This is a genomic window from Mesorhizobium sp. 131-2-1 (assembly GCF_016756535.1).
In the GTDB taxonomy this organism is placed as follows: Bacteria; Pseudomonadota; Alphaproteobacteria; order Rhizobiales; family Rhizobiaceae; genus Mesorhizobium.
On sequence record NZ_AP023247.1, the window covers coordinates 4046778 to 4162120 of the forward strand.

At 64.1% G+C, this 115343-nt stretch carries 101 protein-coding genes and 1 tRNA gene (2 of these 102 cut by a window edge); 42 read left to right on the forward strand and 60 right to left on the reverse strand.

Annotated features, from left to right (window positions below):
- From ribD to JG743_RS19715, 11 genes are all read right to left on the reverse strand, one after another.
- Positions 1-1058, reverse strand: partial view of a bifunctional diaminohydroxyphosphoribosylaminopyrimidine deaminase/5-amino-6-(5-phosphoribosylamino)uracil reductase RibD gene (gene ribD, locus JG743_RS19665; RefSeq protein WP_202292431.1) — the 5' portion only. Its footprint begins 70 nt before the window's first position; the window shows 1058 of its 1128 coding nt (coding positions 1-1058); the start codon lies at positions 1056-1058; the stop codon falls past the left edge of the window.
- Between the two features lie 2 nt (positions 1059-1060).
- On the reverse strand, positions 1061-1540 hold the full coding sequence (nrdR, locus tag JG743_RS19670; protein ID WP_010915593.1) for a transcriptional regulator NrdR: 480 nt from the start codon (positions 1538-1540) through the stop codon (positions 1061-1063).
- A gap of 85 nt (positions 1541-1625) precedes the next feature.
- Positions 1626-1955, reverse strand: a complete 330-nt coding sequence (locus JG743_RS19675) for a GlpM family protein (RefSeq protein WP_202292432.1) — start codon at positions 1953-1955, stop codon at positions 1626-1628.
- A 23-nt stretch (positions 1956-1978) separates the two neighbouring features.
- The gene (locus JG743_RS19680) at positions 1979-2614 is read right to left on the reverse strand and encodes a hypothetical protein (RefSeq protein ID WP_202302747.1); all 636 of its coding nucleotides are present in this window, start codon (positions 2612-2614) and stop codon (positions 1979-1981) included.
- 82 nt (positions 2615-2696) lie between these two features.
- Positions 2697-4010, reverse strand: a complete 1314-nt coding sequence (gene glyA, locus JG743_RS19685) for a serine hydroxymethyltransferase (protein ID WP_202292433.1) — start codon at positions 4008-4010, stop codon at positions 2697-2699.
- Between the two features lie 174 nt (positions 4011-4184).
- Positions 4185-5825: a Na+/H+ antiporter gene (locus JG743_RS19690; protein WP_202292434.1), complete on the reverse strand. Its 1641-nt coding sequence runs from the start codon at positions 5823-5825 to the stop codon at positions 4185-4187.
- 135 nt (positions 5826-5960) lie between these two features.
- The gene (locus JG743_RS19695; RefSeq protein ID WP_202292435.1) at positions 5961-7214 is read right to left on the reverse strand and encodes a L,D-transpeptidase family protein; all 1254 of its coding nucleotides are present in this window, start codon (positions 7212-7214) and stop codon (positions 5961-5963) included.
- Positions 7215-7605: 391 nt separating this feature from the next.
- Positions 7606-8004: a hypothetical protein gene (locus JG743_RS19700; RefSeq protein ID WP_202292436.1), complete on the reverse strand. Its 399-nt coding sequence runs from the start codon at positions 8002-8004 to the stop codon at positions 7606-7608.
- Between the two features lie 207 nt (positions 8005-8211).
- Entirely contained in the window at positions 8212-8727 is a 516-nt protein-coding gene (ldtR, locus tag JG743_RS19705; protein WP_202292437.1) for a transcriptional regulator LdtR, read from the reverse strand.
- Between the two features lie 238 nt (positions 8728-8965).
- Positions 8966-9388 carry a DUF6163 family protein gene (locus JG743_RS19710; protein WP_202292438.1) on the reverse strand — a complete coding sequence of 141 codons (423 nt, stop codon included), beginning with the start codon at positions 9386-9388 and terminating at the stop codon, positions 8966-8968.
- On the reverse strand, positions 9385-10428 hold the full coding sequence (locus tag JG743_RS19715; RefSeq protein ID WP_202292439.1) for an enoyl-CoA hydratase/isomerase family protein: 1044 nt from the start codon (positions 10426-10428) through the stop codon (positions 9385-9387). The genes JG743_RS19710 and JG743_RS19715 overlap by 4 nt, the downstream gene beginning before the upstream one ends.
- Positions 10429-10576: 148 nt before the next feature.
- Between JG743_RS19715 and JG743_RS19720 the strand changes: the two genes are divergently transcribed.
- Both JG743_RS19720 and hemB read left to right on the forward strand, forming a co-directional pair.
- Entirely contained in the window at positions 10577-11392 is an 816-nt protein-coding gene (locus JG743_RS19720; protein WP_202292440.1) for a DUF2066 domain-containing protein, read from the forward strand.
- Positions 11393-11466: 74 nt separating this feature from the next.
- Positions 11467-12498: a porphobilinogen synthase gene (gene hemB / locus JG743_RS19725; RefSeq protein ID WP_202292441.1), complete on the forward strand. Its 1032-nt coding sequence runs from the start codon at positions 11467-11469 to the stop codon at positions 12496-12498.
- A 28-nt stretch (positions 12499-12526) separates the two neighbouring features.
- On the opposite strand, the gene JG743_RS19730 is transcribed toward hemB, so the two are convergent.
- Positions 12527-13183, reverse strand: coding sequence for a glutathione S-transferase (locus JG743_RS19730; protein WP_202292442.1), 657 nt, complete (start codon positions 13181-13183; stop codon positions 12527-12529).
- A gap of 112 nt (positions 13184-13295) precedes the next feature.
- Here JG743_RS19730 and JG743_RS19735 point away from each other — a divergent pair, with 112 nt between their 5' ends.
- A complete protein-coding gene (locus tag JG743_RS19735; protein ID WP_202292443.1) occupies positions 13296-14507 on the forward strand; it encodes a polyhydroxyalkanoate depolymerase in 1212 nt (403 codons plus the stop codon).
- 187 nt (positions 14508-14694) lie between these two features.
- Positions 14695-15342, forward strand: a complete 648-nt coding sequence (locus JG743_RS19740) for a dihydrofolate reductase family protein (protein WP_202292444.1) — start codon at positions 14695-14697, stop codon at positions 15340-15342.
- A 128-nt stretch (positions 15343-15470) separates the two neighbouring features.
- Here JG743_RS19740 and ppk2 read toward each other — a convergent pair whose 3' ends face one another.
- Positions 15471-16391 (reverse strand): polyphosphate kinase 2, encoded by a 921-nt coding sequence (gene ppk2, locus JG743_RS19745; protein WP_202292445.1) that lies wholly within the window; start codon positions 16389-16391, stop codon positions 15471-15473.
- 200 nt (positions 16392-16591) lie between these two features.
- Between ppk2 and JG743_RS19750 the strand changes: the two genes are divergently transcribed.
- Complete coding sequence (locus tag JG743_RS19750) at positions 16592-17635, forward strand: aldo/keto reductase (protein WP_202292446.1); 1044 nt, start codon at positions 16592-16594, stop codon at positions 17633-17635.
- Between the two features lie 14 nt (positions 17636-17649).
- Here JG743_RS19750 and JG743_RS19755 read toward each other — a convergent pair whose 3' ends face one another.
- Complete coding sequence (locus tag JG743_RS19755) at positions 17650-18621, reverse strand: glycosyl transferase family 90 (protein WP_202292447.1); 972 nt, start codon at positions 18619-18621, stop codon at positions 17650-17652.
- A gap of 186 nt (positions 18622-18807) precedes the next feature.
- Here JG743_RS19755 and JG743_RS19760 point away from each other — a divergent pair, with 186 nt between their 5' ends.
- On the forward strand, positions 18808-18960 hold the full coding sequence (locus tag JG743_RS19760; RefSeq protein ID WP_202292448.1) for a hypothetical protein: 153 nt from the start codon (positions 18808-18810) through the stop codon (positions 18958-18960).
- Between the two features lie 36 nt (positions 18961-18996).
- Here the strand turns inward: JG743_RS19760 and JG743_RS19765 are convergent, their stop codons facing one another.
- Both JG743_RS19765 and JG743_RS19770 read right to left on the reverse strand, forming a co-directional pair.
- Entirely contained in the window at positions 18997-19257 is a 261-nt protein-coding gene (locus tag JG743_RS19765; RefSeq protein ID WP_202292449.1) for a DUF982 domain-containing protein, read from the reverse strand.
- Positions 19258-19315: 58 nt separating this feature from the next.
- A complete protein-coding gene (locus JG743_RS19770; RefSeq protein ID WP_202292450.1) occupies positions 19316-19981 on the reverse strand; it encodes a GntR family transcriptional regulator in 666 nt (221 codons plus the stop codon).
- 116 nt (positions 19982-20097) lie between these two features.
- Here JG743_RS19770 and JG743_RS19775 point away from each other — a divergent pair, with 116 nt between their 5' ends.
- The 3 genes from JG743_RS19775 to JG743_RS19785 are packed head-to-tail and all read left to right on the forward strand — an operon-like array spanning position 20098 to position 22195.
- On the forward strand, positions 20098-21351 hold the full coding sequence (locus JG743_RS19775; protein ID WP_202292451.1) for an MFS transporter: 1254 nt from the start codon (positions 20098-20100) through the stop codon (positions 21349-21351).
- Positions 21352-21382: 31 nt separating this feature from the next.
- Entirely contained in the window at positions 21383-21763 is a 381-nt protein-coding gene (locus JG743_RS19780; protein ID WP_202292452.1) for a YkvA family protein, read from the forward strand.
- A gap of 57 nt (positions 21764-21820) precedes the next feature.
- Positions 21821-22195 (forward strand): DUF423 domain-containing protein, encoded by a 375-nt coding sequence (locus JG743_RS19785; protein WP_202292453.1) that lies wholly within the window; start codon positions 21821-21823, stop codon positions 22193-22195.
- Between the two features lie 9 nt (positions 22196-22204).
- On the opposite strand, the gene JG743_RS19790 is transcribed toward JG743_RS19785, so the two are convergent.
- Positions 22205-22354 carry a hypothetical protein gene (locus JG743_RS19790; RefSeq protein ID WP_202292454.1) on the reverse strand — a complete coding sequence of 50 codons (150 nt, stop codon included), beginning with the start codon at positions 22352-22354 and terminating at the stop codon, positions 22205-22207.
- Between the two features lie 59 nt (positions 22355-22413).
- Positions 22414-22557, reverse strand: a complete 144-nt coding sequence (locus JG743_RS19795; RefSeq protein ID WP_202292455.1) for a hypothetical protein — start codon at positions 22555-22557, stop codon at positions 22414-22416.
- A gap of 179 nt (positions 22558-22736) precedes the next feature.
- Here JG743_RS19795 and JG743_RS19800 point away from each other — a divergent pair, with 179 nt between their 5' ends.
- Positions 22737-23813 carry a LacI family DNA-binding transcriptional regulator gene (locus JG743_RS19800; protein WP_202292456.1) on the forward strand — a complete coding sequence of 359 codons (1077 nt, stop codon included), beginning with the start codon at positions 22737-22739 and terminating at the stop codon, positions 23811-23813.
- Positions 23814-23819: 6 nt separating this feature from the next.
- Here the strand turns inward: JG743_RS19800 and JG743_RS19805 are convergent, their stop codons facing one another.
- Positions 23820-25013 carry an OpgC family protein gene (locus JG743_RS19805; protein WP_202292457.1) on the reverse strand — a complete coding sequence of 398 codons (1194 nt, stop codon included), beginning with the start codon at positions 25011-25013 and terminating at the stop codon, positions 23820-23822.
- A gap of 202 nt (positions 25014-25215) precedes the next feature.
- On the opposite strand from JG743_RS19805, the gene JG743_RS19810 reads away from it, so the two are divergent.
- A complete protein-coding gene (locus tag JG743_RS19810; protein WP_202292458.1) occupies positions 25216-25869 on the forward strand; it encodes an alpha/beta hydrolase in 654 nt (217 codons plus the stop codon).
- A gap of 21 nt (positions 25870-25890) precedes the next feature.
- Here JG743_RS19810 and sthA read toward each other — a convergent pair whose 3' ends face one another.
- Positions 25891-27279, reverse strand: a complete 1389-nt coding sequence (gene sthA / locus JG743_RS19815; RefSeq protein WP_202292459.1) for a Si-specific NAD(P)(+) transhydrogenase — start codon at positions 27277-27279, stop codon at positions 25891-25893.
- A gap of 188 nt (positions 27280-27467) precedes the next feature.
- On the opposite strand from sthA, the gene JG743_RS19820 reads away from it, so the two are divergent.
- The 3 genes from JG743_RS19820 to JG743_RS19830 all read left to right on the forward strand — a co-directional run bounded on the left by JG743_RS19820 (position 27468) and on the right by JG743_RS19830 (position 29926).
- A complete protein-coding gene (locus JG743_RS19820) occupies positions 27468-27938 on the forward strand; it encodes an RDD family protein (RefSeq protein ID WP_202292460.1) in 471 nt (156 codons plus the stop codon).
- 139 nt (positions 27939-28077) lie between these two features.
- On the forward strand, positions 28078-28842 hold the full coding sequence (locus JG743_RS19825) for an arginyltransferase (RefSeq protein ID WP_126054972.1): 765 nt from the start codon (positions 28078-28080) through the stop codon (positions 28840-28842).
- Positions 28843-29029: 187 nt separating this feature from the next.
- Positions 29030-29926, forward strand: a complete 897-nt coding sequence (locus JG743_RS19830) for a DMT family transporter (protein WP_202292461.1) — start codon at positions 29030-29032, stop codon at positions 29924-29926.
- Here the strand turns inward: JG743_RS19830 and JG743_RS19835 are convergent.
- Positions 29914-31119 carry an AI-2E family transporter gene (locus JG743_RS19835; RefSeq protein WP_202292462.1) on the reverse strand — a complete coding sequence of 402 codons (1206 nt, stop codon included), beginning with the start codon at positions 31117-31119 and terminating at the stop codon, positions 29914-29916. The genes JG743_RS19830 and JG743_RS19835 overlap by 13 nt on opposite strands.
- A 165-nt stretch (positions 31120-31284) precedes the next feature.
- On the opposite strand from JG743_RS19835, the gene JG743_RS19840 reads away from it, so the two are divergent.
- The gene (locus JG743_RS19840; protein WP_202292463.1) at positions 31285-32241 is read left to right on the forward strand and encodes an IS5 family transposase; all 957 of its coding nucleotides are present in this window, start codon (positions 31285-31287) and stop codon (positions 32239-32241) included.
- 314 nt (positions 32242-32555) lie between these two features.
- Here the strand turns inward: JG743_RS19840 and parC are convergent, their stop codons facing one another.
- Positions 32556-34808 (reverse strand): DNA topoisomerase IV subunit A, encoded by a 2253-nt coding sequence (parC, locus tag JG743_RS19845; RefSeq protein ID WP_202292464.1) that lies wholly within the window; start codon positions 34806-34808, stop codon positions 32556-32558.
- A 388-nt stretch (positions 34809-35196) separates the two neighbouring features.
- Here parC and JG743_RS19850 point away from each other — a divergent pair, with 388 nt between their 5' ends.
- A complete protein-coding gene (locus tag JG743_RS19850; RefSeq protein WP_202292465.1) occupies positions 35197-36387 on the forward strand; it encodes a hypothetical protein in 1191 nt (396 codons plus the stop codon).
- 99 nt (positions 36388-36486) lie between these two features.
- Here JG743_RS19850 and aspS read toward each other — a convergent pair whose 3' ends face one another.
- Both aspS and JG743_RS19860 read right to left on the reverse strand, forming a co-directional pair.
- The gene (aspS, locus tag JG743_RS19855; protein WP_202302749.1) at positions 36487-38277 is read right to left on the reverse strand and encodes an aspartate--tRNA ligase; all 1791 of its coding nucleotides are present in this window, start codon (positions 38275-38277) and stop codon (positions 36487-36489) included.
- Between the two features lie 126 nt (positions 38278-38403).
- Positions 38404-39162, reverse strand: a complete 759-nt coding sequence (locus JG743_RS19860) for a DeoR/GlpR family DNA-binding transcription regulator (RefSeq protein WP_202292466.1) — start codon at positions 39160-39162, stop codon at positions 38404-38406.
- Positions 39163-39282: 120 nt separating this feature from the next.
- On the opposite strand from JG743_RS19860, the gene JG743_RS19865 reads away from it, so the two are divergent.
- Entirely contained in the window at positions 39283-40506 is a 1224-nt protein-coding gene (locus JG743_RS19865) for an MFS transporter (protein ID WP_202292467.1), read from the forward strand.
- 62 nt (positions 40507-40568) lie between these two features.
- Here JG743_RS19865 and JG743_RS19870 read toward each other — a convergent pair whose 3' ends face one another.
- Complete coding sequence (locus tag JG743_RS19870; RefSeq protein ID WP_244672830.1) at positions 40569-41564, reverse strand: ornithine cyclodeaminase family protein; 996 nt, start codon at positions 41562-41564, stop codon at positions 40569-40571.
- Between the two features lie 130 nt (positions 41565-41694).
- Between JG743_RS19870 and JG743_RS19875 the strand changes: the two genes are divergently transcribed.
- The 3 genes from JG743_RS19875 to rnd all read left to right on the forward strand — a co-directional run bounded on the left by JG743_RS19875 (position 41695) and on the right by rnd (position 44772).
- Positions 41695-42156 (forward strand): Lrp/AsnC ligand binding domain-containing protein, encoded by a 462-nt coding sequence (locus JG743_RS19875; protein WP_202302753.1) that lies wholly within the window; start codon positions 41695-41697, stop codon positions 42154-42156.
- A 146-nt stretch (positions 42157-42302) separates the two neighbouring features.
- Positions 42303-43547: an MFS transporter gene (locus JG743_RS19880; protein WP_202292468.1), complete on the forward strand. Its 1245-nt coding sequence runs from the start codon at positions 42303-42305 to the stop codon at positions 43545-43547.
- 73 nt (positions 43548-43620) lie between these two features.
- Entirely contained in the window at positions 43621-44772 is a 1152-nt protein-coding gene (rnd, locus tag JG743_RS19885; protein ID WP_202292469.1) for a ribonuclease D, read from the forward strand.
- A gap of 16 nt (positions 44773-44788) precedes the next feature.
- On the opposite strand, the gene JG743_RS19890 is transcribed toward rnd, so the two are convergent.
- Genes JG743_RS19890 through guaB form a run of 3 tightly spaced genes read right to left on the reverse strand, consistent with a single transcriptional unit; the run spans position 44789 to position 47326 of the window.
- On the reverse strand, positions 44789-45208 hold the full coding sequence (locus tag JG743_RS19890; protein WP_202292470.1) for an MAPEG family protein: 420 nt from the start codon (positions 45206-45208) through the stop codon (positions 44789-44791).
- Positions 45205-45774 (reverse strand): hypothetical protein, encoded by a 570-nt coding sequence (locus JG743_RS19895; protein WP_244672831.1) that lies wholly within the window; start codon positions 45772-45774, stop codon positions 45205-45207. Before JG743_RS19895 ends, JG743_RS19890 begins: the two co-directional genes overlap by 4 nt.
- 49 nt (positions 45775-45823) lie before the next feature.
- Complete coding sequence (gene guaB, locus JG743_RS19900; RefSeq protein ID WP_202292471.1) at positions 45824-47326, reverse strand: IMP dehydrogenase; 1503 nt, start codon at positions 47324-47326, stop codon at positions 45824-45826.
- Positions 47327-47644: 318 nt separating this feature from the next.
- On the opposite strand from guaB, the gene JG743_RS19905 reads away from it, so the two are divergent.
- Positions 47645-49066 carry an MFS transporter gene (locus JG743_RS19905; RefSeq protein ID WP_202292472.1) on the forward strand — a complete coding sequence of 474 codons (1422 nt, stop codon included), beginning with the start codon at positions 47645-47647 and terminating at the stop codon, positions 49064-49066.
- A 204-nt stretch (positions 49067-49270) separates the two neighbouring features.
- Here JG743_RS19905 and JG743_RS19910 read toward each other — a convergent pair whose 3' ends face one another.
- Complete coding sequence (locus JG743_RS19910; RefSeq protein WP_202292473.1) at positions 49271-49963, reverse strand: RlmE family RNA methyltransferase; 693 nt, start codon at positions 49961-49963, stop codon at positions 49271-49273.
- Positions 49964-50018: 55 nt separating this feature from the next.
- Complete coding sequence (locus tag JG743_RS19915) at positions 50019-51365, reverse strand: Ppx/GppA phosphatase family protein (RefSeq protein WP_202292474.1); 1347 nt, start codon at positions 51363-51365, stop codon at positions 50019-50021.
- 248 nt (positions 51366-51613) lie between these two features.
- Here JG743_RS19915 and JG743_RS19920 point away from each other — a divergent pair, with 248 nt between their 5' ends.
- Positions 51614-52546, forward strand: a complete 933-nt coding sequence (locus JG743_RS19920) for a lysylphosphatidylglycerol synthase domain-containing protein (RefSeq protein ID WP_202292475.1) — start codon at positions 51614-51616, stop codon at positions 52544-52546.
- A 146-nt stretch (positions 52547-52692) separates the two neighbouring features.
- A tRNA-Gln gene (locus tag JG743_RS19925) sits at positions 52693-52766 on the forward strand.
- Between the two features lie 149 nt (positions 52767-52915).
- On the opposite strand, the gene JG743_RS19930 is transcribed toward JG743_RS19925, so the two are convergent.
- The 5 genes from JG743_RS19930 to JG743_RS19950 form a co-directional block, all read right to left on the reverse strand.
- Positions 52916-53752: an alkaline phosphatase family protein gene (locus JG743_RS19930; protein WP_202292476.1), complete on the reverse strand. Its 837-nt coding sequence runs from the start codon at positions 53750-53752 to the stop codon at positions 52916-52918.
- Between the two features lie 428 nt (positions 53753-54180).
- Positions 54181-55977, reverse strand: a complete 1797-nt coding sequence (locus JG743_RS19935) for a S1 family peptidase (RefSeq protein ID WP_202292477.1) — start codon at positions 55975-55977, stop codon at positions 54181-54183.
- A 395-nt stretch (positions 55978-56372) separates the two neighbouring features.
- Entirely contained in the window at positions 56373-57365 is a 993-nt protein-coding gene (locus tag JG743_RS19940; RefSeq protein WP_202292478.1) for a hypothetical protein, read from the reverse strand.
- Positions 57366-57428: 63 nt separating this feature from the next.
- Complete coding sequence (locus tag JG743_RS19945) at positions 57429-58115, reverse strand: acyl-homoserine-lactone synthase (RefSeq protein WP_202292479.1); 687 nt, start codon at positions 58113-58115, stop codon at positions 57429-57431.
- Between the two features lie 82 nt (positions 58116-58197).
- A complete protein-coding gene (locus tag JG743_RS19950; protein WP_202292480.1) occupies positions 58198-58920 on the reverse strand; it encodes a helix-turn-helix transcriptional regulator in 723 nt (240 codons plus the stop codon).
- A gap of 468 nt (positions 58921-59388) precedes the next feature.
- On the opposite strand from JG743_RS19950, the gene JG743_RS19955 reads away from it, so the two are divergent.
- Positions 59389-59691: a hypothetical protein gene (locus JG743_RS19955; RefSeq protein WP_202292481.1), complete on the forward strand. Its 303-nt coding sequence runs from the start codon at positions 59389-59391 to the stop codon at positions 59689-59691.
- Between the two features lie 82 nt (positions 59692-59773).
- Here JG743_RS19955 and JG743_RS19960 read toward each other — a convergent pair whose 3' ends face one another.
- The 18 genes from JG743_RS19960 to JG743_RS20045 form a co-directional block, all read right to left on the reverse strand.
- Complete coding sequence (locus JG743_RS19960; protein ID WP_244673205.1) at positions 59774-61639, reverse strand: putative bifunctional diguanylate cyclase/phosphodiesterase; 1866 nt, start codon at positions 61637-61639, stop codon at positions 59774-59776.
- Positions 61640-61749: 110 nt separating this feature from the next.
- Positions 61750-62277, reverse strand: a complete 528-nt coding sequence (locus tag JG743_RS19965) for a molybdopterin-dependent oxidoreductase (RefSeq protein WP_202292483.1) — start codon at positions 62275-62277, stop codon at positions 61750-61752.
- Between the two features lie 207 nt (positions 62278-62484).
- Positions 62485-65370, reverse strand: a complete 2886-nt coding sequence (locus JG743_RS19970) for a nitrate reductase (RefSeq protein ID WP_202292484.1) — start codon at positions 65368-65370, stop codon at positions 62485-62487.
- Positions 65371-65374: 4 nt separating this feature from the next.
- Positions 65375-65704 carry a nitrite reductase small subunit NirD gene (gene nirD, locus JG743_RS19975; protein WP_202292485.1) on the reverse strand — a complete coding sequence of 110 codons (330 nt, stop codon included), beginning with the start codon at positions 65702-65704 and terminating at the stop codon, positions 65375-65377.
- 211 nt (positions 65705-65915) lie between these two features.
- Complete coding sequence (nirB, locus tag JG743_RS19980) at positions 65916-68366, reverse strand: nitrite reductase large subunit NirB (protein ID WP_202292486.1); 2451 nt, start codon at positions 68364-68366, stop codon at positions 65916-65918.
- 21 nt (positions 68367-68387) lie between these two features.
- Positions 68388-69689, reverse strand: coding sequence for an MFS transporter (locus tag JG743_RS19985; protein WP_202292487.1), 1302 nt, complete (start codon positions 69687-69689; stop codon positions 68388-68390).
- Positions 69690-69741: 52 nt separating this feature from the next.
- Positions 69742-69939 carry a hypothetical protein gene (locus JG743_RS19990; protein ID WP_202292488.1) on the reverse strand — a complete coding sequence of 66 codons (198 nt, stop codon included), beginning with the start codon at positions 69937-69939 and terminating at the stop codon, positions 69742-69744.
- A 381-nt stretch (positions 69940-70320) separates the two neighbouring features.
- The gene (locus tag JG743_RS19995) at positions 70321-71118 is read right to left on the reverse strand and encodes an ABC transporter ATP-binding protein (protein ID WP_202292489.1); all 798 of its coding nucleotides are present in this window, start codon (positions 71116-71118) and stop codon (positions 70321-70323) included.
- Between the two features lie 10 nt (positions 71119-71128).
- A complete protein-coding gene (gene ntrB / locus JG743_RS20000) occupies positions 71129-72019 on the reverse strand; it encodes a nitrate ABC transporter permease (RefSeq protein WP_202292490.1) in 891 nt (296 codons plus the stop codon).
- An 89-nt stretch (positions 72020-72108) separates the two neighbouring features.
- Positions 72109-73425: a CmpA/NrtA family ABC transporter substrate-binding protein gene (locus JG743_RS20005; RefSeq protein ID WP_202292491.1), complete on the reverse strand. Its 1317-nt coding sequence runs from the start codon at positions 73423-73425 to the stop codon at positions 72109-72111.
- Between the two features lie 556 nt (positions 73426-73981).
- Positions 73982-75322 carry a TubC N-terminal docking domain-related protein gene (locus JG743_RS20010; RefSeq protein WP_202292492.1) on the reverse strand — a complete coding sequence of 447 codons (1341 nt, stop codon included), beginning with the start codon at positions 75320-75322 and terminating at the stop codon, positions 73982-73984.
- Between the two features lie 277 nt (positions 75323-75599).
- On the reverse strand, positions 75600-76490 hold the full coding sequence (locus tag JG743_RS20015) for an adenylate/guanylate cyclase domain-containing protein (RefSeq protein ID WP_202292493.1): 891 nt from the start codon (positions 76488-76490) through the stop codon (positions 75600-75602).
- Between the two features lie 103 nt (positions 76491-76593).
- Positions 76594-77835: a CmpA/NrtA family ABC transporter substrate-binding protein gene (locus tag JG743_RS20020; RefSeq protein WP_202302757.1), complete on the reverse strand. Its 1242-nt coding sequence runs from the start codon at positions 77833-77835 to the stop codon at positions 76594-76596.
- Positions 77836-77837: 2 nt separating this feature from the next.
- The gene (locus JG743_RS20025) at positions 77838-78440 is read right to left on the reverse strand and encodes an ANTAR domain-containing response regulator (protein WP_202292494.1); all 603 of its coding nucleotides are present in this window, start codon (positions 78438-78440) and stop codon (positions 77838-77840) included.
- 143 nt (positions 78441-78583) lie between these two features.
- Entirely contained in the window at positions 78584-78919 is a 336-nt protein-coding gene (locus JG743_RS20030) for a hypothetical protein (protein ID WP_202292495.1), read from the reverse strand.
- A 181-nt stretch (positions 78920-79100) separates the two neighbouring features.
- Positions 79101-79943, reverse strand: a complete 843-nt coding sequence (locus JG743_RS20035; RefSeq protein WP_210388510.1) for a tetratricopeptide repeat protein — start codon at positions 79941-79943, stop codon at positions 79101-79103.
- Between the two features lie 209 nt (positions 79944-80152).
- Positions 80153-81655, reverse strand: a complete 1503-nt coding sequence (locus JG743_RS20040) for a hypothetical protein (RefSeq protein WP_202292497.1) — start codon at positions 81653-81655, stop codon at positions 80153-80155.
- 344 nt (positions 81656-81999) lie between these two features.
- Positions 82000-83433: an aldehyde dehydrogenase family protein gene (locus JG743_RS20045; protein WP_202292498.1), complete on the reverse strand. Its 1434-nt coding sequence runs from the start codon at positions 83431-83433 to the stop codon at positions 82000-82002.
- 320 nt (positions 83434-83753) lie between these two features.
- Here JG743_RS20045 and JG743_RS20050 point away from each other — a divergent pair, with 320 nt between their 5' ends.
- On the forward strand, positions 83754-84815 hold the full coding sequence (locus tag JG743_RS20050) for a YeiH family protein (RefSeq protein ID WP_202292499.1): 1062 nt from the start codon (positions 83754-83756) through the stop codon (positions 84813-84815).
- 216 nt (positions 84816-85031) lie between these two features.
- Here the strand turns inward: JG743_RS20050 and JG743_RS20055 are convergent, their stop codons facing one another.
- Together JG743_RS20055 and JG743_RS20060 are read right to left on the reverse strand one after the other, a co-directional pair.
- The gene (locus JG743_RS20055; RefSeq protein WP_202292500.1) at positions 85032-85529 is read right to left on the reverse strand and encodes a GAF domain-containing protein; all 498 of its coding nucleotides are present in this window, start codon (positions 85527-85529) and stop codon (positions 85032-85034) included.
- 140 nt (positions 85530-85669) lie between these two features.
- Positions 85670-86275 (reverse strand): hypothetical protein, encoded by a 606-nt coding sequence (locus JG743_RS20060; RefSeq protein ID WP_202292501.1) that lies wholly within the window; start codon positions 86273-86275, stop codon positions 85670-85672.
- 278 nt (positions 86276-86553) lie between these two features.
- Here JG743_RS20060 and JG743_RS20065 point away from each other — a divergent pair, with 278 nt between their 5' ends.
- The 10 genes from JG743_RS20065 (at position 86554) to JG743_RS20110 (ending at position 98113) form a co-directional block, all read left to right on the forward strand.
- On the forward strand, positions 86554-87450 hold the full coding sequence (locus JG743_RS20065; RefSeq protein ID WP_244673206.1) for a GlxA family transcriptional regulator: 897 nt from the start codon (positions 86554-86556) through the stop codon (positions 87448-87450).
- Between the two features lie 310 nt (positions 87451-87760).
- The gene (locus tag JG743_RS20070) at positions 87761-89059 is read left to right on the forward strand and encodes a M24 family metallopeptidase (RefSeq protein WP_202292502.1); all 1299 of its coding nucleotides are present in this window, start codon (positions 87761-87763) and stop codon (positions 89057-89059) included.
- Positions 89060-89074: 15 nt separating this feature from the next.
- A complete protein-coding gene (locus tag JG743_RS20075) occupies positions 89075-89752 on the forward strand; it encodes an isochorismatase family protein (protein WP_202292503.1) in 678 nt (225 codons plus the stop codon).
- Positions 89753-89763: 11 nt separating this feature from the next.
- Complete coding sequence (locus JG743_RS20080; protein ID WP_202292504.1) at positions 89764-90768, forward strand: alpha/beta hydrolase; 1005 nt, start codon at positions 89764-89766, stop codon at positions 90766-90768.
- Between the two features lie 163 nt (positions 90769-90931).
- A complete protein-coding gene (locus JG743_RS20085; protein ID WP_202292505.1) occupies positions 90932-92572 on the forward strand; it encodes an ABC transporter substrate-binding protein in 1641 nt (546 codons plus the stop codon).
- Positions 92573-92714: 142 nt separating this feature from the next.
- Complete coding sequence (locus tag JG743_RS20090) at positions 92715-94400, forward strand: tetratricopeptide repeat protein (RefSeq protein ID WP_202292506.1); 1686 nt, start codon at positions 92715-92717, stop codon at positions 94398-94400.
- Between the two features lie 77 nt (positions 94401-94477).
- Positions 94478-95311, forward strand: a complete 834-nt coding sequence (locus JG743_RS20095) for a hypothetical protein (protein WP_202292507.1) — start codon at positions 94478-94480, stop codon at positions 95309-95311.
- A gap of 65 nt (positions 95312-95376) precedes the next feature.
- Entirely contained in the window at positions 95377-96024 is a 648-nt protein-coding gene (locus tag JG743_RS20100) for a cysteine hydrolase family protein (protein WP_202292508.1), read from the forward strand.
- Positions 96021-97343: a glutamine synthetase gene (locus tag JG743_RS20105; RefSeq protein WP_202292509.1), complete on the forward strand. Its 1323-nt coding sequence runs from the start codon at positions 96021-96023 to the stop codon at positions 97341-97343. The genes JG743_RS20100 and JG743_RS20105 overlap by 4 nt, the downstream gene beginning before the upstream one ends.
- The gene (locus JG743_RS20110) at positions 97343-98113 is read left to right on the forward strand and encodes an N-formylglutamate amidohydrolase (RefSeq protein WP_202292510.1); all 771 of its coding nucleotides are present in this window, start codon (positions 97343-97345) and stop codon (positions 98111-98113) included. The genes JG743_RS20105 and JG743_RS20110 overlap by 1 nt, the downstream gene beginning before the upstream one ends.
- Positions 98114-98175: 62 nt before the next feature.
- Here the strand turns inward: JG743_RS20110 and JG743_RS20115 are convergent, their stop codons facing one another.
- The gene (locus JG743_RS20115) at positions 98176-98958 is read right to left on the reverse strand and encodes a hypothetical protein (RefSeq protein WP_202292511.1); all 783 of its coding nucleotides are present in this window, start codon (positions 98956-98958) and stop codon (positions 98176-98178) included.
- 145 nt (positions 98959-99103) lie between these two features.
- Between JG743_RS20115 and JG743_RS20120 the strand changes: the two genes are divergently transcribed.
- From JG743_RS20120 to JG743_RS20145, 6 genes are read left to right on the forward strand one after another with little or no spacing between them, the layout of a single operon-like run.
- Positions 99104-99736 carry a DUF4129 domain-containing protein gene (locus tag JG743_RS20120; protein WP_202292512.1) on the forward strand — a complete coding sequence of 211 codons (633 nt, stop codon included), beginning with the start codon at positions 99104-99106 and terminating at the stop codon, positions 99734-99736.
- Positions 99733-100944 (forward strand): DUF4350 domain-containing protein, encoded by a 1212-nt coding sequence (locus JG743_RS20125; protein ID WP_202292513.1) that lies wholly within the window; start codon positions 99733-99735, stop codon positions 100942-100944. Before JG743_RS20120 ends, JG743_RS20125 begins: the two co-directional genes overlap by 4 nt.
- On the forward strand, positions 100931-101887 hold the full coding sequence (locus JG743_RS20130; RefSeq protein WP_202292514.1) for an AAA family ATPase: 957 nt from the start codon (positions 100931-100933) through the stop codon (positions 101885-101887). The genes JG743_RS20125 and JG743_RS20130 overlap by 14 nt, the downstream gene beginning before the upstream one ends.
- Positions 101884-103188 (forward strand): DUF58 domain-containing protein, encoded by a 1305-nt coding sequence (locus tag JG743_RS20135; RefSeq protein ID WP_202292515.1) that lies wholly within the window; start codon positions 101884-101886, stop codon positions 103186-103188. The genes JG743_RS20130 and JG743_RS20135 overlap by 4 nt, the downstream gene beginning before the upstream one ends.
- Positions 103185-104204, forward strand: a complete 1020-nt coding sequence (locus JG743_RS20140; RefSeq protein ID WP_202292516.1) for a stage II sporulation protein M — start codon at positions 103185-103187, stop codon at positions 104202-104204. Before JG743_RS20135 ends, JG743_RS20140 begins: the two co-directional genes overlap by 4 nt.
- Entirely contained in the window at positions 104191-105057 is an 867-nt protein-coding gene (locus JG743_RS20145; RefSeq protein WP_244672832.1) for an RDD family protein, read from the forward strand. The genes JG743_RS20140 and JG743_RS20145 overlap by 14 nt, the downstream gene beginning before the upstream one ends.
- Before the next feature lie 433 nt (positions 105058-105490).
- On the opposite strand, the gene JG743_RS20150 is transcribed toward JG743_RS20145, so the two are convergent.
- Positions 105491-106177, reverse strand: a complete 687-nt coding sequence (locus JG743_RS20150; protein WP_202292517.1) for a D-lyxose/D-mannose family sugar isomerase — start codon at positions 106175-106177, stop codon at positions 105491-105493.
- 154 nt (positions 106178-106331) lie between these two features.
- Between JG743_RS20150 and JG743_RS20155 the strand changes: the two genes are divergently transcribed.
- On the forward strand, positions 106332-107390 hold the full coding sequence (locus JG743_RS20155; protein WP_202292518.1) for a D-TA family PLP-dependent enzyme: 1059 nt from the start codon (positions 106332-106334) through the stop codon (positions 107388-107390).
- Here the strand turns inward: JG743_RS20155 and JG743_RS20160 are convergent, their stop codons facing one another.
- The 3 genes from JG743_RS20160 to JG743_RS20170 form a co-directional block, all read right to left on the reverse strand.
- Positions 107391-108143: a heme ABC transporter permease gene (locus tag JG743_RS20160; RefSeq protein WP_202292519.1), complete on the reverse strand. Its 753-nt coding sequence runs from the start codon at positions 108141-108143 to the stop codon at positions 107391-107393.
- 237 nt (positions 108144-108380) lie between these two features.
- Positions 108381-110150, reverse strand: coding sequence for a glucan ABC transporter ATP-binding protein/ permease (locus JG743_RS20165; protein WP_202292520.1), 1770 nt, complete (start codon positions 110148-110150; stop codon positions 108381-108383).
- A 354-nt stretch (positions 110151-110504) separates the two neighbouring features.
- Positions 110505-115343 carry the 3' portion of a GH36-type glycosyl hydrolase domain-containing protein gene (locus tag JG743_RS20170; RefSeq protein ID WP_202292521.1) on the reverse strand. 3756 nt of this gene lie beyond the right edge of the window, so the window shows 4839 of its 8595 coding nt (coding positions 3757-8595); its start codon lies beyond the right edge, outside the window; the stop codon is at positions 110505-110507.

Consider the following 115343-nt stretch of genomic DNA (forward strand, 5'->3'; position numbering starts at 1 on the left):
GGGATATGGTCGGCGTCGATGGGCGATGCAATGCCTTCCTCGCCGATCGCGTCCGGCCCACCGAACAGCACGATGCGGTCGACCAGATCTTCGTCCAGGAAGGACCTGGCCACCTTGGCGCCGCCCTCGACCAGGACGCTTGCCATGCCAAGCGCCGCCAGATCCTCGAGCAGTTCGGGCAAGGCGACCTCACCGCCATACGTCTCGGTGCCGATGAAGTGCACGCCCGCGCGTTCGAGCGCGGCGCGCCGGTGCGGGTCGGCCTCAAGGCAGGCGGCAACATAGAGCGGCACGCGGTCGACGCCGGAGACCAGCTTGGAGGCCTCCGAAAGGCGGATCTGACGGTCGAGCACGATGCGCGCCGGCGAGCGGTTCTCCAGCCCCGGCAGCCGCACCGTCAGCGCCGGGTCGTCTTCCAGCGCGGTGCCGATGCCGATCAGGATGGCGTCGGCTTCGGCGCGCATCAGATAGACCTCGCGCCGGGCTATGTCGCCGGTGATCGCGACCTGCCCCTCACCTTTGACGCCGATCTTGCCGTCGCTGGAAAGCGCAAGCTTCAGGATCACTTCCGGGCGTTTCTTGAGAGATCGAATCAGGTAACCGGCCATCTGCTCCGAAGCCTCGGCGGCCAGCACCTTCTCCACGACCTCGATGCCGGTGGCGCGCAGGATGGCATAGCCCTTGCCGGAAACGCGCGGGTCGGGATCGCTCGCCGCACCGACGACGCGGGCAATGCCGGCATTGACCAGCGCATTGGCGCAAGGCGGCGTGCGGCCATGATGGGCACAAGGCTCCAGCGTGACATAGGCGGTGGCGCCGCGCGCGAGCTCGCCGGCCTCGGCCAACGCCTCGGTCTCGGCATGCGGCCGGCCGCCGACCGCGGTGACGCCAGTGCCGACGATCATCGGCCCGGCGCCGTCGTCGCGCACGATGATCGTGCCGACGGACGGGTTGGTCGAGGTGCGCCCAGCGTTCCTTCGCGACAGCCGCAGCGCCGCCGCCATGAAGCGCCTGTCGAGAGCCTCATGTTCGGCCCGGCTCGATTGTGGCCCTGCCATGTTCAGCCTGCGTCCTCTTCGCTCTTGTCCTCGTCGCCCTTCAGTTCGCCGAGCAGCTCGTGGAAATCCTTGGCCTCGCGGAAATTGCGGTAGACCGAGGCGAAGCGGACATAGGCGACGTCGTCGAGCGACTTCAGCGCCTCCATGACCAGCCGGCCGACCTCGCCCGAGGCGACTTCCGTCTCGCCGGAACTCTCGAGCTGGCGCACGATGCCGGTCACCGCGCGGTCGATGCGCTCGGGATCGACATTGCGCTTGCGCACCGCGATCTCGACCGAGCGCAAGAGCTTGTCACGGTCGAACGGCACCTTGCGCCCGGACTTCTTGACCACGACGAGGTCGCGGAGTTGGACGCGTTCGAAGGTGGTGAACCGACCGCCGCAATCGGGGCAGACGCGCCGCCGGCGGATCGCCGCGCCATCCTCGGCGGGACGCGAGTCCTTCACCTGCGTATCTTCGGACTGGCAGTAGGGACAGCGCATGGAGAGCCTTCAGTTCGCGATTCTTGGTGAACGGAAGGCTTAGAGCTTTTTGCCGGAATGGCAAACGCGAGCGGGCCTTCGCGCCTCAGAGATAGCGAGGCGCGAGGAAGATTGCCAGCGCCGCCGCCAGCCAGACCGCGATGCCGCCGAGAACGGCGAGCCGATAGTCGACCCGTTCGATGAACAGCCAGCAGGCGCCGAGAAAGGCGAGATAGGCGGGGATCGTCCGGAAGCCGGCGAGGCAGGCCTCGCGAAAGCCTGCCGGATTGCCCTTGGCGCCGACGGCGAGCAGCGCGATGACCGCGAAGGTCGGCGCCAGCGGCAGGATGCCGGGCAGGACGTTGCCACCCTTCGAGGCCCAGACGATCAGCGCCGTGACGAGGCCGCCGCCGACGCCTTGCCAGAGAATGTCCATGGCGCGGCTCCCTGGCTGTGCCGTCAGGGCGCGACGTCGGTCGTCGGGAAGCCGCAGGATGCACCAAGGCTGCGATAGGCCTTGGTGAAGCCGTCCATCGATATGCTGGCCACCGCCTTGTTGGCAAAGACGACATCGAGCGCGCCGGCGCGGCGCATGGCGCGCAGCACCGCGAGCGAGGTCTCGGTCTTGTTGTTCATTATCCATTGGCCGTCGGCGCCGGCGCTGACAGTTGCCTTGACCTTGCCCTTGTCGTCGCCGAACACGGCCGGAATGTTCTCGCCGGTCGGCAGGTCCTTGTTCCGCAAGGCGATGACGAGGCCAGGATAGCCGTTTGGAGGCAAGACATCGCCATTCGAGATGGCGAGCGTCAGCGTGCCGCTGGTGCCGTTCGGGTCGAGAAACGCGGTCGAGGCGGCGCAGGTCTTGCGTACGTCCTCGCCGGTGTTGATCTCATCGACGATGGTCGACCACCTGCCGAAGGTTTCAGTCTTGGGTGGTGCAACTGGTGGTGATGCAACTGGGGGTGATGCAGGCGGAGCCGTCTCGGCCAGGGGCGCTGTTGTCGCGGTCTGCGCCCGGGCGACGCCAGCGAACGGCGAGGCCGTCAGAAGCGCAGCCAGAGCGCCAAAAGCTGCCAGGCAAAGAGTTCGCGTCATCATCAAGGCTCCTGTCCGGACGCCGCTCCAGCCGGAGCGGCGTTTATCGTGGTGGCCAATAAGAATGACGCGCGGCTTCAGGTCAACCGAGATAGGGATAGAGCGGGAAGCGATCGGTGAGCGCCACGACCTTGGCCTTCACCGCCGCCTCGACGGCCGCGTTGCCCTCGTCGGAATTCGCGACCTTGAGCCCGTCCAGCACCTCGGCGATCAGCTTGCCGATCTCACGGAATTCGGCCTGACCGAAGCCGCGCGTGGTGCCGGCAGGCGTGCCCAGGCGCACGCCGGAGGTGACGAAGGGCTTCTCCGGATCGAACGGGATACCGTTCTTGTTGCAGGTGATGTTGGCGCGGCCAAGTGCCGCCTCGGCACGCTTGCCGGTGGCGTTCTTGGGGCGAAGATCGACCAGCATCAGATGGTTGTCGGTGCCGCCGGAGACGATGTCGAGACCGGTTTCCTTGAGGCTCGAGGCCAGCGCCTTGGCGTTGGTGGCGACGCTTTCGGCGTAGAGCTTGAAGCTCGGCTTCAGCGCCTCGCCCAGCGCCACCGCCTTGGCAGCGATGACATGCATCAGCGGACCGCCCTGCAGGCCGGGGAAGACCGCCGAATTCATCTTCTTGGCGATCTCCTCGTCGTTGCACAGGATCATACCGCCGCGCGGGCCGCGCAGCGACTTGTGCGTGGTCGTGGTCACGACATGGGCATGGGGTAACGGCGACGGATGGACCCCGCCAGCAACCAGGCCGGCGATATGGGCCATGTCGACCATCAGATAGGCGCCGATCGAATCGGCGATCTCGCGAAAGCGCTTCCAGTCCCAGACACGCGAATAAGCGGTGCCGCCGGCCAGGATCAACTTCGGCTTGGTCTCATGCGCGGTCTTCTCGATCGCGTCCATGTCGAGCAGGTGGTCGTCCTTGCGCACGCCATAGGAGACGACCTTGAACCACTTGCCGCTCATGTTGACCGGAGAACCGTGGGTGAGATGGCCGCCGGAATTGAGGTCGAGGCCCATGAAGGTGTCGCCGGGCTGCAGCAGCGCCAGGAACACCGCCTGGTTCATCTGGCTGCCGGAATTCGGCTGGACGTTGGCGAAGTTGCAGCCGAACAGCTTCTTCGCGCGCTCGATGGCCAGCTCCTCGGCCACGTCGACGAACTGGCAGCCGCCATAGTAGCGCTTGCCCGGATAGCCCTCGGCATACTTGTTGGTCATGATCGAGCCCTGCGCCTCGAGCACGGCGCGCGAGACGATGTTCTCGGAAGCAATCAGTTCGATCTCATGGCGCTGGCGGCCGAGCTCGTTGCGGATGGCGCCGAAAATCTCCGGATCGGCGTCGGCCAGCGTGGTCTCGAAGAAGGATTCAAATTTGTTCGACACTGCCGCTGCTGTTGACATGGCCTGAAATCCTCCGGTTCGGGGCAATTTGTTTATGCATACCGTTGCCCCAAAACCGCTGCGCACTTCTGGGCGACATGCATTGCCGCGCCATTAACACAGTTGTTTTCACCTCGCCACGTTTGCGGCGCGAAATTTGCTGGCCGGATTGCGCCAAGGACGATGGGGGTGGATCTATTTTCGCTCCCGCCGGCTTTTCAGCAAGGCTTCGGTGAGCGTGATCTCGGCAAGCAGCGCCCGCATCGTATGGTCGTTGATCTCGCGGCTGCGGAACATGGCACGCACGGCGGCGCGCTCGGCCTCGATGCCGGCGTGCCTGAGTTCCAGCTCCAGGCGCCCGGCCTCGCGGGCCTCGGCGCGCGCCTCGTCGGCCTCGTCCGACGCGGCGATGCGGCGGCGGTAACCGGCGACGATGCTGTCGGCGACCGCAAGCCTTGCCTCGGCCGCCTCGCCCTCGCCTCCCTCGTTGGCGATGCTCTCGATCCTGGCGATTGCCGCGCTTGCGGCGCCGACGCGCGCCCGGCGCTCCTCGGCGGCGCCCGGATCCTCGCCCGGCTCGACCAGCCCGCGCGCGATCTTCGGCAGAGCGAGGCTGGCGATCAGCAGCGAGCAGATGATGACGCCGGCGGCGAGGAAGATGACGACGTCGCGCGGCGGAAAGGGCGAACCGTCGGGCATGGCGATCGGCAGCGACAGGATGCCGGCCAGCGTGATGGCGCCACGCACGCCGGCCACCGAGCCCGCGAGCCGCACGCGCAGGCCGAACGGCTCGGCCTTGTGCTTGCCGAACCGCGCCGCGACGCGCTGCGCGATGTCGCCGACCCAGATCCACAGGAAACGCAGGCCGATCAGGCACAGCGTCAGGATCAGCACCGTCGCCACCGGTTCGATCAGCCAATGCCGACTGGAAAGCTCCGGCGGCACGTTGCGGACGATGTCGGGAAGCTGCAGGCCGAGCAGGATGAAGAGCGCGCCGTTGAAGATGAAGGACAGCGTCGTCCACAGCGACATGGTCTGCATGCGCGCCGAGACGCCGAGATAACGGAAAAGGCCGGAGCCGCCGGTGAGCAGACCGGCGGTGACCGCCGCCAGGATGCCGGAGGCCTCGACGTGCTCGGCGATGAGATAGGCGATGAAAGGCATCAGGATCATCACCAGCACCTGCGCCTCGGACGGCACGCCGCCGATGCGGTTGAGCAACTGCAGCGTCTTGGCGGCGACGATCAGTGCCGCAACGCCGGCCAGGATGCCAGCGGCAACCGCATAGAGGAACGTCAACGATGCGGCGGCCAGCGAGAAGCTGCCGGTCAATGCCGCCGCGACGGCGAAGCGGAACATCACCAGGCCGGACGCGTCGTTGAGCAGCGACTCGCCCTCCAGAATGTGCATCAGCCGCGCCGGAACGACATTCCTGTCGACGATCGAGGAGACGGCGACCGCATCGGTCGGCGACAGCACGGCGGCGAGCGCGAAGGCGACGACCAGCGGGATGCTCGGCACCAGCCAATGCAAGGCATAGCCGAAGCCGAGGATGGTGAAGAAGACCAGGCCGATGGCGAGGTCGAGGATCGGCCCGCGCAACGCCAGAAGCTCGCGCTTGGGCGCCGCGACAGCGTCACCGAACAGAAGCGGCGGGATGAACACCAGGAGGAACAGCTCCGGATCGATCTCGACATGCAGGCCGCGCGCCGGCCAGGCAAGGGCCGCACCGATGGCGATCTGCAGCACCGGTAGCGGCACGCGCACTAGCCGGACCAGGGCGCCGGAAAGCGCGACGAAGACGAGCACGACGAGGATGAAGACGGCGACGTCCATGGCGCGATTCCGAATATTGTCCGACCATGCGCAAAGCATGCCGCGCCGTCCAGTCACGACGAAGCCTATCTGACGGAAGGGGGGAAGCAAAAAGGCCGCCCTGGAGGCGGCCTTTTCTGAAAATATATCAATCGCTTAGAGCGACGACGTAATCTGCAGCGCGTCGTTGCCGTCTAGGCCGTAGATGTCGTCGCGGAACTGCACGACGGCCGGACCCGTCGACCAGGCCGATAGATAGAGGAAGTGGACCGGCACCGGGTTGGTCACCTGAACCGGGGTGTTCTCGCCGGTCTTGATCGTCGCCTCGAAATGCTGGCGGTCCCAGCCGGGCGTGTCGCGCAGGATCCAGGTGACGAGGTCGCGCACGTTCTGGACGCGCACGCAGCCCGAGGAATCGAAGCGCATCAGCTTGCCGAACAGGCTCTGCTGCGGCGTGTCGTGCATGTAGACGCCATCCGGGCTCGGGAAGTTGATCTTGACCGAGGCCATGGCGTTGCCGGCACCCGGATCCTGGCGGAACCGGTACTTCTCGGCGTCATCCGTCGACCAGTCGACCGTCATCGGATCGACCTCGCTGCCATCGGGCGCGAACAGGCGGATGTGGCTGTCCTTGAGGTAGTTGGGATCCTTGCGCATCAGCGGAATGATATCCTTGCGCACGATCGAGACCGGGGCGTTCCAGTAGGGATTGACGATGATCTCGTTGATCTTGGAATTGACGATCGGCGTCTGGCGGTCGATCTTGCCGACGATCGCGGTGTGGCGCAGCACGACGCGGTCGTTCTCGACCGCCTCGATCTGGGCTGCCGGAATGTCGACCAGCACGTATCGACTGCCGAGCGTGCCGGCCTTCTCGCGCAGCCGCTGCAGATTGGTCTGCAACTGGCCAAGCCGGATCTGCGCCGAAACGTTCATCGCCGAATAGGTGTATTTGCCCATGGCGCCGTCGGCCGGCAGGCCGTGGCGAAGCTGGAAGCGCTTGACCGCGGCATCGACATAGGAATCGAACGAGGTCGAGATGCCGGCGCTCTGCGACAGGTCGCCCGAGATCATCAGGCGCTTGCGCAGCGGCACGACATCGGGATCGTCGACGCCGAGCTGCAGCTTCTTGGTCGCGGGAACCTGCTCCCAGCCGCCCTGGCCGGCGATGTTCTGGTACTGCGCCACGGCCTGCTCGGTGAAGGCGACGGTCTGCAGGCTGAAGATCGGCAGCGTCGAGGCCACCTTGCCGCCCTCGCTGGCGCGGGCGTCGAACTGGTCGTCCCAATTGCCGCGGGCCGAGGATTTCAGGATGTCCCCGATCACGTCCTGCGCGCTGGCGCTGTTGGCAACCATGGCCGCGGCAAGCGCGGAGGCTCCGGAGAGGAAGAAACGGCGGCTGGTTCTCATGGACGTTCCAGACATTCCTGCTGTGTCGATCTCGCTCATTTCGCTCATACGGGCGGCTAGGCCCGCACTCTAGGGTTGGCAATCTTAACAATTAGCCAACCATGACCTTGCATCACTTCGGCGTGAAACGCGCGGTGCGACGCAACTTGCAGGTGAAGGCAAGGCCTGTGGCGCAACATCACCCGCATTCTCGCTTTCACCGGGATTATGGCGGCAACGTGGCCTTGGCCCGCGATTTGCTTCCGGCGATGCGATGAAAGGAGAGGAACGGTGCTTTTCGGCACCGATGAACAATCCAAGATGTGACCTAGAGCGGCCTTCGTCCCGACCTCGACAGTCGCGCGCTGACTACGCCCTGCGTACCGATGGGAGTTGCAGAGAGCGTTGCCCCTCATTGCGAAGGATCGACCTCCGGAGCCTGACCTGGCTTCGCCTTCAATTCCGAACATCGCTGCAACACCTGCCGTTGAGGATATCGCATGACCTTGTTGTCCTCCAGCTTGAGCAGCAACTCCCGTCTCTTGTCCGTGCTCTCACCGTCCGAGCAGGTCATGTCCAGAATGATCACGTCGAGGCCGCCGATCTTCTGAACCTTGTCCAGCGAGCAGCCGACCTCCCACATCTCCTCTGCCTTGTCGGTAAATGTCACGATCGAGTCGTTGTTGTCGCACGGGCTACTGCCTTCGGCGGCGAAAGAATCCTTCCACCATTCCTCGGCGGAAGCCGCGGGCGAGAGCAACAGTAGCACCGCGGCACCCCAGCAGATCCTCGAACGTCTTTTCTGGTTCATGTGCGCTCCCTCACCAGGAAGCGACATTAGGCAGTGCCGCGGCGAAAGAAAACAGGCGGGCGCCCTGCCGATGGGCGCCGCGCTTCCAGAAGATCCTTTTGCATCGCGAAAAGGAGAAGGAACCGGCGCCTTTCGACACCGGTCCCCATTTCTCCCCTGCCCGCGCTTCTGCGGCGCGGCTTGAAATTCCCTCGGCGTGGATGCGCCTTACATCCGGTAGGCGATCGTGTCGTTCCAGAAGCGGTCCAGCCGCTGCAGCGCGCGGTTCATCTGCTTGAACTCGTCGGTGTTGATGCCGCCGACCTGTTCGATCGAGCCGACATGGCGCTCGTAGAGGCCGCCGACCACTTCCGCCACCTCGTTGCCCTTCGGCGTCAGCGAGACGCGGACCGAACGGCGGTCGATGCGCGAGCGCTGGTGGTTGATGAAGCCGAGGTCGACCAGCTTCTTCAGATTGTAGGAGACATTCGAGCCGAGATAGTAGCCGCGCGAGCGCAATTCGCCGGCGGTCAGCTCCGAATTGCCGATATTGAAGAGCAGCAGCGCCTGGATGGCGTTGATGTCGGAACGGCCGTTGCGGTCGAACTCATCCTTGATCACGTCAAGCAGACGGCGGTGCAGACGCTCCACCAGCTGCAGCGATTCCATGTACAGCGAACGGATCGCCTCGCGGCGGTCGTCCGATACGGTGGCGGTCTTCGCCGCCGGACGCGAATTGATCATTGTCTTTGCCTCTCGTTTGTCGCCCGGTGATTTTTTTGCTTTTCACCTTGATTGCGACACTATCGAATACTCATAAAATTCGACTTAAACGCCAAGGCTAACAAGAGCTTACCGGTAAGAGGTTTCGAAAGAGGCTTAACGAACGGTCACCCCAGCAAGGATAATTAACCTAAAGATTTAGCCACCGGTTCCGGGCGGAAATCGGCATGCCTGGCCCGGGCCGCCCGCGGCGGCATCATCATCGCCTCGCCTGGCGCTTTTGCAGCCAGATCACCACCCGGAAGGCGATGTACAGCACCGCCACCGCGGCATGCGAGGCGATGATCAGCGGTCGATTGCCGAACAGGTCGGGGAAGCCGGCATACATGACGATCTCGGTCGCCGCGCAGATGAACCAGATCACCGGCCCCCAGGAGGCCAGCATCCACAGGCCCGCGGCGGCGAAGGGGAAAAAGACCGCGAGCATGACCGCCGCCACCTGCCAGTGCACCGGCATCAGGTCGAAGCGCCAGAGCGCGCCAGGGTAGAAGCCGATCAGCCGGATCCAGTAGAGGATGCCGAACAAAAGGCAGTAGCCGGCGATGAGGCGCTGGAACCAAGCGAAGATGACCTCGGTGGTCGAGGGCTGCAGCACGACGCGCCTGGAGGTCACCTCGCTCACAGCTCGAGCTCCCGCGCGTCGAGCGGCGCGAAATAGGCGTCGACATCGGCGACGCTCACCGCGTCGAGACTGGCTGGGCGCCAGCGCGGCGTCGAGCCCTTGTCGATGATAGCGGCGCGGATGCCTTCGTAGAAGTCGTGACCGGCCAGCATGCGGTTGAGGATGCGGAACTCCATCTTCATGCACTCGTCCATCGACATGGTCAGCCCGGCGCTGATCTGGCGCCAGGCGACATGCAGGCTGGTCGGCGAGCGCGTCCTGATCGTCGCCAGGGTCTTTGCGGCGAACTCGTCGGCGGGCGCCGCCCGCTCCAGGCTTGCCATGATATCGGACAGGGAGGCTTGAGCGAAATGGCGCGCGATCGCTTCCAGCACCGGCCGGTCCGTCTCACGCTTCGCCGGGACGAAAAAACCGCGCAGCACCGATTCCGGGTCGCCGGTGGCGCAGAGTCGGTCGAGGAAGGCCGCCTGATCCTCGGCCCTGATGGTGTGGGTGGCCAGCCCCGACCACAGCGCGTCGCCATGGCGAATGCGGGTTCCGGTCAGCGCCAGATACATGCCGAAACTGCCGCCGAGATCCGGCAGAAGATGGCTGGCACCGACATCGGGGAAGAAGCCGATGCCGACCTCCGGCATGGCGAACTGGGCGTTCTCGGTCAGCACGCGCTGCGAGCCGTGGAAGGAAATGCCGACGCCGCCGCCCATGACGATGCCGTCGATCAGCGCCACATAGGGCTTGCGGAAGGCGTTGATGCGGGCATTGAGCCGGTATTCGTCGGCGAAGAACTCGACCGGCGGCTTGCCTGCCCGACCGGCCTCGTAGATGTGCAGGATGTCGCCGCCGGCGGAGAACGCCCTGCCCTCGGCCTTGACGATGACGACATCGACGCCGTCATCGCGCTCCCAGGCGTCGAGCGCCTTGCCAAGCGCCCTGACCATGGCGTGAGTGACAGCGTTGAGCGCCTGCGGCCGCGTCAGCGTGACGACGCCAGCCCTGCCCGACCGCTCGAAGCGAATTTCGTCGCCTCCGCCAAAATCCATCGCAAGAGAATCCTCCCCCGCGCCTGCGGGATTTGAAGTGCTAAAGGTTGGCGCATGGGTGCGTCAATGGCAGGAGCGCGCCCGCGCCATCTAGGCGGCCGACGATTTCAGATGATAGAAAGTGCCGCCTCGAACCGGACAGCCAGCCATGCCCAGGTTTTCGCGTTTCGTACCTGTCATCATCGGCCTGATCGGCGCGATGGCCGGATCCGTTCTTGCGGCAGGCCTCGACGACCTCTACCAGTCGCAGACGATCGTCACCGGCACCGGCGAGGTCAACCGCCAGATCGGCTTCAGGGATTGCCTGGACAAGGTGTTGGTCAGGGTCTCCGGCGATCAGCGGCTGCCGGGCAAACCGGAGATGGAGGCGCTGCTCGATAAAGCAGGCGGTTTCGTTGATTCCTTCCGCTACCACGACCGGCTGGAAGGCATCCCCGTGCATGACGAGCAAGGTACGCATGACCGGCCGCACGACCTCACCTGCCTCTACAAGCCCGCGGTGATCGACAAGGTGCTGGCGCAACTGGGCAGCAAGCCCTGGCTCGGCGAGCGGCCGACGGTCGCCGTTTTCCTGGCGGCAGAGCAAGGCACGCGGCATTTCGTGCTAAGCGCCGATGACGAGCGCGGCCAGGCGATGCGCGAATCCTTCGTCAACGCCACGGGGCCGCTGCTGATGCGCATCGCCTTCCCGCCGGCGGCACAGATTTCCGGCCTGGACGAGAAGGCGCTGCGCGCCACCGACATCGCCACGCTCGACGATCTGGCGAGAAAGGCCGGAGCCAAGCAGGCGCTCGCCGGCAGCATCGTATGGAGCGACAAGGACCTGGGCTGGATCGCCGATTGGCGGCTGGCCGATGGCGGCAAGACCTATCGGTGGCAAGTGCGCGGCGTCAGCTTCGACGAGGCGTTCCGGGTCGCGATGAGAGGCGCGGCGCAGGTGTTGTCCGGCAATGGGCAACCCTGAGGCCTGGCACAATCGTGTCGCATTGGTCTGCCGGGAGACCCCGTGTTAAAACCGGCCAAACGAGAGTTTAGGCGATGAACAGATTCACCCCCGCAAAGCCCGCCGGCGCGCGCAGCGTCGACGAGATCACCGGCAGCCGGCGGCTGAGGCGCATGCGCAAGGCCGACTGGTCGCGGCGCCTGGTGCAGGAGAACCGGCTTTCGGTCGACGACCTGATCTGGCCGATCTTCGTCGTCGACGGCAAGGGCGTGCGCGAGCCGATCGCGGCGATGCCCGGCGTCTTCCGGCTGTCGCTCGACCTCGCGGTCAAGGAGGCCGAACGCGCGGCCAAGCTCGGCATTCCGGCGATCGCCACCTTCCCCAATGTCGAGCTTTCGCTGCGCGACCAGGCCGGCTCGCACATCCTCGATCCGGAAAACATCATCAACCGCGCCACCCGCGCCTTCAAGCACGCGGTGCCGGAGATCGGCATCATCACCGATGCGGCGCTCGACCCGTTCACCAGCCATGGCCACGACGGCATCCTGCGCGACGGCATCATCGTCAATGACGAGACCGTGGAACAGGTGGCGGCAGCGGCCGTCATCCAGGCTGCGGCGGGCGCCGATATCATCGCGCCGTCCGACATGATGGACGGCCGCATCGGCGCCATCCGCGACGCGCTCGACGCCAACGGCTTCCAGGACGTGGCGATCATGTCCTACGCGACGAAGTTCGCGTCAGCCTTCTACGGCCCCTACCGCGAGGCGGTGGGCACAGCCGGCCTGCTCAAGGGCGACAAGAAGACCTACTATATCGACCACGCCAATTCCAACGAGGCGGTGCGCGAGGCAGAGCAGGACCTCGCCGAAGGGGCCGACATGCTGATGGTGAAGCCCGGCCTGCCCTATCTCGATATCATCCGCCGGCTGAAGGACGAGCTTCAGATGCCGACCTTCGCCTATCAGGTGTCGGGCGAGTATTCGATGATCAAGGCGGCGGCCGCCAATGGCTGGATCGACGGCGAGAAGGCGATGCTGGAAAGCCTGCTCGCCTTCAAGCGCGCCGGCTGCGACGGCATCCTGACCTATTTCGCGCCGGAAGTGGCGGCAATCCTGAAAGGATAGCAGCGCCGGGGTCGGCCCTGCTATCCTCTCAAAACTCCACGTCGAGCTCGATGATCTCCTCGGGCTCGATCAGGGCGCCTTCCGTCCATTCCTGCATCAGTGGCCAGCCAAGGATAGTGTCGCAGAAGGCTGCCAGCGGCGCTTCGAGCTCCACCGCGTAGGTGCGAAAGCGGGTGCAGACCGGCGCGTACATGGCGTCGGCAACCGTGGGCGAGGCGCCGAACAGCCACGGCCCGCCATAGGTCGCCAGGCATTCGGACCAGATCGTCTTGATCCGGTCCACGTCCGGCCGCGCGCCGGAAAAAATCTTGAAGCTCTTGTGCCTCGCCTTGAGGTTCATCGGCAGCGCCGAGCGCAGATTGTGGAAGCCCGAATGCATTTCGCCCGAGACAGCGCGGCAATGGGCGCGCGCCACGCGCTCGGCCGGCAGCAGCCCGGTTCCGGGCACCGTCTCGGCAAGATACTCGGCGGTTGCTAGCGTATCCCACACGGTCACGCCATCATGCGTCAGCCTCGGCACCAGCACCGAAGGCGACAGGAGCAGCAATTCCTGCCGCTGCTCCGGGTCGTCGATGTCGACACGCTGTTCCTCGAACTCCAGACCGGCCATGCGGCACAGCAGCCAGCCGCGCAGCGACCATGACGAATAGTTCTTCGACGAGATCGTCAATGTCGCCTTTGTCATGCCGCCGGCCCTCCAAGCCTTTTCGCCCGCAACAATCCTCTCGCAATGCAAAATAATTTGCACTAGCTTTTTTGCACTGCGAGATGGCAGCTCGGAAGGGGACGCTTCATCGATGCTGTACCAGGCCTACCAGCTTCAGGACGACCTCATCGCCCCGGCGCGGATTTTCGCCGATCTGATGGGCTCCGTGGCGGGCAGCAGCATGGGTCTCGGCGACACCGCGAGACGGCGCATCAGCGCCGGACTGGAAATGATCGCCCGCTTCAGGTTCACCCATACGCGACCGGATTTCGGCATCGAATCCGTCAAGGTCGGCAACCGCGACGTGCCTGTCGCCATCGAAACGGTGCTCGCCTTGCCATTCGGCAAGCTGTTGCGCTTTGCCAAGGACATCGAAGCTCGCCAGCCCAAGGTCGTGGTGATCGCGCCTCTGTCAGGACATTTCTCGACGCTGCTGCGCGGCACGGTGGAGACGCTGCTTTGCGACCATGACGTCTATGTCACCGACTGGGCCAATGCCCGCGACGTGCCTCTTTCGGCCGGCAGCTTCGGCGTGGACGACTATGTCGACTACCTCATCCGTTTCCTGGAAACGATCGGCCCGGGCGCGCATATCCTCGCGGTCTGCCAGCCCTGCGTCCAGGCCCTCGCCGCCGTCGCAGTCATGTCCGAGGACAGGCACCCTGCGACACCGCGCTCGATGACACTGATGGCGGGGCCGATCGATCCGCGCGAGAGCCCGACCGAGGTCAACGAATTCGCCGTCAGCAAGTCGCTTTCGTGGTTTCAGAACTCGGTCATCTCCCGCGTGCCCTGGCGCCATGCCGGCGGCGGGCGGCGCGTCTATCCAGGCTTCCTCCAGCTTGCAGCGTTCATGGCCATGAACATGGACCGCCACACCACCGCCCACCGCAAGCTGCATGACCATCTGGCCGCCGGCGAGACCGCGGAGGCCGAAAAGATCAAGACCTTCTACGACGAGTATTTCGCGGTGCTCGACCTCACCGAGGAATTCTATCTCGAAACCATCGAGCGCGTGTTCCACAAGGCGGAACTCGCCACCGGCGCGTTCACCTTCCGCGGCGCGCCGGTCGACCCGGGCGCCATACGCAACACGGCGCTGCTCACCGTGGAAGGTGGGCGCGACGACATCTGCGCCCTCGGCCAGACCTCTGCCGCGCATGATCTGTGCTGTTCGCTGCGCCCGCATTTGAAGCGTCATCACCTGCAAGCCAATGTCGGCCATTACGGTGTTTTCAACGGCAAGCGCTGGGAGCGCGAAATCTATCCCGTCGTACGCAATCTCATCCTAGCGATGGAGTAGACCGGGCTGCTGGTAGACGAAGCCGCTCGCCGCTGCGCTTGCCGTTTCAAGACGGATTGCCCGGTCGACCGGCGCATGAAATGGCGATCGCTCGCCGTTCGATAGTGTTCGAAATACCGCTTGCAAATCGCAATCAGTTTGCTACAAAGGCACTGCTTGCAAAATACAACTGGTTATGGAGGCAATCGTGTCCAAGCTGCGTGTCAATGCTTTCACCCTGTCGCTCGACGGCTTTGGCGCCGGTCCCGACCAGGATCTCGGCAACCCGCTCGGCATCGGCGGCGAGGCTCTGCACAAATGGATGATCGGCACCCGCACTTTTCGTGAGATGGTGTTCGGCAAGGACGGCGGCACCACCGACACGGACGACGCGTTCGCGGCGCGCAGCTTCGAGAATGTCGGCGCCTGGATCCTCGGCCGCAACATGTTCGGACCGATCCGCGGCGAATGGCCGGATGAAAGCTGGAAAGGCTGGTGGGGCGACAACCCGCCCTATCACGTGCCGACCTTCGTGCTGACCCACCACAAGCGCGATCCGATCGAGATGGAAGGCGGGACGACGTTCTATTTCGTCACCGACGGCATCCATTCGGCTCTCGAGCGGGCGAAGGCCGCAGCCGGAGGCAAGGATGTGCGGGTCGGCGGCGGCGTCTCGACCGTCCGGCAATATCTCAAAGAGAGGCTGATCGACGACATGCATCTGGCGATCTCGCCGGTGCTGCTTGGATCGGGTGAGCACCTGTTCGCCGGCCTGGATATGCTGAAACTCGGCTACCGCTGCACGGAACAGATCGCGACGGCCGATGCGACGCATGTGCTGATCGGGCGTGCGTAGACCAGGCTCCTTCTCCCCCAGGGGGAGAAGGTGGCCTCGCGACCGCCTCATTTCTTCCAACACCCCTCATCCGTCTCGGCGCTGCGCGCCGATCTACCTTCTCCCGCAAGGAGAGAAGGAGGGGTGCATCAATACTTCTCCGGCACGTAGAGCTCGCGCGGCAGCACCTGGCGCTCGTATTCCGGGTTGAAGACGCGCTCGGGCAGCGTGATCTCCTCATGCGGCACTTCCTCATAGGGGAATTGCTGCAGGAGGTGGTCGATGCAGTTCAGCCGCGCGCGCTTCTTGTCATTGCCCTCGACGATGAACCAGGGGGCTTCCTTGATGTTGGTGCGGGCGAAGGTCTCTTCCTTGGCCTTGGTGTACTGCTCCCAGCGTACGCGCGACTGCAGGTCCATCGGCGACAGCTTCCACTGCTTCATCGGGTCGTGGATGCGCATCAGGAAGCGCATCTGCTGTTCCTCGTCGGTGATCGAGAACCAGTACTTCACCAGCGTGATGCCGGAGCGTACCAGCATGCGCTCGAATTCCGGCACGTCGCGGAAGAATTCCTCCACCTGGTCCGGCCCGGCGAAACCCATCACCCGCTCGACGCCGGAGCGGTTGTACCAGGAGCGGTCGAACAGCACGATCTCGCCGCCCGCCGGCAGATGCGGCACATAGCGCTGGAAGTACCATTGCGACTTCTCGCGCTCGGTCGGCGCCGGCAGCGCCACGACGCGGCAGATGCGCGGATTGAGCCGCTGGGTGATGCGCTTGATGACGCCGCCCTTGCCGGCCGAGTCGCGGCCCTCGAAGACCACCACGACCTTCTTCTTGTGGTAGGCCACCCAGGACTGCAGCTTGATCAATTCGGACTGCAGCCGCAGCAGGTCGCGGAAATATTGCATGCGCTCGATCGAGGGCGGATGCGAATCCTTGTAGATCTTGGCAATCTCCAGCGACAGCGCCGGCTCCGATATCTCGAGCTCATAGTCCTCGTCGAGCGTGTCGGCGAGTTCGGCTTCCAGCCAGTCCCTGGCTCCGGAATTCGATTTCAGTTCGTTCATCGTGGTTCTCCGCGCGCCATCCTGAGCCGACTTCAATAAAGGCCGGCAATGACGGTTTTATTGCAAGGCCGCAGTTACAGATGTGATCGACCGCTCGCCGCGATGGGGCGACAAACCGGCGAACTTGTCCTACAAATACGCCGTCTCATTCGGGCAGCCCTTTCGCGGCGCCTCTCTCAATGCAATCGCGAGGATCTCAAATGGAATACCGCACACTCGGCCGTTCCGGGCTGAAGGTTTCGACCTTGACGCTCGGCACCATGACCTTCGGCGGCGCCGGCGCTTTCGCAGCCGTCGGCAAGACCGACCTCAAGGAAGCCGCCCGGATGATCGACCTCTGCATCGATGCCGGCATCAACCTCATCGACACCGCCAATGTCTATTCGAACGGGATTTCGGAAGAGATCATCGGCGAAGCGCTGGGCGGCAAGCGCAAGGACGACGTGCTGATCGCCTCCAAGGCGCGCATGCGCATCGGCAAAGGCCCCAACGACGAGGGCCTGTCGCGCCACCACCTGATCCGCGAATGCGAGAAGAGCCTGAAGCGGCTGAAGACCGATGTCATCGACATCTACTTCCTGCATGAGTGGGACGGCGTGACGCCGCTGGAGGAGACGATCGCCGCGCTCGACACGCTGGTGAGCCAGGGCAAGATCCGCTATGTCGGCTGCTCCAACTATTCCGGCTGGCAGGTGATGAAGGCGCTTGCCATCAGCGACAGCAGCCACCAGCCGCGCTTCGTCACCCAGCAGATCCACTACACGCTCGAGGCGCGCGAGGCCGAATACGAGCTCTTGCCGATCTCGGTCGACCAAGGGCTCGGCGTGCTGGTGTGGAGCCCGCTCGCCGGCGGCCTGCTCAGCGGCAAATACCACCGCGACAGTCCGACCGCCCGGCAGCTCGGCGGCTGGTCGGAGCCGCCGATCCGCGACGAGGACCGGCTGTGGCGGATCGTCGACGTGCTCGTCGATATCGGCAAGGCCAGGGGCGTGTCTGGCGCGCAGGTGGCGCTCGCCTGGCTGCTCGGCCGGCCGGCGGTCTCGTCGCTGGTGATCGGCGCCCGAAGCGAAGCGCAGCTCAAGGACAACATCGCCGCCGCCAGCCTGACTTTGTCCTTCGACGAGCGCGCGCGGCTCGACGCTGTCAGCCGGCCGCCGGTCCTCTACCCCTATTGGCACCAGCAGCTGACGGCCAGGGGCCGCTTCGGGCCGGCCGACCTGGTGCTCGACCGCAGCGATATCTGAGAGCTGGGAAAGGGTCAGCCGGCGATGAAACGCCAGACTTCGGGATCCGGTTTGACCTGGCCGCTGAGCACGAAATATTTGTAGAGGACGAGCAGCGAGATCGCCTGCTCGTCCCGCTCGTTGCGGAATTTCCGGCAATAGGCGTTGGCGGCGGCGACGATGCGTTCGGCATCGGCTGGATGCTTTTCGAAATGGCGCACCCTGTCGGCGAGATCGGAGAAGTCGGGCGCCAGCGGCACGTAGTGGACATCGGCCCTGACCTCGCTTTCGGCGAACCAGGTCTCGTAGGTCGGCGGCGGCATCATGCAGAGCGAATTCGAGCTCATGATCCATTTGAGGTTGGTCGCGACATCGTTGCCCTCGAGCGAGACGATGTAGCGGTAACGCCGCTGCTCATCGATGGTGAGATAGGGTTTTTGGTATTCGGCCTTCGCGTCCTTGTTCGGCGTGCCGACATCGCAGATCGGCAGGTCGCGCATAGCGTCGAGGAACCGAGTCCGTATCGGATTGTTGAGATGGCCGCGCCAGACCACCAGCGGGCGCTTGTCGGCAAAGGGCTGCCGGTCGGCGGGCATCTGGAAGTGACGGAACTTGTCGAGCTTCATCAGCACCGAATTGCCGTTGCCGTCTGTGATCGGCCGGTCCTTGACGATCGACGGCATCTTGGGAACATCGATGACGTCGCCGAACTCGAGGTCGATGAGCAGCGCCGGATCGAAATAGCGGGCAAACTCCTTCAGGTCGTAATAATACATGCTCGGCCGAAACGGTATGCGGCTGACGGGCACCGCGGCCGGGCTCGGCACAAAGGGCTGCTCCAGCCTGTTGTAGAAGTTCACGCGCTCGCGGACCGAGTTGTCCGACCGCCGTGCCTGCTCCAGCCATCCCGCCAGCCGGTGGCGGAACAGCGCCTGCGGAGCGAGGTCGCGCGCAAAGTTGCGCGCGTAGTAAAACACCTTGGCGGCGGTTCGGAGAGGCGTGGCCATCGGTCCGTCGTTTCAATCAGCCTGGCGCTGGCGCGCAGATTTCTCCTACACCATTGTGCCGCCTGTCTTGCAAGCCCCGAACCAAGGGCAAGCTCATTGTCCGCCTATTCTTGCTTCAGCAGTTGTGTTTGCGACCCAATGCTCCTAGGCAGGGCTCAGGTCTAAGGGCGGTTGAAAGGAAACGATATGGCGCGAGCACCGAATTACGGTCAGGAACGCAAGGAGCGCGATCGGCAGAAGGCTGCCAAGAAGGCCGAGAAGCTGGCGGCCAAGGTCGCCGCCAAGGAGCGTTCGAAGCCCGAGGACAAGGCCAACGCCGAAGTGGAGACGGCCGAGTAGCGCCGCCTTCAGCCGGCGGTCGCTCTATCGAAAGCCCTAGGCCGGGGCCTTGTCGCTGACGAAGACATTCACTTCGCGGGCGGCGGCGATGAAGGCGCGCCTGGCATTCATCGCCGGCTTGTCGCCGGCCAGGGCGTCGTGACAGGCCTGCAGCGCTTCGCGATGCTTGGTGCTGCGCTTGCCCGGCCAGCTGTTGAGCAGATAGTCCGAAGCTTCTCGCGCGGTGCGCAAGAGCTGATTGGTTCCCGCCGTGGCCGACTTGACGGTCACGGGTATTTCAAACCGGTTGTTTTCCATCGCCGCTCTTACGCCATCGGCGAGCGCGAAGCGAGAGGCAAAGCAAACTGAATCGCGATCACGCCGCGACGACGGCGAATCCCCGGGCACGCAAGCCGCGCCGGTCGTCGCGCAGCGACGTCACCAGCCGGTCGCGGCTGCCGACGATATGGGCCGAAAGCAGCCGTGCCGCCTCGTCGGCGTCGCCGGCCCACACCGCGGCCAACACCGCGTGGTGCTCGGCCCAGGCCCGCCCAAGCGCCGCCTCGTCGCGGACCTCCAGCCAGCGCGCGCGGGAAAGCCTGGTCATCGCGTCGCGCACTGCCCTAAACAGGAAGTCGTTACCGGAGAGCCTGGCCAGCTCGATATGGAAATCCATGCCGATGCGGTGCCATTCCTCGCGCGGGGTCTCGGCATCGCAGGACTCCAGCATCGCCTCGATGACGTCGACGGCGCTCCTGTCTTGCAGGGCGCAGGTCAGCCTGACGGCGGCCACCTCCACCGCCTCGCGATAGACGGCGATCTGCTCGAGCTCGGCCAGATTGATGGGCGAGACTGTCCAGCCGCGCCCGTCGCGGCAGATCAGGCCTTCGGTCTCCAGGCGCAGCAGCGCGGCCCTGACCGGCGTGCGCGAGGCGGCGAAGCGGCTTTCGATCCAACGCTCGGTCAGGCGCTCGCCGGGTCCGATCTCGAGGCCGAGGATCATCTCGCGAAGCTGCCGTTCGACGCTCTGCATCTGCGACATGTGGGTTCCGTTCGTTGGGTCGCATTGACAGCGACAGGGTTGAGGTTCATGACGGATGCCACCTTGGTATCCCAAATTGGTATCCACAACAATCCCCACCATGGGGCAGGCATGAGATGAGCGAGAACGGCAGCGAACAGAGCGGCTACAATGTCCACTGGCGGCGCAATCTCGCCGTCTGCTTCGCGGGCTCGTTCAGCACGCTCATCGCCATGACCTTGCTGCTGCCCTTCCTGCCGCTCTATGTCGAGCAGTTGGGCGCCGAGGGCCATGCGGCGATCGTGCAATGGTCGGGCATCGCCTACGGTGCCACCTTCTTTGCGGCCGCCCTTGTGGCGCCGCTGTGGGGACGGCTCGGCGACCGCTACGGCCGCAAGCTGATGCTGGTGCGCGCCAGTTTCGGCATGGCGATCTGCATGTCGCTGACCGGCATGGTCGAAACCGTCTGGCAACTGGTGCTGCTGCGCCTGCTGATCGGCTTTGCCGGCGGCTATTCGTCGGGCTCGACCATCCTGGTCGCCATGCAGACACCGAAGGAGCGTTCCGGCTGGGCGCTCGGCGTGCTCTCGGCCGGCATCACGGCAGGCTCCCTGGTCGGGCCGCTGCTGGGCGGCGCATTGCCGCCGGTGATCGGCATCCGCGCCACCTTCCTGCTGTCGGGCGGCGTCATCTTCCTTGCCTTCCTGGCGACGACCTTCCTGATCAAGGAGACCCCTCGCCCGGCGGCCGCCAGAGCCGAAGCGACGTCAAAGCCGAAAAGCGGCTGGTCGCAGATCCGCGACAAGCGCCCGGTCGTCGCCATGCTGGCGACCGGCATGCTGCTCGCCTTCGCCACGATGTCGATCGAACCGATCATCACCGTCTATGTGCAGCAGCTGATCGAGGATCAAAGCCGGGTGACGCTGGTCGCCGGCGTCGTGATGTCGGCGACGGCGCTCGGCGCCATCCTGTCGGCCTCTTGGCTCGGCAAACTTGCCGACCGCATCGGCCACTGGAATGTCGTGATCGCCGCGCTTGCTGCCTCGGCCCTGCTGTTGATCCCGCAGGCCTTCGTCACCAAGGGCTGGCAGTTGATCGGCCTGCGCTTCCTGATGGGCCTGGCGCTGGGCGGGCTTTTGCCCTGCATCACCAGCGTCATCCGCCACAACGTGCCGGAAGGTGTCGGCGGCAATGTGCTGGGCCTGTCGATTTCGGCGCAGTATGTCGGCCAGGTGGCGGGACCTCTGCTCGGCGGCTTCGCCGGCGGCCATTTCGGCATGCGCTCGGTGTTCCTGGGCACGTCGGTGCTGATGGCGAGCGGCGCGGTGTACAACTGGATTGTCCAGTCGCGGCGCACCCGCAACATGCTGGCGCAAGCCGGCAGCCGCTGACACGTTCGCCTTTTGCGGATAAACCCGCCCGATGAACGGCAAGCTGAAGGACTGGGCGCGCACGATCAAGCGAGACGTGCACGCGATCTATCTCGCAGCCGGGGATCCCCGCACACCTTGGTATGCTAAAGTGCTGGCGCTGTTCATCGCCGGCTATGCGCTGTCACCAATAGACCTGATTCCCGACTTCATCCCGGTGCTTGGATATCTCGATGACGCGATCATTGTGCCGCTCGGCATTCTGGCCGTGTTGAAGATGATCCCACCGGAGGTCATGGCAGAACATCGCGCCGCTGCCGCGCTTGCGGGAGAGCGCCCGGTGAGTCGGGTAGCCGCAGTCGTCATCGCCTGCGTCTGGGGCGCATCTGCCGCACTGGCGGCGTGGCTCGGCTATCGCTACTTCATCGGCTGAGTTCGCGACATCATCCGCGCTTTCACAACATCGGTCGTATGGCAGGAGGCACCTGATATGGGCTCAACTGAACAACCAGCGAGCGCAGGCAGCCGTGTCTTCGTGCTTGCGGGCGGCCTTTGCGGCGCGGCGGGCGTGGCGCTGTCGGCCGCGGCCGCGCATCTGGGAGGCGCCTTCGTCGGCACGGCGGCGTCCTTCCTGCTTATGCACGCGCCAGTCTTCTTCGCCGTCGGGCTCATCGGCGCGGAACGCGCTTTGCGAGTCGCAAGCCTGGTCCTGCTTGTCGGGTTGGTGCTTTTCTGCGGCGATCTTCTCGCCCGCGACTTTTTGGGTTCGCGGCCTTTTCCAATGTCGGCGCCGATCGGCGGCACCTTGCTGATTGGCGGCTGGCTGGCGATCGCCGCCTCGGCCTTCATGCCGCGCCGTGCCTGAGACCGGCGATCAGTCCCGCCGGCGCTCGCGCCTTGCCAGCCATTCGCGACTGCGCACGGCCGGGCCTGTGAGGCGCCGCCGCTCCGGCCGCTCGGACGCCGGAGAGATGCCCCAATAGTTGCGATAGATGTCCTCGAACAGATGGTTCATCGGATGCATAGCGTTCATCCCTTTGAATTGAATCGATCCAATCGATCGACGTGAAAAAGACCGACCGTTCAGCCGCGCTTGCGATCCACGACAAAGCGCGGCTCGCGCTTCCATGGACTTGCCTTGCCGCGGCGCTTCTCGCTGAGCGCAGCCGAGGCAATGCCCCAATCGTTGCGGTAGACGTCCTCGAACAGAAAGTTGACCGGATGCATGGCACCCTCCTTCCAAACCCGCTCCAATTCAGCCGAATTGCCAACTTGGATCGATTCAACCATACGCCACGAGACCTGAGAGTCAAGCAAAATTTGAATCGATCCAATAAAGATGATAGATGGACCGGAGATCGATCCCCGTCCATGTATTGCGGCGTCGGAGGTCCGGGAGAACAGACATGGCATCACTCATCGAAGGCCAGACACGCCCCATCCGGCTGGCCGATATCGCCAAGGCGGCCGGCGTCTCGCATGGCACGGCCTCCAACGTCTTCAGCCGCCCGGAGATCGTGCGCGCGGAAGTGCGCGATCGGGTCAAGGCCGTGGCGGAGGCGATGGGCTATGCCGGACCCGACCCCAAGGGCCGGCTGCTGCGCGCCGGCAAGGTCAATGCGATCGGCGTCGCTTCGACCGAGCCCCTCTCCTATTTCTTCGACGACCCTTTCGCGCGCGTGATGATGGCCGGCATCTCCGAGGCATGCGACGCCGTCGGTGCCGGAATTGCGCTGGTATCGGCTCAAAATGACGAGAAACTCGCCTGGAACATCCAGAGCGCCCTGGTCGACGGCTTCATCCTGTTCTGCATCGAGGGCGGCCCTCGCCTCGTCGAGCTGACGCGCGAACGCAGGCTTCCCTTCGTCGCGCTCGCGATCGGCTTCGATGACGACACCACCTCGATGATCGGCATCGACAACGTCGCCGGCGCCAGGCTGGCTGCGCGTCATCTCGGCGAACTCGGGCATCGCCACTTCGCCGTCCTGTCACTGCCTTTCGTTGACGGCAGCACCGGTCTTGTCGCGCCCGGGCGGCTCGGGACGGCGCTCTACACCGCAACGCGCGACCGACTCGCCGGCTATTTCGAGGAGCTTTCCCGCTTCGGCATCGACACCACCAAGGTGCCGGTCTACGAGACTGAAAACGAGGCGGCCTCCACCAGGGCCGGCCTCGAAGCCATCTTCGCCAGCGGCGAGCCGCCCACCGCGATCCTGGCGATGTCGGACCGCATGGCCATGGTCGCGGTCGACTGGCTGACCAGGCGGGGCCTGAATGTCCCGGGCGATGTCTCGGTCATCGGCTTCGACGGCGTTCCAGACGGCCTGCTGTGCAGCCCTCAGCTCACCACCATCGCCCAGCCGATCGCCGAGATCGGCCGGCGGGCGGCGCGCATGATCCTCAATTTCGACGGCGCGGTGCGGCGCGAGATGCTCGACGTCCAGCTCGTCGTCAGGGCATCTACCGGACCGGCAAAGGCCTGATCCACCTCACCGATTCCCCGCCGCCATCGGCCGGGCGCCGAAAGACGCACGCGCCGGTACGTCGCCGCGGGCCGGCTTCCTGCCGGATGAACCGATGCCGGACAGCCATTCGAGATAAAAGGCGAGCGCGAACTGCATGGCGATGCCGGCCGAAATCAGCAGGGTGTCATAGGCAAGGCCGCCCGGATTGATCAGCTTCATCACCTGCGCCACCATGGCGAGAACCGTGCCGGCGATGAACACCGGCAGCGAGCGCTTGCCGAGGATGGCGAGCGGATGGTCGGGGCTGGTGCGGAACAGGTTCGAGACGGCCGGTAGCGCGACGATGAGATAGCTCACCGCCAGTATGTGCAGGAGCCTCGGCAGCGACAGGAAGGTCTTGTCGAAGCCGGTCAGCACCACCGGCATGTTGAACCATGAGATCTGCCCCCAGAGCGGGCTGTGCACCCAGACGAGCGCCGCCAGCACATAGGCGGCGGCCGCTCCGACCAGCCAGCGATTGACCGGAATGACGCCGCCGCGCCTGACATGCAGCATGGCGGCCAGGCCGATGTTGAACAGGAACTGCCAGGACAGCGGATTGAGGAACCAGAAACCGGGCTCTGGATAGTTCGGCGGCGCGATCTGCCAGATGCCGGCGACGAGCCACAGGGCGCCCGACAGGACAAGCGCCGGCACTGGCCTGTAGCTGATCAAAAGCAGGAAGGCGGGCGCCATCAGAAGCAGCACCGCGTAGACCGGCAGGATGTTGTTGTAGCCGAGTTGATGGCCGAGCGTGACGATGCCGACCAGCACTTCCGGCGTGTTCTTCATCAGCGGCTCGATGTTGATCAGCTTCAGCAGCTCCGGCCGCCTGGCGAACACTGCCGCGGCGCAGAACAGCGCCATCACCGCCATGGTCGTGACGATATGGGCGACATATAGCACGCCGGCGCGGCGCCACATTTTCAGCGTCGCCAGCAGCCGGCCTCCAGGCGGGAACTTGGTGCCGTAAGCAAGCGCCACCGACATGCCGGAGATCAGCACGAAGGCTTCGGCGGCGTCCGAGAAGCCGAAATTCTTGTAGGTCAGCGTCTCGAACATCGTGCCGGGCACATGGTCGATGAAGATGGTGAGCAGCGCGAGCGCGCGAAACACATCGATACGCGTATCGCGATCGTGGATACGCGTATCGCGTCCGGGCGAAACTGGCATGGTCATCGACAAAAGGCCTCAAAGCTGGTCGTTCATTGGGGCAATGCGACCCCCGGCGCACCGCTTCGATTCCTCCCGACGGGAGGTATATCGGCGCAGAAACGGACTGAAGTGTGCCTGGTTCAATCAACTTTCGCGGAGCAAGAAAATATTCCGTTTTGAAGCCGGCAAATCAACGAAATATGTATAGATTCAAAAGGATATAAGCGTGTCCGAATATACCGGCGAAGCAACCGTCTTGCGTGACTTGACCTTTCCCTACCGCTTCATCCGGCCGGCGGAAGCAGGCGGCGAATGCCTGTTCCTGCTACACGGATCCGGGGTCGATGAAACCACGCTGGTGCCGCTGGCGAAACAGATCGCTCCCCATGCCGTCCTGGTCCCCGCGCGTGGCCGAATTCCGCAGGAGGATGGCTTCCGCTGGTTCGAACGGATCACGCCGACTAGCTTCGAGCAGGCCAGCATCCGCACGGAGACGGACGCCTTCGCCACATTCGTTACCGAGGCTGCGAAGCGCCACAGGCTCGACCTCGCGCGCGCGACCTACCTCGGCTACTCGAACGGGGCCAATCTGGTCTCGATCTTGATGCTGCTCCAGCCGGGCCTTGTCCGGCGGGCGGCGCTTCTGCGGCCCATGCCGGTGCTGGACGAAACGCCGCCGACGGATCTTGCTGGCACCAAGGTGCTGATGATCGCCGGCGCCGCCGACCTCACCTACGGGCCGTTCGCACCGGCGCTGGTGACGCTGCTAAGCCAGCGCGGCGCCACGGTCGACGCAAGGATCGTTGCATCGGGACATGAGTTCGGCGACCCGGATGCCGCCATTGTCAGGCGATGGCTGGCTGATCCAGCCGTCGCGTGAGCGAATCGGTTATCAGAAGCCCTAGCCCTTCCCCATCCGGTTCCACGCATCCAGGCCGGCGATCTTGTAGGCCTCGGCCAGCGTCGGATAGTTGAAGGTGTTGTTGACGAAGAAGTCGACCGTGCCGCCGAGATTGATCACCGCCTGGCCGATATGGATCAGTTCGGTGGCGCCTTCGCCGACGATGTGAGCGCCGAGCAGCCGGCGCGTCTCGACCGAGAACAACAGCTTCAGGAAGCCTGAATTGACGCCCATGATGTGGCCGCGCGAGGTCTCGCGAAAACGCGCCACGCCGACCTCGTAGGCGGCGCCGCTTTCGCGCACCTGCTCCTCCGACTGACCGACGGTAGAGATCTCGGGCACGGCGTAGATGCCATAGGGAAAGGTTTCCGGCGGCGGCGGCAGGGTGACGCCGAAAGCATGGCAGGCGGCCACCCTGCCCTGCTCCATCGAAGTGGAGGCAAGGCTCGGAAAGCCGATGACGTCGCCGGTGGCATAGATGTTGGGCACGGTGGTCTGGAAAGTGTTCGCGTCGACCTTGATGCGACCCCTGGAGTCGGACTCTATGCCGACCACGTCGAGGCCGAGGCTGCCGAGATTGCCGCTGCGGCCGGCGGCATAAAGCACGATCTCGGAGCGAATGGTACGGCCATCTGCGAGCGTCACCTCGGCATAGTCCGGCTTGGAGGTGATCTCCTTGACCGTGCTGCCGAGGCGGATGGTCATGCCACGATCGCGCATCTGGTGGATGAAGTCGTCGACGATCTCCCGGTCGACGAAATCGAGGATGGTGTTGCGTGGCTCGACCAGCGTCACCGGCACGTCGAGGGCCGAAAAGATGGTCGCGTACTCGACGCCGATGACGCCGGCGCCGATCACGGTCAGCGTGCGCGGCAGCCGGTCGAGTTCCAGCATCTCGTCGCTGTCGAAGACGCGGGTCTTGTCGAACGGCACGTCGCGCGGCCGGTGCGGCCTGGTGCCGACGGCGATCAGCGCATTGGCGAAACCGACCTCTGAGTAGTCGCCATTGTCGCTCGTCAGGCTGACCTTGTTGGGGCCGAGGAATTTCGCCGTGGCACGCGCACTTTTGACCGCGTTGCGCATGAACTGGTGCTGCAGCACCTCGACCTCGTGGTCGAGCGTCTTGTGCAGGCGCTCAATGAGGTCGCTGACCGAAATGTCCTGCTTGACCCTGTAGCCGCGCCCGTAGAAGCCGCGCTCGCGCCAGCCGGAGAGGTTGAGCACCGTCTCGCGCAGCGTCTTCGAAGGAATGGTGCCGGTGTGCACCGAGACGCCGCCAAGGCGCCGGCCCCGGTCGACCACCAGCACCGATTTGCCGAGCTTGGCCGACTGCACCGCGGCGCGGCGCCCCGAAGGCCCGCTGCCGATGACCACCATGTCGTAGTCCATACTACCCCGTCCCCTCGGCGTCTTATTGCGCCGCAACAAGCTAACGCCATCCGCGCTGTGAATTCAACCGGTTCAGCGGCCGCGACACAGCGTGCCCAAACCGACAATCTTGATTCCGCCATCGGCTTTCACCATTTCAGTGGCGGACGGCCCGCACCCTATGGCGGGCCCAGTTACGAGGACATGACATGAACGCGCGCGTACTTGACGGCGAAATCATCACCAGCAGGCTCGACGACGTCCGCGCCTATGACGGCGTGCGCACGCGGCGCATCCTGGCCTGCATGATCGACTACCTGATCATCGGGCTGCTCACCATCCCGTTCGCGATCCTGGTGTTCGTTTTCGGCCTGCTGACGCTCGGGCTTGGCTGGATGCTGTTTTCGGTGCTCGTGCCGGCGGTCGCCATCCTCTACATCTGGAACACGCTGGGTAGCGGCGACCAGGCCACCACCGGCATGAAGCTGATGGGCATCCGGCTCGACCGCCTCGACGGCAGCCGCATCGACGGACTGACCGCTGTCGTGCATTCGGTGCTGTTCTGGGCCGGCAACGTCATCCTGACGCCGCTGGTGCTGCTGGTGACGCTGTTTTCGGACCGCAAGCGCACACTGCACGACCTGCTGCTTGGCACGGTGGTGAGCCGCACCGATCGCTGATCCCGGTTTCGGGAGGCCGGCGCGGACGGTTATCCGCAAATATGAAGGACTTCGGTCGGCCGCTGGCTTATAATCCTGTTGAATTTTTCGCCGACCGGGCCAAAGGTAAGGCGATTCGCAGGAGCGTTTCCTAGACTCGATGACGCAGCATCCGACCCAGTCGCCGCAGTTCTTCCTGACCGCGCCGTCGCCGTGCCCCTATCTGGAGGGCCAGTTCGAACGCAAGGTGTTTACCCACCTTGTCGGCGACAAGGCGCCCGAGATGAACGACCTCTTGACGCAGGGCGGTTTCCGGCGCTCGCAGAACATCGCCTACAGGCCCGCCTGCGAAACCTGCCGCGCCTGCGTGTCGGTGCGCATCCTGGCGCAGGAATTCACCGCCAGTCGCAATATGAAGCGGGTGATCCAGCACAATGCCGACCTCGTCGGCGCCATGCATGACGCGCAGCCGTCGACCGAACAGTATTCGCTGTTTCGCGCCTATCTCGACGCCCGCCACCGCCGCGGCGGCATGTCGGACATGACGGTGCTCGACTATGCCATGATGGTCGAGGACACCCATGTCGACACCAAGATCATCGAATACCGGCGCCGCGGCCCCGACACTTTCATCACCGGCAAGGGCCAGGGCGAGCTGATCGCGGTGGCGCTGACCGACAAGATGGCCGACGGGCTGTCGATGGTCTATTCCTACTTCAATCCGGACTTCGAGGACCGCTCGCTCGGCACCTTCATGATCCTCGATCATATCGCCCGGGCCAGGGCCATGGGCCTGCCCCATGTCTATCTCGGCTACTGGGTCAACGGCTCGCGCAAGATGAGCTATAAGATGCGTTTCATGCCGCAGGAGCATCTCGGCCCGAAAGGCTGGGAACGCTACGACCACGAAGCGGTCACGCGCTGACTAACCCTTTCAAAGCCCGACGTTAAGCAATTCCAGGAAAAGTGTGCAGCGGTTTTCCGGCCGGAATTGCGCAACCGCTCAAGACTGTTTCAAGCGGCAGGATGCTGGTCTTTTCGCCGATTGGCGAGAGAATGCGCTATCGCGCCGACAGCCGTCCGCCTGCAAATTCATTGCGAGAATTACTGGCATGTCCTCCCATCACGACCACCAGAAAGGCCTTCTGCTCACGGCCATCGGCGGCATGACGCTGACCGTCGACATCCCGCTGATCCGGCTCGCCCATGGCGAGGCCTGGACGATCCTCCTGCTGCGCACCGGCACCACTTTCCTCGCCGGGATTCTCATCTGGACGGTCTGGCGCCTGCTGAGCGACCGGGCGCCGCAACTGGTCCCCGGCCGGTCCGGGGTTGCGGTGGCGACGCTTTACGGGCTCGGCTCGATCGCCTTCGTCACCGCCGTCTACCACACCTCGACCGCCGACCTCGTCTTCATCCTCGCCTTCACCACCATGTTCTCGGCGCTGCTGTCCTGGCTGTTCCTGAAAGAGCGGCCACGGCCGCTGACGCTGGCGGCGCTGGCGGTGATGATCGTCGGCGTCGCCATCATCGTCGGCGACTCCATTGGCAGCGGATATCTGTTCGGCGACATCATGGCCCTGTGCTCGGCGCTCTGCGTCGCCTGCGCCATCACCATCTCGCGCGCCAGCCGCAAGGATATGGGCTTCACCTCGCTCATTGGCGTGGTGCTGCCCTTCGCCGTCGCGGCCTTCATGGTCTCGAAGACCGGGTTTCAGGTGGACGCGCCGTGGTGGATCATCTTCAATGGCGCCGTGATCATGCCGATCTCGTTCTTCTGCCTTGCCAACGGACCGAAATACATCTCAGGGCCGGAAGTGGCGATGTTCTACCTTTTGGAAACGGTGCTGGCGCCGGTCTGGGTCTGGATGATCTTCGCCGAGACGCCGTCGCGCAACAGCCTGATCGGCGGCGCGATCCTAATAGTGACGCTGGTGGCCCACTCAATCTGGCAATTGCATGAGGGGCGCAAGCGCCGCACCGCGCTCGCGGTCGGTCAGCCGGCCTGAATCTTCTTCTTTTCGGCCGCAACCTCGATCTGCGGCGGACCGCCCGCCGTTTCCGTGGCCGCCGCGGCGGCGGAATCGTCCATCAGCTCGACCTCGCGCAGCCATTCGCGCCAGATCGCGACCAGCAGCGCCATCAGCACCGGGCCGATGAACAGGCCGAGAAAACCCATCGTCTTGACGCCGCCGATCAGGCCGAAAAAGGTCGGCAGGAATGGCAGCTTGATCGGTCCGCCGACCAGTTTTGGGCGCAAGGTCTTGTCGACGATGAAGAGCTCGACCGCGCCCCAGATGAACAGGGCGGAGCCCGCCATCGGCGAACCGCTGGCGGCGAGGTAGATCGACACCAGCGTAAATGACAGCGGCGCGCCGCCGGGGATCAGCGCCATCACGCCGGTGAGTGCGCCGAGCGTCACCGGCGACGGCACGCCGGCCAGCCAGTAGGCGACGCCCAGCACCAGCCCTTCGCCAATGGCAATCACGGTCATGCCGGTGACGGTTGACGAAATGGTCGCCGGCACCACGCGCGAGATGCGTTCCCACCGCGTTGGCAGGATGCGCTCGCCCAAACGGTCGATCTGGGCGGCGAAAGCCTCGCCGTCGCGGTAGGCGAAGAACAGCGCGATCATCATGAAGAGCAGCGTCAAAAGCAGGCCGAACGCGCTGCCGCCGGCGGCCAGCGCGCCACGATAGATGCTGCCGATATTGGCGCCGCTGACCAGCTGGATCAGTTCGCCGATGCCGCCGGGATGACCGAGATTGGTCGTCCACTGCTCGTTCAGCCATTCGCCGACAATGGGCATGGTGGCGATCCATTGCGGCGTCACGGCGCCGTGCCGGTTGGTCTCGATCGCCCACCCGACCCATTCGCGCAGCTCGTTGATGGCATAGGTGCCGGCAAGCGCGATCGGCACCACCAGGAAGGTGAGGATGAAGAGGATGGCGAAGGTGGCGGCGATGGTGCGGTTGCCGCCAACGGCCGCGAGCAGGCGCCGGTAGAGCGGCCAGCTGGCGAAAGCGATGACCAGCGCCGCCAGCACTGGGAAAAGGAAGCCGTGGAAGAAATAGACGCCGGCGGCGACGATCAGCACCAGCAGCCAGCGCGCCGCCGACAGCGGCGGGATGACGGCGGCCCTGAGCGGCGTCGACAGGCCGAACAGCCGCTGCCCCGGTTTCTGGATCTCAGCCTGCTTCAAACCTGCATTTCTCCCCTGCCCGGGACTGCTCATGCACCATCATAGTGCAGCAATCGTGACGATAGTCCAAATGGTGATGGACGCGCCTTTCCTTCTCCCCTTGTGGGCCTGTTGCGTAATTGGCTGGTTGTGATTCTCTGAGGGCGGAAGCCGTGGAGAGTCGCAATGGCGGTGAAGCAGACAGGTCAGTTGAGCTTGGCGGAGGCGTTTCTTGGCAGCAAGCTTCCAGGTGGCGCTTCGCCACTCGATCGGCTGTCTGGTCTGGTGAAGTGGTATCGCTTCGAGAAGCTGCTTGTCGCGCTGCGCGATGGCGGGCCGGGACGCGCGGCCTGGCCGCCGCTGCTACTGTTCAAGGCGCTGCTGCTGCAATCGCTCTATGGGCTGTCGGATCGCGAACTGGAGGAAGCGCTGGGCGACCGGTTGTCGTTCCGCCGCTTTGTCGGGCTTGGTCTTGAGGAGAGCATCCCCGATCACACGGTGCTGTCACGCTTTCGCAATCTGCTTGTCGGCGAAGGGTTGATGGAGAAGCTGTTTGGCGAACTGGACCGACAGCTGGAGAAAGCCGGTGTGATCCTGAAGCGTGGCACGATGCTGGATGCCACGCTGATCGATGCCGTCTCGGCGCCGCCGACGCCGGAGCGGGTGTCGAAGGACGCAGACGCTCGCATAACCGCACGCAAGGGCAAGGGCGGCCTCACCTTCGGCTACAAGGCTCATGTCGGGGTGGATGAGGGATCGGGCCTGATCCGCACGGTGATCACTACACCGGCCAACGTCAACGACACAGTGCCGGCCGATCGCTTGATCTGCGGCGACGAGAAGACGGTGTGGGCGGATGCCGCCTATGACACCCATGCCCGCCGTGCCCGGCTCAAGGCTGAGGGCAAGAAGGTGCGCATTGCGCGCCGCCCCAACAAGCATCATGCGCTGCCGGCGCGGCTCAAGCATTACAATCGTCTGATCGCCAGACGGCGAGCGGCGGTGGAGACCACCTTCGCCACGCTCAAAAACCGCATGAGGCTGACCACGATCCGTTATGTCGGACTGGCCAAGGCTGCTGGTCAGGTGACGATGGCGGCGATCGCCTTCAACATGCGCCGATGGGCCGCCATCACGGGATAGGTGCGCCTAGCGACCGGCCAAAGGGCCGGACCACCACCCTTAAACCCCAAACCAGAAGCCCAATCCCGCAAAGCGAAAGCCAACCGCGAAATCGCTCCGCAAGCCTCTCCCCGCTAACTACGCAACAGGCCCCTTGTGGGAGAAGGTGGATCGGCGCGCAGCCCCGAGACGGATGAGGGGTGCCGGAAGAAGCGCAGCGTGAAGATATCCAAGGATTTGAAGCGCTTACGCCTGTGAGGTAGCAACTCTTCGCGCACCCTCGTCCGACCGAGCTTCGCTCGGCCATCTCCCCCACAAAGGGGGAGATCGCAGCTTCACCCGAACTTGCCCGTCCTCGGGAAGCCCTTCGGCACCATGCGGCCGGCGGCGGCGCGGGCGCCGATCCATTCGGCCAGCTCCTCGCGCGAGCGGCTAAAGGTGCGGTCGGCCGAATCCTGCCACGACAGGCCGGTCTCCAGCGTGAAGGGCTTGATGTCCAGCACGCCGCCATCCTTGTATTTCTGCAGGCGCACGCCCTTGCCGCGCGTCATCTCCGGGATCTCGGCAAGCGGGAACACCAGCATCTTGCGGTTTTCGCCGACAATGGCGAGGTGGTCGCCGGTGAGCGGTATGCAGCGCTTGGCCTCGTCGGGCGCCTTGACGTTCATCACCTGCTTGCCCTTGCGGGTGTTGGCGACGACCTCCTCCTCCGGCACGATGAAGCCGTTGGCGTCGTAGGAGACGAGCAGCAGCTTGCGCTTCGGGTCGTGCACGAAAGCGGTGACGATGTCCTGGTCGTTCTCCATGTCGACGATGATGCGGATCGGCTCGCCATGGCCGCGCCCGCCCGGCAGCCGGTCGGCGCCGATGGTGTAGAACTTGCCGCCCGTGGTGAAGACCAGGATCTTGTCGGTGGTCTGGGCGTGGAAGGCGAGCTTGAGGCTGTCGCCTTCCTTGAAGGTGAATTGCGAATGGTCGGTGAGGTGGCCCTTCATCGCCCGCAGCCAGCCCTTCTCGGAGACGACAACGGTGACCGGCTCGCGCTCGATCATGGCGTGCGCGATATCGGTCAGGTCATGCTCGGGCGCGTCGGCGAACTGGGTGCGGCGCCTGCCGAGCTCGGTCTCCGGACCGAACTTGTCGCGGATGCTGGTGACTTCCCACTTGATCGTCGCCCACTGCTTGACGCTGGACGCCAGCAGCGCCTCGATCTGCTTCTTCTCGGCGGTGAGCCCGTCGAACTCCTTGCGGATCTCGATCTCTTCCAGCTTGCGCAGGGCGCGCAGGCGCATGTTGAGGATGGCTTCAGCCTGGGTGTCGGTGAGCGACCAGCGGGCCATCATCACCTGCTTGGGCTCGTCCTCCTCGCGGATGATCCTGATGACCTCGTCGATGTTGAGGTAGGCGATCAGGTAGCCGGCGAGGATCTCGAGGCGCTTCTCGATCTCGCCGAGGCGGTGCTTCGAGCGGCGGATGAGCACGTCGCGGCGGTGCTCCAGCCATTCCTTGAGCACGCCCTTCAGCGACAGCACGTTGGGCACCTTGCCGCGCGACAGCACGTTCATGTTGAGCGGGAAGCGGCTTTCGAGCTCGGTCAGCTTGAACAGCGATTCCATCAGGATGCCGGGATCGACGGTGCGGCTCTTGGGCACCAGAACGACGCGGATGTCCTCGGCGCTCTCGTCCCGGACGTCTTCGAGCAGCGGCAGCTTGCGCGCCATCAGGAGCTCGGCGATCTTCTCGATCAGCCTGGCCTTCTGAACGCCGTAGGGTATCTCGGTGACGACGATGCTCCACGTGCCCCGGCCCTGGTCCTCCTGGTTCCATTTCGCCCTGACGCGGAAGCCGCCGCGGCCGGTCTCATAGGCTTCGAGGATCGAGGCGCGGCTGTCGACGATGATGCCGCCGGTCGGGAAATCCGGCCCCTGGACGAATTCCATCAGCGCCGTCACCGGCGCATCGGGGTTCTCGATCAGATGCAGAGCCGCGTCGCAAAGCTCGGCGGCGTTGTGCGGCGGGATGGAGGTCGCCATGCCGACGGCGATGCCGGACGAGCCGTTGGCGAGCAGGTTCGGGAAGGCGCCGGGCAGCACGACCGGCTCCTCGTCCTCCTCATTGTAGGTCGGGCGGTAGTCGACGGCGTCCTCGGTGATGCCGGCGAGCAATTCCGTCGCCACGTCGGTCATGCGCGCTTCGGTGTAGCGCATGGCGGCGGCGTTATCGCCGTCGATATTGCCGAAATTGCCCTGCCCGTCGACGAGCGGGTAGCGCATCGAGAAATCCTGCGCCAGCCTGACCAGCGCGTCGTAGATCGACTGGTCGCCATGCGGGTGGAACTTGCCCATCACCTCGCCGACGATGCGGGCGCATTTGGCGAAGCCCTGGTCGGGGTTGAGCCTCAAGAGCCGCATGGCATGCATGATGCGGCGATGGACCGGCTTCAGCCCGTCGCGCACATCCGGCAGTGCCCGGTGCATGATGGTCGACAGCGCATAGGCGAGATAGCGCTCCTCGAGCGCCTTCTTCAGATCGACCGGTTCGATGTGGTCACCGCCGCCATCCGAAGGCGGCAAAAGCCTTTTTCCCATGGGTTTGCACTAGCCGAGCGGGTGATTCGCGGCAAGCGCTGGCTGGGCCGGTCGGCGCTTGTCATCCCAACGGTGTGACGGATTTCACGGAACCGGCGGGGGCGGCGGACCAATTTGCGGCCATCTGCAACATGGATCGGCGGCATGACGCCCCCGGCCAACATCAACCTGTTACATGCCGTGTCTAAGGCAGAGCCGATAGCGCATGGGAGCCCGATCTTCATGACAAATTCACCGCTTCAGTCGAAGAAGCCGGGCCGGGTTTGCGTTGCGCCGTGATTTTCGACCAATGTACCGGCAAACGCCTTCTTCCCGTCCAGTTCGTCGCCGAATTGTGACGGGCGTATAGGATCGAAGCAATTTTCGTAAACTCTCAGGGGAACTCGCGATGACAATCCAACGCTCGACTCTCAAGAAACTCGCTTTCTCGACCTTCCTGCTGACGCTGCCGCTCAATGCCGCCTTCGCGCAGGACGCAGCGGTCGCCGACCGCCTCAAGGCGGCGCTTGCCGCCCAGGGCGTCGACATCTCCTGGACCGGGGTGAGCGGCGACGACTCCAGCATGGTGCTGCAGGGCGTGGCCGTTAAGCCGGCGGGCGAGAAGGAGCCGCTGACCATCGGCGACGTCAAGCTCGAAGGGGTGAGCGAAGCCGATGGCGGCTACGACATCGCCACCGTCTCGACCGCAGCCTTCGAACACAGCAAGGACGGCGTCACGCTCTCGCTCAGCCCCTTCGTCATCCATGACATGACGGTTCCGGCCGAAGGCGCCACCGGCCCGCTCGGCTCGCTGATGATGTACAAGTCGGCCGAACTCTCCAACATGACAGTCAAGGTCGCCGATAAGACCGCCTTCTCGATGGACGGCCTTGCCATCGAGGTCACCCCGCCGGAGGACGGCAAGGCGATGGAGTTTTCCGGCACGACGGAAAAGTTCAATGCCGACCTGACCCTGGTCGACGATCCCAAGTCCAAGGAAGCCATCGAAGCGCTCGGCTACCAGAACATATCGGGCAACATCGACATCGCCGGCACCTGGCAGCCGACGGACGGCAAGATGGAACTGTCGAAATACGACATCGCGGTCGACAATGCCGGCAAGCTCGGCATGACCTTCGGCCTCGGCGGCTATACGCTCGACTTCGTCAAGTCGCTGCAGGATATGCAGAAGAAGATGGCAGCACAGCCCGAAGGCGCAGACAATTCGGCGCAAGGCATGGCCATGCTCGGCCTGCTGCAGCAGCTTTCCTTCAACAGCGCCTCGATCCGCTTCGACGACGATTCGCTGACCAACAAGGTGCTGGAGTATGTCGGCAAGCAGCAGGGCATGTCGGGCAAGGACATCGCCAACCAGGCCAAGGCGATCGTGCCGTTCGGCATGGCGCAGCTCAACAACCCGGAGCTGACGGCCGAGGTGACGGCGGCGGTCGGCAAATATCTCGACGATCCGAAGAGCCTGGAGATTTCGGCCGAGCCGCCGGCTGCGGTGCCGTTCGCGCTGATCATGGCCGGCGCGATGTCGAACCCGCTCGACCTGCCGAAGACGCTCGGCGTCAAGGTCAAGGCCAACGAGGAGTGATCGGACCAATCCGGTCCACGAAAAAAGCCCGGCAGCGATGCCGGGCTTTTTGTTTGGAGATCGATTCCTTAAGCAGCAGGAACCGCTTGGTAGCGATTCCTAACCTTCCTTCTTGGCGGCGGCGACGCGCAGCGACAGCTCGCGCAGCTGCTGCGGCGTGGCTTCCGAGGGCGCGTTCATCAGCAGGTCGTAGGCCTGCTGGTTCATCGGGAACATGGTGACCTCGCGCAGGTTCTTGGCGCCGACCAGCAGCATGACGATGCGGTCGATGCCGGCCGCCATGCCGCCATGCGGCGGCGCGCCGTACTGGAAGGCGCGGTAGAGGCCGCCGAAGCGCTCCTCGACGGTGGCGCGGTCGAGCCCGACCGTCTCGAAGGCTTTGACCATGGTCTCCGGCAGATGGTTGCGGATGCCGCCGGAGGCGATCTCGAAGCCATTGCACACCATGTCGTATTGGAACGCCTTGATGCCGAGCAGATCCTCGCCGCCGAGCGCCTCGATGCCGCCCTGCGGCATCGAGAACGGATTGTGGGCGAAGTCGATCTTCTTCTCCTCCTCGTTCCATTCGAAGAACGGGAAGTCGACGATCCAGCACAGTTCGAAGCGGTCGCGGTCGACGAGGTTCAATTCCTCGCCGGCGCGGGTGCGCGCCGCACCGGCGAAGGAGACGAACTTCTTCGGATCGCCGGCAACGAAGAAGGCGGCGTCGCCGTCGGCAAGGCCAAGCTGCTGGCGGACCGCCTCGGTGCGCTCCTCGCCGATGTTCTTGGCGATCGGACCGGCGCCTTCGAGCTTGTCGCCCTCCTTGCGCCAGAAGATGTAGCCCAGCCCCGGCTGGCCCTCACCCTGCGCCCATGAGTTCATGCGGTCGCAGAAGGCGCGGCTGCCGCCGGTCTTGGCGGGAATGGCCCAGACCTCGGCCTTCGGATCGTTGGCCAGGATGTTGGCGAACACCTTGAAGCCGGAATCCCGGAAATGATCCGAAACCGCCTGCATCTCGATCGGGTTGCGCAGGTCCGGCTTGTCGGAGCCGTAGGTGCGCATGGCCTCGTCATAGGGGATGCGGCGGAAGTTCTGCGTCACCGGCTTGCCGGCGGCGAAGGTCTCGAACACATCGCGAAGCACCGGCTCCATGGTCGACAGCACGTCGTCCTGCTCGACGAAGCTCATTTCGAGGTCGAGCTGGTAGAACTCGCCGGGCAGACGGTCGGCGCGCGGATCCTCGTCGCGGAAGCAGGGCGCGATCTGGAAATAACGGTCGAAGCCGGAGACCATGATCAGCTGCTTGTACTGCTGCGGCGCTTGCGGCAGGGCATAGAAGGTGCCGGGATGGATGCGCGACGGCACCAGGAAGTCGCGCGCGCCCTCGGGCGACGACGCGGTCAGGATCGGGGTCGAGAATTCAGTGAAGCCGACCTCGCCCATGCGCTTGCGCATTTCGGCGATGATCTTCGTCCGCGCCACGATGTTCCTGTGCAACGTCTCGCGGCGCAGGTCGAGGAAACGGTATTTCAGGCGGATGTCTTCCGGATAATCCGGCTCGCCGAACACCGGCAGCGGCAATTCCTTGGCCGCCGACAGCACTTCGATCTCGCGCGCGAAAATCTCGATCTCGCCGGTCGGCAGGTTGGCGTTCGCGGTCTCCGGCAGGCGCGCCTTGACCTCGCCATCGACACGGATGACCCATTCGCCGCGCACGGTCTCGGCGATCTGAAAGGCTGGCGAATCCGGATCGGCAACGATCTGGGTCAGGCCGTAATGGTCGCGCAGGTCGATGAACAGCAGGCCCCCATGGTCGCGCACGCGATGCACCCAGCCCGACAGGCGCACGGCGGCGCCGACGTCGCTCTTTCTCAATTGGGCACAGGTATGGCTGCGGTAACGATGCATTGTCATGGATGAAGTCCGGATGCTGATTGCGGACCCAAGGCCCGGCTCGAAAATTGGCGCGAAAAGCGCATGGGAGGCCGGTTTTGTCAAGGCAAGTGGTCACACAGGCGCGCCGCTTTAGTCCCCTCACGCGAAATGGATTTCAGCGCCCTGGCGTTCGAAATCGGCGAGGATCGCGGCCGGTGCCGACTTTTCAACCACCAGATGGCGGATCGCTTCGGCCCCGGCGACACGGTAGGGCGCCGCTGTGGCGAGCTTGTCGTTGGTGACGGCAATGACGATGCCGGCGCTGTTCCTGGCCATGGCGCGCTTCACCTCGGCCTCGGCCGAATCGAACGCCGTCACGCCGCGTGAGGCGTCGAGACCGCAGGAGCCCAGGAAACACAGATCGGCGCCAAGCTGCGCGATAGCGGCCAGCGTATCGGCGCCGACGCAGGTCCCGAGGTCGCGCACGAATCTGCCACCGAGCACGATCAGCTCGACGTGGGGATGTTCGGACAGCGCCGAGGCGACGCCGAGGGAATTGGTCGCGATGGTCAGTTCGAGGTCGCGCGGAATGGCCCTGGCGATCGCCGCGTTGGTGGTGCCGCCGTCGACGAACAGGCTCTGCCCGGCGGAAAGCAGTCTCACTGCCGCGCTCGCCAGCCGCATCTTCTCCTCCACCGCATGGCCACTGCGCTGACCGATCGTCGCGGCGGCAAAAGGTGCCGATGCGACGGCGCCGCCATAGACGCGCCTGCACTCGCCGGCCTTTGCCAGCTCCCGGAGGTCGCGGCGGACCGTGTCCTCGGACACACCGAAGTGGCTCGCCAGCTCACCGGCCAGCACCCTGCCCTCCGCCGCCAGGCGGTCGCGGATGATCTGGTGCCGTTGATCGGTCAGCATTGCACGATCCTGTTTTTCGCGATGCACGTTCTTGCATGTTTTGCACGTTTATGCAAGAAGCGACTCTGTCGGACCGCTGGACAAACCAGCCATCGACCCTCTTTCATTGAAAGCACCGCCATGCGTTTTGGTCTCAACCTTGCCCCTCAACACCGCGTCTATGCCGGGTTCGCGATCTATTCCTTTGCCATGGGCAACATCTTTCCGCGGCTCCCCGACATCAAGCGCGCCATGGATATCGAGGACGGGACGCTCGGGCTCAGCCTGATCGGGACGCCGATCGGCACCTTGACCGCGCTGACGCTGGCGGCGCCGGTGCTGGAACGCGTCGGCTTCCGCCGCGCGCTGCTCGGCCTGGTGCCGCTCATTGCCTTCGCCTATGCCGTCGCGGTGCACGCGCCGGGGCCGCTTGCCCTGTTCCTGATGCTGCTTCCGGTCGGCCTGATGATCGGCAGCGTCGAGATCATCCTCAATGTCGAGGCGGACAGGACAGAGTTCCTGGTCGGGCGCCGCATCATGAACCGGGCGCATTCCTTCTGGAGCATGGGCTTCTTCGGCGCCGGGCTGTTCGGCGGAGCGCTCGCGCATCTCGGGCTGTCGCCGCAGCTCCATCTGGCACTTGTCGTGCCGATGGTGGCAGGTTCGATGATGCTGTTTCTCGGCGGCTACCAGCCGGCGCCCGTCCGTCACGCCGGCACCGGCGACGCCGCGCCCATGTTTGCGCGGCCGACATTGCCGATCCTCGTCCTCGTCGCGGTGACGCTGTCGGCGATGCTGCTGGAGGGCGCCAGCATCGACTGGTCGGCGATCTATATGCGCACCGTGTTCGACACAGGCCCCTTCGTCGCCGGCTTCACGGTGGCGCTGTTCGCGTTCTCGCAGGCGACCACGCGCTTCTTCGCCGACAGTTTCGTCGACCGCCACTCGCCTAGCGGCGTGGCGCGCGTGCTGCTGGCAGCAATGGCGGCGGGTGTGCTTATCGTTTTCCTGTCGCCCGCGCCGTTTTTCTCGATGCTGGGCTTTGCCCTTTTGGGCATCGGCACCAGCGCCATCTTCCCGCTGGCTATCTCCGCCGCCGCCCAGCGTACCGACCGCTCCGCGGCGATCAACGTCGCGGCACTCTCGCAGATCTCCTTCGTCGCCTTCCTGCTCGGCCCGCCGCTGCTCGGCTTCGTCTCGGACCATTGGGGCATCCGCGCGGCCTTCGGTATCGGCATACCGTTCATCGTGCTCAGCCTGCTGACCGCCGGGTCGCTTGGCCGGCGGCCAGCCAAGTCCGCCGTGCCGGCGGACGAAGCGCCCGATCCGGCGCGGAAGATGCTGCCGCAAGCCGGCGAGGCATGAGCGGCTCTTCGGTTGTCAGGCGGATGCGCTTTCACACCTGTGGCGCGGCGTGGCCGCCAACCCTACAGCGATGCGACGCTCCCGATTCCCCGGCGAATCGCCTCGCGGTAAGCGAGGTCGGCCGCCACCATGTCCTCCATGGCAACGCCCATTGCCTTGTAGACGGTGATCTGGTCGGCGCTGACCCGTCCCGGCCGCACCCCGAGCAGCATCTCGCCAAGTTCGGTACCGGTTTGCGGATCGATGCCGGCCAGTTCACAAGAACCGACCGGCGTCGGGGCGAATGCATCGCTTGTCTCGACGAAGAGGCTGGCCTTGCCGACAAGCTCGACCGGCAATTCGCCGCCGGGTGGCGCAACACCGACCGACGAGACATGCGTGCCGGGCTGCACCCACGCGGCTGAAATCACCGGCTCATAGGAATGCGTTGCCAGGCAGACGACATCCGACGAGCGCACCGCGGCCTCGACATCGCTGACCGCAACAACACCCGGATGTCGCGCGGCAAGCGCCTGCGCATCCGCGAACTCCTTCGAGACAACGCGGATCTCGGCGAAGTCGCGGACCAGTGGCAACAGGCGCAGGTGCTGGCCGGCCTGGACGCCGGCGCCCACCACTGTCGCGACCTTGACGTCGCGCCGGGCCAGTTCGCGCACCGAGAGCACGGCAGAGCCGGAGGTGCGCACGGCAGTAATGTAGGTGCCGTCCATGACGCAGATCGGCAACCCGGTCTGCGGGTCGAACAGATGGATGGTGGCGAGATGGCTGGGCATGCCTTTGGCGATGTTGCCCTCGAACACGTTGACGATCTTCACCGTCAGATGCTTGCCAACCATCCAGGCCGGCATCGCCAGCGAATAGCCCGCCTGTGGGATGTCGAGCTGCGGCCGCGCCGGATTGACGACCTTGCCGCCAGACAGCGCCCGGAAGCCGTCCGCCAGGGCATCGAGAAGCCGGCCGAGGTCGATGCAGGATTTCACCTCGGCCTCGTTCAATATAAGCACCGGCGTGTCACCCTTGGCGTGGGCGTTGCGATAATTTGGCATGGCTGATGTCATGGGTCTTGCCTTGGTCTGGTTGAGTTTCCCACGAACGATATTGCCAGCTGACAGCGTGATGAAATATGCTGTTTTGACTATTTCAGCGTGACTATCACGCTATTCCTGGCCAAAAAGTGTGAACACTGAAATGGACGATCTCGACCGTATCGACCGCTCTTTGTTGCGTTTGTTGCAGGAGGATGGCCGCCGCACCACGCTCGACCTCGCCCGCCGGGTCGGGCTATCGCCGACTGGCGCCTCGCAGCGTATCAAGCGGCTGTTCAGCGAAGGCTTCATCCGGGCGGTGCGGGCCGTCCTCGACCCGGCCAGGATCGGGAAGGCACAACTCGTCTTCATCGAGGTTCGGCTCGACCATACGGCGCCGCATGTCTTCGATCGCTTCGCCGAGGCGGTCTTGCGCGCGCCCGAGATCATCGAGTGCCACATGGTGGTTGGCGGCTTCGACTACCTGGTCAAGGCGCGCATCGCCGACATGGCAACGTTCCAGGATTTCCTGCAGCGGGTCATCCTGCCGCTGCCGGGGGTCAGGGAAACGCACACTTACGCTTCGATCGCCAATGTGAAGCCCGACGCCTTGCTGCCGATCTAGATGGGCATCGAGGCAACGTCCGCCTTGCCCTCTAGCCCTAAGCCATGACGCTATTCATCCCGCGGCGCGTCGCACTGGAATTGCCGCTGGTATTGGCGGTGGCGATGGTCCAAGAAGGGTCACCAACATGTGATTGCCTTCCCCCGATGTCTTCCATCCGCCCGCTGATCCCGCTTCTCATCGCCGCCGGCATCCTGCTTGGCGGTAACGGGCTGCAGGGCACGCTGATCGCGCTGCGCGGCGCGCAGGAAGGCTTTTCCGCCCCCGTCATCGGCCTGATGGGCACCTTCTATTTCGCCGGCTTTCTGCTCGGCTGCCTGGCCGTCACGCGCATCCTGAAGGCGGTCGGCCATGTCAGGACATTCTCGGCGCTCGCCGCCACCGCTTCGGCCGGCACGCTGCTGCTGGTGCTGGTCATCGACCCTGTGATGTGGTGCGCGGTGCGCTTTGCCGGCGGCTTCTGCTTTGCCGGCCTGTTCACGGTGATGGAAGCCTGGCTGAACTCCGGCGTCACCAACAAGGACCGCGCCCGGGTACTTGCCATCTATCGCATGGTCGACATCGGCTCGGTCACCGGCGCGCAGTTCCTGATCCCGATCTTCGGCGCCGGCGGCTTCGCCATCTTCGCCATCATGTCGATGATGATCACGCTGTCGCTTGTGCCGGTGTCGCTTGGCGACCGCTCCAACCCGACGCCGCCGGAAGACGTGAAGCTCGACCTGGCGCGGGTCTGGCGCATCTCGCCGCTCGGCTCGATCGGCTGCATCGCCGTCGGCGTCACCAACAGCGCCTTCCGCACGCTCTCGCCCGTCTATGCCGAACAGATCGGCATGTCGGTCGCCGATGTCGTCACCTTCGTCAGCGTCGGCATCTTCGGCGGCGCCCTCATCCAGTATCCGCTCGGCTATCTCTCCGACCGCCGGGACCGGCGCACGGTGCTGTTGGCGACGACCTGCTGCGCCATGATCGCGGCCCTTGCGTTGGTGTTCGTGGCGGGCGCCGACCCGTTCCTCAACTTCGTCATCGTCTTCATCTTCGGCAGTTTCGCCATGCCGCTCTATTCGCTGTCGGCGGCGCACGCCAACGACCGCGCCGGCAAGGGCGAATTCGTGCTGATCAACGCGGCCTTGATGCTGTTCTACTCGTTTGGCGCCATCGGCGGCCCGTTCGCGGCCTCGACGGCGATGCAGTATTTCGGACCGGGCGCCCTGTTCGTTTTCAGCGCCGTCGTCTACGCGGTGCTGATCCTCGTCATCCTCTACCGCATGCAGGTGCGCTCCGGCGTGCCTGCCGGCAGGCGCAGCCCTTTCACCGCGCTTTTGCGCACATCGACGGTGTTCGCCCGGCTGGCACGGCGCAGCGGCGATTCAGACGGATCGAGCGAGCCATGACCTTGCGGCGGCTTGACGAAAGCGTCCGCGGCTGAAATTGAAAGAGACCTAATATGTTGCCAAAAGCGATTTGATGCACGTCATCACCACCCAAGCTGAGCTCGAGAGCGCCATCGCCGCGTTCGAAAAGTCGGAATTCGTCACCGTCGACACCGAATTCATCCGCGAGACGACCTTCTGGCCGATTCTTTGCCTGATCCAGATGGCGGCGCCGGGCATCACCGCGCTGATCGATCCGCTTGCGCCCGACATCGACCTGAAACCGTTCTTCCGGCTGATGGCCAATGAAGCCGTGGTCAAGGTCTTCCACGCGGCGCGCCAGGACATCGAAATCATCGTCCATCTCGGCGATCTCGTCCCGCATCCGGTGTTCGACACCCAGGTGGCGGCGATGGTCTGCGGCTTCGGCGACAGCGTCTCCTACGACCAGCTGGTGCAGCGCATCACCGGCGCCCGGCTCGACAAATCCTCGCGTTTCACCGACTGGCGCCACCGGCCGCTCTCCGACAAGCAGCTCGACTACGCGCTTGCCGACGTCACGCATCTGATCGACGTCTACAAGAAGCTCAGCGCCGAGCTCGAGCGCGAGAACCGCGCTCATTGGCTCAATGAGGAGATGGAGGTTCTGACCTCGCGCCAGACCTACGATCCGCACCCCGAGGATGCCTGGAAGCGGCTGAAGATGCGGCTGCGCAAGCCGCAGGAGCTGGCGATCGTGCAGGCGGTGGCCGCCTGGCGCGAGCGTGAGGCGCGCGAGCGCGACGTGCCGCGCGGCCGTGTGCTGAAGGATGACGCCATCTACGAGGTCGCGCAGCAGGCGCCGCGCGATGCCACCGCGCTCGGCCGGCTGCGCACGACGCCGAAGGGCTGGGAACGCTCGGCGACGGCAACGGCCCTGCTCGGCGCCGTCAACACCGCCCTCGCCTTGCCCAAGGAAGCGATGCCGAAGCTGCCGAAGACGTTCCAGCCGCCCGAAGGCTCGAGTGCGGCCGCGGAGCTGCTCAAGGTGCTTTTGCGCATCATCGCCGAAAAGCAAGGCGTCGCCTCGAAGGTGCTCGCCTCCAGCGACGACATCGACCGCATCGCCGCCGAGGGCGAGGACGCCGACGTGCCGGCCCTGCAAGGCTGGCGGCGCGCGGTGTTCGGCGAGCAGGCGCTGAAGCTGGTGCGCGGCGAGATCGGCATCAAGTTCGACAAGCGCAAGATCGCGGTGTTCGACCTGTAGCCGCTCCGGACGGCGTTCAGGCCACGCCGGCGAGGTGCAGCGCGAACAAAACCCAGGCCAGCAGCAGCACCACCGCGCCGGAGAAGAAGACGCGGCTGCGATGACGCAGCTTGTTGCTGGTCAGATGCACCCAGGCGTGGACGTAGCGCGACAGGATGAAGATCCATGCCAGCGCCAGAGTCAGGTAGTTGACGCCGTTGGTCACGAACAGCGTCAGACACAGCGCGTAAAACAGCACCGGCAATTCGAACTGGTTGATCAGATTGTTGGCGACGGTGACGCTGGAAGCCGGCTCGGTGGAGCGGACCTTGTACTGGCCGGCCTTGGCCTCGCCTGACTTGATGGCGAAATAGCGCCGCCGCGCCATCACGAGATAGACGATATAGACCAGCAGCACATGCGCCAGCATCGGCCAGAAGATCGCTGCCTGACTCACGACGGCTCCCCGCCCTGCCCGGTCTGTCGCTGATCCGCCAGGTAGAAGGCCGCGATGACGATCAAGGGGATCGCCAGCAGCGCGAATTTGGTGACGGTCAGGGCCGACGCAAAGGCGAGCGAATCGGGATTGGCCGACTGGAAATCGGACAGCAGCCGGGCCACGGCAAAATTCTGCGCATAGTCGGCGAGCGTGTAGGGCAGCACCAGCACGAATGCCAACAGCGACTGGGCGGGCGCGGCCATCGCCCGGAATTTGGCCAGCCGGCGTCCGGTGGCGAGAAGGAGGCTGACAAGCGTCAGCGACAGGAGCACCGGGAACAATAGGTCGAAGGTCAAATAGTGCCAGACGAGGATGATCTCGCCGCCGCGCCGGCCGAGCGCGGTGAGCCAGGCCATGCCCTCATCCGGCGTGAAGCCGGCAAAGCGCATGTCGAGCGACGGCAGCCCGCCGCTCAACCGTCGGAAATAGAGGAATTCCAGCACCGTCATGGCGGCAAAGACCGCTAGCGTGACGACCGAGAGGGCCGCCGCGTGACGCGACAGCCGAAGCGCAGTCGCCGTCACATTACGCCAAAGCGTGAAACGATCCCGCTGATCAGGCTCGGCGACCTGATCAAATTCCGCCCGGATAGTTCGGGCTTTCGCGGGTGATCGTGACGTCATGGGCGTGGCTTTCACGAAGTCCGGCGTTGGATATGCGCACAAAGGTGGCGCGCTCCCGGAAATCGGCAAGATCGCGGCCACCGACATAACCCATAGCGGCTTTCAGGCCGCCTGCAAGCTGGTGCAGCACGCCAGACACAGGTCCTTTGTAGGGAACCTGCCCCTCAATGCCCTCCGGGACCAGTTTCAGTGTGTCGCGGACCTCGGCCTGGAAGTAGCGATCGGCCGAGCCGCGCGCCATGGCGCCGACCGAGCCCATGCCGCGATAGGCCTTGAACGAGCGGCCCTGGTGCAGATAGACCTCGCCCGGGCTCTCGTCGGTGCCGGCGAGCAGCGAGCCAATCATGGCGGCGCTGGCGCCGGCGGCGAGCGCCTTGGCGAGATCGCCCGAATATTTGATGCCGCCATCGGCAATCACCGTGACGCCCGCTTTGTGCGCAGTCTCGACCGCCGACATGATCGCCGACAGCTGCGGCACGCCGACGCCGGCGACGATGCGGGTGGTGCAGATCGAGCCCGGACCGATGCCGACCTTGACGGCATCGGCGCCGGCATCGATCAGCGCCTGCGTGCCTTCGGCGGTGGCGACGTTGCCGGCCAGGATGCGCACCGAATTGGAGAGTTTCTTGGCCCTGGTCACGGCGTCCAGCACACGCTGCGAGTGGCCGTGCGCGGTGTCGATGACCAGCAGGTCGACGCCGGCATCGATCAGGCGTTCGGCGCGCTCGAAGCCGTCATCGCCGACGCTGGTGGCGGCGGCGGCGCGCAGCCGCCCCTGCGCGTCCTTGGTGGCGTGCGGGTTGAGCTGCGACTTCTCGATGTCCTTGACGGTGATCAGGCCGACGCAATTGCCTTTCCTGTCGACCACCACCAGCTTCTCGATGCGGTGCTGGTGGAGCAGGCGCTTGGCCTCGTCCTGGTCGACATTCTCCTTGACCGTGATCAGGTTCTCGCGGGTCATCAACTCGTAGACCTTCTGCGAGGGATCGGAGGCGAAACGCACGTCGCGGTTGGTCAGGATGCCGACCAGCCGTCCGACCGTGTGGCCGCCGGTGCCGCCGTTCTCGACCACCGGAATGCCCGAAATGCTGTACGTGCGCATCAGCGCCAGTGCGTCGGCGAGCGTGGCGTCCGGGCCGATGGTGACGGGGTTGACCACCATGCCGGATTCGAATTTCTTGACCTGGCGGACCTGTTCGGCCTGCTCGGCCGGTGAGAAATTGCGGTGGATGACGCCGATGCCGCCGGCCTGGGCCATGGCGATGGCAAGCCGGGCCTCGGTGACGGTGTCCATGGCCGCCGACAGGATCGGCACGTTGAGGTCGATGTCGCCGGCGATGCGGGTGCGGATATCGGTCTCGCCGGGCATGACCTCGGAATGACCGGGCTGCAGCAGCACGTCGTCAAAGGTCAGCGCCAGCGCGCCGGTGGACGTTTCGATGATTTTTGCCATGGCCAGTCCTTAGAATTCGAAAAAGCGCTGGGGGAATACAAAAAAGCGCTGGACCGTTATGGACAGCGCCGACTCGTTTCTTCCCTTTCAGGATTGGCGCTGGCTGGTAACACGTCCCGCGGCCGATGAAAAGCCGCTCATTGCGGCGCAACCACAAAGTCTTGGGTTGTCCGAAAGGGGACGCCACCAGCGGTGGCCAGTCGCACAAACGTGACAGCAATTTAATGCGACTTCCCGGGCAAGGCGTGGTAACCGCCGGTCATGCCGGCTCGCCCCCAAGCCGGGCACAGAATCGCGAAGACAAATCAGGGCGTTCCCTTGAACCGCATCATTCCGCTCATCCTGGCGGTCGCACTTTTCATGGAGAACATGGATTCGACCGTGATCGCGACGTCGCTGCCGGCGATCGCCGTCGACATCCACACCAGTCCGATCGCGCTCAAGCTGGCGCTGACCGCCTATCTAGTGTCGCTGGCGATCTTCATTCCGATCAGCGGCTGGATGGCCGACCGTTTTGGGGCCAAGACCGTGTTTCGCGCCGCGATCGGCGTGTTCATCGTCGGCTCGGTGGCATGTGCGATGTCCAATTCACTGCCGGCTTTCGTCGTCTCGCGCTTCCTGCAAGGCATCGGCGGCGCGATGATGACGCCGGTCGGCCGCCTGGTGCTGGTACGCGCGACACCGAAGAGCGAGCTGGTCGCCGCGATGTCCTGGCTGACCGTGCCGGCCCTGGTCGGACCGCTTGTCGGTCCGCCGATCGGCGGCTTCATCACCACCTATTTCACCTGGCACTGGATCTTCCTGATCAATGTGCCGATCGGGCTCGTCGGCATCTGGCTCGCCACCCGCTTCCTGCCAAAGACCGAGCCCGCCGAGACGCCGCCGCTGGATTTCCCTGGCTTCGTGCTGAGCGGGCTGGCGGCTTCCGGCGTCGTTTTCGGCCTTTCCGTGGTCAGCCTGCCGGCCCTGCCGCCGATCGCCGGCTTCATCACCGTGGCGGTCGGGCTGGTGTCGGGCGTGCTCTATCTCCTGCATGCCAGGCGCGCCGAAAATCCGCTGCTGGCGCTGGAGCTGTTCCGCAACCAGGTGTTCCGCTCGTCGGTGCTCGGCGGCTCGCTGTTTCGCATCGGCATCGGCGCGGTGCCGTTCCTTTTGCCGCTGATGTTCCAGATCGGCTTCGGGCTGACACCGTTCCAGTCGGGCATGATCACCTTCGTTTCGGCGATCGGCGCCATCGGCATGAAGTTCGTCACCGCGCTGATCTTCAGGATCGCCGGGTTCCGCCGGGTGCTTATTTCGGGCTCGCTGATCGCGGCGGGCTCGATCGCCATCTACGGCCTCTTCACCCCCGAGACGCCCTATGTGCTGATGCTTGCCATCTTGCTGGTTGGCGGCTTCATCCGCTCGATGTTCTTCACCGGCGTCAACGCGCTCTCCTATGCCGAGGTGTCGGCCGAAGATACCAGCAAGGCAACGCCGATCACGGCCGTGTTCCAGCAGCTGTCGATCGCGCTCGGCGTGGCGCTGGCCGGCGGCATCCTGGAAGTCTCGACGTCGATTCATGGCGGGCCGCTTACGCTCAGCGACTTCCACACCGCCTTCTTCATCGTCGCGGCGGTGTCGGCGGCGGCATCGCTGACGTTCATGCGGCTGGCACCCGATGCCGGCAGCGCCGTGTCGGGACATGGCAGGCTGGCAACGCCGAAGACGCTGGAGCCGGTGAGGTCGCCGGGGGAGTGAAAGTACTCTTCCCTTCTCCCCCTGTGGGAGAAGGTGGATCGGCGCGCAGCGCCGAGACAGGATTAGGGGTGCTGGAAGAAATGAGACGCGGAAAGATCAAGCAATTGTGGGCGCTTAACCTGCTGTGTAGCGATCCTTCCAACACCCCTCATCCGACCTCGCTTCGCGAGGCCACCTTCTCCCACAGGGGGAGAAGGAAAGGCGCTACCCCTTAAAATCCTTCGCCAGCAGGTAAAGTTCCACCGACTCGTCGCGCGATGCGGGCGGCTTGACGTGGTGGACCGAGCGGAAGTTCTGCTTCAGCAGAGACAGCAGCTCGTTTTCCGCACCGCCCTGAAACGTCTTGGCGAGGAAGTGCCCACCGGGCTTCAAGACCTGCAGGGCGAAATCGGCCGCCACTTCGCACAGATGCATGGTGCGCAGGTGATCGGTGCGGCGGTGGCCCGTGGTCGGCGCCGCCATGTCCGACAGCACGACGTCCGGCCGGCCGCCGAGCGCATCCGACAGTTTCTGCGGCGCCTCGGGGTCGAGGAAATCCATCAGCAGCACCGGGGCGCCCGGCACCGCGTCCATTTCGAGATAGTCGATGCCGACGACATGCGGGTTCTCCGCCGTCGACTTCGTCCGCGCGGCCGCTACCTGGCACCAGCCGCCGGGGGCGGCGCCGAGGTCGATCACCTTCATGCCGGGCTTCAGGAGATGGTGCTTGTCGTCGATCTCGATCAGCTTGTAGGCCGCGCGGGATCTGTATCCGTCCGCTTTCGAGCGCTGCACATAGGGATCGTTCATGTGGCGTTCGAGCCAGCGGCGCGAGGATTCCTTCAGGCCGCTCTTCTTCTTGATCCGGGTCTTCAGCACCCGAATGCCGCCACCCGGCTTTTCCGGTTTTTTGGTCATGGGCGTTCTCTTTGGCGCACGATCTTTTCCAAAAACCGGCTTCCACTTTTTGGGATCATGCGCGGCGCCCGTCGTTTCGCCAGACGCCGTCATCGGCCATCAGCTCGCTCAAGATGCCCTCGCGCAGGCCGCGGTCGGCGACGCGCAGCCTCTCCGACGGCCACACGCCGCGGATCGCTTCCAGGATGGCGCAGCCGGCGAGCACGAGATCGGCGCGGTCGGCGCCGATGCAAGGGTTGGCGACACGCTGCTGGAAATCCCAACCGACCAGCTTCTCGACCATGCGGTCGACGCTTTGGCGGTCCATCCACAGGCCGTCGACCCGACGACGGTCATAGCGCTCAAGGTCGAGATGGACGCCGGCGAGCGTCGTCACCGTGCCCGAGGTGCCGAGCAGGTGGAATTTCGGACTGGCGAGAACATGCGCCAGCCGGTGGCGCCCGTCGAAGGACTTCAGCCGCGCCGCCACGTCCTCGACCATGGCGGCGAAGGTCTGGCGCGTCACCGTGCGGCCGCCGAAACGTTCGGCCAGCGAAACGACGCCCACGGGAAGCGAGGTCCAGGAGACGATGTGGTTGGCGAGCCGCGGCGAACGGTGGCCGGTAAGATCGATCAGCGCGATCTCGGAGGAACCGCCGCCGATGTCGAACAGCACCACGCCTTGCGTGTCGCGCTCGACCAGCGAGCCGCAGCCCGACACCGCCAGCCTGGCTTCGGTCTGGCGGTCGATGATCTCCAGCTTCAGCCCCGCCTCGCGCTCGACACGATCGAGGAACTCGACGCCGTTTTCGGCAGTGCGGCAGGCCTCGGTGGCGATCAGCCTCGCCTTCCTGATCTTGCGGTTGCGCAATTTCTCGCCGCACACCTTGAGTGCCTCGACGGCGCGGTCCATCGCCGCCTGGCCGAGCCTGCCGCTGGCGGTCAGCCCCTCGCCCAGCCTGACGATGCGCGAGAAGGCGTCGATGACCCGGAACTGGCCGTGGCGCGTCGGCACCGCGACCAGCAGCCGGCAATTGTTGGTGCCGAGATCGAGCGCGGCGAAGACAGGCAGTTCCTGCTGCGGCGGGCGTGGCCCGCTGTGCATCGGCCTGCCCTGTGCGGCAGGCTGAGGTGGGGCTGGCGCCGGCGGCGGCTGCATGGCCGGCGCGCTGGCGGCGGGCGCTGATTGCCCCGTCGTCGCGGCATGATTGTCGTCGCGGGCGAAAACCTTGCGCCCACGCCGGCGTTTGCGGCGTTTGCGGGTCTTGCCTTTCTGCTGCTGGGCGTCGCCAGGGGCATGCCTGCCGCCCGGCCCCGCATGGCGGTCATGATGCCGCCCTGCGGATGGGCCCGCCGAATCGGGCGGCGAAGCCCTGGACACACCCACTTCCGGCGCGCGGGCGCCGGTGTCGTGGTCTTCCACTGTCGTTCCTTCCGGCACCGCGCGAACCGGGGAACGGACGCAGCAGGCGCTTTCAATGTTTCAAGTTACCGCCAGACTAACAGCGCCGCGCTGGATCACCAAGAGCGCATGCGGCGAATTTTGCCGACGCCCGCGGCTACGACGGCTTCGCAGTTGAATAGCCGGCTTCAATCAGGCATGTCTCAAAGGAGGGACCGAAAGGGCTGGGCAGCATCAACCAATGAGCCGCAACGCATGATGGCGACGCCATGAACTGGAGGCGTTATTTCTGGCCGGTCGTCGGCATCGCGGCGGTGGTGTTCTCGCTGTGGCTGCTCATCCACGAACTGCGCGGCATCTCGCTCGACGACGTCTGGGCCGGCATTGTCGCCATTCCCGCGCGCGGCTGGGTATTGGCCGGGCTGAGCTCGGTGATCGCCTACGCCTCGCTTGCCGGTTACGATCACATCGCGCTGCTCCATATCGGCAAGAAGGTGTCGTGGCTGTTCGTCACCTTCTGCTCCTTCACCACCTACGCACTGTCGCACAACATAGGCGGCTCGGTGATCTCGGGCGCCGTGATCCGCTACCGCGCCTACGGCACGAGGGGGCTGACCGGTCAGGATGTCGGCGTTCTCGTGGCGATCTGCTGGATCACCTTCGTGCTGTCCAGCATCTGCCTCGGCGGGCTCGTGCTGGTGCTGGAGCCCGAGGTCATCGACCGTTTCTCAGGCGCGCCGCATCATGGAGCGGCGGTCGCCGCCGGGATTGCCATGCTGATCTTGGTCGGCGCCTACATCTTTGGCAGCTGGCTGCATCTGAAGCCGCTCAGGATCGGCGGCTTCCAGCTGCACTATCCGGCGCTGCCCATCGTGGCGCGGCAATTGCTGATCGGCCCGGTCGAGCTTCTGGCGGCGGCGGCAATCATCTTCTTTGCCCTGCCGGTGGCGGGCAACCCCGGCTATTTCGTTATCCTCGGCGTCTTCCTGGTGTCGTTCTCGGTGGCGCAGCTTTCGCACGCGCCGGGCGGGCTCGGCGTCTTCGAGGTGGTCTTCCTCGCCGGCCTCTCGGATATGGACCCGGTCGGCGTTCTGGCCGCGCTGCTGGTGTTTCGCCTGTTCTACCTGATCATCCCGCTGCTCATCGCACTCTGCGTGGTGCTGTTTTTCGAGCACTCGCAGCTTGGCCGCAGCGAGAGCTGAGCCAGGCTTCCAGCCGCTCCCAGCCAGAGTGATCAAAAGCTGCGATTGAAACGCAGCGCGGGGTTGACTATTTTCCGGCGGCGGCTACAAGGCAGCGCTCGCGGCGCTTGAGCCGCCCGCTTCGCACGGTTATCGACCGCGCCTGCTGGGGAATAGGTTAACGGTAGACCCACGGACTCTGACTCCGTTAGTCCTGGTTCGAATCCAGGTTCCCCAGCCAAACTGGATGCCCTGTGGACAGACGTGGTTCGTCGAGCGTCTTCCGAACTTGCGGCCACCGCTGTTTCTGCAAGCAAGTCAAACGGTTGTCTGAAGGTGGTAGGCTCCAATTTGCGGTGCCAGGACGCAAACCTCAGAGTAGGATAGATTTTATTCCCTGCTCCACACACTAGCGATAGCTTTTCTCACGACAGTGGCGCCCAGAGGCACGATGCCTTCGATGTCCTCGATGGTCCGAAGAATGGTGTAATGATCGATTCTTTCGGCATAACGGCCGGGCTTAATACGGGCGCCATAGAGCACCGTGAAAATCTGATTCTCGATTCCGTAGTCGTCTTCGTCAAAGGTGATGATCAGTAGGCTGCTGTGCTTTCGCGACCAGTTAGCATAATTGCCTAGATGGGCCTTCAGCCAAGCATCGGCCTGCCGAATTGTACCGTCATGCATGTCATTGCGAAGGTTAGGGATGACGAAGCTTACGGCTGGCAGAGTTGCATAATCGCGCGGAAATGCAGCCAATGGTTTCTCTACTCGCTTGGCGGCGGCGAACGACTCCCACGGATTGTGCTTCCGCGGGGATCCATCCTCAACATACCCGACGAAAGCCTTGCCGGCAGCACGCAGGCGTACAGCAAGGTTAGGCCATTCAATGTCGTGGATACCGTCGTCGCGTACGCCATGCGTTGAGCCACTGAACAGTGCTAGGTAATTAGGCTGGCTGGGATGACCTACGGCATGCGAGTTGTCGAACACTGCACCGTTCCTTGCCAGCCTCTGCAAATATGGAGCGGCCGATGTTTGAAGAATCTGTTCAAAGGAATGATTCTCCATAATCACAACGACGATGTGCGCGTATTTCGGAGGTTCGTTGGCGAATGCGATGCTGGTCGCCCTAAAAGCGATGAAGACGGTCAGAAAAAGCAGGCCGGAGAAAAATTGCAGTAAAGCGCATCGTCGTTGGTGCACAACAATTCTCCGCAAATTCATCCCGTAGAGCCTCCAAAGGAAGGGGCAAGATAGTCACGCCCTCTGCTACAACACCGCGCGGGCCAATCGGGCAGTTTCCCAGTTCCCCACACAGGCGCCCACGACGGCTCCAGGCCCTGAGAAAGCGACAGCTAGTCCCCCGGTCCGTGCCAACTATCCACAACGTGCACTCAATATTCGACCCTCGCCATCAACTTGGACGATGATCCTGCCACCGGGATCATAGTTGGCCGGCGCAGGGTCTTTCCCCACGCGCAACACCAGTATCCTTCGCCCCCCACTCTCATGGGCCAGGGTTTCGAGTAACTCAGCCACCTCCCGCCCCTCCAGTTTTCTACGGTATGTCTCATCGTTGCAAATGACATCAAGCGTAGGGGGCTTCTCTTGTGACGCGCAAAGCCCACCTGCCAAAACCAGCGAAAGGAGTGCTAGGGCGCACAGCCGCGGGCGGCATTTCCAGTGGTCTGACACAACCAATTTCGTACCTTTGGTAAGGTGGTATCCTGCATTACCATCCGCGAAGCATTAATACATGCGTTCGCGGACTGCTGCGCGGTCGTGCCGCTGCCAGGATCGCCGAGAAAGTTATAGGACTGTACACCTTGAATTAGTCTGGGGCGATCTTCCCCGGCAATGTCCACGTTCTTGCATCCTCTATATCGGCCCGCGAAAATCGGCCCACCAGAGTCTCCTTGGCAGAATCCACTCTTCAGTTCACCCGCCACGGGCACGAAACTCAATTGGCCTGCCTCTTGTTTCACCGGCGGCGGCCAAGTCACCAGAAACTGCCCGATAATACCGCCTCTGATGTTTGAAAAGCCATAACCGGCGGAAGTAACTTCTGATGAGAATTGCTTTTGCGTCGCCAGCACCGCTGGTTGAGCAGCTGGGCCAGGATAGGGTGCGTTAAGCTCTAGTAGTGCGAAATCATTCTGGAAACTCGATGCAGGACCGCCGTAGTCTCTCTTGATAACTACCCTGCTGGCTCGTCTGAGCCTATCTTGTGGGGAAAGAAGCTTCGCGTTACTTGCTTCAACTACAACGTCCACGAATAGGTCATTTTGATCTCCAAACCTCCAGGACAAATCTCTCCGGTCAGTGCCAGTGGCGTCCTTCACCCCGTACTCGCCCAGGAAACAATGGGCCGCTGTTAAGACCCACTGATTTGAAAGAAGCGTGCCACTGCACAGTTCAGCAGGCGCACCATTGGGCTTCTCTACGACAATCTTCAGTACCTCCGGAAACTGATTGAAGGAAAACCGTTCGCATCGTTCACCGTCTTTCTCCCTTCCACCAGCGCAGAACGGAGACTTCTTAGGCAGATCTTTGAATGCTATATCGCAATCCCTAAGTCCACTATCCAAGTCCTGGTAGTTTAGTACAGGAACTCCAGACTGCAATTCCTTTGGTATTGCAGGTTGCGGTGCAGCCGCGGCAATAACAGAGGCAACCGTCGGGATATATGTTGCCCCCCGCAAAATAAGCCCCCCGCTGCTCGCGTCTACGAAGTTGCCATCGCTTCCGATGCCAGGAATACTCTGACTTGGAATTGCTTGCTGCTGACGAATGGTCGCAATCGTCGCGGCTGCGCCATTTGCCAATCCAGAAGAGCCGAGGCTGGAACCACTGCCAGGAACCATCTGAAAGCTGCCTGGCAGCCCCCCGCCGACTCCGGTGCCGGGAACCACCTGAAATGTACCGGGCGAGCCTCCGCCCACTCCGAAACCGGGAACGACCTGGAAGACCCCCCCGCCGACCCCGGTGCCGGGAATCACCTGAAAGGTACCGGGCGAGCCTCCGCCCACTCCGAAACCGGGAACGACCTGGAAGCCCCCCCCGCCGACCCCGGTGCCGGGAATCACCTGAAAGGTACCGGGCGAGCCTCCACCCACTCCGAAACCGGGAATGACCTGGAAGACCCCTCCCTCGACCGCGTTGCCGGGAACGACTCGATAAAAGCCGGACGCCGATGCGCCGACTCCCATCCCAGGGAAGACTTGGTCCGGAGACCTAAATGTAGAAGCCGATGCGCCTACGCCCACCCCCGGGGGGAAGACTTGGTCCGCAAACCAAGATGTGCCGTTGTCTTCCAGTCCCGGCTCCGGCACTGAGGTTCCGGGCATCTCATCTACAGTTTTTGGGATCGAAGCGGGTCGTTCTTGCGGCACCTCCTGGCACTGGACTTGCTGCGCGACTGCGAGTGCCGCGAGCAACGTTGCCGACATGAGGAATTTCCGCCGTCTAGTCATTCGCGCCTCCCTGTGATTTAGCTATTGACGCACCTCACTGTCGGACGAAACTACCGACAACTCTCCGTCCATCAACAATTACAACCATACGTCCATGGGGAGAGGCCGGAGATGGCGCCTTACTTACTTTGTCGCATATAGCATGAGCTACTTTCGGTACTGCCGCAGGCACGCTGGGAACGAGTTCAAGAATAGTCTCAGCAACCGGGAGCCAACCGCACACGCCCAATGCAGCTTGCTGGACGTCAGCAACTGTTGGCTTTACGTTGGTCGAAGCTTCTGTTGCTGGTGAGGTATGGGTACAGGCCGCTAGGAAAAACACGCAAATTATAGTAGAAATGTACTTTGTCATTTCGTTCTCCGTCGGTAATCTAGACGCTTTCGTCTTTCATTTTAATCTGCACTGTTGGGTCAATCTGAGAGATCGCATTGATGAGGGCGACCAAGCCGGCCTGCTTTGAGCGATACGAACGATCAAAAACATGGTCGCGTGGATAGCCACCTCCACTGTAGCGATTGGTGAAGGACCATAGGTAAGGGGTGTTGATGTTATAGGGACGGTATCCAAAGCCGTTGTACGCCTCGAGACCGAAACACATGCGGGGAAAATTCCACTCCGGAACGAGGCCAGAAATCCGTTTGAGAGCGTCTTTGGCACTTTCTTGCCAGAGTTCGCGCGGATCATCGACGCCAGGGGTGGGCCAAGGCTTAGGCGGACGATTGCTGGGGACGTGAACCGTTCGAAGCAACAATGGGTCTCCGTTGTGCAGATGGCCCATAAAATTTAAGTTTGCTTCTCGATAATGAAGAGCACCGACTACGTACCAGGGTACATCGGTAACTTTTTCAACCGCCTGGTATCGAGGTTTTGCACGCGTCGATGCAATGAAGCGCGCCGCCCTCGAAAGAAGAGGTCTTTTTCGTATATCGATATGAAAATCCGGGTCAGTATATAGTCGGACATAATTATCGCGCACAGATTTGCTATATACTACTGCGGCCGCGGGGGCTGGAAGCAATGGATCATATTGGATACCGTCGTGTTCGTCCCGACTGATATCGCTAAGAAGCAGACCCGCGCGACGTGCAACTAGCGCCGCGTTATCATCGGTCGATGCCAGTTCCAAAGCATTGAGTACTAAATCGGCGATATATATAGTATCCCTCGACCCAGTACTTGCCATAGCAGCCGGCGCCAAATTGAATTGCTGAGCCTGTGCCACGACACGGTTGAATTCTTCTGCGTAGCGCGAAGCGCTCTCGGCCGACCTAGCCTCAGACTGCGTAGAAAAGCTCGCGTTGCAGAATGAAGCAGCCCCTATGGTAAATACCCCTCTTAGGGCTGCACGGCGCGAAATCTTCATTTTCACCCCCAAATGCGAAATTACGCAAAGGTCAGGACGTTCGTCTTCTTGATTGTAATGATACTACTGCTCACACTTCTCTTTACTTCGCGTGAACTGCGCTGACTCCGCTGTGAGTTTCTTCTCGATAAATGACGTCTGCATCCCCCGCCTCACCAGCAAGGAATGCTCAATCCCCAAGATCTTCCTGACACTCGCCAGCGCCGCCTCGTTCACGTCGATGTAGGCGACGATGTACCATTCGCCGTTCTCTTCGCGCGCCATGCCGAGCGGCTCAGCACGCCATTTCAGCGCGCCGTGGTGGGGCATGAAGTAGGTTTCCTGGACGCCGCCGACCGCGCTCAGGCCCTCATCGAGCGCGTACTCCATCACCGCGCAGCACAGTTGCGTCAGCGTGCCGCGCAAGCCGGTTGCGCGTTTGTCGGGAACGACGAAGGTGCGGGTCCATTCGGCCCAGTCGGGGCGTCTCGGGACGCCCGATCTCTCGCACATGTGAGGAAAAACCTCCGAGACCATGTGCGGCTCGCTCGTTGGGATCAATCGAGCCGAGGTCACGACGCGATCGTCTTCGATACCGAGCAGATAGGTCGCCGCGTCTGTATCGAACTGGTCTCGTTCGCGACCGTCCGGGCTCGGAGGGCGCCAATGTTTTTGGTGCACGAAGAAGTCGTGCCGCCGGCGCAAGAACTCGTCGAATTCGTTTTCGTAGAGATGCCTGTTCTGCGCGTTGACGACATGAGCCGTAATCATGGCGCGATCCCCCGATCGTTCTCGGGGGATAGTTGCAGCCGCCCTAAAGTACGTCACCTGTCCGATCGGACAGTTGACGCGGTTATGGGTGGATTAGTCGCCTGCGCACCGCCTCGACGACGGCTTGCGTGGTCGTCGCAACGCCGAAGGCCTCGCGGGCTCGTGTCGCGTGCCATTTGACGGTGCGTTCAGTCAGGCCGAGAATTTGTGACGTTTCCGACGAGGTCTTGCCAGCGGCCGCCCAGAGCAGCACTTCTTTCTCCCGGTCGGTCAACGGGCCTTCATCACCTTCATCGTCATGCGAAAGAGCCTGGATCGTCATGCCGGCGTAAACGGCCATGGTAACCAGTTGCACCTGCTGGCGCGGCGACAGCTTGCAGGACTTCGCGGAAGAGGCAAACGAAAGCACGGATTGCCAGTGATGGACGCTTAACATTGGCACGGCAAAGCCGCTGCAGATGCCGAACTCCGTCGCCTCGCCTGCAACGCGCCGGGAGCCTTCCGTGTCGGACCACTTCGCCGGAACTTCCGCCCAGAGGAATGGCTTCAGGGTTTTTGCGGAGTAGATGCAGACGCCGTCCACCGCGGCGTGCTCGGCTTCGACATAGCGCTCGAACCAGCCTTTAGGCCAACCGTTCAATTCCACCATAGGTGCGAGCTTCTGCCCACCCAAGGGGACTCCGCTCAAGATAAGATGCTCAAATCCAAGGTTTTTTACAGTCTCAAGAAGGTCGCTTAAAAGCGGCCCGGTTGCCGTGTGCTTCCTGCAGCGTTCGACAAAGTCGAATACATCTGAATCGATCATGGCAGAGACCCCCATCCCCACACGACGCATTTATAGCTTATTTTAGGGAAGTCGAATACTCAAATTCCGGCGCAATCGGCACAAAGTGCCGACTGGGCGGTACTTTTGACAAAGTCTTTGCGATCCCGGGAAACCTTCGACTGCCGCCATGGTCGACTGACGCCTTTTTGCGAGGGAACGCGCCTCGGACTGCACCTCAATTTGTCGCCTGCACCCTGCTAGTCTGGGCGATCACGCGAGATACCGACGAAGCAGGAGCCTAAGCTGGTTCCGGTTTCAGAGCTTTGGCTAGGCTTCTACGAATGCGCAGCTGAGCCGACTACTACCGCCGCTTACATTAGCAATCAACGATATGTTAACGGCTATAATGCAGCCTTTCCGTATCGGGCGACGGGAACCAACCCTCCCCCATCGACGATCCGGCATCTTATGTGTGCCGCGACGTTCGACCGATGCGGAGTAAAACGCATGAGTGTCGAAACCGCACTGGCGCAGCTGCTGCGCATGATTCACCGGCGGGCTCTGAATTTGGCGACGTTGCCAGACGATGAGAGAGATCCGCACTACGATCACATCCGCCTGTCATGTTGCGGGGCCGCCGAGCAGATTGGCCAAAGCCCCGACAAGGCAGCCATCACGGCAAACAGCGTGGTCGAATTTACCCGCGCAATGGTCGGGATCATCGAAACAGGCCGCAGCCCAGGCGCAGAGCGAAGCGCCAATCGGCCTCGGGTTGAGAGTTCGGCAGTTTGGCCAGGGCGACCACATTAGGCTTGGTCGCCATCGCTTTCATATCGCCGGCCTTGAAAGGTCGACGCTTCACGGAAGCATGGAACCGGTCCCCAGGCTGCGATCAAGCCGAAAGGTTCAGCTTGGACCTGGCCTTGGCTTTGAGGCTGCCTCGCCGCGCAATCAGGTGATTTGTCAGCAATTTCTCATCGATCGGTTCCGACATGAAAAACCCCTGGGCGCCGTGGCATTGTTCGGCGATGAGGAAGGCCAGTTGTCCTTCGGTTTCCACCCCCTCGGCCATGACCGTCAGACCGAGGGAGTTGGCCAACGCTATAATTCCTCCGACAACGTCCTGCTTTTTCCTGGACGCCTCCAGATCGTTCAAGAACGAACGATCGATCTTCAGCTGATTGAGGTCGAGATCGGCAAGATAGCCGAAACTCGAATATCCGGATCCAAAATCGTCGAGCGCCAGACTGACCCCGAGATTGCGAATTTTCGACAATGTGTTCAAAGCGTTCCTGCTTTGGATGAAAACCCCTTCGGTTATTTCCAGTTGCAGGCGCGACGGCGGCAACCCGGTTTCCTGAAGCACCTCCACGAGGTGCACGAAAAATCCATCGTCCTGCAGGGTCTTGCCCGAGACATTGACCGCGCAGATGAAATCGGCGGCGGCAATCGACATCCACTGAACTGCCTGCGCGCAGGCCTTGCTCAGCACGATCTTGTCGATTTCCAATATCAAATCACTCCGTTCCGCGGTCGGAATGAATGAGTCAGGCAGGCGAACCGCTCCCGAAGCGCGGTCGCGCCAGCGGACCAGGGCTTCGGCGCCGATCATGCGCCCGGTCGCCAATTCGAACTGTGGCTGCCAGACCAGGAAATACTCATCGGCGTTCAGCGCTTGCTTGATCGCCGCTTCCTCGCCGAGCTGCACGTCGATCTGGCTGAGGATAGCAGGCGAGAACGTCACAAAGCCGGACCGCCCTTCCGCCTTCGCGGCATAGAGGGCGCTGTCGGCGTTGCGCAACAGGGTGGAGATATCCGAGCCATGATCCGGGAAGGACGCCATGCCGATGCTGGCGCCGATCCGCACCTGGTGCCCGTCCAGATCGGCAAACCGGTTCAGTTGCTCGCGCAGGCGATGTCCGAGATCGTCCGAATGCCCGATCGCCATGATGGCGAACTCGTCTCCTCCCAGGCGGACTGCGGCCACTTCGTCCGGCCGTTCGACCGACTGCAAGGTCTCGGCAACGGCCTTCAGCAGCAGATCGCCAATGTGATGGCCGAACGTGTCGTTGACGCTCTTGAAGTGATCCAGGTCGATCAGGAACAGTCGGAGCGGCTTGCCGGCCAGCCTTGCCCGCTCCAGCAGTCCGTCCCTGTTGGCGGACATCCAGGCGCGGTTCTTCAACTCGGTCGTCGCATCGCGCCAGGCGAGAAATTCGAGCTTGCTGATGGTTTCCCGACGGCCGATGAGCAGCACGGCGGTTCCGAGCGCGAGCGCCGACAATACGGTCAAGGCAAAGGCGATCTGGTAGTTGAACCTGTTCAGGTTCTTCTCCGCGGCATAAAGATCGACGTTAACTTCCTCGCCATATTTGTAGTATTCGTCGTTCATGCGAGCGACGATCTGGTCGAGCTCAATTCCCAGTTCTTTCAGGCTCTTTTCATCCAGAGGCAGGCCCGCCGCAAGGACGGCGTCGATCCGCTTCACAGCGTCATTGACCTGCGGCACGATGCCGGCGTAGGCGGGGATTTCGCTAATCGTGTCGCCGCCGTCGATCCGCTCGAAACGGATGTAGACCAGGTCGTTCGCGGCCGCCAATTGCTCAAGACTTTCCGGCGAACTGCGGGCCAACTGGGCAAGCGAAACCATATCCCGCAGATGGGTCACGTCGCGTATCGCAATGTGAAACTCGCGAATGGCGAAGAAGCCGAAACGCGGCATCGCGCTCTCAATCTTGCTGACGCTGGTGAAGAGCACCGCGATCAAGATGGCTGAGCAGACGGCTGCCGTTGCAGCCGCGGCTAGGTAGGTTACAGGAAGCCGCCAGGCTTTGCTTCTAGACCACATGGCTGAACGTCAGGTGAGGTTCAATTGCCAGGGGCCATCGTTTTTATCAACCAGATCCATCGGGGTTTGCGAACTGGCGTATCGAAGGCCGGATAGTCATCGAGGGGGTAGATCAGCCGCGTGGGACCCTGCGTGCGCCGCGTCAACAGCTTGCCGTCCTGGCGAGTGGCAAGAAGAAGGGGACCGTCGGTCCAGTCTTCCTTCGGGATTACCTGCACATAGTCGTCCACCGCCCGCAGGACGACTGACGATTCACCCTCCAATCCGACCAGCTTGACCACATCCCGGAACAGAACACCCTGAAACGCAAGTTGCCCTTTTTCAAAGGGACTTGGGGTGGAAACGCTGTAAAGGCCGAGCTTTTCCAGCTGTCGCAGCGTGACCGGGGTCGATTCCCCGTTCTTCTCAACATTGAAAGCAACGGTGTCGGGAGGTTCCGGATATTTCGCGGGTTCCATGGCGGCCGCAGGCAGCGCGCCGATTGCCGAAACGACCAGAAGGATCAGGCTCCGGCGAAGTGCAAACAAATGTCTACTGAGCAGCAACATGACGCAGTCCTTTCCATTTCCATGGCCAGTACCAACCGTTGCCGGCTCGCCGATACTGTCGGCGGAGCAGCTATCTTTCCATCGAATGTTTATTTTTCAGTTAGCTTTTGGTTGCAGCGGTTGTCGTTGCTGATGGCCGATGCACGGTAATTCATCACTCCTCGAAAGCATATCAAGGCTGGGCGCCAAGCCAGGCGCCTTGCACTCTCACTCCGCCGCCTGCACCCTGCCCGCTCCGATGATGGCGCGGATTTCGGCGCGGCAGGAGCCGCAGTTGGTGCCGGCCTTGAGTGCTTCGCCAATGGCCTCGACTGTCGAGCAGCCAGCCCCCGCAGCCGCTGCGATCTGGTTGGCGCCGATGCCGAAGCAGGAGCAGACGATTGCGCCGATATCCGGCCGGTCGGCGCCGGCGCGGCCGGCGACAATGCGGAAGCGTTCGCGCTGGCCGGCATGGGCGGCTTCGAGCTGCTCGGCCGCCCAGCCGCGCGACACGGCGACCGGGCCCGGCGCGACGAACAGCGCGCCGGCAAGGCGCTCGCCTTCAAAGGCGGCGATGCGGTGCTGACCGGCGTCACGGTCGTGATAGGCGAGCATTTCGGCATCTGACGACGCGCCGAACAGCGACTGCGCAAAACCTGGCCAGTCGACGTTCTCGTCGGCAAAGGCAAGCTCCACCCGCCAGCCGCCCTTGCAGCGGGCCACCGCCCAATAGTCGGCGGCGACGGCCTCGGGGCGTTCTCGCGTCACGGCGAAGCCGAAGGCATTCGCTGCGAATTTCTCCATGCGCACCGCGACATGCTTCAGCGCCGGCTGGCCGGAGACCGGGTCGGCAAGCGCCGCGGTCAGAGTGTCGAGGCGTCCCTTGGCCGCGAACTGGTCGGTCCAGTGCATCGGCGCGAAGACGCTGCCCTGGCGCTGGCGGGCGGTGACCAGCGCGCGGACAAGCACTTCGCCGCGTGGGGTCGTGAGCCGCACGATATCGGCGTCGCCGATGCCATGCTGCCGGGCGTCGGCCGGATGGATTTCGACGAAGGGCTCGGCGATGTGCTGGGAAAGACGCGGGCTTTTGCCGGTGCGCGTCATCGTGTGCCAGTGGTCGCGGATACGGCCGGTGTTCAGCACCAGCGGGAAATCGGGGGTGGTGCGGGTGTCCGGCACGGCATGGATGGGGATGAAGCGGGCTTTGCCGTCGGCGGTGTAGAAGTTGCCGTTGCCGAAGAAGCGGGTTGGTTGGCGTTCGGCCGAACTGCCCGCCTCCGGGTGACGTCGAGCTTGAGCACCCCCCTCTGTCCTGCCGGACATCTCCCCCGCAGGGGGGGAGATTGGCAGTTTTGGCGCCGGCTCATCTCCCGCACTAGTTGGCAGTTCTCCTGCGCCGCCGATGATTGGCGAAGCCGGTGGCGACAACTGATCTCCCCCCTTGAGGGGGAGATGGCCGGCAGGCCAGAGGGGGGTGGCTGGGCTCGGCGCTGGCCATTGAAATGGCTCAAGCGATGCGTAGGTGTCCGCATCAACATCAGCGTAAGCGCCGATGTCGAAATCCCGCGCGCCGTCATTTTCGAATCCCGACAGCCCGGCGTGCTCGGCGAAGATCCCGGCCGGCGCGGCATGCGCAAACGCCTCGCCGAACCCCATCCGCTTCGCCACTTCTGCAACGATCCACCAGTCCGGCCTTGCTTCGCCGGGCGCCGGCAGAAAGGCGCGCTGGCGCGAGATGCGGCGCTCGGAATTGGTGACGGTGCCATCCTTCTCGCCCCAGGCGGTGGCCGGCAGAGACACATGGGCATGGCGAACGGTATCGGTGCTCGCCAGCACGTCCGACACCACGACGAAGGGACAGGCCTTGATCGCCGCTTCCACGGCATCGGCATCCGGCATCGAATCGACCGGGTTGGTGGCCATGATCCAGAGCGCCTTGATACGCCCGTCAGCCACCGCCTTGAACATGTCGACCGCCTTCAAGCCCGGCTTCTCAGCCATCGAAGGCGCGTTCCAGAAACGGCGCACACGGGCGCGATGCGCGGGGTTCTCGATCTCCATATGGGCGGCGAGCATATTGGCCAGGCCACCGACCTCGCGTCCGCCCATGGCGTTGGGCTGGCCGGTGACCGAGAACGGCCCTGACCCAGGCTTGCCGACGCGCCCCGTCGCCAGATGGCAGTTGATGATGGCGTTGACCTTGTCGGTGCCTTGCGAGGACTGGTTGACGCCCTGACTGTAGACGGTGACGATCTTCTCTGTCGCCGCGAACAGTTCGTAGAAACGCAGAAGCTCGTCTTCGCTCAGGCCCGTGGCGCTGGCGACGCTGGCAAGGTCGAGCGATGCGGCCGCTGCCAGCGCCTCGTCGAGACCGTTTGTGTGCGCGGCGATATAGGCGCGGTCGAGCGCTTCGTTCTTCGCCAGATAGGCAAGGAGACCGGAAAACAGCGCGGTGTCGCCATCCGGCGCGATCGCCAGATGCAGGTCGGCGATGTCAGCGGTCATGGTGCGGCGCGGGTCGACCAGCACGATCTTCATCTGCGGCCGCTTCTCGCGCGCCGCGGTGATGCGCTGGTAGAGCACCGGGTGGCACCAGGCGAGATTCGAGCCGACCAGCACGATGAGGTCGGCGAGTTCCAGATCCTCATAGCAGCCCGGCACCGTGTCGGAGCCGAAAGCGCGGCGGTGGCCGGCGACCGACGAGGCCATGCAGAGCCGCGAGTTGGTGTCGATGTTGGCCGAGCCGACAAACCCCTTCATCAGCTTGTTGGCGACGTAATAATCCTCGGTCAGCAACTGACCGGAGACATAGAAGGCGACCGCGTCCGGCCCGTGCTCGGCGATGGTCTGCGAGAAGGTCGAGGCGACGACGTCAAGCGCCTCGTCCCAGCCGGCGCGGCGGCCGTGAATTTCCGGGTGGAGCAACCGGCCATCGAGGTCGATGGTCTCCGCCAGCGCCGAACCCTTCGAGCAGAGCCGGCCAAAATTCGCCGGATGGTCAGGATCGCCGCGGACGGTGACTTCACCATCCGCGGCGACCTTCGCCAGCACGCCGCAACCCACCCCGCAATAGGGACAGGTGGTCCTCACCTCGCGTGCTTCGTCGATCTCCATCGGTTCAGGCCGCGCGGCTGGCCAGCGCTTCCAGCGCCAGGAACAGGCGCTCGCCTTCCCGCTTCACCGGAATGGTGCGCACCGCGCCCTCGTCTGCGCCGAGCGCCTTGCCGGTCTCCAGCGAGATCACCCAATTGTGCAAGGGACAGGTCACCGCCGCGCCATGGACAATGCCCTGGCTGAGCGGCCCGCCCTTGTGCGGGCAATGGTCGTCGATGGCGAAGACGTCGTCGTCCGCGGTGCGGAAGACGGCGATCTTGCCTTGCGGGGTGGTCACGCAGCGCGCGCCACGGCGCGGGATGTCGGAGATGGTGCCGATAGCGATCCAGGTCATTGGGTTGCCCTTGCTTGATAGGAAAGCGCCAGGGCACCCCCCTCTGTCCTGCCGGACATCTCCCCCTCAAGGGGGGAGATTGGCAGCTTCGGGCTCGTCGCCCGTTCTGCAACGTTGGCGATTGGCGAAGGCCGCAGTGAAGGCGGATCTCCCCCCTTGAGGGGGAGATGGCCGGCAGGCCAGAGGGGGGTGCCTCGCACCAACGTCTCCATCATTCCGCCGCCTCCGCAAAGCCAACAGAGGCCATCGGCCGGAACTCGTGCTTGTCCTTGCCGGAGACGCGTTCCGACCACGGGTCGACCTGGGCGAACTTCTGGGAAAAGACGAAGCGTTCGTAGTAGGCCTTGCGCTTCTCGTCGTCGTCCATGATCTGGCGCTTGATCTCGGGGATGCCGATGCGCTTGGCCCATTTGTAGATGCGCTCGAGATAGCGGGCCTGCTCGCGGTACATCTGCGTCAGCGCCACGATATGCTCCAGCGCCTCGTCCTCGGTCTTGACCAGGCCGAGCACTTCGGTGCCCTTGATGTCGAGGCCGGCCGCCCCGGCGAAATGGATCTCGTAGCCAGAGTCGACGCAGATGACGCCGACATCCTTGCAGGTCGCCTCGGCGCAATTGCGAGGACAGCCCGACACCGCCATCTTGACCTTGGCCGGCGTCCACGAGCCCCACATGAATTTCTCGATGCGGATGCCGAGGCCGGTCGAATCCTGCGTGCCGAAGCGGCACCAGTCCGAACCGACGCAGGTCTTCACCGTGCGCAGGCCCTTGGCATAGGCATGGCCGGAGACAAAGCCGGCCTGGCCGAGATCGGCCCACACCGCCGGCAGGTCCTCCTTGCGGATGCCCAGCATGTCGATGCGCTGGCCGCCGGTGACCTTGACCATCGGGATCTCGAACTTGTCGACGACGTCGGCGATGGCGCGCAGTTCGGAAGCGCTGGTGACGCCGCCCCACATGCGCGGCACCACCGAATAGGTGCCGTCCTTCTGGATGTTGGCGTGCACGCGCTCATTGATGAAGCGCGACTGGTAGTCGTCGGCATATTCGTCCGGCCAGTCGCAGACGAGGTAGTAGTTGAGGGCCGGCCGACATTTGGCACAGCCGCAGGAGGTCTTCCACTCCAGCTCCTGCATGACGGCAGGAATGGTCTTCAGCCCCTTGGCCTTGATCAGCCGGCGCACCTCGTCGTGGCCGAGCGTGGTGCAGGAGCACATCGGCTGCACGGCGGCCGGGTTGTACGTGTCGCCGAGGGTCAGCACCATCAGCTTCTCGACCAGCCCGGTGCACGAGCCGCAGGAAGCGGACGCCTTGGTGTGCGCCCGCACATCGTCGAGCGAGGTCAGGCCTTTGCCGGTGATCGCACCGGTGATCTTGCCCTTGCAGACGCCGTTGCAGCCGCAGATTTCCGCATCATCCGGCAAGGCTGCAACGGCCGCCATAGGGTCCAGGGGGGCACCCCCCTGGTATGACTGGCCGAAGATAAGCGTGTCGCGCATCTCCGAAATATCGGTCTGCTTCTTCTTCAGGTCGTTGAACCAGGCGCCGTCGGCCGTCTCCCCGTAGAGCACCGTGCCGATGATGCGGTCGTCCTTGAGCACCAGGCGCTTGTAGACGCCGGCCGAAGCATCGCGCAGCACGATCTCCTGGCGGTCGTCACCATCGGCGAAGTCGCCGACCGAGAACAGCTCGATGCCGGTGACCTTGAGCTTGGTCGGCGTGTCCGAATGGACGAAGGCACCAGCCTCGTCGCCGGCAAGCTGGCTGGCCGCGACGCGCGCCATCTCGTAGAGCGGCGCCACCAGGCCGTAGACCATACCGTTGACCTCGGCGCATTCGCCGAGCGCGTAGATGTCGGGGTCGTTGCTGCGCATGCCGGCATCGACGACGATGCCGCGATTGACGGCAATGCCCGCCTCCTTGGCCAATGCCGCGTTCGGCCTGATGCCAACCGCCATCACCACCAGCGTCGCCGGGATGACGGTGCCGTCGGCAAGCTCGACCTGCTCGACCTTGCCGTTGCCAGTGATGGCCTGGGTGTTGGCCTTGGTGATGACCTTGATGCCTCGCGCTTCCACCGCGCGCTGCAGGAGATAGCCGGCGGCGGGGTCGAGCTGGCGCTCCATCAGCGTCGGCATGACGTGCAGCACGGTGACGTCCATGCCTTGCGCGTTCAAGCCGGCCGCGGCTTCCAAGCCCAGCAGGCCGCCGCCGATGACCACGGCCTTGGCCCGCGACTGGGCGGCCAGCATCATCGCCTGCACGTCGTCGAGATCGCGATAGGTGAGCACGCCCGGCAGGTTGTTGCCTGGCACCGGGATGATAAACGGCACCGAGCCGGTGGCGATGACCAGCTTGTCGTAGGGCTCGGTCACGCCATGGTCGGAGGTGACGGTTTTCGCCGTCCGGTCGACGGCGACGATCTTGTGGCCCTTGTAGAGGGTGATGCCGTGCTTGATGTACCAGCCGTCGCCGTGGATGATGATTTCTTCATAGGCCTTCTCGCCCGACAGAACCGGCGACAGCATGATGCGGTCGTAGTTCACGCGCGGCTCGGCGTTGAAGATGGTGACCTGGTAGCGATCGGGCGCCTTTTCCAGGAGATGCTCCAGCATGCGCCCGGGGGCCATGCCGTTGCCGATGATGACGAGTTTCTCGGTCATATTTGCTGATCCGTTCCGGTTTCACTCGGCCGCGTAGGAAAGGGCTGACGTTTCGCCAGTCGCGACCCGCTCCATGCGGCGGATGCTGACGTGCATCCAGGCAAGGCAGCCGACGACGATGACGAAGAGCAGCATGAAGCAGCTCGACCAGACGCCGGTGAGGTCATTGAGGGCGCCGAAGGCGATCGGCAGGACAAAGCCGCCGAGGCCGCCGATCATGCCGACCACGCCGCCAACAGCGCCGACATTCTTCGGGTAGTAGACGGGGATGTGCTTGTAGACGGCGGCCTTGCCGAGGCTCATGAAGAAGCCGAGCACGCAGGCGACGGCAATGAAGGCGAGCGGGCCGATCTCGAAATGGAAGGCGATCGGCCCGCTGATGCCGCGCACGACATAGTCTGCCGAGGGGAGAGACAGAACGAGAGTCGCGACGGCACAGACCGTGAAGGTCCAGTAGAGCACGGTGCGTGCGCCGATGCGGTCGGAAAGCACGCCACCATAGGCGCGGAAGATGCTTGCCGGGATCGAATAGGCCGCACCGATCATGCCGGCGGTGGCGATGTTGAAGCCATAAACGCCGATCAGGTAGCGCGGCAGCCACAGCGACAGCGCCACGAACGCGCCGAAGACGAAGAAGTAGTAGAAGGCGAAACGCCAGACCTGCAGGTTCTTCAGCGGCGCGAATTCCTGCCAGAAGCTCCTTGCCGGCATCGCGTTACCGGCGCGGCGCTCGCGGATGACCGGATCGTCGGCGGTGGTGAACCAGAAGACGATGGCCATGACGACGAGGGCTGCCGCCCAGATCAGCGCCACCGTCTGCCAGCCCCAGGCGAGCAGCACCAGCGGAGCCAGGAACTTGGTGACCGCGGCGCCGACATTGCCGACACCGAAGATGCCGAGAGCCGTGCCCTGCCTGCCGGCGGGGAAGAAGCGCGAGACATAGGCGACGCCGACGGCGAAGGAGCCGCCAGCGAGCCCGACGCCGAGCGCGGCGAGCAGCATCTGCCCATAAGTATGCGCAAAAGCCAGCAGGAAGGTCGCGACCGCCGCCGAAAGCATGACGGCCGTGTAGACCAGCCGTCCGCCGTAACGATCCGTCCAGACGCCGAGCAGCATGCGCACGAGCGAGCCGGTGAGGATCGGCGTGCCGATGAGCAGGCCGAATTCCGTCTCACTCAGCCCAAGCTCCTGCTTTATGCGCACGCCGATGATCGAAAAGATCGTCCACACCGCGAAGCAGACGGTGAAGGCGATGGTGGACATCACGAGCGCCTGCCGGGGAGCACTGTCCTGGCTGGGCGCGGCTGGGAGATTTGCGGTCATCTTATGCTCCGGTTTGCGGCGTGCGCCGCATATGTCTGTTCGTTCGCGGTTGTCAGCGGCGCGGCATCGGCAAGCTGGTCGAAACCGAGCCGTGCACGGTCACTTCGGGACGCTTGCCATCAGTCTTGGCGCCGACGGGAAAGAGCAGCAGCGCGGCGGTGAACAGCGCGGCGGTCAACGCAGTGCTGGCCAGGAAATCGCGGCGCGTGAAATCCTCGAGGCATGCGCCAGTTCCGATCCGTTTCGTCATCGTCGTCTCCGGTTGGCGCCGCTGGCGCCGTCGATTGCGTGTTCGGTCAAAACAAAAAAGCTGCCGGCCAGGCCATGCGCGTCCGTCCATCCGGGATCGCGTGTTGACCTGATCGGCAGCTTTGCCTGTGGCGCCCGCCATTGGACGCCGTGTCTCTTGGCCCTTGCGGACCTGCAGTCTGTTAAGCAGGAAGCGTGCCAATTCGACAGCGCTCCAAATTATCGAATAAAATCAATCAGAATTCGCAGCTGCGCGCCTTTTGACTAGCCCGAAAGCGGATCAAAGATTAGTCAGAACGCCTTGCATGGCAGCATAAACTTTGTGCAGTGCGGCAGACTGCCTGCTGTTGTTGCATTGCCCATTGAGTCTTTTGTCATGGCGTTACTCCGCGGCTTCGACGAAGCGGTGGCGTTCATAGAGGAACTTCAGCACCGCCTCGCGGCAGCGCAGGAAGGTGCGGTCGGAGGCAAGCTCGATGCGCCGGCGCGGCCGGGCGAGCGGCACCGAAAGCACCTCGCCGATGGTCGCCGCCGGACCGTTGGTCATCATCACGATGCGGTCGGACAGAAGTACTGCCTCGTCGACGTCGTGGGTGATCATGATCATGGTCGAGCCGAGCCTGGCGTGGATGTCCATGACCGCGTCCTGGAGATGGGCGCGGGTCAGCGCATCGAGCGCGCCGAATGGCTCGTCGAGCAAAAGGATCTTCGGTTCCATGGCGAGCGCGCGGGCGATGCCGACGCGCTGCTTCATACCGCCCGAGATTTCAGCCGGGCGCTTGTCCTTTGCATGCGCCATCTGCACGAGATCAAGGTTGCGCATGATCCAGTCATGCCGCTCGGCCCGGCTTTTGGTGCGGCCAAAGACCTTGGACACCGCGAGGTTGATGTTCTCGTAGACGGTGAGCCAGGGCAGCAGCGAGTGGTTCTGGAACACCACAGCGCGCTCCGGTCCGGGACTGTCGACCTCCTTATCCTCGAGCAGCACCGCGCCGGAGGACACCTTGGTCAGCCCGGCGATCAGGTTGAGCAAGGTCGACTTGCCGCAGCCGGAATGGCCGATGATGGAGACGAACTCGCCCTTGTCGATGGTCAGCCTGATGTCCTTCAGCACTTCGCTGACCTGGCCGCCGCGCGCGAAGGATTTGTCGATATGGTCGAGCTTCAGATAGGCGGTCATGGCGCCCTCCTCACTTTGCCGTTGTGCCGCGGGTGACGAAGGCGCCGACGGCCGCGACCAGCCGGTCGAGGCAGAAGCCGGTGATGCCGATATAGACGAGCGCGACGATGATGTCGGGCAGCCGCGAGGAGTTCCAGGCGTCCCAGATGAAGAAGCCGATGCCGACGCCGCCGGTCAGCATCTCGGCGGCGACGATGGCGAGCCAGGAGAGCCCGATGCCGATCCTGAGGCCGGTGAAGATGTAGGGGGCGGCGGCCGGCACCATGATCTTGACGAAGAATTCGAGCTGGTTGAGCCGGAGGATGCGGGCGACGTTGCGGTAGTCCTCGGGGATGTTGCGCACCCCGACGGCGGTGTTGATGATCACCGGCCAGATCGAGGTGATGAAGATCACGAACAGCGCCGACGGATTGGAGTCGCGGAAGGCGGCGAGCGACAGCGGTAGCCAGGCGAGCGGCGGCACGGTGCGCAGGATCTGGAACACCGGATCGAGGCCGCGCATCGCCCACACCGACTGGCCGACCAGGGCGCCGAGCGCCACGCCGACCACCGCCGCCATGCCGAAGCCGATGGCGACGCGCTGCAGCGAGATCAGCACCCGCCAGGCAAGGCCGATATCCTGCGGACCGTTGTCGAAGAACGGATGCGCGATCAGGTCATAGGCCTCGTTCCACACCTGGCTCGGCGGCGGCAGGCTGGCCGTCGGCGACGAGCAGGCGACCTGCCAGACGACGAGCAGGAGGATGATGACGACGGCCGGCGGCACCAGCGCCGTCGCCAACTTGCCGGCAATGGCAAGCGGGTCGATGCGGCGCCGCGCCTTTGCGGTGAAGGCGATGACCTCGGCGGGCTTTACCGGAAACGCCTTCACCTTGGTGTCCTCGACGGTTTGGATGGACATGTCGTAGAAAAACTCCGTTGGCGAATCTGGCGACAAGCGGCTGACGCCGCTTGCGCTGGGGGCGACAACGGCGCAAGCGCCGTTTGCGCTTACGCAGATGCCTTGATCTTCAGGCTGTCGAGATAGGCGGACGGATTGGCCGGATCGAAGGTCTTGCCGTCGAAGAAGGTCTCGACGCCGCGCGACGGCGATGCCGGGATGTCGCTTGCCGCGACGCCCAGATCCTTCGCCGCCTCGCGCCACAGATCCTCGCGGTTGACCTGGTCGACCAGGGCCTTGATGTCGGTGGTCGGCGCGAACTTGCCCCAGCGGATGTTCTCGGCGAGGAACCAGGTATCATGGCTCTTGAAGGGATAGGACACGCCGCCCTTCCAGAACTTCATGTAGAGGTCGGTGCCCTTGGCGACGCGGTCGTTGCCATAGTTGATGTCGCCCTTGAGGCGGCCGATGATGTCGGCGACGGGCACGTTCATCCATTGCCGCTTGCCGATGATGGCGGCCATTTCCTCCTTGTTCTCCATGGCCTCGCACCATTGCTGGGCTTCCATGACCGCCATCAGGATCGCCTTGGTGGCGTTCGGATACTTTTCGATGAAGGCGGCGCGCAGGCCGAGCGCCTTTTCCGGATGGCCCTTCCACAATTCGCCGGTGGTGGCGGCGGTGAAGCCGACGCCCTGGTGGACGAGCTGCTCGTTCCACGGCTCGCCGACGCAGAACACATCCATGTTGCCGACCTTCATGTTGGCCACCATCTGCGGCGGCGGCACGACGATGGTCGAGACGTCCTTGTCGGGGTCGATGCCGCCGGCGGCCAGCCAGTAGCGTATCCACAGGTCATGCGTGCCGCCCGGGAAGGTCATGGCGGCCTTGACTTCCTTGCCGGCGGCCTTCTTGGCCGCAAAAGCCTCCTTCAGCTTGGAGGCGTCGAGGCCGACGCCGGTGGCGGCATATTCCTGCGCCACCGAAATGCCCTGGCAGTCGTAGTTCAGCCGCGCCACGATCGCCATCGGCAGCGGCTGCTTGTTCTGCGTTACCTTACCGGTGTGCATGAGGTAGGGCATCGGCGTCAGGATGTGGGCGCCGTCGATGCCGTTGGCCTCGCCGCCGAGCACAAGATTGTCGCGCGTCGCGCCCCAGGAGGCCTGCTTCAGCACCTCGACATCGGGCATGCCGTATTTGGCGAACAGCCCCTTCTCCTTAGCGATCATCAAGGGTGCTGCGTCGGTCAGCGCGATGAAGCCGAGCTTGGCGCCGGTCACTTCCGGCGCGGCGGCCGCCGCATAGGCGCCCGACGGCAGGAGCTTGCGCGCCGCCACCAACAGCCCGGCCGTCAGCGCGCTGCGAGCAAGGAAATCGCGACGGTTCATGCCCTTGAATGTCGTTCCAGTTCCGATCCGTTTCGTCATCGTCATCTCCGGTTGGACGCCGCTTGGGATCGGCGCCGTCGATTGCGTGTTCGGTCAAAACAAAAAAGCCGCCGGCCAGGCCTCGCGCGTCCGTCCATCCGGGATCGCGTGTTGACCTGAGCGGCAGCTTTGCCTGTGGCGCCCGCCATTGGACGCCGGTTCCGTGACCCCGTGAAGAGCCTGGTTGTTGCAATGCAGAAACCGTGCCAGTTTCAGGCGAGGAGAAAAGTATCAATTAAATCAATGACCCATGCCGACAACGCATGCGCCGGGTCACAAGGCGCGCAGGCCAAAGATTGTTCATTAGCGCTCGCGCACGCATAATTATTGTGCAATGCACAAGATTGGCGCGAAAATAATCAGGCGCGTAAAATCGGCTCTCGACACAGCGATTTTGGCAGGTTGGGGACCTGTTGGCGGCCAAGGTTTCAGCGGTCGTCTGGATGGATCGTCGCGAACCATCGCGATTGGCCGAAACCCTCGCAACTTCGTCATCCCAGGGCGAAGCAGGAGCGAAACTCCGTCGCGGAGACCCTGGGATCCGAGCGCAAGAGAGTCAGTGGCCGTCGTGATCGGCAACCAAGTTGCAGCGTCCATCCGTCCCGAAAAACAAACCTCCGCCGGCCCCCTCTTTCCACCAACCATTTCCGGACGCAGAGCGACGCAGACTGACCACGCCGAAACGCCACGCGCTCTTGTCGCCCTGGTAGGGCTGCAAGGAGAACAAATCTTCGTAGTGCGGCACCGGCCAGGTGTGATCCAGCACATCCCAGTCGCCTATCTTCCCACCAAGCCACATATCAAAATGATCTCGAATCTTTGTGGCGGGCGGATTCGGATAGAGGGCAATTAGATGTGCTGTTCCGTCAGGATCGAGCTTGGCAGGCAGCGATTCGACAATTTTTCGAAGCAGGTCGGTCCCTTGCAGTCCGCCGCTCCAGAAATTGTCTCCTGGTTGCGCTGCACTGTCAGGAGCGTAAGGAGGATTGGCCAAGAGGAGATCGCATGTTCCCTCGATTGATTTGAACAAATCGCTTAAAATGAACTGTGCGTTGCTTTTACCGTTAAGCATTGCATTGAACGTTGCAAATTCAACGGCGCGCGGATTGACGTCAGCACCGATTACCGACGAACAATGATCTGCCGCCAGTATCGCGTGAATACCGGATCCTGTCCCCAAATCGACTGCCCGCCGTCGTGGACTTCTTTTTACCAAGCCGCCGAGGACAAAGCTCTCTCCCCATAACCACATGACCTGATTGATTGCGGAATTCTTGGCAGCATGGTCCGTTACAATGTAGCTGCCGTAGCAAGGAAATAGACACACGTTCGCTTGCAGGACTCCGTCCCCACAGTCGGTCAGGAGGCCCATATCAAGCGCTGTATCGACGAACCTCGACGTAAGCTGTTTGGCAACGAGGTTCGCGTTGACCTGACGGCCATCAATAAAGAGCGAAATAAGATTGTCGATGGGATCGTTTGCACGAGCGACCCAGTCGGGTCTCATCGAGGCCCAGAAATTAACCCCTAGGCGAGGAAAAACCCCCAGTCGCTTTGCGCAACTGGCGAGGTCAAAACTGCAACTGCGCAATTCGTTCACAAATTGCGTCATTCGTTCAGGTGCCACCGGGACCGGTGCAGCAACTTCGCGACAAATCGTCTGCAGTGTCGAGCTTGCTGGCTGTTCGGATCTGGCTGGCGGCGCTTCAGCCAAACGACCTGGCGGCGTATCCGCTTGCAGAAGGGCAATTATCTCATCTTTCTGATCGACAAGTGCCGATTTCAATTCCGCGTCGATTGCACCCACAGGAGCACTGCATCTAAGCCGGGACCCTTCTACCCACAGGTTCACCTTGCGGCTGCGTAGAATTGTTAGAAGCGTGCTGACGTCCATCATAGAGTGTCCCTGATACCGAACGTTGCCTTCGAAGGATGAAGACTGGCTCTACCCGATGCGACCACTTTGATCGGCGGGGCAGCCCAGTCCCACGAGGCCGTCAAATCGACCGCGTCGCCAACTCGTCAAACACCATCAATGGCCTGAATGTGTATCCCCTTCACTGCCCTTCCAAATGGATCATCCATACTTGCAAATTGCTGAGACCAAGGAAAGGCGGTCGGCCGGGAGCAGGCGATCGCCCGCTCGGCGCCGACCGCCAACGAGTCCGTCCGGGTCAGTCTGAGACAATTTCGTAGTGAAGGAGCTGGGCGTCGCCGAGGGACGACCTCAGTCCAGGCGAGATGAAGCCGGAGCCGAAGAGGACAATATCTTCGCGGCGAACGAATACTTCATGGCCGGGCCCCATCGACACAAACGTGCCCGACGAGCTTCGCTCGACAAGCCGGGCCTTGCCATTCGAAATGGTGAAGGTGGCGTGGTGCCTTGAGACCCAGGGCCGCTCGACGACAATATCGCATTCCGGAGAGCGGCCGATCGTCACCAGTTCGTTGTTTCGACAGGATCGCACCTGATCTCCATAGCGGATGACCAGATTGATCCGCGGCGTTGGGGCGAAGCGCCTATCGATAATGGTGCCCTGGCTCGCGATGGGCGTACTGAGGGCACCCTCGTCGCTCCTCAGGGTATAGACATCGAAGAGCTCTTGCTTCCCCTTGAAAGCCATTTTGTCGAGGAGCCGCAAGGCACTGCGGCTCCCCGCGGTAAGGGCTTCGAAGAAACTCTGGCTGATCAGCACCTCCCCGGGGTTGGCCGTGCTGGACAACCTGGCGGTGACGTTGACGACGTCGCCGAATACCGCGGCCCGCGCGCGAATGACCGCCCCGAAATGCAATCCGATACGGGCGCTCAACGGCCCTTTCGTCAATTGTTGGCTGATTTGGCAGACGGCCCTCAGCGCCATCTCCGGGCTCTCGAACAGGCTAAGTACGTCATCACCCTTCGAGTAAATGAAATCACCGCCGTGCTGGGCGACGATCGCTCGCATTGCGTCCAGGCAATCCGAAACCTGCTGCAGTGCGGCATCGTCGCCGAAGCGCTCATAGAGGGGCGTGCTGCCCACGACATCAGCCAAAAGGACTGCGGCCAGAACTCTTTCCTGATCCATCGATCTCGTATCCGCCCGAGAACGCAGCGTTATAGCACACCAGAGTTGCCTTTGACGTATGTACTTGCGCGCCTAGGCGATCCGCCACCCCGGCACGTCGGAACTACTGCGCCAAGGAACCAGCGTGTTTCTGCCCGGCGATATAGGCGTCGATCTCGTCGGGATCGAAGATCTGGCCGTCGAAGAAGCCATCGGGACCGAGCACCAGGCTTGCGCCCGCCGAACCGACCGGGGTCGCGGCCTTCAGCGCGCCCTCGACCTTGGCGTTGGCGCCGGGCAGCGCCACGCCGAGCGGTTTTAGCGCCGAGCGGTAGAGGTCGGGCCTGTAGCAGTTCCAGGCGATGGCGAGGTTCTCCGGCGTGTGCGCGACATGACCCCAGCGCACCATCTGCGTGTAGAACCACAGCGCATGGCTCTTCCACGGAAAGTTCGCCGCCTTGTCGAAGGGCACGAAGAAATCCTCGATCGCCCGCTCGGCGTCGCCGCCAAGCCTCAGCCGTCCGGTCAGGATCGGCATCTGTACCGCCGGCGGCAGGCCAAGGAAGCCCTGCCCCGCCATCAGCGCCGCCAGTTCCGCATGGTTCTTCGGGTCCTGGCACCAGCGCGCCGAATGATGCAACGCGCGCAACAGCGCCGCCAGCGCCTCCGGGTTCTCCTCGGCCCAGGCCTTGCGCACACCGATGACCTTCTCCGGGCTGTTGCGCCAGAGCAGCGCCTTTACGGTGACGATGTGGCCGGTGCCGGCGGCAACCGAGGCGCTGTTCCAGGGCTCGCCGACGCAATAGCCGTCGATGCGGCCGGCGGCGAGCGCGTCGGCCATAAAGGGCGGCGGCACAATGACGATCTCGATGTCGCGTTCCGGATCGATGCCGCAGGTGGCGAGCCAGTAGCGCAGCTCGTAATTATGCCCGGAATGCGGATGCACGACAGCGAAGCGCAGCGGGTCGCTGCCCGTGGCCGCCCGCTCGCGGATGAAGGCACCGAGGGCTGCACCGGCCCGCGCGGGCTCGAGATCGGGCGCAGCACCATGCTCGGCCATGCCCTCCCAGACAGTGTTGGAGACGGTGACGCAGTTGCCGCCGAGGCCGAGCGAGAACGGCACGATCGTCTCGGAGGCCAACGGCGTCAGGCCGAGATTGCAGGCGAGCGGCATCGGCCCCAGCATATGCGCCAGATGGAAATGGCCGATGGCGATGCGGTCGCGGATGTTGGCCCAGGAGGTCTCGCGGTGCAGCGTCAGCTCGACGCCCTCGCGCGCGGCAAAACCCAGCTCGCCGGCCACCACCAGCACGGCGCTGTCGAAGAGCGGCATGAAGCCGGCGGTGATCTGATGCGCAGCGGCCATGCTCATTCGTCCTCCAGCGGCCCGAGCAGCCCGGCGGCGGTCACCAGGCTCTGGGCGATGTCGCTGATCTTGCGGTTCTGGTTCATCGCCGTCTTGCGCAGCAGCGTGTAGGCCGCCTCTTCGCTCAAGCCGCGCGACTTCATCAAGATGCCCTTGGCGCGGTCGATGACCTTGCGGCTCTCCAGCTCGCTGCGCGCCTCCTCCAACTCGCGCGCCATGCGCGAGAAGGCGTTGAAGCGGCTCACCGCCATGTCGAGGATCGACTTGACGCGCTCTTGTCTGAGACCGTCGACGACATAGGCCGACACGCCGGCATCGACCGCCGCCTCGATCGAGGCCTGGTCGGAGCGGTCGACGAACATGGCGATCGGCCGCTTCACCGCGCGCGACAGCTGGAACATGTTTTCCAGCATGTCGCGGTTGGGATTTTCGAGATCGATGACGATGACGTCAGGCTCGATCTCGGCAATGCGGCGCGCAATGCCGGTGACGTCATGGATGACGGTGACGTGCTCATGCCCGGCCTCCCGCAGCCCGGCCTCGATGATCGAGGCACGGATGCGGTTTTCGTCGATCACAAGGACGGCGAGTGAAGAGCGGACCATGGCTCCAATATGTCGAAGCGGGGGGATTGTGCAATGCGGGATGAGAACCTTCACGCATAGCAGACCGCGTCGCGCGTTTCGGCATCGAGAGGTACCGCCTTAGTAGCCGAGCGGAGATCCTTCAAGAAAGCTCAGAAACCACCTCATGGCGACACCCCCAAGGCACGAAGCGCGGCACCTGCCGCACGGTATTCGACGAAGGTTCTGGGGCAGTCGCGTAGCGCAACCCGATAGAGGCGCAAGGCCTCATCGTCGTGCTTCTGCAGCCGGTTGAGCTCCGCCGTGAAGAAGTTCACCTCGCAGGCTTGCCCGGTCTTCTTGGCCGGATCCGGATCGTCGGCGGCGACAAGGGTGGCCTCTGGCGTCAGGTCGCCAAGCAGCATGCGCACCACAGGCGCCGGCCATTTGGTCATGTCGAGCTTGCTCTCCGCGCCGCGCAAACTGCCGGCAAGGCCGTCGTGCCGCTGCGCAAGATCCACCCAGATGGCGAAATAGGCATTGCTCGGCGCCAGCCTGGCAGCCCGTTCCAGGTCGGCCCGCGCATCGGCTATCGGACCGGAATAGAAGCGCTGGATGCCCCGGTCCTGAAAGGATCGAGCGTGCGTCGGGTCGAGCAGGATCGCCTGGCTGAAGTCAGCGATGGCCTTGGCGTCAACTCCCTTAGTACCCCACTATCGCCCGGTCGTTGAACACTTCAGCGTCCTTCGGGTCCTGCAGAATGGCTTGGTTGTAGTCGGCTATCGCGCGGTCGTCATCGCCCTTGTGCCACCAGGCATAGCCCCGGTCGCCGTAGGCGGAAGAAAGCTTTGGATTGAGGCCGATGGCCTGATCGAAGTCGGCGATGGCGCGGTCATAGTCTCTTTTGTAAAGCCAGGTGGAACCCCGGCTGGCGTAGCTTATGTCGCTGTTTGGGTCCAGGAGAACAGCCTTGTTACCGTCAGCGATGGCGTGGCCATTGTCGCCTTTTACCGTCCAGGCGAAGCCCCGGCTGGAATAGGCCAAGGCGAAATCGGGATCGAGTTCTATCGCCTGATTGAAGTCCGCGATGGCTCGATCGGCTTCAGCTTTCCGCAACCAGGCCAGGCCGCGCTTGAAGTAGGTATGGGACTTCGGATCGATGCTTATCGCCTGGCTGTAATCGGCGATGGCACGATCGTAGTCCTTCTTATGGCTCCAGACCCACCCGCGGTTGTCGAAAGCGCGGGCGTCTTCCGGCTCAAAGACGATGGCCTGATCGTAGTCCGCTATAGCGCGGTCGTAGTCGCCGATGGAGGCCAGCGCGTTCACGCGCATGGAATAGGCAATGACATGGCTGCGATAGGATTGCTTGTCGTCCGCCATGATATGCGTGCAAGCCGCGATCCGCTGTGAGGCTTCGGCATCGCGATTGGTACAGGTGTCGAAGTCGTTGCCCGTGGCAGATGCGGGAACACAAAGCGCCAGCAGAATCATGAGAACGGCCAGCCCGAACAGACCGGAACCCTCCCCAGTCAACCGCTTCATTTGCAGCCTATCAAACATCGTGTCAGCAGACTTCAGATCACAATTGCGAACTCTTGGTCTCGTACCCAACTTGATCAAACAAATCCTTGTTCTCCGCAAGTCATCACCGCAGGGGAACGATCAAGATTGACGTGCTCCTGGGCTATCGACGACATCGACCGACGCGCCGGCCTCGACAAAGGCGGGCGCTGCTATCGCGTGGGCATTGTCTAGCGGAATTCGGTCAGCGGCAAATTGATGTCGTTGCACAGATTGCTGCAGAAGGCTTGAATGTAATCGCGGTCTATGCCGATTTCGCGGGCACGCGCGAACGCTTCTTTGGCCTCCTTGAGTTGACGGACTTTCAAGTAGTCGGAGGATCTGACCAGCCATGCAATTGTCACCAGCGAACGGTTATAGGGGGATGGCAACAGCGAATAGGCTTTCTCCCCATATTTGATCGCGCCATCGATATCGCGATCGCGGAACAATCTTAGCCTGGCATAAGTGGCATTCGCGGTACCCGAGGTCGCATCCACCTCCAAAGCGCGGAGGTAGATTCGATCGGCCACGGTATGGTCGCCTCCCATCTCGTAGGCCAGCGCCAGCAGAGTGTCGTCAGGAAAATGCCGCTTTTGGTACAGGTCCATAACGTCGCCGTACCGGCCCTGAACAAACAACAATTGCGCTTCGCGATAGCCCATCGACGTGACGTCGTAGCCCTTGAGACCGGCCTCGTCGAGAAGTTGAGACATGGCCGCAACGTTGCCGAGACTAAGCGCCAGATCAAATCGAAGCTGCCATACCGGCACAGCCTGTTGCGGGTCATCCCTGATCTTGTCGAGGATCACGATCGCGGCCGCGGCATAATCCGGCCGGTACCGGGGCATGATGCCCTCGTTGTACATATAGCCCAATGTCAGATTGAGGCGTGCGGTCTCGTACAAAAGTGCTTTTGAAGGCGGCTGCTTGGCTTCAGCGCGCTGGACGATCTCCGTCAGCACATCCAGCAGACCCGGTTGAAATTCATAGCCGCTCAGGCACGCATGGATGACCTCGGCCAGTTTTCCCATATCTGGTTCGAGCGCGTATATCTGATTGGCCAGGGCGACCGCGGCATCGTGATCGGTGATCGCCTGCATCTTCGCGATCGCCAGGATCGCGTCGGCCATCGCGCTGGTCTTTCCGACCGTCTTGGGCAGTGCCGTCCTTGCCCATGTCAGCGCCTCCTCGCGGTGGCCCAGCCGGTCGAACATCAGAGACCAGGTGATGTCGACCCAGGGGTTCGCGGCGTCCAAGGCCTGCGCTTTCTCGAGTTGCTTTCGCGCTCCAGCCGGATAGCCGGAATAGATATAGGTTCGAGCCCCGTAGATATAGGCCGCTGGATAGGATGGATCGAGCTTCTCCAGCTCCTCGAACACAATGAAGAAGGACTTGCTCGAGAGGGCCATTCCCATGTAAGCGGCAACGCTCAGCCACTTTGCCCGGGTCGCTTCAACCTGCGCAGGGACGAAATCCGGGTGTGCGGCGATGAAGGCCTGGACTTCGCCTCTTATTTTCTGGTCATTTGCAGCTGTCCAGCCGTCGACCGCGCTGATCAGCTGCATGAATTCTTGCCGATCCGGCTCGTTGAGCTTTTCCAGCCATGGCTGCTCTGCCCGCGCGGCACCCAATTGGGCACCCCACATTAGAACGGACACTAGGAAGGCAGCAGCCCACGCCTTGACTGTCATAAATCGCATGTCGTTCCGACCGGTTTCTACACGGCAAGATTGCATTATGGCCAGTTAACGTCGGCGCAATCCGATTGTTCGAGTTTTACTGAGTTTGTTTTGGCGGTTCTTTGCCAGATCTCGCGTGACGAAGTATTGCACTTTCAGATGCGCAGGGTTCGTGTGCACGTTTGGCTGCGCCCGGGGAGTTGCGCAAATTCCTCGATGAGGTCGAGCGCTTCTTCGCCTTGCTGACGGACCGAGCCCTCAGACGAGGCGGTAACGCGGCCGAAGACGAGCGCGTTCGCGATGGATTCCGCAGGGCTGAGGCCAGTGCTAGGCACCAGCCTCAAACCAATGTCGACCTACTCCGCCGCCTCGTACCCAGCGATGCCCTTGATCTCCAAAAAATCCTCCAGTCCGTATTCGGCGTATTCACGGCCGTTGCCGGATTGCTTGTAGCCACCGAAGGGCAGGCCGGCGTCCCAGGTCGGGTAGTTGATGTAGACGTTGCCGGAGCGCATGCGGGCGGCTGCCTGGCGCGCCTTCTCGATGTCCTTGGCCTGGATGTAGGAGGCAAGGCCGAAGACGGTGTCGTTGGCCTGCTCGATTGCCTGCTCGACCGTGTCGTAGGGCATGATCGCCAGCACCGGCCCAAAAATCTCTTCGCGGGCGATGCGCATGTCGTGGGTGACGTCGGCGAAGACGGTCGGGCGGACATAGTAGCCGCGGTTGAGCTCGGCCGGGCGGCCGGGGCCGCCGGCGACCAGCGTGGCGCCTTCGTCGATGCCGCTCTGGATCAGATCCTGGATCTTGTCGAACTGGAGCTGGCTGACCACCGGGCCGAGTTTTGAACCCGGCGCATCGGCCGGACCGACGGTGAATTTTTCGGCCGCCGTTTTAGCATAGGCGGCCGCCTCGTCGTGACGGTCGCGCGGCACGAACATGCGCGTCGGCGCGTTGCAGGACTGGCCGCTGTTGCCGAAGCAGCCGGCGACGCCCTTGGTGACGGCCTTGGCGAGGTCGACATCGGGGAACAGGATGTTGGCCGACTTGCCGCCAAGCTCCTGATGCACGCGCTTGACCGTATCGGCGGCGGCCTTGGCGACGAGGATGCCGGCGCGGGTCGAGCCGGTGAAGGACATCATGTCGACATCGGGATGGCTGGCCAGCGCCTGGCCGACGGTCGGGCCGTCGCCATTGACGAGGTTGAAGACGCCCTTCGGCACGCCGGCCTCGTCGATGATCTCGGCAAAGATGATGGCGTCGAGCGGCGCGATCTCGCTGGGTTTCAGCACCATGGTGCAGCCGGCGGCGAGTGCCGGGCCGACCTTGCAGGTGATCTGGTTCAGCGGCCAGTTCCACGGCGTGATCAGGCCGACGACGCCGATCGGCTCCTTGACGATCAGCGACGAGCCTTTGACGTGGCGGAACTGAAAACTCTTCAGCACCTCCGCCATCTTCTCCAGATGCGCCTGGCCGACGCCGACCTGGCTGTCGAGCGCCATCTGACGCGGCGCGCCCATCTCGCGCGAGACGGCCAGCGCCAGGTCCTTGCTGCGCTTCTTGTAGATTTCGATGACGCGGTTGAGGATGTCGAGGCGCTCCTCGACCGAGGTGAAGCCGAATGTATTGAAGGCGCGCTTGGCCGCAGCCACCGCCTTGTCGACATCGGCTTTGGTGCCCAGCGAAATCTGCGCGAAGGCGTCCTCGGTCGAAGGATCGATGACGTCGAAATTGTTCGGCACCACCGGATCGACCCACGCGCCGTCGATGTAGAACTGCAGATTGTGCGACATGGTCGTTCTCCTAGTCCGTTCCGGTCCGTTTATCGTCAACTAGTCGTCGTATATCGTGAGAAATAACGATGCGGCAATCGCACCGTCAAAGGCAAGCGCGGGCGATTGAGCCAGTGTGTTGAATTCCCGATGTATACCGCCCAAAAATGTGCAGCGGTTTCGGGAAAACGACATGCAAAGAGACAAGGCTTAAGGCGCCAACCTCTTGCTCATAGCACGTGCAATCGTTTTGAAAAATCGATCATTATAACTCGAATAATTCGTTGGAAAGATTGGTTTCGGAATGCCATTTCCCGGGTGAGCACGTCTGGAGAATTGCATTGTCTTTCCTGCCCGCCACCGCGAACGATCTTCCAAGCAGCCTGACTTCGGCCAATCCCGGAAGCAGCAGCCCTGCCCTCGCCTCGCTTTCGGCCGGCATCGTGCCGGGGCTCGTCCTGGTGGCGATGATCACCAGCGTTGCCTATTCGGCCCGCAATGTCTCCGGCTTCGCGCTGTTCAGCCCGATGATCCTCGCGGTCGTCGCCGGCATGATCTATTCCAACGTGCTCGGCACGCCGGCGCATGCCAAGGCCGGCATCGCGTTTTCGCAGCGCCGGCTGCTGCGCTTCGCCATCGTGCTGCTCGGCTTCCAGTTGACGCTCGGCCAGGTGGCGGCGATCGGCGTTGGCGGCGTCGGCATCATTGCCGCCACGCTTGGCGCCACCTTCGTCTTCACCGTCACGCTCGGCCGGCTGATCGGCGTCGACCGCAAGCTCGCGCAACTGATCGCCGCCGGCACCTCGATCTGCGGCGCCTCGGCGATCGTCGCCACCAACATCGTCACCGATGCGCGCGACGAGGACGTCACCTACGCGGTTGCCGCCATCACGCTGTTCGGCACCATCGCCATGCTCGGCTACCCGCTGCTGGCGCCGGTGCTCGGCCTCGACCAGCACGCTTTCGGCCTTTGGGCCGGTGCGTCGATCCACGAGGTGGCGCAGGTGATCGGCGCCGGCTTCCAGGATGGTGCGCAAGCGGGCGAGACGGCGACCGTCGCCAAGCTGACCCGTGTCGCCATGCTGGCGCCGATGGTGATCGCGCTCGGCCTGATGGCGCGCCGCGGCAACGCCGACAGCTCAGCGGCAAAGCCGCCGATGCCGTGGTTCGTCGTGGCCTTCGTCGCGGTGGTGGCGCTGAACAGCCTGGTCACCATGCCGGCCGCAGTGCATTCGGCGATCGCCCTCGCCACCCAGATCATGCTAACCATGGGGCTCGCCGCCATGGGCCTTCAGGCCGACATCTCGCAGATCCGCTCGCGCGGCCTGCGCCCGCTGGCGCTGGCTTTCTCGGCCTTTGTGTTCATCGCAGCGTTTAGTTTGACGCTGGTGAAGTTCGCCTAAGGCTCCAAGGTCGCGATCCTTCGCGCCCCCCTCTGGCCTGCGGGCCATCTCCCCCGCAAGGGGGGGAGATCAGCAGTTGTGACGCCAGCCCTCGTCCAGCACCGGCGAAAATTGGCGAAAGCAGTCGAGACAGCCAATCTCCCCACCCGTGGGGGAGATGTCCGGCAGGACAGAGGGGGCGTCGTAGAACTCGACGGCGGACCTCTATTGGAGGAGCTAATCCTCGAACGAACTCGCCGCGACATAGATTGCGGCCAGCTTCTCGATACCGGCCTGGTCCTCCTTGTCGAAGCGGCCAGGCAGCGGGCTGTCGAGGTCGAGGACGCCGAAGACGCCGTCATTGTCCCTGAGCAGGACCACCAGTTCCGAGCGCGAATCCGCGTCGCAGGCGATGTGACCGGCAAAGTCGTGCACGTCCTTGACCAGCATCGACATGCCGAGATCGACCGCGGTGCCGCAGACGCCCTTGCCGACGGCGATGCGCACGCAGGCCGGCTTGCCCTGGAAGGGCCCGAGCACCAGTTCCTCGTCCGATTGCAGGAAGTAAAAACCGGCCCAGTTGAGGTCGGGCACCATCTGGTAGATCAGCGCCGCGGTGTTGGCGGCGTTGGCGATCGAGTCGCGCTCGCCCTCCAGCAGCGCCTTCAATTGCGCGGCGAGTTCAGCGTAGAAGGCCGGCTTGTCCGTGCTCTCGATGGCCTTTGCCGCCAACATCGTCGTGCCTCCGTTGCCAGCGCGGCGCTCCGCCCGGTTCGCTCTCTCTGCCACCAATAGGGCGGCGAGGCTATCACGAATTCCACCTAGGCGATCCGGATTGCACCGCAACATAGTTCTTCAGTTCCACCGGTTGGCAGCTAGCTCTGCCGGCGGCCGAACACGCGGGCGACGCGCCCCAGCGGGCCGGGAGTCGGAGCAGCCGGCTTGACCGGCGGCGGGGGCGCAGGCTCGGTCGCCGGATGATTTCTCTCGTCGCCCGCCATCGCCATCAGCGCCTTGTAGATCTCGAAGCCGGATGCCGGCCGCGCGCCCTGCATTCGCTGCCGGGTCAGTTCCGAACAGGTCGGGCTGCCGTCGGCACCAAGGATCTCGCCCATGGTCAACTTTTTGGTGAAGCCGAAGAGATCCCAGACGGCATGTTGGGTGGCCTGCGCGTCATAGGCGCGACTTTGGGCCTTGGCATGGATCTCCAGCAGTTGCGGGATCAGGAACTGCGCCTTCTCCGGCGAGGCCTCGCCTTCATAGGGCAGCAAGCTCCAGCCGGCCTCCAGCATCATCGTCCTGACCTTGTCGGGCTCGCGCCGAAGGGCGACGATGGTCGCGGGATCGACAAAGGCCGGGACATGGTTTCCCTGGACGTTGTGGGCGATGCCAACCTCGTCAAGCAGAGCCTTGCACTCGGGAACGAGCCAGACGGCCTTCGGAAAGATCGTCTGGAGTTCGAAGCCGTAGTTCAGTTCCATCGAAAGCCTCCGGCGTTTCAATCACCCTGACCTGCGTTAAGTCTCGCAACTTCCGCTTAAGGTTTGCCTATTTCGCATGGTGAACGGCTGGTTGACCGGCGGCCGCGCTAGCCTCGTTGCCAGCCCGGCGGGCCACCCGCTACAGTTCCGGCCACCGCGCCCGAGGAAAGAGCATCGTGAGTTCCATTCCCGCCACCCGAAAACGCGACCGCGCGCAGCCGCCGGCGGTGGGCGAAGCCCCCCTCACCTTCGCCGTGCTGGTCTTTCCCGGCTTTCCGATGATGGCGTTTTCCTCGCTCATCGAGCCGCTTCGCGCCGCCAACGTGCTGGCCAGGAAGGAGTGCTACCGCTGGGTGATCGTCGGCGCCGACAAGGGCACGATCGAGGCCTCGAACGGCGTCGTCATCCAGCCGGGTTTTTCCGCCTCCGACGCGCCCAAGGTCGACCGCATCGTCGTCTGTTCCGGCGGCGACGCCGACCATGTCGTGGCCGACGAGGCGATGAACTGGATCCGCAAGAGCCTGCGCAATGGCGCGCATATCGGCGCGGTGGCGGACGCGGCGTTCTTCCTCGCCCGCGCCGGCCTACTCGACGGCCATGCCTGCACCTTGCACTGGACCAGCCAGGCGGCCTTCACCGAGGCATTCCCGGACATCGAGCTCAGGCGCGACCTCTTCGTCATCGACCGCAAGCGCTTTACCTCGGCCGGCGGCGTCGGCAGCCTCGACATGATGCTGGAGATCATCACCGGCGATTACGGCGCCGAGCTCGCCGCCGGCGTCGCCGAATGGTTCGTGCACAGTCCGCTGCGATCTAGCGTCGACCGCAAGCTGATGCCGCTGCGCCTGCGCACCGGCGTCCAGAACGAACTGGTGCTGTCGGCCATCGCCATCATGGAGGACGCGGTCGAGGAGCGGCTGGGCATGGCGGAACTGGCGACAAGGCTGGGCGTCTCGCCGGACAAGCTCGAGCGCAACTTCCGCGCCGAGCTCAGCATCTCACCCAACGGTTATTACCGGCGGCTGAGGTTGAAGCGTGCCGCCGATCTCTTGGCGCATTCGACGCTGATGGTGCGCGACGTGGCGCTGGCCTGTGGCTTTGCGTCGATGTCGAGTTTTGCGAGGGCGTTTCGCGAAGAACACGGGCACGCGCCTAAGGCGATGCGGAGGCAGTAGCGTTTATCGCGCAACGTCGAGTTCCGTCACACCCCCCTCTGTCCTGCCGGACATCTCCCCCGCAAGGGGGGAGATCAGATGTCCGTCAGCTTTCGCCAATCTCCCACGTTCAAAAGGAGATGCGGCGGGCAGAACTGCCAATCTCCCCCCTTGCGAGGGAGATGGCCGGCAGGCCAGAGGGGGGTGCTGTCCCGCCAACGTCGCGCTTGCATGACGAAGTCGTACTGCGGCATCCGGCACGACATTTGCGGGATTCCGCACAAGCTCCATTCAACGCGCGGCTATGTTCCCTCGATCAGGAGGCACCGCCATGAGCATCGTCGTATTCGACCCCGACAGCACCGAGGATGTGGATTTCAAGGACCGCATGCGCCACCCGGCAGCGGCCGATCCGGCGGGCGGCATGTGGCTTTCCGATACCGAGCCGTCCTTCATCGACGCGGACGCGCTGCGCAAGGGGCGGCTCAAGAAACTGCGCGGTTGGATGCGGGAGGCGGGCTACGGCGCGGTCGTGCTCTTCGACCCCTACAACCAGCGCTACGCCACCGGCTCGCGCAACATGTTCGGCTATTTCCTGCGCAACTCGACCCGCTATTTCTTCATCCCCACCGAAGGTCCGGTGGTGCTGTTCGAATATCCGCAGAGCTACCACGTCTCGATGGTGCTCGACACGATCGACGAGGCGCGGCCGTCGAAACTGGTGTGGTCGTCGGTCTCCGGGCGCGACGACGAGACCGCCGGTCCGTTCGCCGACGAGATCACCGAACTTCTGAAAAAGCATGGCGGCGGCTCGATGAAGATCGGGCTCGACCGCTGCAGCCATCTGCAGGCGCTGGCGCTGGAAAAGCGCGGCTGCGAGGTCCGGGATTGCCAGGGCGAAATCCTCGCCGTGCGCGCGGTGAAGACGCCGGAGGAAGTGAAATGCCTGCAGGCCTCGATGGCCGGCGCCGAGGCGGCGGTGGCTGCCGTGCGCGAGGCGATCAAGCCGGGCGTTTCCGAAAACGAGCTGTTCGCCATCATGTATGGCGAGGTGATCCGCCAAGGCGGCGAATTCATCGAGACGCGGCTGCTCACCTCCGGCCAGCGCACCAACCCGTGGTTCAGCGAGGCGAGCGGCCGCAAGATCAGGCCGGGCGAGCTGGTCGCGCTCGATACCGACACGATCGGCTGCTACGGCTATTATTCCGATTTCTCGCGCACCTTCCGCTGCGGGCCGGGCAAGCCCACCGCCTACCAGAAATCGCTCTACCGCATGGCGCACGACCAGGTTCAGCACAACATCGGGATCGTGAAGCCCGGCATGGCCTTCCGCGAGATCGCCGAGAAGGCGTGGAAGATTCCGGACCGCTTCGTCGACCAGCGCTACACTTCGGTCATGCATGGCGTCGGCATGCATGGCGAGACGCCGTTCATCGCGCACTCGATGGATTACGAGACCTATGGCCGCGACGGCATCATCGTGCCCGGCATGGTGGTCAGCGTCGAAAGCTATATCGGCGAGAAAGGCGGCCGCGAGGGCGTCAAGCTGGAGGACGAGATTCTGATCACCGAGACCGGCACCGAGCTGCTCTCGCGCTTCCCCTATGAGGACGATTTCCTCGACGTTTGATGCTAGGCAGTCAGCATGAAAAACCCGATCTCAATCAGCAGAGGCACCGTGGCCGCAGTGTTCATCGATCTCCAGGAGGAGCATCGCAAGGACAGGCGCTACCTCGTCGAGGGGTTCGGCGACATCCTCGCCAATGTCCAGCGGCTGCAGGCGGCGGCGCGGCGCAATTTCGTCCCGCTTTATCACTGGGCTTACATCGTCGATCTCGCCGAGGCGCGGCCGTTCCATCCGGTGGACGCCAGCGGCAAGTCGGCCTTCTCCGACAAGGACGATCCGCTGACGGCGATCTGCGCCGAAGTGGCCCCGGCCGAGGGCGAGACGATGCTGGTCAAGACCGAGGCCAGCGCCTTCGGCAAGGGCGCGTTCGCCGAGACGCTGAAGGCCGCCGGCATCGAATGGCTGGTCATCGCCGGCGTGTGGACCGAGGCCTGCATCGACGCCACGGTGAAGGACGCGGTGGCGTCGGGCTTCCGCGTTCTCCTGGTCAAGGATGCCTGCGGCAGCGCCAGTAGCGCCATGCACCAGACCGCCATCCTCAATCTCGCCAACCGGCTCTATGGCGGCGCCGTCGCCAACACGCTCGACGCCTGCCGGCTGCTGGCTGGCGACACGGTAAGCGTCTGGCAGGTCGAGGGCTCGGTGCCGCTGCGCTTCACCTATGAGAACGCCGCCCGGCTCTACGACGAGCTTTGACGCGGGAAGCGATGAGCACGATCCACCAGCTCGAAACGGCCAGGCGGGGAAAATACGCCGCCCTGCTCGACCCCGAGCTGTGGGACTACATCGACCAGGTCAATGCATGGTTTCCGCCCGAGATCGCGGCCCGGCCGATCGCGGAGCAACGGGCGGTCTATGATGCGATGTGCCGGGCTTTCCATCAGGGCTATCGGGCGGGGGTCTCGGCGAGCGACGGCCTAGTCGCCGCCTACGGCCGCGACATCGCGATCCGGCGCTACCGGATGGCCGACAAGGCGCCACAGGCGATTGTCGTTTATTATCATGGCGGCGGCTTCGTGCTCGGCAATCTCGACAGCCATGACGACATCTGCGCCGAGATCTGCGCCGCCACCGGCTTCGAGGTGGTCTCGGCCGACTACCGCCTGGCGCCGGAACATCTCCATCCCGCCGCCTTCGATGATGCGCTGGCGGTGTTCGAATGGGTGGCCGCGACGAGCGCGCTGCCGATCGTGCTGTGCGGCGAGAGCGCCGGCGGCAACCTCGCTGCGGCGGCCGCGCACGCGACTCGCCATCACCCTCGCCGCGCCCACGGACAGGTCCTGATCTATCCAGAACTCGGCGGCGACCAGACGGCGCGCTCCTATGTCGAGCATGCCGAGGCGCCGCTGCTCGGTGTCAGCGATATTGACTTCTACCGCCGGAGCCGCTCGGTGCCGGGCCAATCGCTCGACGACCCGACCTTCTCGCCGCTTCGCGACGGCGATGTCTCCGGCCTGCCGCCAACCTTCATCATCACCGCCGAATGCGATCCGCTGTCGTCCGACGGCGAGGCCTATCGCGACCGCATTGTAGCCGCCGGCGGCTCGGCCTGGTGGCAGGAGGAGCCGCGCCTCGTGCACAGTTTTCTCCGCGCCCGCAACAGCGTGCCGCGCGCGGCCGAGGCGTTCCTCGACATCCTCTCGGCGATCGCTTCCGTCACTGTGCTGGGCACCGGCGATGGGGCTCCAATCTCCCCCACATGGGGGAGATAGGCGCGCGACACTCCTGCGGAACAGCGCACAAGAACTGCGGAAAAGCGAACATTTCCCCGCGTAACCCAGCCCTATCATTCCCTCAAGACAACGGCGCCCCGGCGGTCGCATCCGCCCCCCGCAACGCAACCAGCCGGGGCACCCAACGACAGAGGGAACGACGATGAAATACATGCTGACCGACAGAAAACTGCACCCGCGGGCAAGGCCGATTGCCGACGATTTCAGGAAGGGCGGCATCAGCCGGCGCGAATATCTGGCCATCATGGCCGGCTTCGGCGTCAGCGCCGCCGGCGCGCTGGCGCTGGGCGGGCTCAACCCCTCGCCTGCTCGCGCCGAGGAGCCGAAAAAGGGCGGCATCCTGCGCGTCGCCATGAACGTCAAGGGTTTTAAGGATCCGCGCACTTTCGACGGCGTCGAGATGTCCAACGTGGCGCGCCACTGCAACGAATATCTGGTGCGCTGGAACACCGACTTCAGCTTCGAGCCATGGCTGCTGGAGAGCTGGGAAACCAGCGATGACGCCAGGACGATAACGTTGCATGTGCGCAAGGGCATCGCCTGGTCGAACGGCGACACTTTCAACGCCGACGACGTGATCCACAATCTCACCCGCTGGTGCGATGCTTCCGTCGCCGGCAATTCGGTCGCCGCCCGCATGGGCGCGCTGGTCAATGCCGACACCAAGAAGCCGGTCGACGGCGGCATCGAGAAGGTCGACGACTTCACCGTCAGGCTCAATCTGCCGAAGCCCGACATCTCGCTGATCGCCGGCATGGCCGACTATCCGGCGCTGATCATGCACCGCTCCTACGAAGGCGACGGCGACCCGAAGAAGGCGTTGGCCATCACCACCGGCCCCTGCGAGCTGGTGAGCTGGGATGCCGAGACGGGCGCCGAAGTGAAGCGCAAGGACAAGCCGTGGTGGAAGGGCGAGTTCCATCTCGACGGCATCAAATGGGTCGATTACGGCTCCGATCCAAACGCCATGCTTTCGGCCTTCGAATCCGGCGAGATCGACACCGACCACGAGACCGCCTCCGACGCCGTCTCGCAGACCGACAAGATGGGGCTCGAAAATTCCGAGATCGCCACCGGCTCGACCATCGTTGCCCGCTTCAACGTCGGCAACGCGCCCTATGACGACGTCAAGGTGCGCCGCGCCGCCCAGCTTTCGGTCGACAATGCCGCCGTGCTGAAGCTTGGCCTCGACGGCAGAGGGAGGCCGGCCGACAACCACCATGTCGGCCCGATGCATCCCGAATTTGCCGATATCGGTCCAGCCAAACGCGACGTGGATGGGGCAAAGAAGCTGCTTGCCGAGGCCGGCAAGGCCGATCACGAGTTCGACCTGATCTCCGTCGATGTCGAATGGCAAAAGAGTACCGGCGACGCGATCGCCGCGCAGATGCGCGAGGCGGGTCTCAAGATCAAACGCACCGTGCTGCCGGCGGCGACCTTCTGGAACGACTGGAGCAAATACCCCTTCTCCTGCACCGAGTGGCTGGGACGGCCACTCGGCGTCCAGGTGCTGGCGCTGGCTTACAAATCGGGTGCCGCCTGGAACGAAAGCGCTTATGCGAACAAGGAGTTCGACGAGCTTCTCGACAAGGCGCTGGCGATGCCCGACGCTGCCCAGCGCAAGGAGATCATGGCCAAGATCGAAGAAAATCTGCGCCAATCCGGCATCATCATCCAGCCCTACTGGCGCTCGGTCTATCGCACCTATCGCAAGGGTGTGCATGGCTGCGAGCAGCACCAGTCGCTCGAGCAGCATTTTGAAAAGGTCTGGCTGGAGAGCTGATCCCTCCCAAGGTGGCGACCCTCGGCCGGCGTGGCTCAACAGAGCCGCGCCGGCCGTTGCCATGCATGCGTATTCATCCCAGATTGAGCGCGAACCCGGCTCGGGGTTTCCTCCCGCCGGCAAGAGCGAGAATCCGTCAGGCATGGATCAGTTCGACCTCGGCACCTACCGGCGCCCCATCTCTACCCGCTCGGCGGAGACGCAGCGCTGGTTCGATATCGGCCTGAACTGGTGCTACGGCTTCAACCACGAGGAAGGCACTAAGTGCTTCGCGAAAGCTCTGGAGTCGGATCCTGACTGCGCCTTCGTGCATTGGGGCATCGCCTATGCCGCCGGCCCTTTCTACAACCTGACCTGGAAGGAGCATGGCGAGGCCGAGGCCGACAGGGCCACAAGGCTCTGCTGCGATCATGTCCAGCTCGCGCTCGCCAGCAGCGCGCAGGCCAGCGCGGTGGAGCGGCGACTGATCGAGGCGCTGGCCGTGCGCTTCCAGAAACCGCACCGCGTGGCGCCAGCGGAATTCTCGCAGTGGGATGACGCCTATGCCGCAGCGATGCGCGAGGTCTATCGCGACTTCCCGAACGACCATGACGTGATGGCGCTCACCGTCGAGGCGCTGATGATGCGCACGGTCAGGCGGCTGTGGGATTTGAAGACCGGCAAGCCGGCGCCGAACTCCGACGTGCTGGAGGCGCTGGACGTCTGCGAGCGCGCGATCCGGATGTCGGACGAAGCAGGCACGACACCTCATCCGGCGATCCTGCATCTGCACATCCACCTGCTCGAAATGTCGACGCAGCCGGAGCGCGGCATACGCTCGGCCGAACGCTTGGGCACGATGTGTCCCGATGCCGGTCACATGAACCACATGCCCGGCCATATTTACGTGCTGTGCGGCGACTATGAGAAAGCGAAGCTTGCCAGCGAGAAGGCGGTACGCGCCAACGACTTCTATCTCGCCTATGCCGGCGAGACGACCTACTACCTGCTCGGCTGCTGCCACGACCTGCATCTGATGATGTTCACCTGCATGTTCCTCGGCCAATACGAGCCGGCGCTGTGGGCGGCGGACAAGGTGCGCAGCCTGGTGACACGCGATGTGGTGAGCATTCCCGACCGGCCGAAGCTGACGCAGACGGTGGAAGGCTACCACGCCATGAAATCGCATGTGCAGGTGCGCTTCGGCCGCTGGCGCGAGATCATCGACGAGCCGATGGCGGGCGAGCCCGATCTCTATGTGCTGACGACGGCCATGCAGCACTACGCCAAGGGTGTCGCGCATGCGGCGCTGCGAGAATTCGCGGCGGCCGAACGAGAGCGCGAGCGCTTCCACATGCATATGAGCCGCATCCCGCCGGAGCGGCGCTTTCTCAGCAATCCGACGCGGGCTTCGCTCGCCGTCGGCGCCGCCCTGCTCGACGGCGAGCTTGCCTATCACCAGGGCCGGCACGACGAGGCCTATGTTCATCTGCGGCGTGCGGTCGAGCTCGACGACAACCTCTCCTACACCGAGCCCTGGGCTTGGATGCATCCGCCACGCCACGCGTTGGCGGCGCTGCTTCTCGACCGGGGCCATGCCGAGGAAGCCGAGCAAGTCTATCGCGACGACCTGGGCTTGAGCGGCGCGGTGCAGCGCTGCGCCCAGCATCCGGACAATGTCTGGGCGCTGCATGGGCTTGTCGAATGCCTGAAGCGGCGCGGCGAGACCGACGAACTGCCCGGGTTCAAAGCCAGGCTCGCCGCGGCGTTGGCAAAGACCGACGTGCCGATCACTTCGTCCTGCCTGTGCCGGACAGGCGCGCGGTCAGGGCAGAGCTGCTGCCACTGAACATGGCCCTCTGTGCGCCACCACCGATCTCGCGTAGACAGTCTTGACCCAAGCTGGCCTGCGACGTGAGGACCCCCATGCGATTGCTGCTAAGTAGTCTCTTCGTCGGCCTCGCAGCCGTCAGCCTGTCGCCCAGTCGGGCCGCGGCCGACGATTGCGGCGATGCGGCCGCACTGGTGCAACTGGCCTATCCCAAGGCCCAGAAGAGCGCCGACGGCAAATCGTTCACGCTCGAAACCCATACCAGCATCGCCCTGACGCTGCCGGAAGGCGACAATTCGTTCGGTCTGGTCTGCAAGATCTGGCCCGCCCATGACGACGTGCTGCTGGTCGCGGTGCCGCTGATCGACAGCGCCAAGTCCAGCGACGGCGAGCATGTCGGCGATATCGAGCTCCTGGTCTTCGACATGAACAGCTCGCAGGTGCGCCAGCGCCTGCTCCAGCCCGGGCTGCTGAACGATGACGCCATCGCCATCCGCAAGATCGAATTCGATACCGGCCGCTACAGGCTGGCCTCCGATGTCACCGCCTTCGGCCTGCGCATCGAAATGGCGAACCATTCGCAGCCCAATCCCTTCCGTGAAACCGACTTCCGGCTCTATGCCCTCACCCGCGATGCGCTTCGCCTGGTGCTCGACGGCCTCGTCGTCGACAGTTTTGGCGGCGAAGGCGACGCCAGTTGCGCCGGATCCTTTCATTCCAGCCAGGCCAGCCTGTCGATGAGATCGGCGAGCCACCACGGTTATCACGACATCAACGTGCGCGACCGGATGAATACCGACGAGCCCTCCCCCGACAAGGACGGCGAGTGCCAGTCCCATCCCGGCAAGCCGGTGAAGCAGACCTACCGGCTCCGCTATGACGGCAGCCGCTATCCGGTTCCGGCGGCGCTCAAGGCCCTGGGGCCGTGAGAAGGCCATTTGCGTCCTTGCCGCAAGGATTCGTCCGGGAATAAGGTTTCACAGGACCAGAAAGCATGACGCAGACACTGCCGAAACGAAACGAGGCCTTCCGCGCCGGCGAGACCGCGCTGCTCCTGGTCGACATGCAGCGCGTCTGGCTGGAGCCCGGTGCCGATCCCTCGCATCCCGAACGCGGCCCGGACCATTATTTCTACCGGCAGACCGCCAGGCAGACGATCCCCAACCAGGAGCGCCTGCTGGCCGCCGCCCGCGCCAACGGCGTCGAGGTCGTCCACACCATCATCCAGAGCCTGACCGAGGACGGCCGCGACTGCTCGCTCGACCACAAGCTGACGCCGATCCATATCGCGCCCAGCCGACCGGAAGGACTGCCGGTGCCGTCGCTGGCGCCGGTCGGCGACGAGATCATGCTGCCCAAGACCTCGTCGGGCGTATTCAACTCGACCAACATCGACTATGTGCTGAAGAACCTCGGCGTGCGCTATCTCGTCGTCGTCGGCATCATGACCGACCAGTGCGTCGACATGGCGGTGCGCGACGCCGCCGACCGCGGCTACCTCGTCACCTGCGTCTCGGATGCCTGCGCCACCGCCACGCCGGAGCGCCATGACGGCGCGCTGAAAGCCTTCGGCGGCTATTGCTGGATCACTGATACGGACACCGTCGTGGCCCGCTTCGAGGCGCTGGGGAAAGCCGCATGAACACGCCGGCCGAATCGCTCGTCGCCGTCGTCACCACCGACCTTTCGGCCATCACGCGCGGCCGCTCGGTGGTGGAAAGCAAGCTGCAGAAGATCAGCGCCACCGGCGTCGGCTGGCTGCAGGCCAATCTGTCGCTGACCCCGTTCAACTCCATCGTCAGCCCCAACCCGTGGGGATCGTCTGGCGATCTGAGATTGCTGCCGGACCTCAACGCGCGCTTCCGCACCACCCGCACCGGCTCGGCGACCGCCTTCGACATGATCTGCGGCAACCTCGTCGAACTCGACGGCAGCCCGTGGCTCGGCTGCACGCGGATCATGCTGAAGGACGCGCTGGCCGAACTGAAGGCCGCGACCGGGCTGTCGGTCACCGCCGCCTTCGAGCACGAGTTCCACATCGCCGACGCCGACTTCGCGCCGAGCCATTCGATGTCGTTCGCAGCACTGCGTCGCGCCGACCCGTTCGCCGCCAATCTGATGGCGGCGCTGGAGGAAGCGGGCGTTGCGCCGGAGGTGGTGATCGCCGAATTCGGCAACGAGCAGTTCGAGGTGACGCATGAGCCGGCCGACGCGCTGACCGCCGCCGACCGCGCGGTCGCCATCCGCGAGATCACGCGCGAGGTGGCGCGCGTGGCCGGCTGGCGCGCCTCCTTCACCCCGAAGGCGGCCCCCGACGCCGTCGGCAACGGCGTCCACATTCATTTCAGCTTCATCGACGAGGCCGGCAAGCCGGCGGCCTACGATGCGGAGCGGCCGGGCGGGCTTTCCGAACAGGCCGGCGCCTTCTGCGCCGGCGTGCTGCGGCATCTGCCGGCTATCACCGCCATCACCGCGGCGAGCGTGCCATCCTACTACCGGCTGAAGCCGCACAGCTGGAGCTCGTCGTACACCTGGCTCGCCGACCGCGACCGCGAGGCATCGCTGCGCATCTGCCCAACGGCGACGATAGGCGGGCGCAATCCGGCGCGGCAGTACAACATCGAATACCGGGCGGCGGACGCCACCGGCAATCCCTATCTGTCGCTGGCGGCGATCGTGCGCGCCGGCCTAGAGGGGCTGAAGGCCAGGCTGCCGTCGCCTCTTTTGGTCACCGGCGACCCGACCGAGATGAGCGAGGCCGAGCGCGCCAGGCTCGGCCTGGTGCGGCTGCCGGAAACGCTGCCGGCGGCGGTCGACGCCTTCACCACTGACAGCACCGTCACCGGATGGTTCGCACCGCTCTTCGTCGAGACCTTTGTCGGCCTGAAGCGCCATGAGAGCGAGCGCCTTGCCGGCCTCGATCCGGTCGCCGTCTGCGATCTCTACCGGACGCTCTATTGATGACGCTTCAGCATGAAAGCAGGCCCGGAAGCGATTGGCCGGCGGCCGTCGAGGTGCTCAACGAACAGGGGCCGTCGGACATCGTGCTTCTGTGCGAGCATGCGTCCAACCATATCCCGGCCGAATACCGCCAGCTCGGCCTGGACGGCAGCCATCTCACGCGACACATCGCCTGGGATATCGGCGCCGCCGGGGTGACGCGGCTAATGTCGGGCCTGCTCGATGCGCCGGCCTTCCTCGGCGGCTATTCGCGGCTGCTGATCGACCTCAACCGGCCGCTGGGCAGCAGCACCAGCATCCCAGTTCTGTCCGAGGCGACCGAGATCCCCGGCAATGTCAGGCTCGATGCGGCGGAACGGGCGCGGCGCGCCGAGATCATGTTCACGCCGTTCCATGACCGGGTGGCGGCGCATCTCGACAGCCGCATCGGCGACGGCAGGCCGACGCGGATCGTCACCATCCACTCCTTCACGCCGGTTTTCCTCGAGGCGTCGCGGCCCTGGCATGCCGGCGTGCTCTACAGCCAGGCCGGCGATTTCGGCGAGGCGATCCTCGCCGGGCTCGGCCGCGACGGCACACTCAATGTCGCGGCCAACGTGCCCTATCTCATCGGTCGCGAGGACGACTATGCCGTGCCTGTCCATGGCGACGATCGCGGCATTCCGGCCGTGCTGATCGAGATCCGGCAGGACCTGCTGGCTGACCGCCAGGCCATCGAGGCCTGGGCCAGGCGGCTCACCGCCGCGCTGCAGGCCGAGCAGGCGGCCTGATGCGCGACGACGCCGACGTCGCCGGCTTCATGATGTTGCGAACACGGCGACCACCTTCTCCGCTACGAGAAGATCTCCGCCAGCTCCTCGACGCTGGTGCCTTCCTTGACCTGGCGCAGTTCGATGTAGCCGACCGCCGTGGCTGTCGACATCACCATCGAGACCACGCTTTGCACCAGCGCAGCCAGAATGGCGGCAAGGATTCCGTGGAAGAAGACGACAACCACCGCCGCGACCGACTGGATCACCATGGCTATGATGAAGAGGATCACGAACAGCCCGAACAGCGCCCAGCAGCTGCCCTTGGTCAGCACACGGCTGCGCGACATCGAGCCGAAGACACCGAGCCGCTCCTGGATCAGGACCGGCACCGCCACAGACCAGCCGAGCCAAAGGATGATGCCGGGAACGAGCAGAGCGAGAGCGGCAAGGCCCGCGCCAAGACCCACCAGAATGCCGATCCCCAGGGTCGGCAGCAGATAGCGTATCGCTATCGTGATGCAATCGCCGAAGGAGGGTGACTTGCCGTTAAGGTCCTCGACGGTTGCCCTTACAAGCGCCGACTGAAGCAGCAGCCCGCAGATGAAGGATACCAGTCCGGCGACGATACTGACCCAGGAATTGCGCAACATCGCTTCGGGATCGGCCGCCGCGCCGGGATCCGTCTGCAGCATCACGTCCACACGCGATTCGGTCCAAAGCTGCGCGACAAGCGCCGGCAAGCCGGAGAACAGCGCTGCAAGACCAACATAAAGTCCAATGTTGCGGCCGATCACGGAAAAGGTGTTGTTGAACACCCTGCCGATCTGGAATTTCTCAGGCCGTGTCAGTGTCGTTGAAGTCATAAGGCACCCCCTTAACCACCACCGCATAATGGCTGGTTCTCACGATAGTAAATGTGACAAGATTAACAGTTGGCGTCCAGCCTACTTGCAATTGTCTTGCCGCATTGCCAGTGTCGGCGCCGCGGGTTTGCAGGGGAGCGAATGGGTGGCAGTTGCACAGCCGGGCACAGCGGATGCCGAATTGCTGGCGAAGGCGCACAAGCAGCTGCTGGCCGACACGTCCATCCAGTTCGACCTGCCGGCCTTCGCGCCGCCCCAGCCGCCGGCCTGGCTGAAGCCACTGCTGGATTTCCTGGCCCAGCTCGGCCCCTATATGATCTACCTGTTCTGGGGCGCGGTGATATCGGGCGCCACGATCATCCTGTTTCTGGTCGTTCTCGAAATGAAAGGCATTGCCTGGCGCCTGCCGTGGCGGCGCGCGCGGGGCGAAGCCGAGGCGGAGGAGGAATGGCGGCCGGACGTTGCCGCAGCTCAAATCCTGCTGTCGGAAGCCGACGCCCTTGCGGCGCGCGGCGACTATGACGAGGCGGTCCATCTGCTGCTTCGCCGCAGCGTTGCCGACATTGCCGGGCGGCTGCCCGACTTCCTGCGGCCGTCGCTGACGGCGCGCGACATCGCCAATGCCCCTTCCCTGCCGTCGCGGGCGCGCGGCGCCTTCAGCGAGATCGCGCGCATCGTCGAGGCTGCGCTGTTCGCCCGCCGGCCGGTCGGCGCCGAGGGCTGGCAGAAGGCGCGCGGCGCCTATGAGCGCTTCGCCTTCCGGGATGCCTGGGCATGAGCGCGCAGGCAGCCGAGGAACAAGAACCGTTCAGCCGCAGGACACTGTTCTGGGGTATCTTCGCCAGCCTGTTCGCCGCCGCCGGGTTCTTCCTCCTGTCGACATATGCTCCGGACTTCCGTGCTCCGAGCAATGGTGGTGCGACGCCACTGTCCAAGGGCGGCACCGGCTATGCCGGGATCGTCGAATGGCTGAAACTGACTGGTACCCCACCGCCGATGGCGCGCAGCGAGGAGGATCTGAGCACCAGGCTGGTGTCCGGCTTCCTGCTGATCGTCACCATATCGCCCGACAGCGACCCGGCCGCGCTCGACCGCATCATCAAGCTCCGGTCGGGCAAGGATACGCTTTTCGTGCTGCCCAAATGGCAAACCCTGCCACTACAAACGCACGACGGCTGGGAGATGAAAATCGAGCGCTTGCCCGAGGCGGTCGTGAACGAGTGGCTCGGCCGCATTGCAAAGGCCAAGCTCGGTGTCGGCAAGAGCACGATCGAACACCTCGACATTGGAGGGCATCTCGTCGCCGCTCCCGAAGACATGCAATGGGTGGCCGACGATCACCCGCTGATCTCCGCCGGCAATGGCAAGGCCGTTCTGATCGAACTCGACGACAAGCCCTTCTACATCCTGACCGACCCGGACCTGATCAACAACGCTGCGCTCAAGGATCTCGACAAAGCTCGGGCTGCGCTCGACCTGATCGCCATGCTGGAACCCGGCAAGGGTGCGGTGATGTTTGATCTCACGCTGCACGGCGCCGGGCGCAAATACGACCTCGCCAAGCTTTTGGTCGAGCCGCCCTTCCTGGCGCTGACACTGTCGATCCTCGCCGCCGCGGCGCTGGCCTTCCTGCACGGGCTTGGCCGGTTTGGGCCGCCGCGCGCCGAAGGCCGGGCGATCGCCTTCGGCAAGCGGGCGCTGGTCGACACCACGGCGATGCTGTTCAAGCGCGCCGGACGACTGGAGGAACTGGGCGATCGCTATGGCGCGCTGATGCGGCAGCGCGCCGGCGCGCTGCTCGGCGCCCCGCACGGGCTGCAGGGCGAAGCGCTCGACCGCTGGCTCGATTCCCGTGACAAGGGCGAGGCCCAGGGGTTCACAACGCGGCTCAAGGCTGCGGACAATGCCAGCACGCTGGCGGACATGCATGAGGCAGCCGAACGGCTGCACGACTGGACGGCAAGGAGGCTCGGTGAACGTCGATGATGTGAAGGCCCTGGCGATAGCGATCAGGGAAGAAGTGGCGAAAGCGATCACCGGCCAGCACGACACGGTCGACCTGATGCTGACCGCCCTGTTCGCCGGCGGCCATATATTGCTCGAAGGGCCGCCGGGAACCGCCAAGACCATGACCGCGCGCTGCTTCGCGCAGGCGCTCGGCGTCGCCTATGGGCGCATCCAGTTCACGCCGGACCTGATGCCCGGCGACATCGTCGGCTCCAACATCTACAATTTCCAGACCGGGCAGTTCACGCTGACGCGCGGCCCGATCTTCTGCGATCTCCTGCTGGCCGACGAGATCAACCGCACGCCGCCCAAGACGCAAGCCGCCCTGCTGGAGGCCATGCAGGAGCACGCCGTCACCTTCGACGGCACCACCCATTCGCTCGGCCGCAATTTCATGGTGGTGGCGACGCAGAACCCGATTGAGCATCAGGGCGTCTATCCCCTGCCCGAGGCACAGCTTGACCGCTTCCTGTTCAAGCACAGGGTGAGCTATCCGGACCTGCAGGAAGAGCGCGCCATCATCGTCCATCACGGCAGCGGTTCCGCCTCGCACGACATCGCGCAATACGGCATCAAGGCCCAGACCGACCGCAAGACGCTGGAAAAGGCGCTCGAAACCGTCGGCTCCGTCACTCTGGTCGACGACGTCGTCAACTATATCGCCGCGCTCGTGCGCGCCACGCGCGAGAGCCCGGACCTGGAGGTCGGCGCCAGCCCGCGCGCGGGCGCCATGCTGGCGCGGGCGGCGCGGGCGCGGGCGACGCTCGACGGTCGCGCCTACGTGATCCCCGACGACGTCAAGGCGCTCGCCGTGCCGGCGCTGCGCCACCGCGTCATCCTTTCGCCGGCAGCCCAGATCGACGGGCGGCTGGTGGAGCAGATCGTGTCCGACCTTGTCGACCAGACGGAAGCGCCGCGTTGATCTATCCGAGCGGCAGAGCGGTCTGGGCAGCGGCGGCGGGAGCGATCCCGGCCTTCCTGATCGCGCTGGCGCTGCCGTCCTTCTGGTATCTCGGTCTGCTCTGGATCTGCCTGCTGCTTGCCTTCCTGGCGGTGGACGCGGCCGCCGGTCGCGGGCGCGCCTCGCTCAGCGCCAGCCTCGACGCGCCGCCGCAGGTGGGCGTCGGCGGGCGTTTCGCCGTCCATGTCGCCGCCAGCCTCGGCAGGCAGGCGCGCATGCTGCAGGCGCGCGTCGGGCACGACCAGCGGCTGGAGCCGATCAAGGGCACCGGCGGCGCGCTGCCGGCGGATGGCGGCACGCTCGACCTCGAATTCACGGCACTCCGGCGCGGCATGGCCAATTTCGACCGGCTGTGGCTGCGCTGGCTCGGGCCGTTCGGGCTGGTCTGGAACCAGGTCGTGCTGCCGATGGACGAGAAGGTGGCGGTGCTGCCCGACGTCAGCCGCGCCCGTGACGAGGCGATCACGCTTCTGCAGCGCTCGGCGCAGGCCGACGGTCATGCCCAAAAGCGCGCCGGCCAGGGCCGCGAGTTCGAGGCGCTGAAGGATTATCAGCCCGGCATGGGCCGGCGGATGATCGACTGGAAGCGCAGCGCCCGCCACGGCAAGCTTCTGGCGCGCGAGTTCCGGATCGAGGAGAACAACAACATCGTGCTCGCCATCGACAGCGGGCGCCTGATGTGCGAGCCGGTCGACGGCGTGCCGAAGGTGGACCGCGCGGTGACGGCGGCGCTGCTGTCGGCCTTCATTGCGCTGAAGGGCGGCGACCTCGTCAGCCTGTTCTCCTTCGACGCGCGGCCGCGCGTCTCCAGCGGCGCGGTGCGCGGCTCCGCCGGCTTCCCGATGATCCAGAAGCGGGCTGCCGAGATCGACTATTCCAGCGAGGAGACCAATTTTACGCTGGCGCTGACGACGCTCGCGGCCAGGCTCGACCGGCGCTCGCTGGTCATCATCTTCACCGATTTCGTCGACCCGATCAGCGCCGAGCTGATGCTGCGCACCGTCGGCCGGCTGACCGAGCGGCACCTGGTGCTGTTCATGATGATGAAGGATGTCGAACTGGAGAGCCTGGCCGACATGCCGCCCGCGACGCCGGAGGACGTGGCGCGCGCCGTCACGGCCGGCGGCCTGCTCCGGGAACGGCAGGTGGTGATCGGGCGGCTGAGGCTGCTCGGCGCGCATGTCATCGAGGCCGATCATCAGCGGCTCGGCCCGGCGCTGGTCGAGCGCTATCTCGAGCTCAAGCAGGAGAATCTTTTGTGACGATCCCGGCCGGCACCGATGCGGTACGCCAGACGCTCGCCAGCTTCCGCCAGGAGCGCGAGGCCGACTGGCAGGCGTTCGAGGCGCTGCTGGCGCGGGTCGAGAAACGGGCGCCGCGCACGCTGTCGGAAGACGAGCTTCTGTCGCTGCCGCTGCTCTACCGCTCGGCGCTGTCCTCGCTCTCGGTGGCCAGGGCGACGTCGCTCGACAATGCGCTCGTCTCCTATCTCGAAGCGCTCTGCCTGCGCGGCTATTTCTACCTTTACGGCGCCCGGCGCGGCTTGCGGCAGCGCATCGGCGATTTCTTCCTGCACGACTGGCCGAACGCCATCCGTGCGCTGTGGCGCGAGACCCTTGTGTCGGTCGGGCTGACGGCGGTCGGAGCCGGCGCAGGCTACTGGCTGGTGGCGTCCAACAAGGGCTGGTACGACGCCATCATTGCTCCGAGCCTCGCCGGCGGGCGCAATCCGGATTCGTCGGCCGAGATGCTGCGCAGCGTGCTCTATGGCGGCGCCGACAGCCAATTCCTGTCGAGCTTTGCCGCCTATCTCTTCACCCACAACACCCAGGTGGCGATCTTCGCCTTTGCGCTCGGCTTTGCCTTTGCCGCGCCGAGCGTGCTGATCATCCTGATGAACGGCTGCATGCTCGGCGCGATATTCCAGATCTACGCCGCCAAGGGGCTGGGTTTCGGGCTCGGCGGCTGGCTCGCCATCCATGGCACCACCGAGCTGTTCGCCATCGCGCTGGCGGGGGCCGCCGGCATGCGCATCGGCACGCGCATCGCCTTTCCCGGCGAGTTGACCCGGATGGCGTCCGCCGCCGAGGCCGGACGGATCGCCGCGACGGTCATGGTCGGCGTCGTCGTGATGCTTTTGTTTGCCGGCCTGCTCGAAGGCACCGGCAGGCAGACGATCACCGACGATGGCGCTCGCTACGCCATTGGCGGCGGCATGCTGGCGCTATGGGTTGCCTATTTCTATCTGTTCCGAATGGTGCGGCATGGCGATGGCTAGACGCGCCACCCTCGCGCCGACGCGGCCGCTGATCACGCCGGAAGGCGTCGATCTGCGCATCAAGCTGGCCGACGCCGGCACGCGGGCCGCCGCCTTCCTGCTCGATGTGGTGATCATCGCCACCGCCGCGGTCGTCATCACCATCGTCGCGCTGTTCGGACTTCACGGCATCGGCTTCGGCGGGCTGCAGCCGCTGTTCGTCGTCTGGATCATTCTGATCTTCCTGCTGCGCAACGCCTATTTCATCGCCTTCGAGGCCGGCCGCCGCGCCGCGACGCCCGGCAAGCGCATCGTCGGCATCCGGGTCGCTTCGCGCAGCGGCGCCGGTCTGTCGGTCGACCAGGTCATCGCGCGCAATCTGATGCGCGAGATCGAGATCTTCCTGCCGCTGTCGATCATCGCCGGACGCGGCGGCGCCGGCGTCGCCGATACGTTGACCACCGTCTTTGGACTGGTGTGGGCGCTGCTCTTCGCGCTCTTCCCGCTCTTCAACCGCGACCGGCTGCGCATCGGCGACCTGCTCGCCGGGACATGGGTGGTCGAGGCGCCAAGGCTGAAGCTGGTCGAGGATCTGTCGCGGAGGAAAGATCCGGTGGCGGGGGTCTTCCGTTTCAGCCAGGCGCAGCTCGACGCCTATGGCATCGCCGAGTTGCACAAGCTGGAAGAGGTGCTGCGCCGCGACGACTACTTCGCGCTGCGGACGGTGGCGGACACGATCGGCAAGAAGATCGGCGTGACGGTCGAAGCGCCGGATTCCAAGGCGTTCCTCACGGCCTATTATGGTGAGCTCAGGGCGCATCTCGAGCGCAAGCTGCTGCTTGGGAATCGCAAGACGGACAAGCACGCGCGGTAAGACGCATTTTTGCTACAGTTACGACGTCAAAAACAAAAACAGGCAGATTAAGGTAATGCCCATTATTTGCAAGAATCGAACTATCAGCGCTTGTCTTTCAATTAACTTTTCCCTAAGGCCTCGCTCGCTATCATCGTACTTCACATATCCATAAAACATAATCATCGACACTACTAGTAAAAAAATACCTCTTATAATATGACTCCCGCTAAAGTTCCCATCTCCGTATATTGTTATCCACCCACCAATTCCATTAATAATCAAAATTGAAATAATAAACACTGATATCATCAAAAAGATGTACAGTGCCTTTAGGCTTAGTTGTGAACTGCTCCTTGCATTCATCACTTTCAGTTCACCATACGCTCGCCATCTCTCGACAACCGACTTCCTACTGACACCAACTCGGTTCCAGTCAGTGCGGCCCTCCCACCTACCCCACCCACTTCTCATAGTCGGACACCAACAGGTGCACCGGCGCGACATCCTCGTCGATGTTGGAGAAGCGTCCGATCGGCTCGCGGAAGACGTTGTCGGTCAGGTCGTCATTGACGGTCGAGACCTCGCCGATCAGCACATCCTTGCCCTCGGCCCAGAAGGCGTGCCAGACGCCGGGCAGAAGGGTGACACTCTGGCCCGGATCGAGCTTCAAGAGCCCGCCGGCCGGCAATCTGGTGATGGTGCCGTCGACCGGCACCGACACTTCGGCCTTCGGATCGATGCCGCCTTCACGATCGTGCATGAACAGTTCCAGCACCAGCTTGCCGCCACCGCGGTTGATGATGTCCTCGGCCTTGATGTTGTGGCGATGCATCGGCGACAGCTGGTCCTTGCGTGAGATCATGATCTTCTCGGCGTAAAGCATGCCCATGCCGAGCTTCATGTCCTCGTAGCGGCCGTTGCGGACGGTGAACAGGAACAGGCCAAGCTCGTCGAATTTCTCCTGGCCGTAGTCGGTGATGTCCCAGCCGAGGCGCGAGGTGAAGATGGCCGAAGAGTCTCCCTTATGCGCCTTCATCTCTTCCGGCGACCAATAAGCAAAGGGCGGCATGATGTAGCCGAACGAGCGGATGAAGGCGTCGGCTTCGCGGATGATGTCGTTGATCTTGGAGCGTTTCATGGGTCCTCTTCCTCCGGCCGCTGCCTGCTGAAATTGTACCATCCGCATAGCCGAATGCCGATCCGCTGTCGACGCAAACTAACGGCTCTGGCCCCGTGACATCCGACCGGATCGAGGCCATAACGCGACCGGTTTTTGTGGTGGTGACAATCTCATGCCAAGCATAGACGACCTCGATACGCCGGCGATCCTGATCGACGCGGCCCGCGCCGAAGCCAACATCAAAAAGGCGCAGGCGCATGCCGACAGCCACGGGCTGAAGCTGCGCCCACACATCAAGACGCACAAGCTGCCCTATTGGGCAAAAAAGCAGGTGGCGGCCGGCGCGGTCGGCATCACCTGCCAGAAGATCGGCGAGGCCGAGGTGATGGCCGATGCCGGGCTAACCGACATCTTTCTCCCCTACAACATCCTCGGCCGCGCCAAGCTGGAGCGGCTGAAGGCGCTGCACGGCCGTGTGACGCTGTCGGTGACGGCGGACAGCCGGGAAACGCTGGAAGGTCTTGCCGCGACCTTCACCGATGCCGGCCACCCGCTGCCGGTGCTGGTCGAGTGCGACACCGGCATGGGCCGCTGCGGTGTGCAGACGGCGGCCGAAGCCTCGGCGCTGGCGAAGGCGATCGACAGCGCCAAGGGCCTGACCTTCGGCGGGCTGATGACCTATCCGGCGGCGGGCAAGCAGGCGGAGGCGGAGGCATGGCTCGCAGCGGCCAAGCAGGCCCTTGCCGCGGCGGGGCTTGAATGCCAGCGCATCTCCAGCGGCGGCACGCCTGATATGTGGCGCTCGGGCGAGGACAGCGTCGTCACCGAATACCGGCCGGGTACCTACATCTATCTGGACCGCTACCAGGTCGCCAAAGGCGTCGGCAGCCTCGACGACTGCGCGCTGACGGTGCTCGCGACCGTCGTCAGCCATCCGACGCCGACCCGCGCCATCCTCGATTCAGGCAGCAAGGCGCTCTCCAGCGACACGCTGGGGTTGGCCGATTTCGGCGAGTTGCTAGGCATTCCCGGCGCCAGGATCACCGGCCTCAGCGAGGAGCACGGCAATGTCACGCTTTCGGGCGAGGCAAAGCTGCGCATCGGCGAGCGTGTGCGCGTCGTGCCCGACCATTGCTGCGTGGTGACGAACCTGTTCGACCAGGTGCATCTGGTCGACGGCGACCAGGTGCTTGAGACGCTGCCGGTAGCGGCGCGTGGGAAGATGGGGTGATCAGTTAGCCTGCCTTGCCGCCACCCTGCGCATCGCAATCACCCGGCGGCGGCGGATTTCCGTGCGCATCGCCATCAGGTGCAGGGCGAAGAACAGCACGGTGAAGCCGAGCGCCATCACCAGCAGCGGCCAGAGCATCGATGGGTCGATGGTCGAACCGCCCATGCGGAACACCGAGGCCGGCTGATGCAGCGTGTTCCACCAGTCGACCGAGAATTTTATGATCGGGATGTTGATGAAGCCAACGAGCGTGATGATGGCGGCGGCCCAGGCGGCACGGCTGGCATCATCCAGCGCGCGGGTCAGCGCGATGATGCCGAGATACATCAGGAACAGCACGAAGACCGAGGTGAGCCTGGCATCCCACACCCACCAGGTGCCCCACATCGGCTTGCCCCAGATCGAACCGGTGATCAGCGCCAGCGCCGTGAAGGTGGCGCCGATGGGGGCCGCCGATTTCAGCGCGACATCGGCCAGCGGATGGCGCCACACCAGCGTGCCGAGCGCCGAAACTGCCATCAGCGAGTAGCACATCATGGCGAGCCAGGCGAAAGGCACGTGGATGTACATGATGCGCACCGTGATGCCCTGCTGGAAATCCTCAGGTGCTACGAAGCTCATGTAGAGCCCGACGGCAAGGAGGAGCACGGCAACCGAGGCCAGCCATGGCACCAGCCTGTCGGCCAGTCCGACGAAGCGCGTCGGGTTGGCGAGGTCGGCCCAGCCGTTCAGGCGTGAAGTGGTGTCGCTCATGCCGACCTAAATAGACCCGCGGCGTGTGTTGGGCAATCGAGTAGTTGTCGCAGGCAGGGCAGGCTCTTCCTTCTCCCCCTGTGGGAGAAGGTGGATCGGCGCGCAGCGCCGAGACGGATGAGGGGTGCTGGAAGGAATGAGGCGGTTCACCGCGAGGCTATGCCAAGCTGGAGCACCCCTCATCCGGCCGCTTCGCGGCCACCTTCTCCCACAAGGGGAGAAGGGAAAGGCGCTCAATTACGCCGCTTCGTTGACCGTACGGCTGAGGCGGCGGACTTCCTCGTCGTTGAGCAGGCCGCCGGCGCGCAGCAGGCTGGCGAAGCGGCCGTTGCGCAGCGACAGTTCGGCGAAGCCGCCCTGCTCGACCACCCGGCCCTTGTCCATGAACACGACCAGGTCGGCATCGCGCACCGTCGTCAGGCGGTGGGCAATGATGAAGGTGGTGCGGTTGCGGCGCAGTTCGTCGATTGCTTCCTTGACGCGATCCTCGGTCTCGACGTCGAGCGCGCTGGTCGCCTCGTCGAGCACGAGGATCGGCGCGTCCTTCAGCACGGCGCGGGCAATGGCGATGCGCTGGCGCTCGCCACCCGAGAGCTGGCCGCCACGCTCGCCGACGACGGTGTCGTAGCCGTTGCTCTTCGACAGGATGAAGTCCTGGGCGGCGGCAGCATTGGCGGCTGCGTGCACCTCGTCATAGGTCGCCTCGGCGCGCCCGACGCGGATGTTGTCCTCGATCGAGCGGTTGAGCAGGCCTGCGTCCTGGAACACGGTGGCGATCGAGTGGCGCAGCGACTTGCGGGTCACCGTGCGGGTGTCGATGCCGTCGATCAGGATGCGGCCGCTGGACGGCGTGAAGACGCGCTGCAGGAGATTGATGAGCGTCGTCTTGCCGGCGCCGGTCGGACCGACGATAGCGACCGTCTGGCCGGCCTGGACCTCGAAGGAGACGTCGTCGACGCCCTGCCCCGAATTGGCGAACTCGAAGCCGACATTCTCGAAGCGCACATGGCCGGTCACGTTGGCAAGCTCGCGCATGCCGTCCGGCTCGGCGGTATCGGCGGCCGAGTCCTCGAGGCGGTAGAAGTCTTCGAGCTTGGCGCGGGCCTCGGAGATCTGGCTGGAGAAAGCCGACATCTGATCGAGGCGGGCGATCAGCATCCCTGCAAAGCCGATGAAGGCAACGACATCGCCGACGCGGAGCTGGCCACGGGTGACGAGATAGGCGCCGATCGAAAGCACGATCATCATCGAGATGGTCGACGACAGCCGGTTCAACGCACTGGCGATCGCCCACCAGTCAAGCACCGGGTTCTGGGCGTCGAGCAGGTCCTTGACGTAGCGCTTCAGTGTCGCGGTCTCATGGCCGATACGGTTGTAGCTCTGCAGCACGGCGACATTGCTGACGCTATCGGTCACATGGGCAAACACGGTGTGGTAGTGGCGCTCGACGGCGGTCTGCCCCGACTTGGTGCGGCGCATGACGATGCGGCCGATGCCGACATAGAGCACGCCAAGGCCAAGCAGCACCGCCGACATGCGAATGTCCATGGCAATCGCGGTCGGCACCAAAAGCACCAGGGCGATGGCCGTCGAGAGATGCACGCGCATGAATTCGAGCCAGAGGCTGAACAGGGTCTCAATGGCGCGCAACAACGTTTGCAGTGAATTGGACGTGCCGCGCTGGTGATGCCAGGCGAGCGGCATGGTGATGACGCGCTCGAAGGACTGGCACAGCACCTCCGAGCGACGGGCATGGGCGAAGCGGTCGGCGCCGCGTGCGACCAGCACGACAGCGACGACGTTGAACGCGCCGAGAGCGGCCCAGACGGCAAGCGTCGAAAACACCGGGCCGTTTTCAGAGATGGCACCGATCACCCGGCCCAACAGGATCGGCTCGAGGATCGCGATCGCGGCAAGCGCGACGTTGGCGCCGCAAATCAGCGCGACACGCTTCTTGTCGGCGGCCAGATAACCCAGCGCTCTCCAGTAGATCTGCAGAAGTGACACTTCAGCTACTCCGCCAAACTTTCATTGTGCAGTGCACCATTTCTTGACACGTACCGGTTAACGGGTCGCAAAACAATGCCCGTCTAGCTCTTCCGTTCCCAATCTGCGAACAAAAGATGACGACGTTGCGAAATCTGCCGTGATCACCTAACGGTTTGAGATAAAAGGTGAAATGTCAGGCTTGCGGCAAAATCATGGCAGCGGCCAAGCGCTGCCACATTTTTAATCACCGGAAGCTTACGTAGCGGAAGCTAATAGGCCGGCCCCGATGCCGGCCAAGAGCGCCGTCAAATAAAGACGGTGAAACAACGCGCGCCCCGAAGGGCGCGCGAAAACGGCTTCAAGCCATTGATTTTACGCAGGTATCTTGACGACCACCTCAGCCGTCTCACCGGCTTTCGGCTCGAAGGACGCGGATTTTGTCTTGGCTCCATTGACTTCGAGCGAGATGGATTTGGTCTTTTTGTCGCGGATGACGCGAACCTTGACTTCAGCTCCCAGCATCTTGAGCGTTGCCGCGTAACCGTCCCAGTGGCCGGGCAGTTTCGGCCTGAACGTGATCTGCTTGCCGCGCCGCTCAATGCCGAGAATTCCTTCCACCGCCGCGCGGTAGAGCCATCCGGCGGAACCCGTGTACCAGGTCCAGCCGCCGCGGCCGCCCTTGCCTTCGCCGGCATAGATGTCGGCCGCCACGACATAGGGCTCGACCCTATAGTGCTCGGCTGCCGCCTCGTCCGAGGCGTGGTTGACCGGGTTCAGCATCGAGAAGCAGCGATAGGCGTCGTCGGTGCGGCCCATTTCGGCGAGTGCGATGACGAACCAGGTGGCCGCATGGGTGTACTGGCCGCCATTCTCGCGCACGCCGGGCGGGTAGCTCTTGATGTAGCCTGGGTCCTTCTCGGTCTTCGAGAAGGGCGGCGTGAACAGCTTGACGATCTTCAACTCGTCATCGACCAGCATCTTCGTCGCCTGCTGCATGGCGGTGGTCGAACGCGCCGGATCGCCCTCGCCCGAAAGCACGCTCCACGACTGGGCAATGGAGTCGATCTTGCATTCCTTGGAGTCGTGCGAGCCGAGCGGCGTGCCGTCGTCGAAGCTGCCGCGCCGATACCACTGACCGTCCCAGGCCGTGGCCTCCAGCGCCCGCTTCAGCCCGTCGGCATGCTTGTTCCAGGCCTGCGCCCGCTTGGCGTCGCCCTGCGCCTTGGCGACCGGGGCGAAGTCTCCCAGCGTCTTCAGGAGGAACCAGCCAAGCCACACGCTCTCGCCCTTGCCGCCCTCGCCGACGCGGTTCATGCCGTCGTTCCAGTCGCCGCCGAGGATCAGCGGCAGGCCGGCAGGGCTGCTGCGCTTGATGGCGAGATCCAGCGCCCGCGCGCAATGATCGTAGAGCGAGGCGGTGGTCTTGGAGATTTCAGGCGTGAAGAAGGCATCGTGCTCGCCCTCGCCGAGCGGCTGGCCGTCGATGAAGGGAAGCTGCTCCTTGAGGATCGCCGCATCGCCGGTCACGTCGATGTAGCGGGCCGTGGCATGGGCGAGCCAGACGACGTCGTCCGAGATCATGGTGCGCACGCCGGCGTCGGTGCGCGGCAGCCACCAGTGCTGCACGTCGCCCTCCGGGAACTGCCGGCGCGCCGCGTTGAGGATCTGGTCGCGCGCCAGCTTCGGATCATGCGCCAGCAAGGCCAGCGTGTCCTGCAGCTGGTCGCGGAAGCCGAAGGCGCCGCTCGCCTGGTAGAAGGCGGAACGGGCGCGGATGCGGCAGGCAAGGCTCTGGTAAGGCAGCCAGTGGTTGACCATGGCATCCAGCGCCTTGTCCGGCGTCTCGACCTGGATGGTGTCGAGGAAGCCGCGCCAGACGCGTTCGTTGTCGGCCAGCCGCTGGTCGAAATCCTTGCCGCGATGGGCCTGCACAAGCGCGCTCGCCTCAGCGGGCGAAGCCGCGTCGCCGAGCACCCAGACCAGCGTCACGTCGCCGCCGGCGGGGATTTCGATATCGCTGGCGATCGCCGCGCAGGGATCATCACCTGCCTCGACCCGGCCGGACAGGGCGGCGCCCGCAAGCACCGCCTGCGGATATTCGCTGCTGCCGTGCCGGCCGATGAACTCGCTGCGGTCGGTCGTCACCGACTGGACCTCGGCCGAGGCGGCGAGGAACGCCACCCTCTCGCTGAAGTCGAGCCCGTAGGGGTTCTGCGCCAGCAGCGCGCCTGACGCGGCATCCATGGACGGCACGATGGTCGCCGCCGTGCGCGAGCGATGGCCGCCCAGCACCCATTCGGCATAGGCATAGACGCGCAGCCTCACCGGCACTGCGCCTGCATTCTGGATGCGCAGCCGGGTGACCTTCACCGGATCGGCCGGATCGACGACCTGGGTCAGGTCCATCGACAGCGGCCCGCGCTTCGTGCGGAAGGTCGAAAAACCCTGGCCGTGCCAGGTCTCGTAGGTCATGGCGGGGTCGCGCACCACCGCGGCCATCGGCGAGAAGGCTTTGCCGCTGGCGTGGTCGTAAATGTAGATGCCCTCGCCCGGCCGGTTGGTGACCGGATCGTTCGACCAAGGCGTCAGCTGGTAGTCGCGGCTGTTGCGGCTCCAGGTGAAGCCGGCGCCCTCGGCCGAGACATGGAAGCCGAACGAGGCGTTGGAGATGACGTTGATCCACGGCTGCGGCGTCGTTCGCCGGCCGGTGAGACGCGTGACATAGTGGCGGCCGTCGCCATCGAAGCCGCCAAAGCCATTCCAGAGATTCAAGCCGCTGCCGTCGGCGCTGGCACTGGTAGAGGCCGGGGCGGCAAATGCCGGCGGCGCAATGGCCGGCAAGGTTGACCCAGGCGCGACGCCGCCGGCCTGCTGCAGGGCGTCTCGCGCCTGCAGGGCCGCCGCTTCGGCGCGCTCGATCTGGTCGAAGATGGTGCCGTTGCGCGTATGCAGCGCGACGCGGGCGACAGCCAGCAATGTCTTGTAGGTCGCCTCGTCCATGAGGTCGCGGCGCACGGCGAAGATGTGCTGGCGCGGACCGAGCTCCTTGCCGCGCAGGCGGCTGTTCTCGCACAGCGTCTCGACCGCGCGCTGCAGGTCCTGCACATAGGACGATGCCTGCTCGTTGACGACGACGAAGTCGATCATCATGCCGCGCGCCCGCATGTATTCCTGGAAGCGCAACGCCTGGGCGACGATCTCCAGGTCGGCGACGTCGCCGATGCGGACCAGGAATATCGGGAAGTCGCCGGAGATGCTGGTCGGCCAAAGGCTCGACTGCTTGCCGAGCCCGGAGGCGATGGAGTCCGCCGGCAGGCGCAGGAACGGATCGGGATAGATCAGGTAGCGCGCCAGCTTCTGCACGTTGGCGGCATCCGTCAGGCTGAGACCGAGATGGCGCGTCTGCACCTGGCTTCGAGTCCAGGCCAGCATCGCCTGGCGGGCGAAGCTTTCCGGATGGTCGAGCCGGGCGACGGCTTCGTCGAGTTCGGCGCGGTTGGCGCCGACAATGGTCCAGAAGGTCAGCGAGATCTTCTTGTTGGCGGGCACGCGCACCTGACGGCGCAGCGAGGCGATCGGGTCCAGCGTGAAGCCGGAATGCCCGCCGAGCTTGGCGCCTGGATCGAAGGCGGCGGCGTCGACGATGGTGCGGCCGCGGCCGATGAAGGCACGCCGGTCGGTCTCGGCCTCGGCATCGCGCGACGGCCCCGACGGATCGGTGACGAAATGCGCCACGGCGATATCGGGGTCGTTCTTGTCGCGCTTGCGCCTGACGGCGAAGATCGCGCTGTTGTTCGAGGCGATCTCGGTCTCGACGAACATCTTCGAGAAGGCCGGATGGGCATTGTCGGAAGCTTCGTTGCCCAGCACCAGCTCGGCGAACGATGTCACCTCGATGTGCCGGTCGGTGGCGCCGTCATTGTAGAGCGTGACGCGGCGGCCCTCGCCATTGCCTTCCGAGATGACGATGCATTCGACCTCCGAGCGCAGCGACCCGACCGATTTGATGAAGCTCGCCTTGTCGTCGGAGAACAGGGTCTGGACGCGCTCATGGTCGGCGCGCCGCGGCTCTGAGGTCGCCGACCACCAATCGCCGGTGCCGGCGTCGCGCAGGAAGACGTAGGAGCCGAGCCGGTCCTCGCTCGGGTCCGGCTGCCAGCGGGTGACGGCAAGCTCGCCGAAGCGGCTGTAGCCGGAACCGGTGGCGGTGACCATGACCGAATAGCGGCCGTTGGACATCACGTTGGTCGCGCGCAGCGCCTTGGCCGGCTCGAGGATGGTGCGCGTGTCCGGGCTCTCGGTCTCGGTCTCGTCCTTGGAGCGCTCGTCGGCTTCGGTCCTGACGGTGGCGGTCGGGATGTCGCGCGGCGCCCTCTCCTGCAACAGGAGCTCGGCCGACTCGATCACGGGGTCGCTGTGGAAGCGGTCGCGGAGCCGGCCCTCGAAGATGGCGTCGGCGACGGCTGCGATCGACATGCCGGAATGGTGCGCCATGTAGTTCAGCACCACGGCATGATCGGTGCCCTCGGGCACGCGCTGCGGGGTGAAGTCGACGGCGTCGTAGTAGCCGTGCCGGCCAAGCGCGCCGATCGCCTTCAGCCGGGCGAGATTGTGCACTGCCTCGCGCGGATTGAACTGCGCCGCCAGGATCGTCGCATAGGGCGCGATCACGGTGTTCTGGCCAAGGCCGCGCTTGAGGCCGAGGCCGGGCACGCCGAAATTGGTGTACTGGTAGGTCAGTTCGCGGTCGCGGGCGTTGTAGGCCGCTTCCGAAATGCCCCAGGGCACGTTCTTGGAGCGCGCGTACTGGATCTGGCGCCTGATGATCAGCTTGCTGGTCTGGTTGAGGATCGAGCCATGCGGCTCCTTCATCACCAGCGGCGGCATCAGGTACTCGAACATCGAGCCCGACCAGGACATCAGCGCGCCCTGGAAGCCGATCTCGACGATCGGCCGGCCAAGCCGGAACCAGTGCTCGGTCGGCAGGTCGCCCTTGGCGATGGCGAACAGGCTGGTGAGCCGCGCTTCAGAGGCGAGCAGGTCGTAGCAGCTCTCGTCGAGCTGGTGTTCCTCGACCCGGTAGCCGATCGACAGAAGCTTGCGCTCCTGCCGCAACAGGAACGAGAAATCCATCTCGAAGGCGTAGCGGCGGGTGCGCGCGCGCAGCGCGAGCAGCTTGGCGCGCAAGGCCTCGACCGCGTTCTCGTCATT

What these genes read in the sequence shown, in the direction of transcription:
- nirD (WP_202292485.1), bottom strand. Translation starts at nt 65,704, where the DNA reads ATGACCTGGATCGCTATCGGCACCATCTCCGACATCCCGCGCCGTGGC.
- JG743_RS19990 (WP_202292488.1), bottom strand. Translation starts at nt 69,939, where the DNA reads ATGACGAAACGGATCGGAACTGGCGCATGCCTCGAGGATTTCACGCGC.
- JG743_RS20045 (WP_202292498.1), bottom strand. Translation starts at nt 83,433, where the DNA reads ATGTCGCACAATCTGCAGTTCTACATCGACGGCGCGTGGGTCGATCCG.
- JG743_RS19820 (WP_202292460.1), top strand. Translation starts at nt 27,468, where the DNA reads ATGAACGCGCGCGTACTTGACGGCGAAATCATCACCAGCAGGCTCGAC.
- rnd (WP_202292469.1), top strand. Translation starts at nt 43,621, where the DNA reads ATGCACGTCATCACCACCCAAGCTGAGCTCGAGAGCGCCATCGCCGCG.
- JG743_RS20160 (WP_202292519.1), bottom strand. Translation starts at nt 108,143, where the DNA reads ATGAGCGACACCACTTCACGCCTGAACGGCTGGGCCGACCTCGCCAAC.
- JG743_RS19755 (WP_202292447.1), bottom strand. Translation starts at nt 18,621, where the DNA reads ATGGCCACGCCTCTCCGAACCGCCGCCAAGGTGTTTTACTACGCGCGC.
- JG743_RS20090 (WP_202292506.1), top strand. Translation starts at nt 92,715, where the DNA reads ATGGATCAGTTCGACCTCGGCACCTACCGGCGCCCCATCTCTACCCGC.
- JG743_RS19875 (WP_202302753.1), top strand. Translation starts at nt 41,695, where the DNA reads ATGGACGATCTCGACCGTATCGACCGCTCTTTGTTGCGTTTGTTGCAG.
- JG743_RS19805 (WP_202292457.1), bottom strand. Translation starts at nt 25,013, where the DNA reads ATGACCATGCCAGTTTCGCCCGGACGCGATACGCGTATCCACGATCGC.
- JG743_RS19940 (WP_202292478.1), bottom strand. Translation starts at nt 57,365, where the DNA reads ATGAAGATTTCGCGCCGTGCAGCCCTAAGAGGGGTATTTACCATAGGG.
- JG743_RS19675 (WP_202292432.1), bottom strand. Translation starts at nt 1,955, where the DNA reads ATGGACATTCTCTGGCAAGGCGTCGGCGGCGGCCTCGTCACGGCGCTG.
- parC (WP_202292464.1), bottom strand. Translation starts at nt 34,808, where the DNA reads ATGGGAAAAAGGCTTTTGCCGCCTTCGGATGGCGGCGGTGACCACATC.
- JG743_RS19945 (WP_202292479.1), bottom strand. Translation starts at nt 58,115, where the DNA reads ATGATTACGGCTCATGTCGTCAACGCGCAGAACAGGCATCTCTACGAA.
- JG743_RS20125 (WP_202292513.1), top strand. Translation starts at nt 99,733, where the DNA reads ATGAGCGCGCAGGCAGCCGAGGAACAAGAACCGTTCAGCCGCAGGACA.
- JG743_RS19680 (WP_202302747.1), bottom strand. Translation starts at nt 2,614, where the DNA reads ATGACGCGAACTCTTTGCCTGGCAGCTTTTGGCGCTCTGGCTGCGCTT.
- JG743_RS19985 (WP_202292487.1), bottom strand. Translation starts at nt 69,689, where the DNA reads ATGACCGCAAATCTCCCAGCCGCGCCCAGCCAGGACAGTGCTCCCCGG.
- JG743_RS19700 (WP_202292436.1), bottom strand. Translation starts at nt 8,004, where the DNA reads ATGAACCAGAAAAGACGTTCGAGGATCTGCTGGGGTGCCGCGGTGCTA.
- JG743_RS19790 (WP_202292454.1), bottom strand. Translation starts at nt 22,354, where the DNA reads ATGCATCCGATGAACCATCTGTTCGAGGACATCTATCGCAACTATTGG.
- JG743_RS20035 (WP_210388510.1), bottom strand. Translation starts at nt 79,943, where the DNA reads ATGAAGCGGTTGACTGGGGAGGGTTCCGGTCTGTTCGGGCTGGCCGTT.
- JG743_RS19695 (WP_202292435.1), bottom strand. Translation starts at nt 7,214, where the DNA reads ATGAGAACCAGCCGCCGTTTCTTCCTCTCCGGAGCCTCCGCGCTTGCC.
- JG743_RS19910 (WP_202292473.1), bottom strand. Translation starts at nt 49,963, where the DNA reads ATGACCAAAAAACCGGAAAAGCCGGGTGGCGGCATTCGGGTGCTGAAG.
- ppk2 (WP_202292445.1), bottom strand. Translation starts at nt 16,391, where the DNA reads ATGAACGAACTGAAATCGAATTCCGGAGCCAGGGACTGGCTGGAAGCC.
- JG743_RS20155 (WP_202292518.1), top strand. Translation starts at nt 106,332, where the DNA reads ATGCCAAGCATAGACGACCTCGATACGCCGGCGATCCTGATCGACGCG.
- glyA (WP_202292433.1), bottom strand. Translation starts at nt 4,010, where the DNA reads ATGTCAACAGCAGCGGCAGTGTCGAACAAATTTGAATCCTTCTTCGAG.
- JG743_RS19715 (WP_202292439.1), bottom strand. Translation starts at nt 10,428, where the DNA reads ATGGATTTTGGCGGAGGCGACGAAATTCGCTTCGAGCGGTCGGGCAGG.
- JG743_RS20110 (WP_202292510.1), top strand. Translation starts at nt 97,343, where the DNA reads ATGACGCTTCAGCATGAAAGCAGGCCCGGAAGCGATTGGCCGGCGGCC.
- JG743_RS19970 (WP_202292484.1), bottom strand. Translation starts at nt 65,370, where the DNA reads ATGGAGATCGACGAAGCACGCGAGGTGAGGACCACCTGTCCCTATTGC.
- JG743_RS20025 (WP_202292494.1), bottom strand. Translation starts at nt 78,440, where the DNA reads ATGGTCCGCTCTTCACTCGCCGTCCTTGTGATCGACGAAAACCGCATC.
- JG743_RS19690 (WP_202292434.1), bottom strand. Translation starts at nt 5,825, where the DNA reads ATGGACGTCGCCGTCTTCATCCTCGTCGTGCTCGTCTTCGTCGCGCTT.
- JG743_RS20095 (WP_202292507.1), top strand. Translation starts at nt 94,478, where the DNA reads ATGCGATTGCTGCTAAGTAGTCTCTTCGTCGGCCTCGCAGCCGTCAGC.
- JG743_RS19750 (WP_202292446.1), top strand. Translation starts at nt 16,592, where the DNA reads ATGGAATACCGCACACTCGGCCGTTCCGGGCTGAAGGTTTCGACCTTG.
- guaB (WP_202292471.1), bottom strand. Translation starts at nt 47,326, where the DNA reads ATGGCAAAAATCATCGAAACGTCCACCGGCGCGCTGGCGCTGACCTTT.
- JG743_RS19780 (WP_202292452.1), top strand. Translation starts at nt 21,383, where the DNA reads ATGAACGGCAAGCTGAAGGACTGGGCGCGCACGATCAAGCGAGACGTG.
- ldtR (WP_202292437.1), bottom strand. Translation starts at nt 8,727, where the DNA reads ATGATCAATTCGCGTCCGGCGGCGAAGACCGCCACCGTATCGGACGAC.
- JG743_RS20150 (WP_202292517.1), bottom strand. Translation starts at nt 106,177, where the DNA reads ATGAAACGCTCCAAGATCAACGACATCATCCGCGAAGCCGACGCCTTC.
- JG743_RS19765 (WP_202292449.1), bottom strand. Translation starts at nt 19,257, where the DNA reads ATGGAAAACAACCGGTTTGAAATACCCGTGACCGTCAAGTCGGCCACG.
- JG743_RS20085 (WP_202292505.1), top strand. Translation starts at nt 90,932, where the DNA reads ATGAAATACATGCTGACCGACAGAAAACTGCACCCGCGGGCAAGGCCG.
- JG743_RS19840 (WP_202292463.1), top strand. Translation starts at nt 31,285, where the DNA reads ATGGCGGTGAAGCAGACAGGTCAGTTGAGCTTGGCGGAGGCGTTTCTT.
- JG743_RS19735 (WP_202292443.1), top strand. Translation starts at nt 13,296, where the DNA reads ATGCTGTACCAGGCCTACCAGCTTCAGGACGACCTCATCGCCCCGGCG.
- JG743_RS20065 (WP_244673206.1), top strand. Translation starts at nt 86,554, where the DNA reads ATGATGGCGTTTTCCTCGCTCATCGAGCCGCTTCGCGCCGCCAACGTG.
- JG743_RS19795 (WP_202292455.1), bottom strand. Translation starts at nt 22,557, where the DNA reads ATGCATCCGGTCAACTTTCTGTTCGAGGACGTCTACCGCAACGATTGG.
- JG743_RS19920 (WP_202292475.1), top strand. Translation starts at nt 51,614, where the DNA reads ATGAACTGGAGGCGTTATTTCTGGCCGGTCGTCGGCATCGCGGCGGTG.
- JG743_RS19825 (WP_126054972.1), top strand. Translation starts at nt 28,078, where the DNA reads ATGACGCAGCATCCGACCCAGTCGCCGCAGTTCTTCCTGACCGCGCCG.
- JG743_RS19760 (WP_202292448.1), top strand. Translation starts at nt 18,808, where the DNA reads ATGGCGCGAGCACCGAATTACGGTCAGGAACGCAAGGAGCGCGATCGG.
- JG743_RS19930 (WP_202292476.1), bottom strand. Translation starts at nt 53,752, where the DNA reads ATGAATTTGCGGAGAATTGTTGTGCACCAACGACGATGCGCTTTACTG.
- JG743_RS19720 (WP_202292440.1), top strand. Translation starts at nt 10,577, where the DNA reads ATGCCCAGGTTTTCGCGTTTCGTACCTGTCATCATCGGCCTGATCGGC.
- JG743_RS19860 (WP_202292466.1), bottom strand. Translation starts at nt 39,162, where the DNA reads ATGCTGACCGATCAACGGCACCAGATCATCCGCGACCGCCTGGCGGCG.
- JG743_RS20010 (WP_202292492.1), bottom strand. Translation starts at nt 75,322, where the DNA reads ATGATGGACGTCAGCACGCTTCTAACAATTCTACGCAGCCGCAAGGTG.
- JG743_RS20105 (WP_202292509.1), top strand. Translation starts at nt 96,021, where the DNA reads ATGAACACGCCGGCCGAATCGCTCGTCGCCGTCGTCACCACCGACCTT.
- JG743_RS20075 (WP_202292503.1), top strand. Translation starts at nt 89,075, where the DNA reads ATGAAAAACCCGATCTCAATCAGCAGAGGCACCGTGGCCGCAGTGTTC.
- JG743_RS20040 (WP_202292497.1), bottom strand. Translation starts at nt 81,655, where the DNA reads ATGACAGTCAAGGCGTGGGCTGCTGCCTTCCTAGTGTCCGTTCTAATG.
- JG743_RS20145 (WP_244672832.1), top strand. Translation starts at nt 104,191, where the DNA reads ATGGCGATGGCTAGACGCGCCACCCTCGCGCCGACGCGGCCGCTGATC.
- JG743_RS19865 (WP_202292467.1), top strand. Translation starts at nt 39,283, where the DNA reads ATGCGTTTTGGTCTCAACCTTGCCCCTCAACACCGCGTCTATGCCGGG.
- JG743_RS20060 (WP_202292501.1), bottom strand. Translation starts at nt 86,275, where the DNA reads ATGGAACTGAACTACGGCTTCGAACTCCAGACGATCTTTCCGAAGGCC.
- hemB (WP_202292441.1), top strand. Translation starts at nt 11,467, where the DNA reads ATGAACAGATTCACCCCCGCAAAGCCCGCCGGCGCGCGCAGCGTCGAC.
- JG743_RS20005 (WP_202292491.1), bottom strand. Translation starts at nt 73,425, where the DNA reads ATGACGAAACGGATCGGAACTGGAACGACATTCAAGGGCATGAACCGT.
- JG743_RS19775 (WP_202292451.1), top strand. Translation starts at nt 20,098, where the DNA reads ATGAGCGAGAACGGCAGCGAACAGAGCGGCTACAATGTCCACTGGCGG.
- JG743_RS19850 (WP_202292465.1), top strand. Translation starts at nt 35,197, where the DNA reads ATGACAATCCAACGCTCGACTCTCAAGAAACTCGCTTTCTCGACCTTC.
- sthA (WP_202292459.1), bottom strand. Translation starts at nt 27,279, where the DNA reads ATGGACTACGACATGGTGGTCATCGGCAGCGGGCCTTCGGGGCGCCGC.
- nirB (WP_202292486.1), bottom strand. Translation starts at nt 68,366, where the DNA reads ATGACCGAGAAACTCGTCATCATCGGCAACGGCATGGCCCCCGGGCGC.
- JG743_RS19785 (WP_202292453.1), top strand. Translation starts at nt 21,821, where the DNA reads ATGGGCTCAACTGAACAACCAGCGAGCGCAGGCAGCCGTGTCTTCGTG.
- JG743_RS19955 (WP_202292481.1), top strand. Translation starts at nt 59,389, where the DNA reads ATGAGTGTCGAAACCGCACTGGCGCAGCTGCTGCGCATGATTCACCGG.
- JG743_RS19935 (WP_202292477.1), bottom strand. Translation starts at nt 55,977, where the DNA reads ATGTCGGCAACGTTGCTCGCGGCACTCGCAGTCGCGCAGCAAGTCCAG.
- JG743_RS19830 (WP_202292461.1), top strand. Translation starts at nt 29,030, where the DNA reads ATGTCCTCCCATCACGACCACCAGAAAGGCCTTCTGCTCACGGCCATC.
- JG743_RS19730 (WP_202292442.1), bottom strand. Translation starts at nt 13,183, where the DNA reads ATGACAAAGGCGACATTGACGATCTCGTCGAAGAACTATTCGTCATGG.
- ntrB (WP_202292490.1), bottom strand. Translation starts at nt 72,019, where the DNA reads ATGTCCATCCAAACCGTCGAGGACACCAAGGTGAAGGCGTTTCCGGTA.
- JG743_RS20115 (WP_202292511.1), bottom strand. Translation starts at nt 98,958, where the DNA reads ATGACTTCAACGACACTGACACGGCCTGAGAAATTCCAGATCGGCAGG.
- JG743_RS19880 (WP_202292468.1), top strand. Translation starts at nt 42,303, where the DNA reads ATGTCTTCCATCCGCCCGCTGATCCCGCTTCTCATCGCCGCCGGCATC.
- JG743_RS19950 (WP_202292480.1), bottom strand. Translation starts at nt 58,920, where the DNA reads ATGATCGATTCAGATGTATTCGACTTTGTCGAACGCTGCAGGAAGCAC.
- aspS (WP_202302749.1), bottom strand. Translation starts at nt 38,277, where the DNA reads ATGCATCGTTACCGCAGCCATACCTGTGCCCAATTGAGAAAGAGCGAC.
- JG743_RS20020 (WP_202302757.1), bottom strand. Translation starts at nt 77,835, where the DNA reads ATGGCCGCTGCGCATCAGATCACCGCCGGCTTCATGCCGCTCTTCGAC.
- JG743_RS20100 (WP_202292508.1), top strand. Translation starts at nt 95,377, where the DNA reads ATGACGCAGACACTGCCGAAACGAAACGAGGCCTTCCGCGCCGGCGAG.
- JG743_RS19870 (WP_244672830.1), bottom strand. Translation starts at nt 41,564, where the DNA reads ATGACATCAGCCATGCCAAATTATCGCAACGCCCACGCCAAGGGTGAC.
- nrdR (WP_010915593.1), bottom strand. Translation starts at nt 1,540, where the DNA reads ATGCGCTGTCCCTACTGCCAGTCCGAAGATACGCAGGTGAAGGACTCG.
- JG743_RS19770 (WP_202292450.1), bottom strand. Translation starts at nt 19,981, where the DNA reads ATGTCGCAGATGCAGAGCGTCGAACGGCAGCTTCGCGAGATGATCCTC.
- JG743_RS19995 (WP_202292489.1), bottom strand. Translation starts at nt 71,118, where the DNA reads ATGACCGCCTATCTGAAGCTCGACCATATCGACAAATCCTTCGCGCGC.
- JG743_RS20055 (WP_202292500.1), bottom strand. Translation starts at nt 85,529, where the DNA reads ATGTTGGCGGCAAAGGCCATCGAGAGCACGGACAAGCCGGCCTTCTAC.
- JG743_RS20015 (WP_202292493.1), bottom strand. Translation starts at nt 76,490, where the DNA reads ATGGATCAGGAAAGAGTTCTGGCCGCAGTCCTTTTGGCTGATGTCGTG.
- JG743_RS19800 (WP_202292456.1), top strand. Translation starts at nt 22,737, where the DNA reads ATGGCATCACTCATCGAAGGCCAGACACGCCCCATCCGGCTGGCCGAT.
- JG743_RS20080 (WP_202292504.1), top strand. Translation starts at nt 89,764, where the DNA reads ATGAGCACGATCCACCAGCTCGAAACGGCCAGGCGGGGAAAATACGCC.
- JG743_RS19965 (WP_202292483.1), bottom strand. Translation starts at nt 62,277, where the DNA reads ATGTTGCTGCTCAGTAGACATTTGTTTGCACTTCGCCGGAGCCTGATC.
- JG743_RS20070 (WP_202292502.1), top strand. Translation starts at nt 87,761, where the DNA reads ATGAGCATCGTCGTATTCGACCCCGACAGCACCGAGGATGTGGATTTC.